Annotated in this window: 86 protein-coding genes, 1 tRNA gene and 1 pseudogene (1 of these 88 running past the window's edge); 37 read left to right on the forward strand and 51 right to left on the reverse strand. The window is 45.4% G+C overall.

Going from position 1 to position 115343, the window contains the following annotated elements:
- Nucleotides 1-395: 395 nt before the first annotated feature.
- Nucleotides 396-1232, reverse strand: a complete 837-nt coding sequence (locus L3C95_RS12375; RefSeq protein ID WP_236387498.1) for an alpha/beta fold hydrolase — start codon at nucleotides 1230-1232, stop codon at nucleotides 396-398.
- Between the two features lie 107 nt (nucleotides 1233-1339).
- On the opposite strand from L3C95_RS12375, the gene L3C95_RS12380 reads away from it, so the two are divergent.
- Entirely contained in the window at nucleotides 1340-2179 is an 840-nt protein-coding gene (locus L3C95_RS12380; RefSeq protein WP_236387499.1) for a helix-turn-helix domain-containing protein, read from the forward strand.
- Between the two features lie 145 nt (nucleotides 2180-2324).
- Here the strand turns inward: L3C95_RS12380 and L3C95_RS12385 are convergent, their stop codons facing one another.
- From L3C95_RS12385 to L3C95_RS12395, 3 genes are all read right to left on the reverse strand, one after another.
- Nucleotides 2325-2843 (reverse strand): hypothetical protein, encoded by a 519-nt coding sequence (locus L3C95_RS12385; protein ID WP_236387501.1) that lies wholly within the window; start codon nucleotides 2841-2843, stop codon nucleotides 2325-2327.
- A 143-nt stretch (nucleotides 2844-2986) separates the two neighbouring features.
- The gene (locus L3C95_RS12390) at nucleotides 2987-3472 is read right to left on the reverse strand and encodes a CPCC family cysteine-rich protein (RefSeq protein WP_236387503.1); all 486 of its coding nucleotides are present in this window, start codon (nucleotides 3470-3472) and stop codon (nucleotides 2987-2989) included.
- A gap of 48 nt (nucleotides 3473-3520) precedes the next feature.
- A complete protein-coding gene (locus L3C95_RS12395; RefSeq protein ID WP_236387505.1) occupies nucleotides 3521-6364 on the reverse strand; it encodes a sugar-binding domain-containing protein in 2844 nt (947 codons plus the stop codon).
- A 146-nt stretch (nucleotides 6365-6510) separates the two neighbouring features.
- Between L3C95_RS12395 and L3C95_RS12400 the strand changes: the two genes are divergently transcribed.
- Nucleotides 6511-7419 (forward strand): AraC family transcriptional regulator, encoded by a 909-nt coding sequence (locus L3C95_RS12400; RefSeq protein ID WP_236387507.1) that lies wholly within the window; start codon nucleotides 6511-6513, stop codon nucleotides 7417-7419.
- A gap of 265 nt (nucleotides 7420-7684) precedes the next feature.
- On the forward strand, nucleotides 7685-9979 hold the full coding sequence (locus L3C95_RS12405; protein ID WP_236387509.1) for a histidine kinase dimerization/phosphoacceptor domain -containing protein: 2295 nt from the start codon (nucleotides 7685-7687) through the stop codon (nucleotides 9977-9979).
- 74 nt (nucleotides 9980-10053) lie between these two features.
- Here L3C95_RS12405 and L3C95_RS12410 read toward each other — a convergent pair whose 3' ends face one another.
- Genes L3C95_RS12410 through L3C95_RS12420 form a run of 3 tightly spaced genes read right to left on the reverse strand, consistent with a single transcriptional unit; the run spans nucleotide 10054 to nucleotide 11501 of the window.
- Entirely contained in the window at nucleotides 10054-10977 is a 924-nt protein-coding gene (locus L3C95_RS12410) for a HipA domain-containing protein (RefSeq protein WP_236387511.1), read from the reverse strand.
- Nucleotide 10978: 1 nt separating this feature from the next.
- Nucleotides 10979-11308, reverse strand: a complete 330-nt coding sequence (locus L3C95_RS12415; protein ID WP_236387513.1) for a HipA N-terminal domain-containing protein — start codon at nucleotides 11306-11308, stop codon at nucleotides 10979-10981.
- Nucleotides 11301-11501 (reverse strand): helix-turn-helix transcriptional regulator, encoded by a 201-nt coding sequence (locus L3C95_RS12420; protein ID WP_236387515.1) that lies wholly within the window; start codon nucleotides 11499-11501, stop codon nucleotides 11301-11303. The genes L3C95_RS12415 and L3C95_RS12420 overlap by 8 nt, the downstream gene beginning before the upstream one ends.
- 325 nt (nucleotides 11502-11826) lie before the next feature.
- On the opposite strand from L3C95_RS12420, the gene L3C95_RS12425 reads away from it, so the two are divergent.
- Nucleotides 11827-12924 (forward strand): hypothetical protein, encoded by a 1098-nt coding sequence (locus L3C95_RS12425; RefSeq protein ID WP_236387517.1) that lies wholly within the window; start codon nucleotides 11827-11829, stop codon nucleotides 12922-12924.
- A 161-nt stretch (nucleotides 12925-13085) separates the two neighbouring features.
- Here the strand turns inward: L3C95_RS12425 and L3C95_RS12430 are convergent, their stop codons facing one another.
- The 9 genes from L3C95_RS12430 to L3C95_RS12470 all read right to left on the reverse strand — a co-directional run bounded on the left by L3C95_RS12430 (nucleotide 13086) and on the right by L3C95_RS12470 (nucleotide 26457).
- Complete coding sequence (locus L3C95_RS12430) at nucleotides 13086-14744, reverse strand: SWIM zinc finger domain-containing protein (protein ID WP_236387519.1); 1659 nt, start codon at nucleotides 14742-14744, stop codon at nucleotides 13086-13088.
- 206 nt (nucleotides 14745-14950) lie between these two features.
- A complete protein-coding gene (locus tag L3C95_RS12435; protein ID WP_236387520.1) occupies nucleotides 14951-17902 on the reverse strand; it encodes a glycoside hydrolase family 9 protein in 2952 nt (983 codons plus the stop codon).
- 399 nt (nucleotides 17903-18301) lie between these two features.
- The gene (locus L3C95_RS12440; RefSeq protein WP_236387522.1) at nucleotides 18302-19351 is read right to left on the reverse strand and encodes a hypothetical protein; all 1050 of its coding nucleotides are present in this window, start codon (nucleotides 19349-19351) and stop codon (nucleotides 18302-18304) included.
- Between the two features lie 143 nt (nucleotides 19352-19494).
- Nucleotides 19495-19812 carry a hypothetical protein gene (locus L3C95_RS12445; protein ID WP_236387523.1) on the reverse strand — a complete coding sequence of 106 codons (318 nt, stop codon included), beginning with the start codon at nucleotides 19810-19812 and terminating at the stop codon, nucleotides 19495-19497.
- A 99-nt stretch (nucleotides 19813-19911) separates the two neighbouring features.
- Entirely contained in the window at nucleotides 19912-20361 is a 450-nt protein-coding gene (locus tag L3C95_RS12450) for a MauE/DoxX family redox-associated membrane protein (RefSeq protein WP_236387525.1), read from the reverse strand.
- A gap of 410 nt (nucleotides 20362-20771) precedes the next feature.
- The gene (locus tag L3C95_RS12455) at nucleotides 20772-22913 is read right to left on the reverse strand and encodes an outer membrane beta-barrel family protein (RefSeq protein ID WP_236387527.1); all 2142 of its coding nucleotides are present in this window, start codon (nucleotides 22911-22913) and stop codon (nucleotides 20772-20774) included.
- A 126-nt stretch (nucleotides 22914-23039) separates the two neighbouring features.
- Entirely contained in the window at nucleotides 23040-24116 is a 1077-nt protein-coding gene (locus L3C95_RS12460; protein ID WP_236387529.1) for a helix-turn-helix domain-containing protein, read from the reverse strand.
- Between the two features lie 600 nt (nucleotides 24117-24716).
- Nucleotides 24717-25682 (reverse strand): helix-turn-helix domain-containing protein, encoded by a 966-nt coding sequence (locus tag L3C95_RS12465; RefSeq protein WP_236387531.1) that lies wholly within the window; start codon nucleotides 25680-25682, stop codon nucleotides 24717-24719.
- Between the two features lie 10 nt (nucleotides 25683-25692).
- Nucleotides 25693-26457 carry an SDR family NAD(P)-dependent oxidoreductase gene (locus L3C95_RS12470; protein WP_236387533.1) on the reverse strand — a complete coding sequence of 255 codons (765 nt, stop codon included), beginning with the start codon at nucleotides 26455-26457 and terminating at the stop codon, nucleotides 25693-25695.
- Nucleotides 26458-26798: 341 nt separating this feature from the next.
- Between L3C95_RS12470 and L3C95_RS12475 the strand changes: the two genes are divergently transcribed.
- The 5 genes from L3C95_RS12475 to L3C95_RS12495 all read left to right on the forward strand — a co-directional run bounded on the left by L3C95_RS12475 (nucleotide 26799) and on the right by L3C95_RS12495 (nucleotide 35999).
- Complete coding sequence (locus L3C95_RS12475) at nucleotides 26799-29225, forward strand: TonB-dependent receptor (RefSeq protein WP_236387535.1); 2427 nt, start codon at nucleotides 26799-26801, stop codon at nucleotides 29223-29225.
- A 294-nt stretch (nucleotides 29226-29519) separates the two neighbouring features.
- The gene (locus L3C95_RS12480; RefSeq protein WP_236387537.1) at nucleotides 29520-32525 is read left to right on the forward strand and encodes a SusC/RagA family TonB-linked outer membrane protein; all 3006 of its coding nucleotides are present in this window, start codon (nucleotides 29520-29522) and stop codon (nucleotides 32523-32525) included.
- 47 nt (nucleotides 32526-32572) lie between these two features.
- Nucleotides 32573-34177 carry a RagB/SusD family nutrient uptake outer membrane protein gene (locus tag L3C95_RS12485; RefSeq protein WP_236387538.1) on the forward strand — a complete coding sequence of 535 codons (1605 nt, stop codon included), beginning with the start codon at nucleotides 32573-32575 and terminating at the stop codon, nucleotides 34175-34177.
- A gap of 93 nt (nucleotides 34178-34270) precedes the next feature.
- On the forward strand, nucleotides 34271-35353 hold the full coding sequence (locus L3C95_RS12490; RefSeq protein ID WP_236387540.1) for a phosphatidylinositol-specific phospholipase C1-like protein: 1083 nt from the start codon (nucleotides 34271-34273) through the stop codon (nucleotides 35351-35353).
- A gap of 220 nt (nucleotides 35354-35573) precedes the next feature.
- On the forward strand, nucleotides 35574-35999 hold the full coding sequence (locus L3C95_RS12495) for an SRPBCC family protein (RefSeq protein ID WP_236387542.1): 426 nt from the start codon (nucleotides 35574-35576) through the stop codon (nucleotides 35997-35999).
- A 116-nt stretch (nucleotides 36000-36115) separates the two neighbouring features.
- On the opposite strand, the gene L3C95_RS12500 is transcribed toward L3C95_RS12495, so the two are convergent.
- The 8 genes from L3C95_RS12500 to L3C95_RS12535 all read right to left on the reverse strand — a co-directional run bounded on the left by L3C95_RS12500 (nucleotide 36116) and on the right by L3C95_RS12535 (nucleotide 49672).
- On the reverse strand, nucleotides 36116-36886 hold the full coding sequence (locus L3C95_RS12500) for a hypothetical protein (RefSeq protein WP_236387544.1): 771 nt from the start codon (nucleotides 36884-36886) through the stop codon (nucleotides 36116-36118).
- A 157-nt stretch (nucleotides 36887-37043) separates the two neighbouring features.
- Complete coding sequence (locus tag L3C95_RS12505) at nucleotides 37044-37625, reverse strand: HPP family protein (RefSeq protein ID WP_236387546.1); 582 nt, start codon at nucleotides 37623-37625, stop codon at nucleotides 37044-37046.
- A 118-nt stretch (nucleotides 37626-37743) separates the two neighbouring features.
- Entirely contained in the window at nucleotides 37744-38322 is a 579-nt protein-coding gene (nudK, locus tag L3C95_RS12510; RefSeq protein ID WP_236387548.1) for a GDP-mannose pyrophosphatase NudK, read from the reverse strand.
- A 45-nt stretch (nucleotides 38323-38367) separates the two neighbouring features.
- Nucleotides 38368-39699, reverse strand: a complete 1332-nt coding sequence (locus L3C95_RS12515) for a vanadium-dependent haloperoxidase (protein WP_236387550.1) — start codon at nucleotides 39697-39699, stop codon at nucleotides 38368-38370.
- A gap of 2 nt (nucleotides 39700-39701) precedes the next feature.
- Nucleotides 39702-42992, reverse strand: coding sequence for a VCBS repeat-containing protein (locus tag L3C95_RS12520; protein ID WP_236387552.1), 3291 nt, complete (start codon nucleotides 42990-42992; stop codon nucleotides 39702-39704).
- Between the two features lie 131 nt (nucleotides 42993-43123).
- Nucleotides 43124-44713 (reverse strand): SusD/RagB family nutrient-binding outer membrane lipoprotein, encoded by a 1590-nt coding sequence (locus tag L3C95_RS12525; protein WP_236387554.1) that lies wholly within the window; start codon nucleotides 44711-44713, stop codon nucleotides 43124-43126.
- A gap of 5 nt (nucleotides 44714-44718) precedes the next feature.
- Nucleotides 44719-47829: a SusC/RagA family TonB-linked outer membrane protein gene (locus L3C95_RS12530; RefSeq protein ID WP_236387556.1), complete on the reverse strand. Its 3111-nt coding sequence runs from the start codon at nucleotides 47827-47829 to the stop codon at nucleotides 44719-44721.
- Nucleotides 47830-48700: 871 nt separating this feature from the next.
- Nucleotides 48701-49672: a glycoside hydrolase family 43 protein gene (locus L3C95_RS12535; RefSeq protein ID WP_236387557.1), complete on the reverse strand. Its 972-nt coding sequence runs from the start codon at nucleotides 49670-49672 to the stop codon at nucleotides 48701-48703.
- A 117-nt stretch (nucleotides 49673-49789) separates the two neighbouring features.
- Between L3C95_RS12535 and L3C95_RS12540 the strand changes: the two genes are divergently transcribed.
- From L3C95_RS12540 to L3C95_RS12555, 4 genes are all read left to right on the forward strand, one after another.
- Nucleotides 49790-50347 carry an RNA polymerase sigma factor gene (locus tag L3C95_RS12540; protein ID WP_236387559.1) on the forward strand — a complete coding sequence of 186 codons (558 nt, stop codon included), beginning with the start codon at nucleotides 49790-49792 and terminating at the stop codon, nucleotides 50345-50347.
- 132 nt (nucleotides 50348-50479) lie between these two features.
- The gene (locus L3C95_RS12545) at nucleotides 50480-51661 is read left to right on the forward strand and encodes a FecR family protein (RefSeq protein WP_236387561.1); all 1182 of its coding nucleotides are present in this window, start codon (nucleotides 50480-50482) and stop codon (nucleotides 51659-51661) included.
- Nucleotides 51662-51919: 258 nt separating this feature from the next.
- The gene (locus L3C95_RS12550; protein ID WP_236387563.1) at nucleotides 51920-55210 is read left to right on the forward strand and encodes a SusC/RagA family TonB-linked outer membrane protein; all 3291 of its coding nucleotides are present in this window, start codon (nucleotides 51920-51922) and stop codon (nucleotides 55208-55210) included.
- Nucleotides 55211-55236: 26 nt separating this feature from the next.
- The gene (locus L3C95_RS12555) at nucleotides 55237-56868 is read left to right on the forward strand and encodes a RagB/SusD family nutrient uptake outer membrane protein (RefSeq protein WP_236387565.1); all 1632 of its coding nucleotides are present in this window, start codon (nucleotides 55237-55239) and stop codon (nucleotides 56866-56868) included.
- 155 nt (nucleotides 56869-57023) lie between these two features.
- Here L3C95_RS12555 and L3C95_RS12560 read toward each other — a convergent pair whose 3' ends face one another.
- From L3C95_RS12560 to L3C95_RS12600, 9 genes are all read right to left on the reverse strand, one after another.
- Nucleotides 57024-58799: a T9SS type A sorting domain-containing protein gene (locus L3C95_RS12560; protein ID WP_236387567.1), complete on the reverse strand. Its 1776-nt coding sequence runs from the start codon at nucleotides 58797-58799 to the stop codon at nucleotides 57024-57026.
- Nucleotides 58800-59050: 251 nt separating this feature from the next.
- On the reverse strand, nucleotides 59051-60508 hold the full coding sequence (locus L3C95_RS12565) for a glycoside hydrolase family 30 protein (RefSeq protein ID WP_236387568.1): 1458 nt from the start codon (nucleotides 60506-60508) through the stop codon (nucleotides 59051-59053).
- Nucleotides 60509-60529: 21 nt separating this feature from the next.
- Nucleotides 60530-61987 (reverse strand): glycoside hydrolase family 30 protein, encoded by a 1458-nt coding sequence (locus tag L3C95_RS12570; protein WP_236387570.1) that lies wholly within the window; start codon nucleotides 61985-61987, stop codon nucleotides 60530-60532.
- Nucleotides 61984-62841 carry a glycoside hydrolase family 16 protein gene (locus tag L3C95_RS12575; protein WP_236387573.1) on the reverse strand — a complete coding sequence of 286 codons (858 nt, stop codon included), beginning with the start codon at nucleotides 62839-62841 and terminating at the stop codon, nucleotides 61984-61986. The genes L3C95_RS12570 and L3C95_RS12575 overlap by 4 nt, the downstream gene beginning before the upstream one ends.
- A 101-nt stretch (nucleotides 62842-62942) precedes the next feature.
- Nucleotides 62943-63800, reverse strand: a complete 858-nt coding sequence (locus tag L3C95_RS12580; RefSeq protein ID WP_236387576.1) for a hypothetical protein — start codon at nucleotides 63798-63800, stop codon at nucleotides 62943-62945.
- Nucleotides 63801-63838: 38 nt separating this feature from the next.
- Nucleotides 63839-65377 carry a RagB/SusD family nutrient uptake outer membrane protein gene (locus L3C95_RS12585; RefSeq protein WP_236387578.1) on the reverse strand — a complete coding sequence of 513 codons (1539 nt, stop codon included), beginning with the start codon at nucleotides 65375-65377 and terminating at the stop codon, nucleotides 63839-63841.
- 20 nt (nucleotides 65378-65397) lie between these two features.
- Nucleotides 65398-68754, reverse strand: coding sequence for a TonB-dependent receptor (locus L3C95_RS12590; protein ID WP_236387580.1), 3357 nt, complete (start codon nucleotides 68752-68754; stop codon nucleotides 65398-65400).
- Nucleotides 68755-69051: 297 nt separating this feature from the next.
- The gene (locus tag L3C95_RS12595; RefSeq protein ID WP_236387582.1) at nucleotides 69052-70239 is read right to left on the reverse strand and encodes a FecR domain-containing protein; all 1188 of its coding nucleotides are present in this window, start codon (nucleotides 70237-70239) and stop codon (nucleotides 69052-69054) included.
- Between the two features lie 79 nt (nucleotides 70240-70318).
- Nucleotides 70319-70909: an RNA polymerase sigma factor gene (locus tag L3C95_RS12600; RefSeq protein WP_236387585.1), complete on the reverse strand. Its 591-nt coding sequence runs from the start codon at nucleotides 70907-70909 to the stop codon at nucleotides 70319-70321.
- Between the two features lie 211 nt (nucleotides 70910-71120).
- On the opposite strand from L3C95_RS12600, the gene L3C95_RS12605 reads away from it, so the two are divergent.
- Nucleotides 71121-71194, forward strand: a tRNA-Asp gene (locus tag L3C95_RS12605).
- Between the two features lie 249 nt (nucleotides 71195-71443).
- Here L3C95_RS12605 and L3C95_RS12610 read toward each other — a convergent pair.
- The 7 genes and pseudogenes from L3C95_RS12610 to L3C95_RS12635 all read right to left on the reverse strand — a co-directional run bounded on the left by L3C95_RS12610 (nucleotide 71444) and on the right by L3C95_RS12635 (nucleotide 78660).
- Nucleotides 71444-72064 (reverse strand): PDDEXK nuclease domain-containing protein, encoded by a 621-nt coding sequence (locus L3C95_RS12610; RefSeq protein WP_317207687.1) that lies wholly within the window; start codon nucleotides 72062-72064, stop codon nucleotides 71444-71446.
- A pseudogene (locus L3C95_RS34935) lies at nucleotides 72062-72250 on the reverse strand (DUF1016 N-terminal domain-containing protein); the annotation flags it as partial. The gene L3C95_RS12610 and the pseudogene L3C95_RS34935, both read right to left, overlap by 3 nt.
- A gap of 562 nt (nucleotides 72251-72812) precedes the next feature.
- Complete coding sequence (locus L3C95_RS12615) at nucleotides 72813-73565, reverse strand: SDR family NAD(P)-dependent oxidoreductase (RefSeq protein WP_236387587.1); 753 nt, start codon at nucleotides 73563-73565, stop codon at nucleotides 72813-72815.
- A gap of 79 nt (nucleotides 73566-73644) precedes the next feature.
- The gene (locus L3C95_RS12620; RefSeq protein WP_236387589.1) at nucleotides 73645-74595 is read right to left on the reverse strand and encodes a helix-turn-helix domain-containing protein; all 951 of its coding nucleotides are present in this window, start codon (nucleotides 74593-74595) and stop codon (nucleotides 73645-73647) included.
- Between the two features lie 49 nt (nucleotides 74596-74644).
- Entirely contained in the window at nucleotides 74645-75778 is a 1134-nt protein-coding gene (locus L3C95_RS12625; RefSeq protein WP_236387590.1) for an epoxide hydrolase family protein, read from the reverse strand.
- Between the two features lie 78 nt (nucleotides 75779-75856).
- The gene (locus L3C95_RS12630; RefSeq protein ID WP_236387593.1) at nucleotides 75857-76696 is read right to left on the reverse strand and encodes a helix-turn-helix domain-containing protein; all 840 of its coding nucleotides are present in this window, start codon (nucleotides 76694-76696) and stop codon (nucleotides 75857-75859) included.
- 359 nt (nucleotides 76697-77055) lie between these two features.
- Nucleotides 77056-78660, reverse strand: a complete 1605-nt coding sequence (locus L3C95_RS12635) for a GH39 family glycosyl hydrolase (protein ID WP_236387595.1) — start codon at nucleotides 78658-78660, stop codon at nucleotides 77056-77058.
- Nucleotides 78661-79088: 428 nt separating this feature from the next.
- Here L3C95_RS12635 and L3C95_RS12640 point away from each other — a divergent pair, with 428 nt between their 5' ends.
- Together L3C95_RS12640 and L3C95_RS12645 are read left to right on the forward strand one after the other, a co-directional pair.
- Complete coding sequence (locus L3C95_RS12640; RefSeq protein WP_236387597.1) at nucleotides 79089-80702, forward strand: serine hydrolase domain-containing protein; 1614 nt, start codon at nucleotides 79089-79091, stop codon at nucleotides 80700-80702.
- Between the two features lie 240 nt (nucleotides 80703-80942).
- Nucleotides 80943-82157, forward strand: a complete 1215-nt coding sequence (locus tag L3C95_RS12645) for a toll/interleukin-1 receptor domain-containing protein (RefSeq protein WP_236387599.1) — start codon at nucleotides 80943-80945, stop codon at nucleotides 82155-82157.
- Between the two features lie 199 nt (nucleotides 82158-82356).
- Here L3C95_RS12645 and L3C95_RS12650 read toward each other — a convergent pair whose 3' ends face one another.
- Together L3C95_RS12650 and L3C95_RS12655 are read right to left on the reverse strand one after the other, a co-directional pair.
- A complete protein-coding gene (locus tag L3C95_RS12650; RefSeq protein WP_236387601.1) occupies nucleotides 82357-83331 on the reverse strand; it encodes a cyclase family protein in 975 nt (324 codons plus the stop codon).
- Nucleotides 83332-83357: 26 nt separating this feature from the next.
- On the reverse strand, nucleotides 83358-83645 hold the full coding sequence (locus L3C95_RS12655) for a putative quinol monooxygenase (protein WP_236387603.1): 288 nt from the start codon (nucleotides 83643-83645) through the stop codon (nucleotides 83358-83360).
- A 204-nt stretch (nucleotides 83646-83849) separates the two neighbouring features.
- Between L3C95_RS12655 and L3C95_RS12660 the strand changes: the two genes are divergently transcribed.
- Together L3C95_RS12660 and L3C95_RS12665 are read left to right on the forward strand one after the other, a co-directional pair.
- On the forward strand, nucleotides 83850-84689 hold the full coding sequence (locus L3C95_RS12660; protein WP_236387605.1) for an SDR family NAD(P)-dependent oxidoreductase: 840 nt from the start codon (nucleotides 83850-83852) through the stop codon (nucleotides 84687-84689).
- 94 nt (nucleotides 84690-84783) lie between these two features.
- Complete coding sequence (locus tag L3C95_RS12665) at nucleotides 84784-85782, forward strand: phosphotransferase (protein WP_236387607.1); 999 nt, start codon at nucleotides 84784-84786, stop codon at nucleotides 85780-85782.
- Nucleotides 85783-85841: 59 nt separating this feature from the next.
- On the opposite strand, the gene L3C95_RS12670 is transcribed toward L3C95_RS12665, so the two are convergent.
- The 3 genes from L3C95_RS12670 to L3C95_RS12680 form a co-directional block, all read right to left on the reverse strand.
- The gene (locus L3C95_RS12670; protein WP_236387609.1) at nucleotides 85842-86558 is read right to left on the reverse strand and encodes a hypothetical protein; all 717 of its coding nucleotides are present in this window, start codon (nucleotides 86556-86558) and stop codon (nucleotides 85842-85844) included.
- Nucleotides 86559-86647: 89 nt separating this feature from the next.
- Nucleotides 86648-87421, reverse strand: coding sequence for an isocitrate lyase/phosphoenolpyruvate mutase family protein (locus L3C95_RS12675; protein ID WP_236387611.1), 774 nt, complete (start codon nucleotides 87419-87421; stop codon nucleotides 86648-86650).
- A 93-nt stretch (nucleotides 87422-87514) separates the two neighbouring features.
- A complete protein-coding gene (locus L3C95_RS12680; protein ID WP_236387613.1) occupies nucleotides 87515-88330 on the reverse strand; it encodes a helix-turn-helix domain-containing protein in 816 nt (271 codons plus the stop codon).
- 510 nt (nucleotides 88331-88840) lie between these two features.
- On the opposite strand from L3C95_RS12680, the gene L3C95_RS12685 reads away from it, so the two are divergent.
- From L3C95_RS12685 to L3C95_RS12695, 3 genes are all read left to right on the forward strand, one after another.
- Nucleotides 88841-90118 (forward strand): TCR/Tet family MFS transporter, encoded by a 1278-nt coding sequence (locus tag L3C95_RS12685; RefSeq protein ID WP_236387614.1) that lies wholly within the window; start codon nucleotides 88841-88843, stop codon nucleotides 90116-90118.
- Between the two features lie 465 nt (nucleotides 90119-90583).
- Entirely contained in the window at nucleotides 90584-92224 is a 1641-nt protein-coding gene (locus L3C95_RS12690; protein ID WP_236387616.1) for a tetratricopeptide repeat protein, read from the forward strand.
- Between the two features lie 99 nt (nucleotides 92225-92323).
- Nucleotides 92324-94954 (forward strand): T9SS type A sorting domain-containing protein, encoded by a 2631-nt coding sequence (locus tag L3C95_RS12695; protein ID WP_236387618.1) that lies wholly within the window; start codon nucleotides 92324-92326, stop codon nucleotides 94952-94954.
- A 114-nt stretch (nucleotides 94955-95068) separates the two neighbouring features.
- Here the strand turns inward: L3C95_RS12695 and L3C95_RS12700 are convergent, their stop codons facing one another.
- From L3C95_RS12700 to L3C95_RS12710, 3 genes are all read right to left on the reverse strand, one after another.
- Nucleotides 95069-95476 carry a DUF6157 family protein gene (locus L3C95_RS12700; RefSeq protein WP_236387620.1) on the reverse strand — a complete coding sequence of 136 codons (408 nt, stop codon included), beginning with the start codon at nucleotides 95474-95476 and terminating at the stop codon, nucleotides 95069-95071.
- 127 nt (nucleotides 95477-95603) lie between these two features.
- Nucleotides 95604-96605, reverse strand: a complete 1002-nt coding sequence (locus L3C95_RS12705; protein WP_236387622.1) for an aldo/keto reductase — start codon at nucleotides 96603-96605, stop codon at nucleotides 95604-95606.
- Nucleotides 96583-97212 carry an NAD(P)H-dependent oxidoreductase gene (locus tag L3C95_RS12710; RefSeq protein ID WP_236387624.1) on the reverse strand — a complete coding sequence of 210 codons (630 nt, stop codon included), beginning with the start codon at nucleotides 97210-97212 and terminating at the stop codon, nucleotides 96583-96585. Before L3C95_RS12710 ends, L3C95_RS12705 begins: the two co-directional genes overlap by 23 nt.
- A 102-nt stretch (nucleotides 97213-97314) precedes the next feature.
- Between L3C95_RS12710 and L3C95_RS12715 the strand changes: the two genes are divergently transcribed.
- From L3C95_RS12715 to L3C95_RS12730, 4 genes are all read left to right on the forward strand, one after another.
- Nucleotides 97315-98217, forward strand: coding sequence for a LysR family transcriptional regulator (locus tag L3C95_RS12715; RefSeq protein WP_236387626.1), 903 nt, complete (start codon nucleotides 97315-97317; stop codon nucleotides 98215-98217).
- Nucleotides 98218-98300: 83 nt separating this feature from the next.
- On the forward strand, nucleotides 98301-98783 hold the full coding sequence (locus L3C95_RS12720; RefSeq protein ID WP_236387628.1) for a GNAT family N-acetyltransferase: 483 nt from the start codon (nucleotides 98301-98303) through the stop codon (nucleotides 98781-98783).
- A gap of 507 nt (nucleotides 98784-99290) precedes the next feature.
- Nucleotides 99291-100154 (forward strand): AraC family transcriptional regulator, encoded by an 864-nt coding sequence (locus tag L3C95_RS12725; protein WP_236387631.1) that lies wholly within the window; start codon nucleotides 99291-99293, stop codon nucleotides 100152-100154.
- 65 nt (nucleotides 100155-100219) lie between these two features.
- The gene (locus L3C95_RS12730) at nucleotides 100220-100870 is read left to right on the forward strand and encodes an HD domain-containing protein (protein WP_236387633.1); all 651 of its coding nucleotides are present in this window, start codon (nucleotides 100220-100222) and stop codon (nucleotides 100868-100870) included.
- A 3-nt stretch (nucleotides 100871-100873) separates the two neighbouring features.
- Here the strand turns inward: L3C95_RS12730 and L3C95_RS12735 are convergent, their stop codons facing one another.
- A complete protein-coding gene (locus L3C95_RS12735) occupies nucleotides 100874-101182 on the reverse strand; it encodes an ArsR/SmtB family transcription factor (protein ID WP_236387635.1) in 309 nt (102 codons plus the stop codon).
- A 102-nt stretch (nucleotides 101183-101284) separates the two neighbouring features.
- Here L3C95_RS12735 and L3C95_RS12740 point away from each other — a divergent pair, with 102 nt between their 5' ends.
- From L3C95_RS12740 to L3C95_RS12755, 4 genes are all read left to right on the forward strand, one after another.
- Nucleotides 101285-101527 carry a hypothetical protein gene (locus L3C95_RS12740; protein WP_236387637.1) on the forward strand — a complete coding sequence of 81 codons (243 nt, stop codon included), beginning with the start codon at nucleotides 101285-101287 and terminating at the stop codon, nucleotides 101525-101527.
- Nucleotides 101528-101635: 108 nt separating this feature from the next.
- A complete protein-coding gene (locus L3C95_RS12745) occupies nucleotides 101636-103117 on the forward strand; it encodes an FAD binding domain-containing protein (protein WP_236387638.1) in 1482 nt (493 codons plus the stop codon).
- A gap of 6 nt (nucleotides 103118-103123) precedes the next feature.
- Complete coding sequence (locus tag L3C95_RS12750; RefSeq protein WP_236387640.1) at nucleotides 103124-105433, forward strand: xanthine dehydrogenase molybdopterin binding subunit; 2310 nt, start codon at nucleotides 103124-103126, stop codon at nucleotides 105431-105433.
- The gene (locus L3C95_RS12755) at nucleotides 105396-106376 is read left to right on the forward strand and encodes an XdhC family protein (RefSeq protein ID WP_236387642.1); all 981 of its coding nucleotides are present in this window, start codon (nucleotides 105396-105398) and stop codon (nucleotides 106374-106376) included. Before L3C95_RS12750 ends, L3C95_RS12755 begins: the two co-directional genes overlap by 38 nt.
- A 14-nt stretch (nucleotides 106377-106390) precedes the next feature.
- On the opposite strand, the gene pucL is transcribed toward L3C95_RS12755, so the two are convergent.
- Nucleotides 106391-107236 carry a factor-independent urate hydroxylase gene (gene pucL / locus L3C95_RS12760; RefSeq protein WP_236387644.1) on the reverse strand — a complete coding sequence of 282 codons (846 nt, stop codon included), beginning with the start codon at nucleotides 107234-107236 and terminating at the stop codon, nucleotides 106391-106393.
- Nucleotides 107237-107313: 77 nt separating this feature from the next.
- Between pucL and allB the strand changes: the two genes are divergently transcribed.
- The 7 genes from allB to L3C95_RS12795 all read left to right on the forward strand — a co-directional run bounded on the left by allB (nucleotide 107314) and on the right by L3C95_RS12795 (nucleotide 113344).
- Nucleotides 107314-108660, forward strand: a complete 1347-nt coding sequence (allB, locus tag L3C95_RS12765; protein WP_236387645.1) for an allantoinase AllB — start codon at nucleotides 107314-107316, stop codon at nucleotides 108658-108660.
- A gap of 139 nt (nucleotides 108661-108799) precedes the next feature.
- Nucleotides 108800-110047, forward strand: a complete 1248-nt coding sequence (locus tag L3C95_RS12770; protein ID WP_236387648.1) for an allantoate amidohydrolase — start codon at nucleotides 108800-108802, stop codon at nucleotides 110045-110047.
- A 1-nt stretch (nucleotide 110048) separates the two neighbouring features.
- Nucleotides 110049-110795 (forward strand): (S)-ureidoglycine aminohydrolase, encoded by a 747-nt coding sequence (gene allE / locus L3C95_RS12775; RefSeq protein WP_236387650.1) that lies wholly within the window; start codon nucleotides 110049-110051, stop codon nucleotides 110793-110795.
- Between the two features lie 10 nt (nucleotides 110796-110805).
- Entirely contained in the window at nucleotides 110806-111312 is a 507-nt protein-coding gene (gene uraD / locus L3C95_RS12780; protein ID WP_236387652.1) for a 2-oxo-4-hydroxy-4-carboxy-5-ureidoimidazoline decarboxylase, read from the forward strand.
- Nucleotides 111309-111647: a hydroxyisourate hydrolase gene (gene uraH, locus L3C95_RS12785; protein ID WP_236387668.1), complete on the forward strand. Its 339-nt coding sequence runs from the start codon at nucleotides 111309-111311 to the stop codon at nucleotides 111645-111647. The genes uraD and uraH overlap by 4 nt, the downstream gene beginning before the upstream one ends.
- A 14-nt stretch (nucleotides 111648-111661) precedes the next feature.
- The gene (locus L3C95_RS12790) at nucleotides 111662-113095 is read left to right on the forward strand and encodes a DUF6986 family protein (RefSeq protein WP_236387670.1); all 1434 of its coding nucleotides are present in this window, start codon (nucleotides 111662-111664) and stop codon (nucleotides 113093-113095) included.
- A gap of 39 nt (nucleotides 113096-113134) precedes the next feature.
- Nucleotides 113135-113344 (forward strand): KTSC domain-containing protein, encoded by a 210-nt coding sequence (locus L3C95_RS12795; protein ID WP_262915862.1) that lies wholly within the window; start codon nucleotides 113135-113137, stop codon nucleotides 113342-113344.
- 17 nt (nucleotides 113345-113361) lie between these two features.
- Here L3C95_RS12795 and L3C95_RS12800 read toward each other — a convergent pair whose 3' ends face one another.
- Nucleotides 113362-114180 carry a ThuA domain-containing protein gene (locus tag L3C95_RS12800; RefSeq protein WP_236387674.1) on the reverse strand — a complete coding sequence of 273 codons (819 nt, stop codon included), beginning with the start codon at nucleotides 114178-114180 and terminating at the stop codon, nucleotides 113362-113364.
- Between the two features lie 84 nt (nucleotides 114181-114264).
- Between L3C95_RS12800 and L3C95_RS12805 the strand changes: the two genes are divergently transcribed.
- Nucleotides 114265-115343, forward strand: the 5' portion of a protein-coding gene (locus tag L3C95_RS12805; RefSeq protein WP_236387677.1) for a serine hydrolase. It continues 262 nt past the right edge of the window; only the first 1079 of its 1341 coding nucleotides appear in the window; it begins with the start codon at nucleotides 114265-114267; its stop codon lies beyond the right edge, outside the window.

A 115343-nucleotide genomic window follows, 5' to 3' on the forward strand; every position in this document is an offset into this window, starting at 1 on the left:
GCGCTGCCTGCAGGCGGTAAAGTCATTGTGGAAGCGGAGAATTTGCCAGGGAGGTATACGGTGAAGGAATTGCTGCTTACATAAAAAACGTCTTCACTGCTTACGAATGGCTTCTTTCTGATTGGGGAGTTTTGCCTGCGTAGCTGAAATATTGTCCAATTTGCCGGCCAGCGCGAATTATTTTGATAGGTGTTGTTCCCTCCTTACAAGTGGGTAGGCGTAGCCTTGCCCCCCAGGTTTTCAACTTGAGCCATTCTTACCCTCTTTTACGAAGATTGACAGCGTTTCATTAATAAAGTTCATTAAATGGTTCGGATCGCAGCGGGATCACAAAGAAAAAGCCTGCGCAGTGCACGGGCTTTTCTTATTCATCAGGAATTATGAGGTAGGCGTTGCTAAAGGTTGGAGGCAAGAAATAATTTCAGTATCGAAAGCAGTTCCTCGGGCTGCTCTTCAGGTACATAATGCCCACAATGATCAATCTGTTTGAAGTGCCAGTTGTCAGACAATGCCCTGGCAACAGGTAGCATCTTGTCGCCCACCGCATGGCTGCCGCCGATAGCTAACACTGGAATTGGCAATTTGCGCAGCAAACGCCGGTTGGTCGAAACACTCTCCTCATATTTCCGGTAATAATCAAAGCTGCTCGTCAGCTTGTTTTCATACATTTTGGTGTAGCTGGCAATTTTGTCCCCTGTGATCGCATGTTTGACAAAACTTTTGTTCTCAAAAAACCAGGAGAAATATTCCTTCAATTGCCCTTTGATCAAAAATTCAGGCAGCCCCGGCACCGCGTGAAAATAAAAATGCCATGCTTTCTGTGCATTCTCCAGGGCAAAAAAAGCATCGGGAAGTATGCCCGGAATGCCAGCATCGATCAGTACCAGTGATGCAAGGTCTTGGGGATACAAGAGCGCGTAGGTACTAGCAACCCAACTGCCGATATCATGTGAGATGAGATTGAACTTATTTATGCCCAGCTCCCTGGTTATTTTCAATATCCAATTCGCTACCGTTCCAGTGTCATGTTTCTCTATAGCATCGCTTTCACCAAGCCCAGGCAAATCAATTGCCAAAACATAATAAGATGAACTTAGTGCAGGAATAATCTGTTCCCATATACCTGAAGTTTCCGGCCAGCCATGCAGCAGAACAATAGCTGGATTGTTCTTTTGTCCTTCACCATAATAGGCAAAAGATTTACCATCCAGTGTCAAAAATTGCATTTCCATTACTTTCCTTCTTTTTTATGTAAAATTCAGGCCCTCACTTTATAAAAGTAATGTAGATCTATTTCTTTATGATGTAATTATCTTTGTTTCTAATTTTGAGGTAGCTAATGAAATTAAAGCAATTTTCCGCATTAGAGGTAGTAGATTATGAAGACGAGGTTGCACACTATTCAATTCATAGTCATACTTACTATGAGATTGTGTATATCCACAGTGGAACAGGAACACATATGCTGAACGGAAGAAAAATCGACTATGGCGCCGGAGATGTATATTTGATTTCACCCGCGGATCTCCATTCCTTTGAACCTGCTGTGGCTACCCACTTTACGATCGTTAAGTTTACGCCGGATTTTATCACCATGCATTCGTCCTTCAACGGGGACCTGAAAATTCTTGATCGGATCAAACAACTGATGCATCATGCGTGGGTCAAGGAAAATAAAATACAGGTAATAGCTCCCTATGACCAGATTATGAAACGTACCATGACCAATTTGGCCGAGTCATATCTGGCTAAGCGCCCTGTCAACGAAACATGGTTTTATCAGCAATTTCTATCGTTGATCGAATTGTGCAAAATGAGCACAGATCATTCTAAAATGAAATATTCCCAGGCCGTTGAAACCGATCACCTGATAGATTACGTGCATGAGAATATCTACCGTCCAGAGTTATTGAAAATAGAAAACATAGCCCGGCGCTTTCATATTTCGGAAAGCTATTTTAGTAATTTTTTCAAAAAAATATACGGCCAGTCCTTTCGTAGTTACTGCAACGCATATAAACTCGCCTTGATCGAAACAAGGCTTTCATCATCGAAGAATCCTGTAAAAAAAATAGCGAAAGAATTTGGGTTTCACGATAGCAGCCACTTTTATCATTACTATAAATCGCTCAGGGGAGAAAGCCCGGATCAATACAGAAAACGAAATTTGAATAAATAATTGATTGTAATGATAAATATGGCAATACCATGAGGGTTATCTCCATAGTCGCTTACCTGTTTGCCATCGGCAATATTTTATCCGCATAGGTAAGACGCCAGCTACCAACCAATAGATTTGATTGTGCAAAAGAAAGAATAGGCTGCTACTTTGTTTGCTTATCTTCGCTGTCGATACGTTGTTTTAGTTTGTCCAGACAGCTTTGAAAAATCGGCAAAAGTTCTTTCATCTGGTCTTCCTGAGGTTTTGAAAGACTCTTTACATACTGATCTTTTGTCATCGTTGTCATGATTCTATCAATTGAGCAAGCGCAATATTCACTTGCAATCTGAGGATAATTTGTGGCAGTCGGCCCGGCATCTCTCATACAATTTTTTATAAGAATTGCCCTATCTTCTAAAGCCCATTCTGCTTTGCTCTCAGCATTTCCAATCCTATATCTGTCGGGGTTACGCATTATTAAGTCGTAAGAACCGTTTAAGATTAAAATGACGGAACAGACTTTCCAAAATGTCCTATATTTTTCTAATGGATTGACGTAACGTACTCTTTGTTCTTCAGTCTTATGCCTGGGTTTCCAAAGTCCGAATGAACGCAAAAACAAATAAAGTCCGCATAAAAAAGATGTTAGTCCAAAAATATAGGGTAAAAAATTGTATATCATTTGTTGCTTTTATTCATAATTACTGATACCATATATCCATATCACACCATTCATTCTTTAGATATAGGGAATATTTCTGCTGGCGTATTGTCATTTAATCAATAACGACTGCTTTAAAACGGCATGTACCAATAACCGTACGGTCATACCTTCGGCACAACAAGCGCCATCTGCAAGTCCTTCCTTACTTCGCCCGATTCTGTCCAGATATGATCATAAGGCGACTCGTCACCCATGATTCTGTCGTCGATCTCTTCCAGGCGTTGTTGAAAAAATGCGATCGTCTTTAGAACCCGTGCGGTATCTAAATCAATTTCACCATTGATCAGTTCTGCATTCGCTTCCAGTATACGGCCAATGTTAATCCTGTTCTGAGTCAAAGTAAGGCTACCATTAGGGCCTGAAATTTTCACTCCCTCGAACAGGTTACTCAACATGCTTTCAGCATTATCATCCTGGCCATCATCCTCCCAAAAGCAAACAAGACATATGAAAAATTCACGGCGGCCTTTTAGCGAGGGAAAGCCACAGCCCGGACATGTATGCAAATGGATATCATTGGCTTCAAGATAAGTATCATAATGCCTCCTTCTGACATAAAAAGCGGCTAATATTTCAGCATTGTTCATATGGTTCAAAATTACCCTATTTCCAGATTGAAACAGCCCTTTCTCTTTTTATTTGTATAGTTCCTGTATTTGTTCCGGCCTGACTGCGACTAAAGGATTAAATGCTTTTGTATGCATGTATGACAGCAAACTATGATAAAGCTGCCTCGCGGCTAACCTTGTGTCCAGGTCATGTTGCAGATCAATAGAAGTTACCACTATCTTTCCCTTTCCTACCCGTGCTTCGAACAATATACCCAGCTTTCTGGCTTCAAACCAGGTATCAATTAATTGTACAGATGGTTTTAACTCAGCAGGTAAATTATCGAGGTGCATCGGCTGAGCTGTATGGATAATATCCCACCACTGCCAGTTAGAATAATATTCTGTTGGAAAATCGTTAAAAAGAGGCGCCGCCGGATTACATAGAATCCCTAATGTATGAGGAGGCTGCCCTTCAGTCCATGCTGTATTCCAGAAGACAGTAGACATTCCGGTTTTAATAGCAGCACCTTTCTTTTCAGTGATTTTATTATTTAAAAGCAATAATACGTTAGCTCCCGCTTCAAGCTTTGCAGATATGGCAGGTGTAAGTCCGTCTGTGACTGTGATATCAGCACCGGGTTGCACATTTAACGTGTCAGGATATACCCAGAAGTCCCAGTCATTTGCCCCTAATCCATCCAATGTGACTTCCAGGTTGAGCTTTTCTGCTTTGCCGATACCGGACAGTTTGCAGGAAATATTACCCGCCTGGTTGTCGTTCTTCAGGTCGAGATCCGCATTTAAGGTGCCATTCGCTATTACGCGTTTGTTTTTGCCGGTGATCTTCCATTTTACCGGTACTTTCCGCAACTGCTCTTTTCCAAAATGGGCAATCTGCACAGCGGCCGTAAATACTTCTGAGTTCTTCCATGTAAACTTACTGATCACCGCAAGTGGTACTGTAGCAGAAGAAAAACGGTGGAAAGCTGCGGGTGTAAAATAAGGTTTGCTGTTCCAGAAAGGATCAAGGATCCCTACCAGTGCAGTACCCTGACCAGGAAAATCATGCAGATCCAATAACTGGTAACCTGCATAATCCGTACGCATACCTGCTTCAATATCTGCTTTATAACACAATGCCTGTAACTTTCCCGAGGCCATGAGAAAATCATGTGCCTGCGACTGCAGGTGTTCTCTATTCATGAAGTTGTAGAAGATATCGAAGTTGCGTGCCTGTAACAGACCTGTATATTTCTTTCTTTCTGTGAAATCTGGATATACACACCACTGCCCTATTTCATGTGCTACTACCGGTTTGTCGTCTTTGATCTTATCTTTAAAATCAAATTGTGAATTAGGGGCCTGCGCATTAATGATGCTTTTAACGCCTTCTCCCCAGGCCTGAATACGCGGTTCCGGCAAAGCGTGATAATCATTTTCGGCAATAGCTGGCCATCCTGAACCTGCACTATAAAGTCGTCGTTTATCTTTGTTTTGCCAGTATTTTACGAACGTCGCCAGGTATGGATCACGGTTTTTACCACCTGCAGGTTCATTAGTGGGTACCATCATCAAAAAGGAAGGATGATTACCATACGCATCAATGATCCGGTTGCTTTCTTCATACAGGAAATTGTCTACGGATAATCCCTCTCCTACTGTTGCCCAGCAATCCACTTCAACAGAAAGATACACACCCGCATGATCCGCGGCTATAAATGCTGCTTCCGGAGGGCACCATGAATGGAAACGCATATGATTGAGTCCATGCGCCTTTATAATACGGAAAATCCGTGCCCATGCGGCAGTGTCAGTAGGAGGATAACCTGTTAATGGGAAGATAGCACATTCCAACGTTCCCCTCAGAAATACAGGACGATTATTGACAGTAATTTTCGAGTTGGCAGTACCTACACTGCGCATTCCAAAACTAATCTTCTTGCTATCAGTGTTTTTCTTATCCGTTGTTTGCAGTTGAACGGTGAGTTCATATAGTCGGGGGGTAAATTCATCCCACAGTACCGGGCGGTCCCCCATTGGATAGGTAAATGATACTATGCTGTCATTGTTGCTGAAAGACTTTTTTAAGGCGGGTAACTGTTCCACGGCTATCGAAAGAGTACCTTCGGGAACTATATTACCGGTATGACCAAGGACTAATTTAACCTGAATATTCCTGCTGACGATATCAGGATAGACCTGCACCTGTTTTACAAAGACCGGGCTGCGGGCTTCCAGCACAATGTCTCCTGCAATGCCGTTCCAGGTACCCTGCGTCTGATCACTGGCACTGTGAGCATTGATACCTACTTCTGAGAGATAACGATTGTCTACACGGATCGAGAGCGTATGTTCACCCGGACTGAGATGACTGAGGTCGTATACATGCGGGGTAGCCAGACTGCTATCTGCTCCGATAAGTTGATTGTCCACATAGATGGTGGTTCCCCAATGGCAACGTTCCAGTATAAGACTAATGTGTTTACCAGCCCATTGCGTTGGAATATTAATAGCCTTCTGGTACCATGCAGCACCCATGTAATATTTTTTGGGAGTTAGCCAGAAGGGGAATTTAAAGTTGTCATCTTTGCGGTAAGGTGCATATTTTTCTTCCTTCAGAAAGGCTTCAAATCTATCACCGATCCATTTTGTATTGACGGAGGGTTCGTCGCCATACCCCTGTGACTGCATAGCGCCGGGTAATTTCACGGGGTCCTTCAATTTTTGGGTATACCATTGCTGTTTCATACCCTGATCTTCTCTATCTATCCGGAATTGCCATTCTCCGGCCAGCGAGATCCTGTTTTGTGCCGGCACAGCAACATGAACAGCCATCATTGCTGCCAGCAATACCAGTTTAATGTGTTTACGAACAGTACAGGTGGATATTCTTACTTCTTCTTTACAGATTCTAACGTGTGTTTTCATTTGTGTGGAAGTGATATAGTGTGAATTATTCTTATCTAAAGGCAAAGAACCAAATACTTATTTACAAAAAAACTTTTTTTACCTTTAATAAGGAGCGATTATATGATTATTCTTGTGGACATTCTTACTTTTTTTATTGATAAACTATGGTAAAGGGGCAGCGAAAAAAGGACGGCTTCCAGGGGCAGAAGGCCGTTATCATTCCAAAGTCTGTGTTAAACAATAAATGCAGTACACATCCACTGATCAGAAAATTATACATCACTGACATGGGGTATTACCCGAAAGCCCGTTACCATTATAGGGAACGTTTGCATGGCACAGATCAGCATATTCTTATCTATTGTCATGAAGGCGAGGGAAGTGTGATCATCGATAAACAGCAATATAAAATAGCACCAGGTGATTTTTATCTGATACCCGCTTCAACAAGACATACCTATGCAGCCAATGCAGATAATCCCTGGACAATTTTCTGGATTCATTTCAAGGGTGAATCAGCTGATGATTGGGTTAAACAAATACATCAACATTTAAACAGTTATAGCGGGTTTATACCGGACAGTGAAAAAACGATCCGCTTATTCAACGACATATATACGCCACTGGAACGGGGTTATAGTATGGAGCACCTGATGTATAGTAATATGTATCTCTGGCATTATCTGTCTACTTTTATTTACCAGGAGAAAAACAAATCCCGGATGAATAATACCGGAACTGACACCGTAGATACTGCTATCGACTTTATGCAAAAGAATGTAGGTCAAAACCTCACACTGGAGAATATTGCACAGCATGTCAAGTTTTCACCTTCTCATTTTTCCCTGTTATTCCGGAAAAAAACGGGGTTCTCTCCTATCGAGTATTATAATCACCTGAAAATGCAGCAAGCCAGTCAGTATCTGCTGTTTACTAAACAGCGAATCAAGGAAATTGCCCTGGAAGTAGGTATGTCTGACCAGCATTACTTTTCGCGGATATTCAAAAGAACAATGGGAATTTCGCCTCAGGAGTACAGAAATAAAAGAAGTTCAGAAGCAGGAACAAGCTAACTTTTCCCGACACCAACATCCATCTTTTAAAATCGTATTGTACCTTTTCATCGGTAAAGGTTTCGCCTGAAAAACGTAATAGACAGCCACATTCAGAGACCAGGATTGCATGATCATTAAAAATGTTGTACTTTTCCCCTATCCTTCAGATAGCCAATCTTAAATTTCCCATGCTAACCAATGCCATAATACGTCGAGAAAGTAACTAAAATAAGGAGCACGGAACCAGCCGAACTGGAAAATTTTATATAAAATAACAAGGTTTATGAACAGGCTATTGTTGCTGTCCTGTTGTATGATCGGGTGTCTGCTGCCATGCCTGGCGCAAAAGCAGCTGCCCTCATATACAGTCTTACAACAGCTGATTAAAAAAGAGCGTCCTGACACTACAGAAATGCGCATCTTGCGGGACGCAGGGTACACATATGTTATGAGGCCGGGCACAGCCCGTGCCGATATGGATAGCGCTGCACTATACGCAGGAAAAGTATTGACATCTTCCATAAAAGCCGGAGACAAAGTATGGGAAGGCCAGGGCTGTCTGCTATACTCAAATATCCTGCGTGAGCAGCAGATTACAGCGAAAGGAAGAGAGTATGCGCTGAAAGCGAAAGATATCTTCGAAAAATACCAGCAGAAAGCTTATCTGGCAGATACATATATCGAACTAGCTAATTATTATGGAGTGGAGGCCAGCGAAGATCTTGACAAAAGGATCAGCTATTACAAAGACGCCATCAAACTTTACAAAGAGGCAGGCCTGAAAGAAAAACAGGCGCATACGCTGTATATGCTGGGCGATCTTTATAATGTCACATATGACTTTAAATTGTTAACGGAAGCCCTGTCTCAATCGGTAGCCCTTTATGATGAAATTAAAGTGGAACCCGGCGCTGATGTATATTCCTTGCTGGGAACAGGCTATAACCGTTTGGGAGATTTCGGTAATGCATTAAAGTACAGCCTGCTTGCTGTAAAAGTGATCGAGTCTATTAAAGATACGATGGATGCACATGCTACTGTTTACAACAGGCTTGCACTCCTTTACTATTATATGGGAGAGCATGATGAGGCATTAAAGTACTATCAAAAAGCCTGGCCGATAGCGCTTAAGTTCACAGATACGACTGCGCTGCGTACCATTTCTGTCAATATTGCGGCCTGTTATGCGGCAATGAAGAGGCCCGACAAGGCCCTTTCCGTGATGAAAGAAGCAGAACGCAGCTATCCGCCGAAAGACATTGGAGAAAAAACGTGGATGTCTGTATTTATTGCCGGCTGTTACATGGATCTCAAACAGCCAGCTGCCGCCCTTCCTTATATACGTCAGGCACGTAAGAACAGGGACCAGCTGCCTGACATGTTGCAGGCATCTTTAGACGATCTTGACGCCAGATATTATCTCGAAAACGGCGATTATACGAAGAGCCATCAACTGGGCTTAAATGTGATCGCTATTGCCCTTAAAGCGAAGAATCTGAAGCTGCAGTCAACCGCTCATATTGATCTCTTTAGAGCCGATTCTGCCATGGGTAATTACAAGGAAGCCCTCGAGCATTATCGCCAGTATACAATTGTTAAAGACTCTCTGTTTAACATCGCTAAGGCAAGACAGATAAGTACCTTACAGGTGCAGTTTGAAACGAAACAGCAACAGCAAAGCATTGAATTACTCACCCGTACATCACAACTACAAAGTGCCGCACTGGACAAGGCCCGTTTTGTCAGGAATGCAATTATCACAGGCGCCGGTATACTGGCGATTATGTTAGCCATCATGCTGGCGTTGGTATATAACCGCTATCATCTTAAACTGCGCAGCAACCGGCAGCTGGAGCAGAAACAAGATGAGATCAATGAGAAAAATCAATCGCTCCAGCATCTCATCACCTCCCAGAATAAACTGTTAGGAGAAAAAGAATGGCTGGTAAAAGAGATACATCACCGTGTGAAAAATAACCTGCAGATAGTTATGAGTCTCCTGAACACACAAGCTGCGTTTCTGGATGATAAAGACGCCCTCAATGCTATCCGGGAAAGCAGGTACCGCATGCAGGCCATCTCTCTTATTCACCAGAAGCTGTACCAGTCAGAAAATATGGCTATCATCGACATGAGCGCCTACATCAAAGATCTCGTTGAGTTCCTCAAAGATGGTTTTTCTGGTGTCAATAAGATCCGGTTTGATCTTCAGATAGCGCCTGTGAACCTGGACGTATCACAATCCGTTCCCATCGGTTTGATCCTGAACGAAGCCATCACCAATGCCATTAAATATGCATTTACAGGTAATGGCATTATAATGATATCGCTGCAGGAGACGAGCCCGGGCCAACTGAGCCTGATAATAGCCGATAATGGCGTCGGACTGCCCGCAGACGACAATAATCAACCCCGCAAACAGTCTATGGGAATGATGCTTATGGAGACACTGGCCGAACAATTGGAAGGGACATTGAATATACAGAGCAAGGATGGCGTGATTGTTACGGTCAGGTTCAAGTACCAGGAAAAGCAGGCGTTGGCTGTACCGGTGGAAGTTGAGGAGGAGGTGCTATAACGTACTACATTGTTCCATGGAATGAGGATTGGAATATCGTAAGGAAACGATGGGTAAGAAGAAGGAAGGTCTCATTACTCAAATATTTTCTGTTTGTCATTCCATATCTCCCAATACCTTTCTTTTGCCCCGGCTTCCAAAAACGAAGCCTGAATCAGCTTATACACTTCTGTATTGTAAGACTTAAATTTCTTGTAAATGTTATACCTTACTTTTTCCGGAATATTTAATACAGTACCAAGCGCTTCAAAATCTCTTAACTTGATATTTTTCTTTTTCCCATTCAGTAATAATGCCATTTCTTCCTGATCTTTTGGAAATACGAGATTTACATTCAGCAGATCGTAAGCCGGGCTCAATGCAATGCTATTCTCCAGATGCAGTAAAGAGAAATTTTTTAAGTGCATATCATTGTTTCCTGTTAGATAACAAAAAAGTAATAACTCGAAATACTTCAGCACATCAAGTCCGGAATTTGTACAATAGGTCAGAATTAATTTACCGGCCCTTTCATAAGATCCCTTGTACTTGTTTTCTGTTAAAAACTCAGCCAGTTGGCAGAAGTCCTCTACGTGCACCTTCTTTCCGTTCACTCTATCAAAACGCCTGGCAATGTAAACAAGGGTGGCATCAGTTGCTCTCAGCAATGTGTGATTGCAAACAGCAATGCCGAATATGCCCGCAAGATGCATTGTAAGATCCTCCGTTTCAGGCATGGCTGGCAATTCATCATGCTGCGGCTTCAATATATATTCTCCCCATACTCCCACGATCGTAAGTCGACCATTACCTGTATTTTTCTCTAGTGTAACAGATAACTTCGGCTGTACCCCCGTTACTGCTATATGTTTACTAATAGTTTTTTCTGCGAGGTCCTTTAAGAGCTGCTTGTCCAGCGTCAGTTCAGGCATAGTTTCCGTATTAAAAAAACGTTTAGCACACCTGCCATGGTATTCCTGATCTCCGGCGTCATTATAGCAGAATAAACAATTTGGCATATTATTCAGTTTCATTTTCAGGGACAACACTCACTGCACCAATAGTATCTTTGCATGTAAGTAACAATAATTCGAAGCGATCATTACCTTTAACTTTCCAATGCTCTTTGGCGATATTTAATAACCAGCCCTCAGGAATTAGTCCATCAAAAAATGCAAACAGCGTAGTACTGTAATATGCTTCTTTTCTTAATGGCATAGTCAGGCTTATCGGCTTTGCCGATTTATCAGCTAAGTAAGCTGAATGGTAGGCAAACTTATAACCTGTATCAGATTCTATGATCAAACCTGCCAGTAAGTCGCCGTAATATACTTTCCCGGTTTTATTCATGACTTCTTGATTTAGGTGCCGGCACGAGTTCCATTCCAAACAGGGACAACAATTGATTCACTTTGTCCATACGCATAGAGGTTTTTCCCTGTTCGATTTCGCGAATAAGCCGTAATCCCAATCCTGACTTTAAGGAAAGGTCCTCCTGGGTTAAGCCATTCTCTTTTCGCTTGGCCTTGATAACTTTTGACAAGAGTGTCATTTTATACCTTTTAGGGTATAAAAATAGTGATTCTTTTATTTTTATACCCTAAAAGGTATAAAATGACGTTAAAACAATAATATTATACCCCAAAGGGTATAATTTAATACATAGACTTTACACCGGTTGCATCTGATGTGCCAACAGCCAACTTTCAGTAAGCAGGTAATTGGGCTGGTCTGTTGGAAAAACTGAAAGATTCCCTCCAGATTAAAGCAAAAAAGTTTAATATTTGTCCTCCAGCCAACGAGCATTAAAGCCTTCAACCCGAAAAAATCCAAGGCTTTGCTTTAATGGAGTATAACCTGATAGAACTATGGAACATGATTTCCCCATATCTTCCTTTCTGGAGATAAAAAAACACCTCAGCACAGAACGTAACAAATTTGAAAAAGAAAGGGCCATCTGGAATACTATCAGAGAGTCTCTTAGTAAAACGGAAGCCGATCAGCTGGACGAACAGTTTAAAAACACATTTGAAACCACCACCGACCCGCAGATATTAGAGCAGCTATTGCAAAAAGGCGCCTCTGCCAGATTGCTGGAAAACTATGAACTGGGGCCACACAACCTGGCCATGGTTGTCCAGGAGCTTGCTAATATCAAAACAAAGGAAGAGCTGGAAATTGCTGCCGGCGTCATCAGAACAACAATCATTGCCGGTGCAGACCTCGACAATCAAAAGGCATATTGGGGAAATGGAGGTATAAATGCCATCCAATGGCTTTCTGTATATCTGGCACGTGCCTTCGGCGAATACGGATACCTGAGCACCATGGATCAATACCAATATTGCTACAAGATATTTACATGGGTGGCAAACCATACTACGATCACTGAAAACATGCGAGGCGACTGGCATCCCCTTCATGCATTCATGGCTGGCCTGAAAAAGTCTCCTGAGGTGGAAGACCTTCAGGAGAAATTAATATTGCAAATGATGGGACTAAATTGGACCATTTTCAACTCAACACATGAAGAGCTGAGCACTTCCTTTTTCAGCCGGATTATTGATGTCAATCCCAGATTTCTGACACTGATTGTCCCTTACGAACATGAACAGCTAAAATCGTATCTGGACGTTGTACAGAAAAATATCGGCCCCATGGTACTGAAGAACTTCTTAAACGGGTTTACCAGCAGTAATAAAGCGAGAAAGTATTTCAGAGCGTTCTTTTCCCTCAGACCTCACTGGTTGTTAAAACTGATTATCACAAGTACTCCTGAAACGGTCTTCAACCTTGTCAAAAGAAATGAACAGGACCTGCTGCTCCCATTCCTGAAACATTATAAGCGTGAGGTAGCGGAACTAAGGAATGAAAAAGACCAAACCTTAATACAATATGCCATGACATCCAGAGGTGCAGTCGAAAATACTGTTCAGCTGTTGCGTCAATATGGCCAGCTGGCTTGAAACAGCCATGCACTTGTCTGAAAAAGAAAAAAGATCCGCATTGACTGTATATAGAAGTTAGAATTATCTGAGTATATCGAGGCCGCCCAACAGTAAAACGGGAATGACGCCGGGGAGTTCAGCAATAAAAACAGAGGTTACACCCATCTACGCTGCTTCAGCTACCGCATTTCGAGAACTGTACTTAACTTCTCTATCATAGCAGGGCGCCGGGGATATTTATGGATTAGCTTTTCCGCAATAGCAATGATTTGTTCCTTCCCTTCCGGAATAGCTTGTATTACCATTTTCATTTTGGTAGCCAACTTAGCATATTCAGCACGACTGCCCACTACGTCACCCTCATACTCAAATGCCGGCAGATATATCGCCAACAATTGCAACGGATATTCCCTAATTAAAAGATCATGATATTTCAAAACCCTATCCAGATCTGCCTCCTTACTCATAAGTGCAAGCAATCTGTCAAAATATTTCTCTTCAATATAAACCGGGGCAAGCGCGTTAAGTAAAGGCGTTTCCAGTGAATACCACACCTTACCTTCATTTTTCTGATACTCAGATGTTACATTTGCTATTGTTCCCTCAATATACTTTTCTATTTCTTCTTTCCATTCGGCAGGCGTAAACGTTTCTTTCCATTGATTGTAATACGCCTGATCGAAGTTTTTCAGAAAAGCGAAATACTTTGTGTAATGTCTGATCGTTGCTTTATCATCCTCCAAAACAGCAATACCTAGTAATTCTTCTTCCCAGTCCGAAACAATTCCCGGATATCCCTGACTTCTGGCAATCTCGATCCCGTCAGCTATCAGTTTCTTCGCTAAAGGAAAATTTCCTTTTTCTATCACACTGTTCACCTCTTCTTGCCTCACCTCTGCGATATGTAAATATTGCTGAATAAGTTGCTGCGCATCACTAATATTTCCAATAGCTTTCAAAAAGACAATTTTTCGAACAAGAAAATACTTCTTCCTGTAAGATTCCTCCTTCGCAGCTGCTATCTGATCATCAACGAAACTAAGAAACACATTCCCTTTATTTAATTGTAGCGCAATACTCTGATAAATATCTACCATCTCATATCCAAAGTCGCCACCGTAGTCAAAGTAGACAGGATCATTTGTCGCTGATTGTAAAAAAACAAAGATTCCTTCCTTTACGTCTAACGCTAATTCTTCCGCTGCAACGATCAACCTTATCAATTGCACACAACTGTAGATGACATCTTGAATATATCCACCTGAATCATCGCAATAAGTAAGAAGATTAACTGTTTCTGTTAACACTGATCGTGCTACAACAAAAGCATGGCTAAAATTGCCCTTATGGAAATGATTATAGCCCTCTTCAAGCACAATACTAATCTCATTTGCCAGGTTGTGAACAGATCTGTAATCAACAAAGCTCTTTTTTGTATTGCGTCGTATAATGCCTTTAATCAGGCTGGTATATTTTTTACCAATATCCCTGCTAATATTCTTACTGGCTACGCGGACTTCAACCGTCGCGCTGTCTTTTTCAGGTGCTTTCCTGCGTACTGTTTTTTTTGCTAATTCTCCCCTAAGAACGAATAACGCGGCTACAACATGTTTGCAGGTCTTACCCTTATAAGGGCAACTGCAGGAATAGGATGTTATGTAGTCCTTCCTGAGAATCTCAACCTGGACAGTATATAACTCAGATCCCTTCACTTTCGCCTGCCAGTTGTCTTTACCGGTTTCTGTCAGCTCGGTAACGGCCCCATTCTCGTAATACTCTCTTCCGTGACGTACGATCGTTTGATCTACCATTAAGTCAAATGTATCCAGTGTCAGCATCCAATAAAGCTTTATTTAAAACTATGCAATATCTTAATTAATCCAGTATGAGAGAAAATCAATACTGAAAAGCGCCATAAGATACTGTAAATGAATCAAATTACGAATCATCTGTTTCATATGCTGACACCTGAAGTAAAGCGCCTTCAAATCCCGCGGACTCGAAGGCGCTTTATTTTCAGCTGACTGTTCTATATAAAACCCGATTACTGGATCATTAACTTTGTGCTGATCACTTTTTTCTTCCTGCTGGTAACATCAACATGATAGATACCTGCTGGTATAGACGGATCAATGATAAAGGTCTCATTCGCTTTTGCACTCTTCCGCAGCACCACCTTGCCAGACATATCTGTAAGTATTACTATCACATCGGTAACAGCCGGATCGGCCACACGGATAGCGAAGCTGTGTTGCGTAACTGGATTAGGATAAACGGCATTCGTATATTTTGGCGCAACTGTGCTGGTTGCAAGCGTAGTTCTTGCAGCAGACTCAGTTCCGTTTGCTTCAAAATGCGACCATCCGTACGGACCAACATAATGAACATAATAATTGCCATTCACCCTTGCCGGAAGGCTGTTAGACCAGGTATTGGTGTAGTCTACCCCATTGATCTCCAGGAGACTCAGGTTCCATGAATTGATATAAGAAATATTACCAGAGATCACGAAGCAGAATTCTCCCGCACCATCTTTTTTGAATGGAAGTGTTACCGGAGAAGGACTGCTACAATTGCCCTGGTTGGAATTGGGTGCAAAGTTTGCAGTTACAGAGATGTTACTATTTACTGTTACAGTAACAGGGTTGATAGTATCTGAGATGGCTCCGCTCCAGTTACTGAACTTATATCCACTTGCCGGTGTAGCGGTAATGGTCACCTGAGAGCCTTCGGGATAGGTACCACCTGCAGGACTCAGGGAGACAGCTCCTGAACCGCTTACAGCAGTTGTGATGGTATATTGTTTAGGCACTACCACATTGGTAACAGTGATGGTGGCGCTGGAAGTAAATCCACCGTCAGCTGTAGTAGCTGTAATTGTAGCCTTACCTGCTGCCAGTGCTGTTACAAGTCCACCACTGCTTACAGTGGCAATAGCCGGAGCACTGGAAGTCCAGCTTACGGTTTTGTTGGTCGCATTGGCAGGAGCTACCGTAGCAGCAAGCTGCAGTGTATTGTTGATATCCAGGGAAGCAGTTGCAGGGCTTACGCTTACACCTGTAACGCGTACCACCTGGGCAGGCGTCGGCGTACTGCCATATACCAGTACGTTGTCTACATACAGCGGAATGCTGGAAACTTCCTTAAGGGTGCCATCAAGACCTTTTGACGACCAGTCATTTGCAGGATTCCAGGCAGCCGCATTGGCTTCATAAGGCAGGCGTATGCGTATCTGCGATTCCTTTCTGGATTCGCCTTGTCCGCCGGGCCAGATCTTGATACTACTGTTAAAGGTTACTTCAGTGTAGTAAATATGCTGAATAGAATCCCATGGTTTTAACTGAGTAAAGGTAACGTCTGCATTGTTAGACGATACAACATAACTTGCCGGAGTATAGCCAGCGGCTAATCCTTCGGAAATATCAATAAACAAGCGGAAAGCATGTTTTGATGCAATACGTGCCGGCCAGGCTGTATGATTATTCACCCATACCGACCATTCCGTATAAGTATTGCCGCTACCATTCAGCCTTGCTTCAATCAGAAATTCTCCGGAAGGCGTCTCCGCAACCGGGAAATTTGCCAACGGCGTTCCGCCATAATCTTCCACAAGCTTTGACAGCAGGCCCGAGAAACCAGCATTATAATCGCAGGCCACTTCATTGTTTACATAATTCGAGCGATCGTCTGTATAGGCATCGTCACTTCCCGGACCTCCTACCAACGCACCATATAAGATATGTCTTGTTGCAGTGGGAGGACCATTCAGGTTATTGGACCAGCATCCGTGAGCGGTACGATGATGTGGATTAACAGGTGGATTAGTGCCGAAGCCGCATACATAGCTGCGGTTGCGTGGATTGCTTCCCAGTGCATAGTTCATTTGCCGCACTGCGAAATTGTAATACTTTGTTCCTTTTGCTGTTGTTGTAGCCGCATCCTTATAATAGGTAGCCAGGAAACTGGTATTGATAGCATATCTTAAAGCGCCCCATACATCCAGGAATGCCAGGCCACCAGGTGTATAGGTTATACGCTGTCCGTTGTAACCATCTGTCCAGTAGTCGAGGTGACGTTCTATATCTTCCTTATACTGAGCTTTACCCGTAAGTTTTGCCAACAGGGCATAACAACCGTATGATTTATCATCCCAGGCAAGTCCCCATTTAAAAGATTTAATGGTACTCTGAGGCTCTGAAGACAGGTTGGCATAATAGCTCTCTGCCTTTGCCAGCCACGCTGCGTCGCCTGTAGCACGATATAGCCAGATAGCCCCCCATACCAGTTCATCATTGAAGCCGCTGAAAGACTGATAATAACCCGCAGCATCGGTGATGGAACTGGAATATTTCCCACGGTAGTTGTCAGCAAAATTGTACAGCTGTATAGCATGGCTAAGCAATGCAGCACTGTATGTCGGATCATCTGTTTTAAACACTATGCTGGCTGCCGCCATTGCTGCTGCAGTTTCGCCGGCAAGATCGGAACCCGGGTGGGTCTGATCTATCTTGTAAGCAGGACGGGACATGGCCATCACTTCGGCTGCACCCCACCAGGCATGATCGATACCTCCGTTGCCTAGCTGCCCATATAATTCATTGGGAGCAGTATGGCAGCGTATAAAATAATCATTTACAAACCGAAGATTACTCTTCAGGTATTTCATTTGCCCTGAGGCATTATATCCTCCGGCAAAATCTATCGCACCCCATGCCAGCATAGTGGCAGAGAAGGCCATCGGGAAATTGAATTTAACATGATCTCCTGCATCGTACCAGCCGCCTGTAAGGTCGCGGCCTATATCACTACCATCATTCATAGCAGAGTTGGCACGCCAGGTTACGCGGTTATCTGCAGGAAGTTGGCCAGACCGCTGGCATTCATAGAAGAACATCGACTTTTGCAATGCTTCTGCATAATTGTAATTCTGCGCATAGGTTAGTTTGAGGGACACCATTAGTAGAATGGCAGCAATCAGACTACATCTTTTTTTCATGGTCTTTTAATTTTGAAGGTACTTGTTGGATCAACTGAAAATAAAAATGTAAGTCTCACTACAGGTTGCAGCAGACGCGGAGAGGGAAACGGTCTTTTAACAGATATTAGTGGGTTTACTTACCAATGACCACTCCATTGGAACTTATCTGATGCCGTTGCGTATTACCAGTTGATATCTTTTAATATTCGCTTGATATGGTTTTCAGAAGAATTATCGGTTAAACAGGTTTAGGATTTATACCAACAACAAAAAGAAAGCAGCCATCTTTTCGCCATCAGCAAGGTGAACAATATGATTCCACAAGTTTAAGGGAATTATATGCGATAAACAAGCACTCATTTAAAAATATCCTAATTCAATTAAGGAATACCGGGATATATACTGTAAAATAGACACTTATCTATGGAAAGAAGATGAAGGAAGGGTAATTGTATATAATGTTATCTCATCTTTTAAAAGAACATACAATTTTTCAGCATTAACGTAATAGGATAATACTTTCTTTTTATCTACCGGAAGATAGAAACTTCCGGCATAACTGCCGTTTTCAACATAATAGGTATCCAATACAGGATACTTGCTGAACGCATCCCGTTGCTCATTGTCCGCCTGCAGATCAGATTCGATGAACAGCAAGCGATCATTCGCAAAGGCGCGTTTATTTACTTTTACGCGGGGGGCGGAGGCATATAACTTCTGCATTTCACCGTCTCCCCTGCCTGCAACCCTGATATCATTGTGAAAGACAGTATCGATGGTATGTTGCTTATAGCGCAGGTTCAATTCATTGTCCATGCAATAAATACCATTTTCAAAATAAGGTATGTAAAACAGGCGATCTTTTTGAGTATTGCTACATAAGATCCCATCAGTAGAGAAACCTGCATCTGCCTTTTCAGATAACAGGTTCGACTTACGCTGTTCACCATTAAGAATATTGATGCGCATAAACACAGGTTGAAAACTACCTGGTACAAATCCTCTTATCACTACCAATGAATCTGATAATTGCAAAGACTTTACAAAGGGCCCCGCAGATAGCCTTGCAGAGTCAAACTGCGCTGCATGAAGTTCTTTAAAGAATAACTTTCCACTGTTATATTCATGCGCATAAATATGCGTCGCGTCAGCAAAGAAATTCACCGGAGGTCTGAGCTGTTTATTTACCGTGAGCTCAACGGTGTCTTTTATATGCAGACTATTATCAAGACTGTAGATCTGCCGGTGTGAAGGTGCTGATAAATAAATACTATCTCCCCAACCAAACAATCGTTCTCCGGTAAGTGGTAACTTATATGACAGTTGCTGGCGGACGTTCACCTTCACCCACTGCCTGTCAAAACCGTTCTTCCTGTCATTAGGCATACCTGCTACCAATACCAGTACAAACAGGCAAGTCAGCGCTGCCATCATCGTGCAACCGATGAATATTAAAGTTCGTTTCATAATTGTAAAGTAATACAGGAACAGAGACTGCCCGGGAGCAGTCTCTGTTAAATAATATGAGACCAGGCAGTTTATCGCTACCCGGCATCGTTGCGTCGCATTTCCTTCAACGGCATTGCTACTATGAGCAAGACCATGAAGACTTACAAATCCGTCATGAATACTTCCCAAACGTATGTTTTCCCTTGCGACTGGAACGTAGTTGCACAACAGAAATAATCGTCGCCGCTACAATTGGCAGCGCTGTTAGGATCGGCAACACTCTTTACTGAGTTACCGAATGACAGGATCAGGTTACCGCCATAAGTAGCGGTGCGATCAGCAGGAAGTCCAGGAATTGTAACTGTCCGGTAGCAAACGTCCTGTGTCTTTTTAATGATTGTGCCTGCATTGGTGGAAATAGTCAATCCGATGGCAGCTACAGCTACCAGTGCGGCAAAACTGAATTTAATCTTTTTCATGTGTTCTCGTTTGTGGTTAGGAAATAAAATAACAGCCACCATGGGCCGCCTCCGCTTATACAGAAGAAGAGGGTCCTGTTTTATTGATCAATAAAAGCGTTAAGACAATGATATATTTTGCCTGTTAAGCACCATCAGCCGGCTTTGCAGCAATATGGCGATTGCAGTAAGCAGGGTGAACATAAGATTAACTATCAGGTGCTGTTCCCAGGTTAACAACTCAATGATCCCACCGCAACTACAAGGCAGATCATAAGCATAGTGCAACATGATATACACATAACCGGCGAACAGCGTTATCAGGAATAACGATGCATACAGGCCGGCTATACGCGTGCGCTTAAAGATCAGCATTGCAGCTATCGCCAGCTCGCCTGCGGGCACTATGGCTGCGACCAGCGGAGCCATATGTTGCAGAAAGGGAGAACGGCCAACCTCAAATCGGAATTTGTCATATTGGATCAGTTTACTGAGGCCGGTGTAGATCCAAAGTAATAGCAATGCGGCAGTGATTGCTTCAATGGTTAAATTGAGCGCTCTGATTTTCATATGGAAATGTTCAATGCAGAATGAAAGACAGCTGGCGGGGGCTTAGTGTTTCATTGGATTTTGTAATGGAATTTTCTATTGGTCAACAGGTCAACTTCACGTGGTTATCTACTTGATAAAAATAGTAAAACCAGATGAGAAATACAATACTTTTTCGGCTAACTGGTATATAAGAATAAAGGGAGATGCAGCAAAAATAAACTAACATCGTTAGCAGCGCATAAAAGATTACCTAATTACATCAGGGCATCCTGATACCAGCAATAAATGAAGCCGCTGCGCGTTGCTTAAACGATGACAAACACCATCAAACAAACACAAAGAAAGTGCCCGTATCAAAACTAAGATACGGGCGCGCTGAAGTGTAAGGGAAATAGAACTTTCACAGACGTTAAATCGTTAAGATCCTCTTACAATCCTGCCCTGTTCTCTTCTTCGTTCTTATTCACCTGCTTTGCCCTGTAAGTAGATTTTCCGAAACTATAGTTAAGTGTCAGGACTACCCGCTGCTGGCCATACCAGTGAGACAGCTGGTTATTAATGATGTGTTTTTCCCTGAACACAATGGTGAAAGTGGTACTATTGAACATGTCATAATAATTGACCCGCGTATTCAGCTTCCCTTTCAGCCATGAGCGTTGCAGTCCCATATCCACATTCCATAGCGGCTTTGCGATATAGAGACTGATACCGCTGCGTGAACGATAGGAATAGGACACATCAAATGTGACGTTCTTAGGTAAGGTAACCACCTGGCTTCCCCTGATTGTAAAGTCTGTTACGCCTACTGCATAGGTAACGCCATGATAGGGAATCTGTTCCTTTCTGTAGTCGCTGCTGATATTGTGCTGCATACGCCACCATTTTGTAACTGTAAGGGGAATGCTGACGGTTATGTTGGCAAAATCTTTATGAGGCATGTTTTTACCAAGATATTCCAGCACATTGGTAACGGTATCATATTCCGGGTAGCGGAGCATAGCGTCTGTCTCCCGGCCGGCATTCAAAGTAAGCGTATACGACCTGATAGTGTAAGTTAAGGCCATCGTATTTGTTTTGGAAGGCAAGAGGTAGGGATTGCCCACTACATAGTTTAAAGGACTATTATAGAACCGAAATGGATTCAGCTGGCCAAACGTCGGCCGGGTGATACGGCGGGCAAAAGAGAAGCCTATCTGTTGATTTTCACTTATCGTGTAAGTAGCGCTTATACTGGGCAGCCAGGTAAGGTAATTCCGTTTAGTTACCTCGTTTTGTGTGATGGAATTGGCTATACTCCGGGTATGTTCTGCACGCAGACCGGCTGCAAGATCAAATTTCCCCTGTTTCCTTTCGTAAGACAGGTAACCTGCAGAGATATATTCATCGTAGTGAAAGTTGTTAGACCGTCCGCTATCGGGCGCAAAAACGTGCTCGGTCGTCAGTGTGTCATAATGAATGTTATTGCGGGTAGAGGTATAGACAAACTTACCACCCGTGCGGAAGATACCTACGCCGGTTTCCCGCGAAAGATCGGCCTGTATGGTACGGATACGAATGTCCTGCCTTAGTGCTGTTTTCCAGTAATCCAGCAGAGCCGCACTGATGACATCACTCGTTTGAATATCTTCCTGCTGCCGGGTATTGGCCTGTACATATGAGCCTAGTAGCTGCAACTGGGTCTTTCCCCACTGACCGGAGTAATTCAGGTTAACCAGATAATTTCGCTGGGTGGGGTTGTAGCGGTTCATACTTTGCGTGTTGAAAATAAGGTGCTGCCCCGTAGCATCGGTTGTATATAACGTATTGTATGCATAAGCGTTCCGGTTTATCAGGAAGCCGCGCAGCTGCAGTTCGATATGTTGGTTCTTTTTAAAGTTATAGTCCGCTCCCAGCTGATAACTGAAGTTATTATTACTGGTGGGCACCTTGTTATTCGTGGCCATGATATCTGTATTGGCCAGATGTTGCAGTGCCTGATACCGGTAAATAGTGGTCCCCCTTGTATAACCCAACCGGGCCATGTAGGTAAGTTTAGGCGTCTTGTAGCTGAGCTGCAGCTGATTATCGTTATGGGTATAGGCATTCCGCTGCAAACTGGTATTTATATTACCCCTCCAGCCCAGGGTCAGATCCTGTTTCAACCGTATATCGATAATCGCTTTATATTCTGCATCATACTGGGAGGAAGGGTTATTGATCAGCGCTATAGACGCGATCATGTCGGATGAAAGACCGGCGAGGTAGGTTTGTAGTGCTTCAGGGCTCATCAGCACCGGTTTGCCATCAATAAAAACTGTCGGAGTGATCCTCCCATACAGTAATAAGGCACCGTCCCCTCCTACCTCAAGGCCGGGTACCTTTTTCAGTACATCAAAACCGTTCGCTGCCGTTTTGAACAGCCGGTTACCCGCTACCGTCATCACCAGTTTATCGGCCTGTTGCCGGACCGCCGGAGGAGCGGCATTGATTTCTATGGCCTGCAACTGCCGGGTCTTAATGGTTGAATCCTGCGCCCGGGTAAACGGGCCAAACATTATAAGAAAACAAAAAAAAGAAAAGACTTTCGCCATCGACTATAGGTTTCCCCAAACCTAGTAAGGGTTCCAACACCGATGGTCTGCCATTGTAAATCAGGAGTCCGGATTTATAAATCCGGACTGACGACAAATCACAAATTTCAGATTTTCAACCAGTTATTAGTTAGTCGTTTTTAGGGTAGTTTCCTTAAAAAGTGCCGGAGTGGTATCCGTTACCTTCTTAAAGGCGGCATAAAAAGTAGACTTGGAGTTGTACCCTACCTCGTACCCGATAGCTTCAAACGTCAGATGTTCCTTGGTGGTTATCAGTTTACAGGCTTCGTTGATGCGATACTCATTAATGTAAGTAGAAAAGCTTTTGCCCAGGTTATCATTCAGCAGCTGGGATAACTGGTGGGCAGGGATATTAATGGCGCGGGCCAGGTCACTCAGCTTGAGATTAGGATCTTTATACAGCGCCTTATCCATGATGGCCTGTCCCAGTTTTTCGGCCCAGGCCTGGGCGTCATTGTCGGCTATTTTCTTCTTTTCAGGTTTGCCAAGGGATGTTGTTTCCGGGGCAGTGAGCAGTTGATCCATCCTGGCGCCCTTTACAAAAAAGAAAATGGTGAGATACAAGATGGAGGTGAACGTGATTCCACCACCTATATATATACCGTATACGTAGCGCAATAAGGCTAGCAGGTAAACCAGGTATAGCAGGCAGTTAGACCCATATACCCACAGCCAGAACTGCTCTGTTGCGTTTAAGCCGGAACGGTTCACCAAACAGGCTTTTAAGGTGCTTCGGAGCAAAAAACCGGTAGCTACTATGTAAACACCCCATACCACGTAAATGAGCTGGGCAACAAAGTGGTTCCATAAGTTGGGACATCTCTGATAGGGAAACACAGCGCCGCCTACCACAAGTACGCCCAAGAGCACGCTCCACTCCCGTTTCCAGCTGGCCGGTATTACAGTAAGCCTTCCCATTGCTGCCCTGAAAAAATAATACAGAGAAGGGCCGATGAGAAAACAGGCGGAAAGTCCTATCTGCAGATAAATCTTGGGGAGCTGGGGATTGAAATAGATGAAAACTGATTTAGCCACACGAATACTGATGGCCAGCAACAGGATACCCAAAAGAAGAAATGGAATAGATTTTCGCTTTTTATGCAGGATATAAAGTCCGAGTACCAGGCCGTTAAAAGCTCCCAGGGCACTAAGGAAAAACAGTATTTGCTGGCCGATATTCATATGGATGGGTGTTAAAGGGCTCAGACAAATATATATAATTAACGTCGACCTGCATCTCAGGGAAGATTACCTTATATTAGCCATTATTTTTATACTAAACGCTTAAAAATTGGCTGAAGACATACTTGACCTAACGTTCGAAGAAAGGGATATCACTCAGAGGAAAGCTTTCAATAAATTGAGATTGATACTATTCATTCTTGCTATCCTGGTATCACTACTGAGTACCATAGTTTGTTTTGTCACCATTCCGGATGGATCAACTTTAACCGAACCATCATTCTTGTCTGAATGGGAAGTACCTTATGCCTTAAGTCTGGCTATTTTGGTTATTTTTCCTTTAGTCTCATTATTGCTGTCTTTGTCCGCTGGTATTATTCCGTTTCGAAAGTTTAGCTACAAGCAAAGAGTATCGGTTATTTTTCTTTCGATATTGCTGATAATTGAAAGTATTGGCTTGTACCAACTAGTAATGGAATCTTTTACTTATTGAGGTGAATATATTAAACCACGATATTGTGGCTAAACCCTGTTCATCAATTAAATAAAATCCCTTTTAAGTCAAAGTCTTAAAAGGGATTTATTCGATTAATACAGTTCCTATGACCTGAACGCCACAGGCGAAAAAGAAGCCTGTTTCTTGAAGAAATTCGAAAAGTGAGCCGGATCATCAAACCCTAAAGTATAGGCGATCTCAGAAACTGTCCAATCTGTCTGTTTCAACAGGATCTTCGCTTCCTGGACAATCCGTTTAGTAATGATATCGGTAGTCGTCTGCCCCGTCACTTCTTTTAACACCTTATTCAGGTGATTGACGTGTACCGCCAGCCTGTCCGCATAATCTTTGGCTGCACGCAATTTGAGCCGCTGCTGAGGCGATTCTATCGGAAACTGGCGTTCCAGCAGTTCCACGAACAGAGAAGATATTCTTTCAGATGCGTTGTGAACAGGGTCGAGCGCAGCCATGGGCTGCAACTTCTGACCGAAGTGGATTACCTCCAGAACAAGATTACGCAACAGGTCATACTTGTATATGTAGTCGGAAGCCAGCTCTCTCTGCATCTTTCTGAAGATATACTCCAGCTCCGTCCGCTCTGCTTCTGATAGCTCAAATATTGGCAATGCTCCTGGCCGGAAAATCGGCAGTTCATCTACTACAACACCTACTTTATTCTTAGCTAAAAAATCTTCCGTGAAAATAAAGAACATCCCGGTCTGATTATCATCCTGGGGAATCCAGTGATAAGGGATCCTGGGTGTAGCAAATAGCAATGCGCCTTCGCGGATATCCACCACTTTGTCTGCATATTCCGCTCTGCTCTTTCCCCTGAGCAGGCTGACCTTGTAATAAGATCGCCTGCTGTAAGGCATGATACGAGAACCTGTCTTCTTATCAAACAGTTTCTCTATTTCGAATATGTTGAAATGTCCTACTTCCTTCTCGATCCCTGCCGGGTATTCGGCCTGCGAATTCTTATAAAAATCCGTTATTGATGATTTTGAGATCATATCCAGTGCACCATTTACCTTAAAGGTAGCACTTTTGTCAGATCTCCTTCTGACCATCCTCAGCATATCAGATGCGCATTCCACCAGATACTTCTATACGTTGGGCAGTGATCCACCTGGCATCGTCCGTACACAGGAAAGCTACCACCCCGCCAACATCTTCGGGTACACCTGCACGTCCCAGGGCTGTCATTTCCCTTACAAACTTGTTTACGTCAGGGTTATCCCTTACCACACCTCCGGAGAAGTCTGTTGCAATGGCGCCCGGTGCAATAACGTTCGATCTGATGCCTCTTGGCGCCAGCTCGGCCGCCCAGTAGCGCGTTACTGTTTCTATTGCAGCCTTCATGGAGCCATACGCGGAATATCTCGGAATCGTTACCCGGGTATGGCCGGAAGATACATTGATGATACCGCCTCCATCATTCATCAAACCTAAAGCTTCCTGTGTGAAGAAATAAACGCCTTTGAAATGTATATTCATTAATTCATCGAACATCTGTTCGGGTACTTCCGCAAAGGGCGCATTACGCCCGACGCCGGCATTATTGATCAGGAAGTCAAAGCCTTCTGCATTGAATCTATCCTTCAGCTCCCCTTTCAACTGACTAAAGAAACCTTCGAAGCTTTTAATATCGCCTGTATTTAATTGCAGGGCAGCGGCCTTCCGTCCATTCTGCTGTAACAGTTTTACTACATTCAGCGCATCTTCTTCCCTGCTATTATAGGTGATGATCACATCCATTCCTTTTTCAGCGATCCGGAGTGCCATGTCTCTTCCTAAACCACGGCCACCGCCGGTTATCAAAGCTATTTTACTTTTGCTTTCCATCTTGTTTATGATTTTGATGGAACAAAGTTCAGGCGGGATGCAAAATCCATCATTGAGGATATCAATCCATTACTTGCAAATTTCAAATAACGCTGATTTGGGGCAGGTCACCGCGGTATGGTTAGCCTGGCTTATATTTTTCATATTGCAATCACAAAAGCCTTACAATCAGGCTATCCCGTTATAAGCAAAACGATAAAGAAGGGCTAATAAACTTATCGTGTATCATTTTTTTTCCGCATTGCGAAAACCATTTTCCCAATTTGATAAATCATCCCCTGTTTCCTCATTTAGATTTGCGCCGCGTTCACAATATTCGATTCATCAGCTAATCAGCCTATATGTATACTAAATTTAACCAACTGTTCGGATTGTTATGTCTATTATGTGTCCTGCTTGCAGGCACACCAGCCTTTTCTATCAGCGAACCTCTTTCTGCCATTAAAGGAACCGTCATTACCGGCGACGGTAGTCCTGCCGCTTTTGTAGCAGTACAAATAAAGGAAAAGAACAGAGGTACCCTGACCAACGAAAAGGGAGAATTCCTGTTTAAAAGAATGCACGCAGGTCATTACACACTGCAGGTAATGCTGATCGGTTATAAAGTAACGACAAAGGAAGTGGATGTTGCACAGGACGAAATCGTTAATGTCACTATCCAGCTGGAAGCTTCCAACCAGCAGTTACAGGAAGTGATCATCAACAGTGCCAGAAATAAATATAAAGCAGATGCGGTATCGGGTTCCCTACGTCTGAAAACACCTTTGCTCGAGATACCACAGAATATACAGGTCATCTCTGCCAGTCTGCTGGCTGACCAGCAGACATTTGACATCGTAGATGGCATTACGCGCAACGTGAGTGGCGCCACACGTGTAGGACATTGGGATAACCAATATGCACAGATCCGCATGAGAGGTTCCAAGATCCCTGCTTTCCGCAATGGAATGAACATTGAAGCCAGCTGGGGTCCTACTGCAGAAGATGCAGCTATGATAGAACGCATTGAGTTCGTAAAAGGCCCTGCAGGTTTTATGCTGGCTGCCGGTGAGCCTGGTGGTTTTTATAACGTGGTTACTAAAAAACCTACCGGTATCACCAAAGGTTCTGCTAACATCAGCATGGGTAGCTTCAGTACCTACCGTGCGGCGCTTGACTTTGACGGTAAACTGAGCAAAGATGGTAAACTGCTGTACAGATTGAACGTTGCCGGTCAGCAGAAAGATTTCTATACAAAATACAACTACAGCAACCGCTATCTGTTTGCTCCCGTACTAAAATACCTGGTAGACGATAAAACATCCATCACAGTAGAATATACTTTCCAGGGCTCGAAATACCTTGGAAATGGTAATTATCAGTTCTCCAGAAATAAACTGCTGGATGAAGGCATTTCCAACGACTTCTTTTACGGAGATCCATCCCTGGAGCCTGGCCGTCTCAGAGATCATAGTGCTTACGTTTATTTAGATCACCAGCTGAATGACAAATGGCAGGCGCATGCACAGGTTGCTTATTTTAACTTCAGCATGGTAGCCAACAGTGTATGGGCCGATACTGTGGGTAGAAATGGTAATATGAGCCGCTACTTCAGTATTGGTGATGAAGCTGGTGAAAACAGGTTTGCACAGATGTCACTGTCAGGAGAGGAATATACCGGTAGCATCCGTCACAGGATCCTGACTGGTGTTGACATGGGTAACAAGAAGTTCTGGGGCGACTTCCGTACACTGGAACCTCAACTTCGTCTGAAAGACTCCATCTTCAATGTGTACCATCCTGTATATGGTATTCCGTTCGACTCCATTCCTGTTATAGACCGTTCACAGAGTGTAAGGACCAGGGCCGGAGCAAGCGCATATATTTCATCTGTGAATTATACATCTGTATATGCACAGGATGAACTTGGCTTCTTCGACAACAGACTGCGTTTATCTCTGGGACTGCGATTCACTTATGCAGAAACTGTAGGTAAAACTAAAGCAGCCGAAATAAAAGATAACGTATTTTCTCCCCGCGTAGGTCTTAGCTACTCCATTGACAAGTCAACTTCTGTATATGCTTTGTATGATCAGTCGTTCGTACCTCAGTCAGGACTGGATTCAAACCTGCAGGCATTCGAGGCTATCAGAGGTAATGACATCGAAGCGGGTATTAAAAAAGAATTCTTCAATGGTCGTTGGGTAGCATCATTAACTGGTTACCGTATTGCCCGTCAGAATGCGAAGGTAGCACTGGGTATCAACGACAGCCGTGGTGCTCCCGTATCTGTCGCACTGGGTGAGACTGTTACAAAAGGTATCGAAGCAGATGTCAATGGTGAAATCGTACCCGGCTTAAACGTAAATATCAACTACGCCTACACTGATTCCAAAATAAGCAAAGATGCTCCTGGCAAACCGGAAGCAACATCAACTGTAGGTAACATTACACCCAATACTGCTGCACATGTTACCAACGGCTGGCTATCTTATCGCGTGGGTCATGGCGCGCTGACAGGCTTTGGTGCTTCTGCCGGTATCCAGTGGCAGGCAGAGCGTGCTGTAGGGACAAATACCAGGAAGTCTAACATTCCTAACTACTTCCGTACAGACGCAGGACTGAACTATTCGAGAGGAAAATACACTGTCGGCCTTCTCGTAAACAACCTGCTGGACGATCGTAAACTGCTTACTGCAGCATCGATTCCAACAAATGCATCCGGTTATTATAGTTACATCGTAGAACCTCGCCGAAACTTCCGTATGACAATAGGTTACCGCTTCTAAAAAAGATAGTTGCTATGCAATAAAATAGTGACTACATAAAAAAGTGCGATTGTTGTTTAAGCAGCAATCGCGCTTTTTTTTATACATACTCAATCAAGTACCCCGCCTCTCCACTTCATATAATATATAGACCACTCATCCCAGCTTTCCCTACCCTATTTAAAGGAATTGTTATGCTATTGTAAAGTGCTTTGATCGATGGATTCCTTGTAGATACTTTTGCATTTCCATAGCTATGGTTCTTTGACATATCAGCATCTATACTCCTTCAGCAATCCTTAACAATTAAACTACATGAAGAGAATGTATTTTTTAAAATTAAGGTCATTCTGTAGCGTTGCAGGTAAAGCATTTCCTGCTTTATTCTTCGCAATGTTTCTGAGCTTTTCTGCTTTTGCTCAGACGAATGGCACTATTAAAGGTATAGTAACAGACGAGAACAATGCACCTCTCCCCGGTGTGACTGTTTCCGTCAAAGGAACCAGTACCGGAACTATTACAAATGCAAACGGGGCCTACACGATTGTAGCAAAAGGCCCGGAAGATGTGATCCTGTTTACATTAATGGGATCTCTTCCAAAAGAAATTACTGTCGGAGACAAAAAAGTGATCAATGTAACATTAGTAACGGATACAAAACAATTGAAAGATGTAGTGGTGATCGGTTACGGCACTGCAAGCAAAAAAGATGTAACAGGCTCAATTACGACTATCAAGTCAGAAGAATTTAATCAGGGTGTACTCACTACTCCTGCTGAATTATTACAGGGTAAAGTAGCTGGCCTCAACGTGACGAAAAGCGGTGACCCTAACGCAGCTCCGGCTGTAGTATTAAGAGGTCCTTCCACCATCCGTACCACCGGTGGTGCGATGGAACCGTTCTATGTAATAGACGGTGTACCGGGTGCGTCTATTGACCTGCTTGCGCCGGCTGATATTGAAAGTATCGATGTATTGAAAGATGCTGCAGCTACGGCTATTTATGGCGCCCGTGCAGCCAATGGCGTAATCATCGTTACTACCAAAAGAGCAAAAACAGGTCAGACAAGACTTTCCTACAACGCGTATGTTGCCATGGAAGAAGTGTCCAAGCAACTGGACATGCTGACGGGTGATGAGCTGCGCGCATATCTCAAAAAGAATGGCCAGACCTTAATTCCCGACCTGAATGATGACGGTTCCAACACGAACTGGCAGAAACTGGTGGAAAGAAAAGGTTATTCCCATAATCACAACGTTTCTTTCGGTGGCGCCAATGCTACTACAGACTATGGTGGCAGCTTCAACTACCTGAAGAATGATGGTATTCTGAAGAACACCTCCCTCGAGCGCACTACTATAAGAGGCTATGTTACACAGCGCTTCTTTGACAATCGCCTGCGTTTAGGTCTGGCTGTTACCAACAGCCACACTAAGAGCAACGACATTGTGCAGACACAGGTGCTTTCCAATATGTTATTCTATCTGCCAACCGTAAGTCCCTTCAATGCGGACGGTACATATAAGGAATATTATGCAAGAACCGGTAATGGCACACTGAATCCACTGTCGCTGATCGACAATAACTTCATCAAAACGGATGATAACAAAACATTGATCACAGGTCTGGTACAGGCTGATATTTTCAAAGGGCTGAAATATACTTTATCACTGTCTTCTCAAAGGAACCAGAACAACTATAACAGTTATTACAACCATGCTTCAGGCCTGGCTGTTAACCTGAACGGTGTGGCTACAAGGAAGGCTTATCAGAATACAAGTACTGTAGTGGAATCTTATTTCAACTACGACAAAACTTTCGGCGCCAATACCATTAAATTGCTGGCTGGTTATACTTATCAGCAGGACCGTACTAATGATGGTTTCGGTATCACCACCCAGAATTTCTCTAATGATGCTTTGACTTATAACAACTTATTCCTGTCAAATCCGGCGAATACGTCGCAATTAGCTTTCGACAATAATCCGATCTCTACCCTCAGGCTTATCTCTTACTATGGTCGTGTGCAATATTCGTATGCCGATAAGTACCTCTTCATGGCTTCATTGAGGAATGATGGTTCATCAGCATTCGGTATCAACAATCGTTGGGGATATTTCCCTGCAGTTTCTGCAGGCTGGAATATCAGCAGTGAGCCATTCATGAAGAATGTTGACCTGATCACCGTACTGAAACTGAGAGCAGGTTATGGTGTGTCTGGTAACAGTGCAGGCTTTAACGCATTCTCTTCCCTGTTGATCTATGGTACACCAGCAGGTAACTCCAAGTTCCTGTACAATGGTAATGTTACCAATGCGATCGGTCCGGTGCGTAACGATAACCCTGATCTGAAATGGGAAGCTACAGCTACTACCAACATCGGTCTGGACTTCGGTATGTTGAAAGACAGGATAAGCGGTTCGATTGATTACTATATCAAGAAGACTTCTGATCTGATCTATGATCAGTATCCGGTATCTACTACACAGTACTTCGTACCAACTTATACTGCCAACGTAGGTAGCATCAAGAACAGTGGTATAGAGCTGGCATTGAGCGCTACAGTTGTGAAATCGCACGGTTTCACCTGGAGAACGAACCTCAACCTGGCGCACAACAAGAACGAGATCACCAATCTCTCCAACGAAAAATTTGCTATTAACTATATCCAGACCGCACAGCTGGGGGGTAAAGGGCAATCTGGTAACTACAGCCAGATCATCCTGCCTGGTTATGCTTTAGGTACGTTTAACCTGTGGCATTACCTGGGTAAGAACGATAACGGCGTAAGTACTTATCAGAAAGCAGATGGCAGTGTTACTGCAACACAGCCCCTCACCACAGATGCGAAACTGGCAGGCAATGCTCAGCCAAAGCTGATGTACGGATGGAGCAACAATTTCTATTATAAGAACTTCGACCTGAATTTCCTGGTGCGTGGCGTATTAGGCAATAAGATCCTGAATGCTACACTCGCAGGATTGAACAACCCTGTTGATTCAAAAATTCAGAATATCCCGCAGTTCACTACAAATGAGTCATACAATGACATCAACGGCTACCTGATCTCTGACCGTTTCTTAGAAAGCGGCTCCTATCTGCGTCTGGATAACCTGTCACTCGGTTATACTTTCAAACCACGTACGCAGGCAGTAAAGAGCATCCGTTTCTATGCTACCGCCAATAACCTGTTCGTGATCACCAAATATCGTGGTATAGATCCTGAGATCAATATCGGTGGTGTTACTCCTGGTATTGACAATAATAACTTCTATCCTAAAACACGTACTTATATCGTTGGTCTGAGTGCTTCATTTTAATTAAGGAAATGAGTGTTCCATAGGGAACAATAAAAAAATATTAACGGATGAAAAAGAAAAATATATTCATCACTGCGATTGCAGCACTTGTTACGGTTAGTGCCTGCAGGAAATTAGATGTAGATGTTGAATCACAATATGTAAACGGCAACTTCCCTTCCACCTCCCAGGATTATGCTGCTTTACTTGGTACTATGTATACAAACCTGGCCTCCAACTACGCTATCGCCTATTGGCGTATGCAGGAGCTATCTACAGATGAAGCGATCATTCCAGCCCGTGATGGTAACTTCGATGATGGTGGTCAGTACAGGCAATTACACTATCATACCTGGACATTTGATCATCCGAATGTGACCGGTATCTGGCAGTGGGGTTTCGGCGGTATCAACAACTGTAACCGTCTGATCAATCTGACGACCGCCTCCAACGTAGACACTACCACTAAAGCAGCCAATATTGCTGAAGTAAGAGCGATACGTGCGTTGTATTATTTCTTCATGATGGATACTTATGGTAATGTGCCGCTGATCACTGACTTTCCGGTAGCTACTTTACCTGCCACGCAGGAAAGAGCCAAGATCTTCGCATTCATTGAATCAGAGCTGAAAGCTATCGCACAACAGCTGCCATCTAAATCGAGCAATGCTGCTACCAATGTATTGCAGTATGGCCGTCCTACAAAAGCAATGGCATTTGCCCTGCTGGCAAAGATGTACCTCAATGCATCTGTTTATTTAGGGGCGGGCAATGACCGTAATCAGGATGTTGTTGCTATGGCAGACAGTATCCAAAACAATAAAAACTACTTCCTGGATGGCAGGTTCCGTGACATCTTCCTACCGAATAACGGTCCGCAGATCAACGAGACTATCTTTGCTATTCCTTACGATCAGCAGATACCTGGTAATCAGTTCACCCGTTTCGGCTTCTACTATTACCTGGCGCAGGCTTACGGATTTAATGTTGGTCTGAGTATTGCGATGAGCACCACACCTGAATTCTATAACCGCTTCAACCTGAACGGCGATGTAAGGAACAATACCTGGCTGGTAGGCCCTCAATATTACCCTGATGGTAATGGAGGCTTCACTAGTCAGCCGGTATATTATCCGAACAGTAATACCCAGGTTGTGATCACGCCAGACCTGGTACTGGTACCACCCAAACCAATGGACCTTGGCAATACACAGGCCAGCCAGGCATCAGGTGTACGTTCCATTAAGTACTATCCTGATCCTGCCATTATCCAGGCTACCCGTCTGAATGGTAATGATGTACCGGTATTCCGTCTCGCAGACATATACCTGATGAAAGCTGAGGCTATTTTACGTGGTGCAGCACCAACCACTGTCAATGGCGCATTGCAAACACCTGATTATTTGGTTAACTTGCTGCGCGCCCGTGCCGGCGCACCTCCGGTTGCTGGTATTGACCTGCCGGGATTATTGGATGAACGTGCCCGTGAACTATCCTGGGAGGGATGGCGCCGTAATGACCTGATCCGCTTTGACCAGTTTGAAAAAGAATATCCTTTGCCAAACGATAACCTGAGCATGAATAAGGATACCAGAAGAAGACTCTATCCTATTCCTATTACGGAAATCAGGCTGAATGGTAATCTGAGACAGAATCCAGGTTATGAGCAATAATTAAAGGATTGCAGATACTAAATAATAAAAGATACATCATAAAGCCCAACAGCCGGTTCTTTCACAGGCCGGCTGTTTTTAAAACAATATATCATGAAGGCACTTTCAGGATTAATATTAACGGCGGCCCTGAGCCTGCTGCATAACGAAGTACCAGACAGCGTGAAGATGAATAGAATACAGGTCATCGGTTCACACAACAGTTACAAGCAAGCCATCGACCCCGCATTGTTCAAAATGTTCCAGCAGCGCGATTCAGTGTCGGCCAGTAAAATTGATTACGAACACATTTCTATTACAGAGCAATTGGATATGGGTTTATTGAACCTGGAGATCGATGTTTATGCAGATGCCAAAGGCGGTAAATATGCACATCCTAAAGGGCTGGATTGGGCGAAAGGACAGGCACCTTATGATGAGAAAGGGCTTATGAAAGAACCAGGGTTCAAAGTATTGCACATTCCGGATCTGGACTTCCGTAATGATTATCTGACATTGAAGAACCTTTTAGCAGAGTTAAAAGCATGGTCAGAGAAGCATCCGCATCACTACCCTGTCTTTATTACACTGGAGCCTAAAGATGGTGCTTCAAAAAGTAAGGAAATCACTGAACCGGAACCATTCACTACAGAAGTTTTCGATCAGCTGGATCAGGCATTGATAGATGGGTTAGGTAAGGAGCATCTGATTACGCCGGATATGGTGAGAGGAAAATATAAGACACTGGAAGAAGCAGTACTGCATGATAACTGGCCAACAGTAAAAGCTGCGGAAGGTAAATTTGCTTTCATCCTCGATGCCAAAGATGATAAGAGAGATCTTTACATTGCTGGTCATCCAGGACTGAAGGGCCGTGTTGTATTCTCCAACTCCGATCCAGGTACTCCGGAAGCAGGTATGATGATCAGGAACAATCCGAACAGTCCTGAAATAAAAGACCTCGTAGCGAAAGGTTACATCATCCGCACGAGGGCTGACTCAGATACCAAAGAAGCACGACTGAACGATAAATCCAGCTTTGTTGCAGCATGCAATTCAGGAGCGCAGATCATTACAACTGATTATTATAGAAAGAGCACCCACTTTAAGTCTGATTATGAGATCAGCTTTGAAGGAAAGAAATATTGCCGATTGAATCCTTTATTTAATAACACGGCAGCTGTGAGCAACAAGTAATTGACGTTCACGTTATTGTTCTCAGGGAGCGTCTTGTGAAACGGTGATACGTTTTGCAAGGCGCTTTTTTATACTCATAATATTTCCTTAACTCTACTCACAAATAAGGAGGTCGTAAATCGCCTCTTCTTTGTCTTTTTCACCCCTCTTCGCTATAAACCTCCCGTCGTAAGTTTGTATCGTTAACAACAACAAATAAATCAATTAAAAACTCTCTGATATGACAACAACCGCTAAAACCGCAATTACCGTAGAAACCACCGTTCAGGCGCCAGTAGCAAAAGTATGGGAATACTGGAACCAGCCTGAACATATTAAGAAATGGGCTTTTGCTTCAGATGACTGGCATGTACCTGCTTCTGAAAATGACCTGCGGACGGGTGGTAAATTCAGCACTACTATGGCAGCTAAAGATGGTAGTTTCAGTTTTGACTTTGGCGGCGTGTATACACAGGTGAAAGAACATAAGCTGATCGAGTATACCCTGGGTGATGAAAGAAAGGTGAGCATCCTTTTCAGCAGCATAGGCGATGCCACCAAGATCGTAGAGACTTTCGAAGCAGAAGAAACACATTCTGTTGAAATGCAGCAGAGTGGCTGGCAGGCTATCCTGGATAATTTTAAGAAGTATACAGAAGCTAATTAATACCAGGCACCGTATACAGTACAAACTATTTCAGATACTGTATGGGGCAAAAGAGGAGTTGCCTCAATTAATGAGACAACTCCTTTTCTTTACTATACGAATCGACTGACCTCTGATTATTGGAAAAAGCCGGCAGCGGTGGTGGTATTTTCCACCCAGCAGCCCGAACTTGCTTTCAGTACATACTCACTCAGGCCTACCCTGTTTGCTCCTGGCGCCCAGTCAAACGTATAGCCGAGCCTTGTCCACGGATAATAGTAATCTGTGGCGGCATTAATCGGACGGTAGTAGGAGTAAATAATATTATTATTAAACCATAAGCGGTATTCATCAGAAACTGTGCTTACCAGTGTTGAACCCGTGGTAGTAGTTGTAATGGAATTGTCTCCTGCCGGACGGAAGAGCCTTTCTGCGTGCACCCATATCTGGGCGATATGTGTATTACTCTTGCTATTTACCGGTGGAAGTCCCAACAGCTGGCTGATACGCTGAATTGTATCTGAGGTCGGCGTGAAAACCGGGCCTAGTTTGCGTAGCATCTGAGTTGGGATAAAAAACCAGCTATCCCCCCAGGTAGTAGTAATGGAGTCTCCCACAGGATAACTTTCCGGATACCGCATAAAGGTGGCCATCAGTACATAGTTTTGTCCGTTGATGGTTTTCCATTGCAAATTAGGATTGCTTGCTGCAATAGGCCAAAGGCTATCTATTGCTTCCGAACCATTATCAACCATCGCATCTTTAATGGATTGATTGTACAACGCGTTCAAGTCTGGCGTGGGCGTTACATCGTCGTCATCTTTCGAGCAACTCACTACGGTGAAGCCAAGCAGAACAATAATAAGGGCAAAGAAACTGTTGTGGAAACGGGGAAAGGCGTTTTTCATTGGATTTCTTGTATGGTTATTGAGAATGAGATAAAATTAATACTATTTCCATTCATTCTCTGGTCATTCCTAACCATTATTCACGCCTCTGTTCATTTTGTTCATTCCCTGACCTTACCCCATACATTATTTCTCCGGATTCACAACGCGGTTTGGTTCAATGCGCACGCCTTCTTCGTGTAGTATGCCAGATCCGATGCTGTGGATATTTTCTGTGAGAAGTTACGTTATTAAAGATCAGGGCTACCATCAGCAGGATCAGTACACCAGTTAACACAGGGCTTAATACATATAGGTATCCCATAGCTTTGATCTTCTCTGACCCGATATTAGCGATCAGGGCTGTAGCGCCTCCGGGTGGATGGAGTGTTTTTGTGATCTGCATCAATACAATAGACAAAGCCACCGACAGCGCGGCGGCCAGCCACAACTCGCCGGGTATCAGTTTATGAATGGTAACACCTACAAGAGCGCAGATCAGGTGCCCTCCCACCAGGTTTCTGGGCTGGGCAAGGGGACTGTTTATGATGCCATAAATGAGTACGGAGGATGCTCCGAAGGAGCCGATGAGGAATAAATTATCTGTGGGGGATAAAAAGTTACTTTGCAGCAGTCCAATCAACCCGATACCGGTAAATGCGCCCAGGAAAGTCCACAAGTGTTCCCTGAAGTCAAGCAATGTTTCCTTGTACAAGACATACCTCACCCTGCGGAGATGCCGCTTTGTCTTTTTTCCCATTATTTCCCTTTATTCCCTTTAGAGCCGCAAAGCTACGGGCAAAAAATGGCATCATCAAGACCTGATACAGAGAAAGTAATAGCATCAAAGACCCAACAAACTGATCTTCAACACCTTACTACAATATCCCTTTCAGTCGCAGGTGCTGCAGCAACATAATGGTTTTGGCATCTTTGATCCCGCCATCGTCTATCATGGCAAGCGCCTTTTCAAAGGGGATCTCCAACACTTCTATTTCCTCCTGTTCGTGCTCCACACCGCCGCCGTCGTGCACTTTCATACTTGCAGCGTACTCGGCGATAAAGAAATAAAGGATCTCAGTAACCGAGCCCGGCGACATATAAGCTTCGAATATCTTACGGACATGAGACACTTTGTACCCGGTTTCTTCTTCCACCTCCCTGCGGATGCAGTCCTCGGGACTATCCTTATCCAGCAAACCCGCACAGGCTTCGATCAGCATACCGGAGGGATTACCGTTTACAAAAGATGGCAGACGGAACTGGCGGGTCAGGATAACCGACTTTTGTTCTGTGTTATACAAGAGAATTACAGCCCCATTCCCGCGGTCATACGCTTCACGGGTCTGGGTTTGCCAGCTACCGTTTTTCAGCTTAAAATCGTAGGTAAATTTGCGGAGTATATACCAATTGTCTGACAGGATCTCTTCCTTCTGGATTTTTATTTCGGGCAACATAACCGATCATTAATGACGTTAGCCCCAAATATACCTCAAAAGATTTTACATACTACCGCCATACACCGGTCTAATACCGGCAGCTTTAATCTTTTCCAGTACCTTCTCTCCTACCTTATATCCCTGGGCTACACCATTGTCAATGGCATCACGATAATGAATCCCCCCATATAAACGGGAAATGGCTGCTTCCCGCGATGCGGCCAGGAAGGAGGTGAATTTACGTGCGGGAATCTCAAACATCTCCTCGGAGTTGTCTTCATAGGCGAAATTATCGCCCAGCATATAAGTCAGCACGGTGGCCACGGCAGAAGATACCACGCTATGGCCACTGGTATATTCAGGGAATGGAGGCGTTTGCAGCAAGGGTTTCCATTTCACATCTATATAACGGTTGATGTAGGTTTCCGGACGAATGCGGTTAGAAAGGAACTTTGCGTCCCAACAGCTGATGAATGCATCCATCATGGTTACTGCAGCTACCGAATGCAGCAGCACTGTCTTATCGAAATCCAGCTGAGCCTTGCGGGCTGCAATACCCGCTATATTCATCCAGTGGCCTCCCGGCGTGATCTTCTTAAAACCGATGGCCATATGTCCATAAGTACTTACAGCAAAGGGGTTGCAATCCCAGAATGAAGCAATAACCCGCTGTTCCGTATTGAGATTCATACCGGCATGAAACACTTCCTTATTCAATGCATAAAAAGCACTTGCAGTGTCCTTGCTGAAAGGCACCGGATCGGCCGGCACAAATTGGTTGCAGGAATCTATGATCATGGGCCTTATGGTTTTCCAATGCGGCTCCACGGCTTCAATATATGCCGGTGGTGTAGGATACCAGTACCCTTCCCCCTTCATCGGTGTATAACGTACCAGCGTGCTGAGCTTTCCATAACCATCCGGACGCGACCACTGCACGGTTTGTCTGGCAATATCTTCTGCAACAGCAACAGAATTGCGGATAATACTATCTGGTACTTTATCTTTCTTAAATAGAAGTAACAACTTCTCCTCATCTTTTTCCAGCATAAATCCTGAGGGCAACATCAGTTTACCAGTTTCCAGTATGCTGTACACAGCAGCTATGCGATAATCGTACTTACGTCCGCCATCATGAACAGCAATGCCGGGATATGATCTGATGAATGCAGCTGCATCAGGGACCTGCTTGTTATGTGCTGCTACGATGCTATAAGCTGACATCATTGCGTAGCTATAGAAACGGCATGCGGCTGGGGGATTTACTACGTCATGCATCATGACCATTGACAGTGAAAAGACTGCCGGCTGTATATAGTCTGTTAAGCCGGTTTTATATTGTTGTGTGTATCCAAACTGACATACAAATAGCAGGAGGACCGTTAATCGTTTCATACTTAGTTCACTTTAAACAGGGTGATCCCCTTATTATTTACACCTATCATGACATATGGTTTATTACCCAGATTCATGACAGTCGCCGATTTCACATCTCCCTTCACGCAAAGGCCGGAAGCCGGCTGTGAGATGTAGCTGAAATTTCCCTTGCCATCGCCTTTTAACAGGCAGCCGTAACCAGCATCAAAGCTGCCCAGTTTAAGCCGGTTATCGCATTGGTTACCCAGCAGCAGCAGATCCAGCTTTCCATCCTTGTCATAATCCGCAGGAAGGATCCTGGACACAACCGAGAATTGTGCTTCTACAGGCAGCGCCGTTGATACAAACTTTCCATTGCGGTATAAAAAGCAGGATGTCTTTGTTTCCACAGCGGTCAATTTCCCGGCCTGGCTCAGTTCTTCCGCAGAGAAAATGTCTTTCATTGTAGCGTTGGAGTAATTGCGGTAAGAAGAGAACTTGCGGCGCATGGGATAGATCTGTTCATTGAGTTCATCACGGCTTACAAAGGGATAACTTACGCCTTCAATGTAGAAGTTCAGGAAGGGATCAATAGAACCATTTTTATCGAAGTCGGCATAGTAGAGTTCCGCCGGTTGTTTTACAGAGGCATGTATCTGAGTGTTCTGTCCCAGGTTGCCCGCAATAATATCTTCCTGTCCATCCCCGTCCACATCAGCCATTGTTAAACCAAACCAAAGGCCTGTTTGCGGCTGATCAAAATACTGCGCTGTTACATCCTTGAATCCATCCTGTTTATTGGCAAAAACCATCACAGGCATGAACTCACCACAGGTCACCAGGTCTTTTCTGCCATCTTTGTCAATGTCTGTCCAGCGGGCATCGGTGATCATGCCCGCAGTAGTGAAAGGAATCGTTGCTGCACTAAACTGGCCCTTTCCGTCATTCATCAATAAATATGATACCGGTGGCGTCGGATACTTGCCGGGAATAACACGCCCCCCTACAAAGACGTCGATATCGCCATCATTGTCAACATCGCAGGGCCGTACGCATGATTTACTGCTAGCGCTTACATTGGGCAAAGCGTCCTTTAAAAGAGAGAAATTCCCCTTGCCGTTGTTGAGATACAGCTCATCCTGCAAAGCGGTCGTATTGGGCTCAAAAAGGCCATATCCACCCTTTGCTACATACAGATCGGGAGCACCATCGCCGTTAGCGTCAAAGAAAGCAGCTGCAGCCACCTGTGACGGCATATCACTGCCAGGGACGACTTTTGTGCCCATTACAAATCCTCCACCCGGTTTCTGAAAGTAGATCCTTGCCGGCTGTTCACTATCCCCTCCGATGAACAGATCTTCCAATCCGTCCTTATTCACATCCGCCTTTTCAAACACCGGACCGGTTCTGGAGTACATGAACATCATCAGTAGCTGGCGCTTGAAATCATTTCCGGAGAGGTCGGCATGTTTGTAGGTAAAGAGACTGTCTGCATTGCTGAAGTAGGTGTTGGCAGGCGCCTGCATTGTATTATGCGCTGGCCCTCCATCAGGGGCATAAGAGACAGTCAGCAGTTGGTTAGCAGTAACATCTTTCAGGTGTTGTGTTTTACCGTCGGGCCAGATGATACAAACAGAGTCTGCCCGCGTATCATCACCCAGGCCGAATAACAACTGGGTGGATACGGCGGACAGATAACCCCTGTTTGGATTGACCTCCAGATATTGTTTCAAACCTTTGCTGTAGACGTACACTTTCGCGCCTATAGCGCCGGTATTTTTATTGTTTCCTTTTAGTTTAACAGCCAGATAGGGCCTCTTGTTTTGTTCGCGGCTCATATTCTGGTATATCGCGGCTGTTTCATTGATCTTGTTGACCACCAGGTCAAGGTCACCGTCGTTATCAAGATCCGCATATACTGCACCACTGGAAATGCCTCCGGCATCCAGTCCCCATTCGTTCCGCATGTTTGTGAATGTGAGGTCCCTATTATTTTTAAAGATGTAGTTCTGTAAAGATGTTGACGGCATAGCAGCAATAAGGTCCATCAGCAGCACGGGTTCGCGGTCAATAGCCTTTTTTACCTTGTAGTCTCCCCAATAACGCAGGAAATCCTTATTGGTATAATCGCGCAGGTACCCATTAGTAACAAAAATGTCCTTGTAACCATCATTATCCAGGTCGGCAATAAGCGGGCACCAGCTCCAGTCGGTATTAGATACGCCTGCCAGCTGTCCTATTTCACTGAAAGTACCGTCGCCATTATTCAACTGTAACATATTGCGCATGTACTGCTTGTAGAGGTCCTGTGAAATCATCAGTTCAAAGGACTCATAGTTTTCCTGTAACTGCAGCAGCTTCTGACGTTGATTGTCTTCCGGCAGCATGTCCAGGGTCATGACATCCGGCAGGGCGTCGTTGTTAAAGTCCGCGATGTCAACTCCCATGGAGAACTGAGAAAGGTGACCAAAGCAGTTGGTAGCATCTTCTGCGAAGGTGCCATCATGTTTATTTATATAGAGGTAATCACGTTCATTGTAATCGTTGGTGACATAAATATCCTGCCAGCCGTCTTTGTTGATATCCGCTATTGCGACCCCCAGTCCGAAGGTCAGCGGATTCTGGATGATACCTGCCTGTTTTGATATTTCGGCGAAATGATTCCCGTCATTCCTGTACAGTTTATTGCCGGCCAGTGAATCTGTTTCATTGCGGAACCGGGTAAACTCCATGTTATCAATCTTGATAACGTTGTGGTTCAGCAGGAACATATCGAGATCACCATCATTATCCATATCAAAGAAAACAGCGGTGGTACTATATCCGGGATCATCCAGGCCATACTCCTTTGCCTTTTCTGCAAACTTCGCATTGCCCTCGTTAATAAATAACTGGTTCCTGCGCAGTTCATCTCCCTTTTTACCGGAGTAACATACATAAATATCGAGCAGGCCATCTCCATTCACATCGGCCATGGTAACGCCGGTCTTCCAGCCATCAGGCTTTCCTTCCAATCCTTTTCCTGCCTCTTTGGTAATATCGGCAAACCGCATGTTGCCTTTGTTGAGATAAAGTTTATTGGGAGTCATGTTTGCGGTAAAGAACAGGTCCTGCAGACCATCATTGTTAATATCTCCTACGGCCACACCGCCACCATTATAGAAATATTCGTAGGCCAGTACATTCAGTTTTTCGGTTTCGTTCAATGCATTACTGAATTTGATGCCGGTCGTTTTGGAAGCCAATAGCTGGAATAACGGCTGCTGGGCTACTGTACGGGAAGCTGCAATAGTTAACAACAGAAAAATAGCAGGGATACTAATTTTTTTCATCAGGTATTGATTGCATTGGTGTCCTGCTGTGGAATTGCTGATCATCGAATACTTTTTTACAGAGGAACTCTCTCGGAATAAAAGCTAATGCGACCACTAAGGGTCGCATTAGCATAAGTTCAATAGTTACATTATGGAACATCCCACCATACTCTGGAAGTATAGGTATCTCCCTTATCTAGGCGACCTACCGCAGCCTGGTAATTAGTAGGATTAGTAGACCCTTCTGTTGAATGGTAAGCAATCCTCCTTGGTATAGTACCACCGGTAAAATTACCCTGGTAATTAACAGGAGTCAGCACCGGATAACCTGATCTTCTCCAGTTAATCCACGCTTCAATAAAGTTAAACAGCGTTCCATTGGTTGCCCAGTATTGTTCGTTGATCATCTTCAGAGAAGCTTCTGTTGAACTAACATCCAGCGGATGCGAAGCAGCATATGCATCGGCGGTTGCTGCACTGATCGCAGCGGCGGGGCTGAAGGTAGCCAGTGACTGCAATGCAGCTGAAACGGCATTCCTGTAGTGCTCAGCGGCAGTACCTGGTATTGTCCAGCCACGTACAGATGCTTCTGCCAGCAACAGTTCTGTTTCAGCATAGGTCAGCACAAATTCCGGAGCACTCCTGTCGAGATACACAGCTGTGGTAGGACGGGAATATTTACCCAAAAGGTATACATCGCCAGCCGCGCCTGTACTTCCGGGATAATCCGGCCTTTTAGTGATATCGGTAGCTCCGCCGAGCAGATCGTAGCCATTGGGCATGCCAATCTGTACGCTGGAATCCCTGTTCCCGGCCAATGAGCTGTTTGTACCATTTTTGAGACCAGCTGGTGGCACTTCAGCTACCACGCCGAGGCGGGGGTCGTTATTAACACGCAGATAGTCTATCAGGCGTTTAGACCATTTTACTTCCCTGTAGTCTTCAGTAACCAGCAGGGCACCGCTTGTACCATTACCATTACCGGTAGAGTTATCAGTACGGCCGTAAGCATTGTCGGCAATACCTTCAAAGGTGCCACCCGCAGCAGCTTTCTCAGCATATTGACGCGCCAGGGTAGGATTGACCTTCACTAAGCGCATGGCAGAACGCAGCATCAGTGAATAACCAAATTTCTTCCATTTATCAATGTCACCGCCATAGAAGAGATCTGAGGAAAGTTGGTCTCCGGCTACATCCAGCGCATTGATGGCAGTTTCCAGTTCCGTCAGCATGGAAGTATAAATTTCTTCCTGTGTATCGTACTTCGGTGTAAATACGCCGGATTTACCAGATAGTGCTTCGGAATAGGGAACGTCACCATAACAGTCTGTTATGTGCTGCATAATGAGGATCTTCATTATGATGCCGACATTGGCGAGGTTGGACAATTGCTTTTCATTAGCCAGTGTGGTCATTTCTGCAGCAAGACTTGCAGCCCGGTAATCATCGATCCAAAGCTGGTTCTGATAACCTATTATACCGGATGATGCCACGTATTTATCGCCGTTACTGTAGTAATTATAGGTAGAAGATAACAACTGGGGCCACATGCTCTGGAACAGCAACTGTGCATAGCCTTTGTTAGCATAGCTATACTGTGCTCTCGCAAGTAACAGATTGGGAAGATATCTACCCCCATCTACAGAAATCGGATCGGTGTTAATTTCATCAAAATCGTGGGTACAACCTGATGAGAACAGTGTCAGACCCAGCGCTATATATAGCAAACCTTTTTTCATGTTCATTATTTTTTAAATTTGACATTCACGTTCACACCGTAGGTACGTGTACTTGGCAAGCTTGTACCTTCGATACCTGCATAGTTAATGAGTGAAGAAAATCCGGCTTCAGGATCCACGTTATCAGAATTCCGCATGAGGGTAAGCAGATTACGTGCTACAAGGGAGATACCGATAGACTCAAAAGGCAGTCTACCCAACATCCTGCTGCCCAGCGTATAGCCCAATGTCACCTGGCGCAGTTTGATAAAATCAGCGTCCAGTACACTATTCTTAGAGATCTTATTCGCATATGCCTGATAATAGGTTTGCGCATCTACATTGATCGTATTTCTCAACCCTGTACTTTCAATGATACCATCAGCTACTATACCTGATTCCCTGCCTTCCAGCGTCATTTTATCCAGGCCACGGAATACGGCGTAGTCTTTCGTAGCAGACAGCAGTTTGTGACCAAACTTTCCATCAATTAAGAATGACAGGTTGAAGCCTTTAAAAGAGAATTCGTTATTAATACCACCGAAGAACTTTGGCAGCACACTACCCATTGGTCTGAGCACACCATCGTTCTGTGGCAGACCGGAAGCATCCAGCAGCACTTCTCCTTTGTCATTACGTTTGAAGTCGTATGCCAGGATCTGCGGACCAGCCATACCTTTCACCAGGGCGGTGTTGGCATTCAGCGGACGGTAAGTACCCAGTGTCAGCACGGTACTGGAACTGTTTGCACCGTAGATATCAAGGATCTTATTCTTAATATAGGTTCCATTCACAGATGCATTCCAGGTAAAGTTGGATGTAGAAACGATCGTACCGTTTATAGCAGCTTCAAAACCTGTGTTCTGCGTAGAGCCGGTTCCGAAATATGCCCTGTCATATCCGGTAGCTGGAGAGATGGTACCCTGGATAATTTCATTCTTCGTTTTACGATGGAAATAAGCAAGGTCAATACCTAACCTGTTATTGAAGAATTTCAGTTCCAGACCTGCTTCCAATTCCTTCAGCGTGAATGGTTTCAGGAACAGGTTGGGCAGTGTAGTTGGGAATTCTCCCGTGCTGACACCGCCGATCGTGCTACCAACACTATAGTAAGATCTGTCTGTATAAGCATCAACAGGTTCACCACTGGCGTTTGCCCAGGAAGCACGTAACTTACCATAGTTCAGCTTAGGAATGTTCACCAGTTCTGAGAAGATAAAGCTACCGGACACGGATGGTACAAAGATGCTTCTGTTATTGGCTGGCAACGTAGAGTAAGTATCGTAACGGCCGGTTGTTCCAATGGTCAGGAAACCTTTGTAAGAGAAGTCCGCAGTGTAGTACGCTGATTGTGATTCTCTTGCTTCATAGTCATAGTTCCTGCTAAAATTGGTTACGTTGTTGAACGCATAAACATATGGTATAATCATCTGGTTACCGGCTACTCCAACCATCTCCCAGGTCCTTCTACGCAGGTTACCACCCACTGCCAGGTCGAGCTGCAGATCTTCTACAATGTTCTTCTTGAAACCGATCAAACCATCTGCGTTCATTTCAGTGGTTTGTTCGTTACGCAGGTCCATGTCGCCACTCACGAGTGTACCATTTGGCAGCGTGCTGGTAGAGTAGGCAGTACCCCATGGGGTTACTCTGAATTTCCTGTCATTGATGTTGTCATAACCAATACGTGCCTGCGCATATAAAAAGTCAAAGAAATCATAACGGGCAGTCAGTGCAGAGATCCAGCGTCTCCTGTCGATGTTATTGACATACTGGTTCACAACAAACCATGGGTTTGTTACAAAGTTATCATCATTCCATACTATCTCCCGTCCATTGTTGTTGGGATCGAAGCCTGGCTTCAGGATATCCTCATCGATGTTTGTAGCGAGGAAGATACCATTGTTCGCATTCAGCGGACCATCACTCAACTGCGGACGGTTCTGGGACTTGTCATCAATGTAGTTTACCAGTGCACTTATTTTCAGTTTAGTGGTTACATTCTGTTCGAGGTTCAGGTTGAAGGTCTTACGTTTCAAGCCACTGTTCCTTAAGATGGAATGATTGTCCAGGGAGGAAGCGGATACACGGAAAACACCTCTTTCTCCACCACCGGAAACCGCAATCGTATTTGTAAAACTTGGCCCAGTTCTGTAAAAGCGGCTGATATTATCATCTACAGCAGAATAGGCATATGACTTACCATCAAACTGTGGCGTCATTGATCCGTCCAGTCTGGAGCCCCAGCTCAAACGGGTGCTGATCAAGGCATCGGTAGCGTTAACAGGTTTTGCACCATGTTGCCCCTGGCCGTATTCGTACTGGTACTCAGTATAATCGATCGCTTTATCCAGCGTATAGTTCATGTTATATTCCACCTGCATAGTGCCTTTCTTACCACTCTTGGTAGTGATGAGGATTACACCGTTGGTAGCACGGGTACCGTACAATGCAGAAGCAGAAGCACCTTTCAGTACAGTCATGCTTTCAATATCGTCGGGGTTGATGTTGGATATACCATCACCATTGTCGGAACCACCCCACTCACCGGCAGCACCTCTCTGTGAGTTATCCATCGGAATACCGTTGATAACGTACAGCGGACTGCTGGCGCCAAAGCTGGCCATACCTCTTAACAGCACACGTGCAGAAGAACCGGGACCACCATTGGTACCACTTACGCTCAGACCCGCCACGCGGCCACCGAGGGAATAAGCAACGTTGGTTTCACGCGCCTGTGTGAGCGATGCTCCGTCCACTTTGGTAACAGAGTAACCCAACTTTTTGGACTCTTTTGATATACCCAATGCTGTTACCGTTACTTCACCTAACTGAGAAGAGGACTCCTCCATGGTGAAATCAACAGATGTTTGACCGGGGGCGACTTTGACGCCTTTTGATGTATAACCTATCAGTGAAGTTTCCAGTGTAATTTCTCCTTCAGGCACATTTTTCAGGGTAAATGCACCATCAGCACCAGTAATTGCAAAGATGTTCTTTCCTTGCACTTTAACACTCACGGAACCCAGAGGGGCTCCACTTTTTGAATCTTTAACAGTTCCCTGTACCTGCCTTGTTTGAGCAAATGCTACTGTGGAGAGTAGCATCGCAACAACCAGCAAACGTAGATGTCTCATTATCGATTTAGTTTTTGGTTAGAGAATAGACAAGTGCTTGACACTTGAAGGCATAGAAGGTCTGGTCGCCATGCGACAATGTTTCGTTTCATTGCTCGATACTGTTATATTTGGTTGTTGTTAGAAAATACTTTCCCCTTATGCTATTTGCATAGCATTGTTTATGATTCCATTAAGTTTTGATTTTTGATTTCAGTTGGACTTTCCCCCGGCTTATTCACTGTGATGTAACAGGGACTTGTTCCCCGTTACACGCACACATGCAGATGTCATCCGGCAAATAGCCAGTAAAGACTCATTAGTGATTTGAAGTGATAAAATAATTGTTCATTGTCCTACTCCACTTTAGCAATCTGATTGACTCTAGTAGTTATAATTTTGGCTTCGAAGAAAATTGTTCAATAGTAACGGTTCAATAGTTTTAGTTCCAAAGTTGCCTTACTCTTACGAGTAATACAATTCACTGTTCATGTTTGTTTCAAAAATTCTATAAATGACAAGTTTCCCTACATGGAAGGTTGGCATTTCCGCCTGATTTCATAACTGATTTGCTGATTACCGCCCTTTTTCACGCTCTCTCGTTTACGGCTCTTAACATTGAATGTACTCAAATTTAACATTTCATACAATAACAAATGCGTTCTACATAATTATAACCAAATGGCCGCTAAAACAAATACTTTTTTAACAACTCCTGATCGTATGTAAACCGTTTTAGCATATTTATAACACTTGATTTCACCAATATGTTCATCTGATAGTATTTTACCTTGACCGCTGGTGTGATTTTGTCTCTATGAACTAATCAGTTATCAAAAAAAAAGTGACTACCGGGTCGGCAGCCACTTTTCAATATTCGTTTCCGTATGATTTACTTCAGTTTATCTTTCTTCACTCCTTCCTTTGTGATCTTTACAGGAACAATCAGCCCATTTTCATCAAAATGCATTTCATCTATACACACTACCCTGTTATTGGCTGCCGTTTCCGTGAGCGGACGCCTATGGTAAACGATATACCACCGGTCAGTGCCGGGTACGTTGATCACGGAATGGTGGCCTGCACCGGTCGCTACCGAGGTATCCTGCTGAAGGATCTTGTCTATACGTTTAAAAGGCCCTGTCGGGGAATCGGCGATGGCATAGGCAACGGAATAATGTGGGCCGCCCCATCCTCCTTCTGACCACATGAAGTAGTATTTCCCATTACGGATGAACATGAACGGTCCTTCCACATAACCAGCCGGAGTGATTTCTTTAAAGGTATTACCGTCTTCAAAAGGAGTAAATCCCTTAAAATCAGGATTCAGTTTCGCAATGTTGCAATGGCGCCATCCGCCGTATATAATATAGTGTTGTCCGTCCTTGTCCCGGAAAACGAACTGGTCTATTGGTTGTGCCTTGTTATGGAATTTATCGATCAACGGTTTACCCAGGTAATCTTTATAAGGACCTCCTGGTTTGTCTGCCACGGCAACGCCTATGCCTCCCTCCTCATTATCACTCTGGATATCATTAGCCGCAAAGAAAAAGTAGTATTTGCCATCTTTCTCTACAATAGCCGGCGCCCACATGGCTTTTTTAGCCCATTTTACCGCCGCTGTATCCAGAATATGAGGATGTTTGGTCCATTTTACCAGATCCGGCGAGGAAAAAGCATCAAAAAATACCTGTTTCTCATATTTATCGGAGTACGTGGGGTATACCCAATATTCTTTACCCCAGATTGCTGCTTCGGGATCTGCATACCACCCCTGTACGATAGGATTACCAGCCCGTTTCTGTGCTGCCGAGGGCAGGTACAGTGCTGTTCCCAGTAATAAAAACGTTAAGACCTTTCTCATAATGTAATTTCCAGTTTGAGCCACAATATAATAATTGAGTACCAGAGATCTATGGACGGCAGAGCCCATTTCATTTTTTGTTCCTACTTTTACGCCAGCATTCAAACGATAGGTAAATTGTCAAATTCATCCTTACCGGAGGAGCGGAAACTATTACTGCAGATAGCCAGGGGTGACGAGTCTGCATACACACTTGTATTTAACCATTACAGCAAACAGGTGTTCAACGTGGCCATGCTTTATCTGAAAGACACTACGCCAGCACGGGAAGTCGTGCAGGAAGTCTTTCTGAAAATATGGCTGAAGAGGGAAACTATGCCCGCCGTGGAAGACCTGACCGCCTATCTGTTCATCCTCACCCGCAATCATATATATGACAGTTTCAAAAAACAGGCAAACCAGGTAAAAGCCCTGGACCATTTCATCCTGCACCAGCCCAGCGCTGTAGATGATACCGATCACCGGCTCCAGGAACGCCAATATGACCATCTACTGAATAAAGTAGTATCTAACCTACCCCCTGAACGTAAAAAGGTCTATATCGCCCGGAAAGAGGGCTTAAGCAACGAAGAGATCTCTGCCCGGATGAATATTTCCATCCATACCGTCAAGAAACAAATGCAGCTGGCTATGCAAACCGTCAGGAGCTTTGTGAAAGAGCAACTCCATATATAACAGCGCCCCGGCTATGAAAACCCCATCTAACTAACTGAATATCATCTCCAAAAAAAATTTCACGCCCCAATACTCCTTTTTTTTCCGCCGGTCGTCTTTATTACTATCAACCCAGTGCCAAACTAATCGTCTATGACAATAGCTGAAATAAAGCGATTACTTGATAAGTATAAGCGTAACGAGATCAGTGAGGAAGAATATCTCCAACTGATGCAGGAAGTCGCTGACGACGCCCATACATCTGCTATCAAGGCCGATATAATGGAAACATTATACGGGAAAGCACCTGATATGGCATTCGGTGAGGAAGAAGCGTCTGCCATGCTGACCGGTATTTTCCGGGCCGGCGAAGCGGATGCCCGTCGCTTAAGGGTTGTAAGGCGCAGAAGATTAGTATATGGTTCACTGGCAGCGGCCGTAGTTGCGGGCATGATTGCCACCGGTGTTTATATGTCCCAGTCTGGCAAACAGGCGGCCCCGGTAGCAGCTATACGTCACAGGCCTCTGCTGCCGGGCTCTGACAGGGCTATGCTTACGCTGGCAGATGGCACAGTTATACCGCTGGACAGTGCCAATAACGGGGCACTGGCGCAACAGGGCAACACGCAGATCATGAACAGGAACGGAGCCCTCAGCTATAATGCAGGGGGACAAACCAGTGAAGTGATGTACAATACGGTAGCGACGCCTCATGGCGGCCAATACCAACTGACCCTGGCAGACGGCAGCCGTGTATGGCTGAACGCAGCCAGCAGCATCCGGTTCCCCACTGCCTTTACCGGCAGGGAACGGCTTGTGGAGATCACCGGGGAGGCTTACTTCGAGATCGCACAACAGGCTGAAATGCCTTTCCGGGTAAAAGTGAATGATGTTCAGGTGAATGTTTTAGGCACCAGCTTTAATATCATGGCCTACCAGGACGAACAGGCCATCAAAACCACCCTGGTGGACGGTGCAGTGCAACTAAAGCACGGCAACAACTCCAGTGTGTTAAAACCAGGATTGCAGGCAAACTTATCATCCAGAGATGATCATTTTGTGATCGCCGCGGCTGACATGGAACAGACGCTTGCCTGGAAAGAGGGCAAATTCCGGTTCAGGAACACGAATATCCGGACTATCATGCGGCAGCTGTCGCGCTGGTATGACATCGAAGTGAACTACCAGGGAGATGTGTCTGATATAGACCTGACAGGGGTTATATCCCGGCGGGAAGAGGCCGGCAAGCTGTTAAAAGCACTGGAGGCTACCCAAAGGGTACAATTCGAGGTGAACGGGAACAAGGTGACCGTGAAACCCGGGGAACAACAGTAAAGCCCTTACGACCAAGGGGGACAACATTATGTAAAAACTAAATTTTTCCAGTTATGACCACGTAGAAAAATCACGTACCGTCAGCTTTAGGTAGAAAACCGGATTCCGACTGCCATCGGAACCCGGCATAGATGGCTACCAATTTCCTTAACGTTTGAAAATCGATTATTAAGCCAAGAACACAAAAGTATGGAACTACGCGAGACATGCAAGGCCTATCCGAGGAAGGGCTTCTTGCACAGTAAATTATTGTTGGTTATGAAATTAACTGCCATTTTAACACTGGTGTTCTCTCTGAATCTGAGCGCCAGGTCTTATTCCCAAACAGTCACGATCGCAGGAAAACACCTTGCCCTGTACGACATCTTCAACAGTATAAGTAAACAGACAGGTTACGAGTTTGTTTATGACGAAAAACTGCTGCAGGGTACAGGTGCTGTAGATATCAATCTGAAATCAGCCAGCCTGTCCGAAGTACTGGACAAGTGCCTGAAAGATAAACCGCTCTCTTATACTATCATGGACAAGATCATTGTGATCCGTCCTAAAGCAGTGAAAAAAGAGACTCCCACCGCCATGCAGCCCGCGGCTACCGTCGAAGGTACTGTGGTGGATGCTACTGGTCAGCCCCTTCCCAACGTGGCTGTTCAGGTAAAAGGTACGACCCGTGGCGCACTGACTGACGCAAAAGGACATTTCTCCCTCCAGGTGGAAAGCACCGATGTACTGGTATTCAACTATGTTGGTTTTGAGAAAAAAGAGATCACTGTAGGCAGCCAGACCAATATCCAGGTGACGCTGACCGAATCCAACAAACAGTTGAACACTGTTGTAGTGACAGCGCTGGGTATCAAAAGATCAGAGAAATCTATTACCTATGCTACGCAGCAGGTAAGCGGTGTGGAACTGACCAAAGCGAAAGATCCGAACCTGATCAATACCCTGAATGGTAAGGTAGCAGGTCTGAACATCTCTCAAAGTTCTTCCGGCGTAGGTGGTTCTGCTAAGGTCATTCTGCGTGGTGCCAAATCTGGTCTGGGTAGTAACCAGGCGCTTTATGTGATAGATGGGGTGCCTATGAATAACTCCCTAACCTCGCAGCCTAACAGCTCTTATGGTGGTAGCGGTGCTTATGATGGCGGAGACCCGATCTCTAATCTGAACCCGGATGATATCGAAAGTATTTCCGTGCTGAAAGGTGCTTCCGCTGCTGCACTTTATGGCAGCCAGGGTGCCAATGGAGTCATCCTGATCACGACGAAAAGTGGTAAAGCCGGTCGTACGGTAATCAATTTCAGTTCCGGCCTGACTCTTAGCAATGTGGCTTACAAACCGGAGTTCCAGAACAGCTACGGCCAGACTAACGCGACTAACACACAGAGCTGGGGCAGTAAAATATCCGGGGGCAAGGACAACCTGTCCTCTTTCTTTCAGACAGGCCAGAACCTGACCAACTCTATCAGCCTGGCAGGTGGTTCAGATAAGATGCAGACATATTTCTCTTACGCCAATACTTCTGCGAAAGGTATTCAGCCTACGAACAAGCTGTCCCGTAACAACATCACATTCAAGGAAACAGGACATTTCCTGAACGATAAACTGACTGCGGAAGCTGACGTTAACTATATCAATCAGACTATTGACAACACGATCCTGAGCGGTTTTTATTTTAACCCGCTGACCGGTCTGTATCTCTTCCCCCGTGGAAAAGATCTGCAGCCGTACAAGGACAACTTTGAAGTGTTTGATCCTACCAGACGTTTAATGGTACAGAACTGGCCTTTCAACGAAGACGTTCAGCAGAATCCCTGGTGGATCCTCCACCGCGATCCGAATACCCTGGACCGTAACCGTTTGCTGATGAATGCCAGCCTGAAATACGATGTGAACAAATGGCTGAACATCACCGCACGTGGAAGCCTGGACAGGATCAACGATGTATTCGAGCAGAAAATTTATGCCGGTACCGTACAGACCCTCTCCCCTGCCAATGGTGTCTACGTATATAGTAATACCACTACCAATCAGCAGTATGGCGACCTGTTGGCTAACTTCGACATACCAGTTAGCGACAAGATCCGCATCACCGGTGTACTGGGCGGAAGCATCAGGGACGTAGTGACCAAAGGTGAGAAATTCAACTCCGGACAAGATGGTCTGAACATTCCGAACCTGTTCGTGATCCAGAACTTCAAGACCTTCAATCCACTGAACTCCGGTACCCTGCAGGAAAACCATAGCCAGGTACAATCCGTTTTCGGTAGCGCTAACATCTCCTACAAAGACTGGGCATACCTGGACCTGACCGCACGTAATGACTGGGCTTCAAACCTGGCCTTTACCCCTTCCGGTTCTTACTTCTACCCTTCTGTGGGTCTGAACGTGATCCTGAGCCAGGTAGCGAAACTGCCCGCGTTCATCAGCTTCGCTAAAGTACGTGGATCCTTTGCACAGGTAGGTAACTCTCCTCTGGCTTATCAGTCTAATCCGTCAGTATATAACTTCAGCGCGGGTGGTGGTTTCAGTCCAAACACCACAGCTCCTTTCACTGATCTGAAACCTGAAAAGACCAATTCACTGGAATTCGGTACCGAATGGCATTTCTTTGAGAACAGGCTGGGTGTGGATGTGACCTATTATAAGACCAACACCAAGAACCAGACTTTACAGATCAGGGCTCCGCAGGGATCATTCTACGACAACTTCTTCATCAATGCCGGTAATATCCAGAACCAGGGTGTTGAAGCCATCGTACGCTATGAAATACTGCGCGATACCAAACTGAAATGGAACACTGGTCTTAACTTCTCTACCAATAAGAATAAGATCATCGAGTTATCTCCTAACGCTCCTGAGTTTACACTGAGTGGTGCATCTGGTTCCAACTATGTGTCTAAGTTCAAGGTAGGTGGTTCTTTCGGAGACATCTATGGTACTGTACTGCAGCGTGATGCGCAGGGCCGTATCATGATCGATGCAAATGGCAACCCTATTAAACAGGGTGGTGATTTCGTATTCCTCGGCAACTCCAATACGAAATGGCAACTGGGATGGAACAACAACCTGCAGTATAAAGACTTCAACCTGTCTTTCCTGATCGATGGCAAATTCGGTGGTCAGGTAATGTCCATCACTCAATCCATGATGGACCAGTATGGTGTATCTAAAGTATCTGGTGAAGCACGTGATGCAGGTGGTGTAGCTGTAAATGGCGTTGATCCGAATGGCAATGCAGTATCCATGGTAGACGCGCAGAAATGGTATTCCACTGTTGGTGGTCGTGAGGCTGCTTCCGGAGAGTATATGTACAGCGCAACTACTGTACGCTTACGCGAACTTTCACTGGGTTACACCATCCCTGTAAAGAACACCAATTTCGTAAAAGCACTGAAATTATCACTGACAGGACGTAACCTGGTGTATTTCTCCAGGAAAGCGCCATTCGACCCTGAGCTGACCTTGTCAACCGCTAACGGTCTGTCTGGCGTGGATATCTTCATGCCTCCTGCTACCCGCAGCTATGGTCTGTCACTGAATGCTACTTTCTAATCATTGTTGCCATTAAACTGAAGAAAATGAAACGTTACTATATAAAAAGCATGTGGGCTATTGCGGCGGCAGTATTGCTGGGAGCCAGTGCCTGTACAAAGAACTTTGAAGTATATAACCAGGACAATACCGGCATTACCCCGGATGACCTGAAAGGAGATTTTAACGATATCGGCGCTTTCCTCACCAGGGCACAGCGTTCTATCATCAACTTTTCTGATGGTGGAGATCCCAACTCTTACCAGTTACAACAAAATCTGAATGCTGACTGCTATTCAGGCTATTTTATGTCCCCCAACCCATTCAACGGCGGACAAAACAACCTGTCTTACTCCCTCGTAAGCGGCTGGAATGGCGAGCCATTCAAAGTAGGTTACCTGAACATCATGGCTTCCGTAAACAGGCTGCGTACAAGCGGTGTGGATACCGCTTACCCTGCTGTATGGGCAGTAGCCCAGATCGTGCAGGTAACCGGTATGAGCCGTGTTACAGACATCTACGGACCTATCCCTTACAGCAAGGTGGGTACCAGCAAAAGCGCTATTCCATACGATAGTCAGGAAGATGTGTACAAACGTTTCTTCCTGGAACTGGATACCGCTACCAATAACCTGCGCACGCAGGTCGCGGGTAACGGAAAACCATTGCCGTTCGCTTTTTCCAGATTTGACCTGGTATATGATGGAGATTTCACGAAATGGCTGCAATATGCAAATAGCCTCCGCTTACGTTTGGCCATGCACATTGTAAAAGCGGCTCCTGAGCTGGCACAGCAACAGGCTGAAAAAGCTTTGGACCCTGCCAATGGTGGTGTGATCACAGGCAATGCCGGTAACATGAAAGTAAAAGTACTAGGCGCCGGCTTCAGCAACCCACTGGTGTTTATAGCACAGAACTGGCTGGATATCCGCATCGGGGCTTCCATTCAGAGTTATATGAGCGGCTACAACGATCCGCGCATCGGTAAATATTTTGACAAGTCTACCGATCCCGCTTTCCCGTCCCAGTACCAGGGTATCCGTATCGGTTCCATTGGGGGCAACGTATCCAAAGGAGATTATACCGGATATTCTTCGCTGAACCTGACGGACGGTACGCCTTCCTTCTCTATTACTACACCTGTACAGATCATGACTGCTGCAGAAGTATACTTCCTGAGAGCAGAAGTTGCGCTGCGTAACTGGGCGAATGCAGGTAGTGATGTACAGACGCTGTACAACCAGGGTATCACTACATCTATGGAGCAATGGGGTGCAAATGCAGGGGCTTATGTCAATGACAATACCAGCACACCTGCTGCGTATACAGATCCGAAGAACAGCGTGAATAATGCTGCCGCTCCTTCTACCATCACCATCAAATGGGACAACGCTGCAACTGCTGAGGCCAAAATGGAACGTCTCATTACACAGAAGTGGATCGCTATGTTCCCTGAAGGACAGGAAGCATGGACGGAATTCCGCCGTACCGGCTACCCTAAGCTTTTCCCTGTAGTGAATAACTTCAGCGGTGGCGTAATCAGCAGCACTACACAGATCAGACGTTTACCTTTCCCACAGAATGAATACAACACCAACAGCGCGGAAGTGGCCAAGGCTATTGGATTGCTGAAAGGTCCTGATAACGGGGCTACAAGATTATGGTGGGATGTACAATAATATTGTTTGTTAAGACTGTCGCCTTTGTGAATGTATCATTATAAATGGAAACCATCAGTTGAGTATTAAGAATTACCGACTGGATTAAAGAGTGAAGAACAAGAAGCCGTCTCAATTCATTTTTGAGGCGGCTTCTCTTTTGTATTACTATGGATTTATTCATTTACAATAATGCTCTTCGTTGTCCAGCTCTTTCCGTCAAATGCAGACAGCAGGTAGTAGCCGGAGCGGATACCGGCCAGTGAGATATTAAGCGGAGTGGCACCTGATTTATTTTCAATACGCTTAACAACCTTGCCTGTGATATCTGTGATCTTCACAGCATATACCTTCTGAGACAGGCTACCAGCGGATGGTTTGGCTGTCCTGGCCGTAGCAGTGGCTTCATTAACAGGAGCTGTGGTAGTTAATGTTAATGAACCTCTGGCCGGATTAGGTGCAATATTCAGTGACATTGCACTGGCGCCTGTCAGAACGGATACAAAAGGATATTCTTTATGAATCGGACCGCAGAAGCCCACAGCGTCGAGCACTACATATACCAATGCACCACTCTTTCTTTCCGTATACGTGAAGCCGGAATTACTGGAATTGAATGCATAAGGCGCATCGCCGGTGGTAGACCACGAGATGTTGGATAAGCCGGTGGAATTTATTGTACCAAAATAGGTAATGTAGTCTGACGAACTGTAATTAGGTATCGGACTTGTTGGCATATCTGTTGGCGTGTAAGGCCCGTTGGGACCAGCTGTATATGTCGCCTGTACTGTGCTTCCTGCCGTAATGGTTTTAGTCAGTGCAACCGGCGAGGTAAGGCATCCTCCCGACACGGTAGCAGTCAAAGTAGCCCAATAGTCAAAGGTCTTTGTTGCGGTGACTGTATTACCCGATGGTGTAAGGTTAACAACTCCCTGCGGCGATACTGACCAGGCAACAGAAGCATTACAGGGCAGGTTATTCACAGAGTAAGTAGCACTGGTGCATAAATTTGATGGCCCGGTCAATGAGAAGCTGGGCGTTACATTTGTAGCAGTCGAGGTACCTGCACCGAAAGTTACACCATTCACCACCGCATTTGCTATTATACTGGTAATCGGTGCACTACATGCCGGGGCCGTCAGTGTGAGGACATTGGAAGTGGTAGTCAGGAACTGTGGAGCCGGAGCACCGTTATACATCCAGCCGCTGCTGGCACTTCCCAGGTTCCAGTTATAGGCAGTAATGCCGGCCGCACCATTCGGATTAGATATCACAAAGTTCTGTGTAATGGCAGTACCACAGGTTTTCGAAACACTTGCAGGCGTCAGCGGAAGCGATACACGATCAGTAATAGTGATCTTACTGATCTTCACAGTATCCACACCGCCGTTTTTAAAACTCTGCACCAGGATAGTCATCACATTCAGATCACTGGTAGGAGTAAACGCCGTGAAATTGTAGACACCAACGTTTGTTCCCAGTACGTTGAATGCATTACCCGTTTGTACTGCCGACCAGGCCGAACTTGATACCGGTCCGCATACAGCAGGTAATGTCTGGGCAGGATTCGGCAATTGCGCATAAAACCCTGCATACAGTGTGGGAGGAGTAGTACCTGAAGGAGCAGAACCAGCTGCAGTGACCTGTATAGCATAAGTATGCCCTTTTTTGAAGGCATACCCTATACCATAAGCAGTGGCAGTAGTACCGCCGGGAGTAGCCGCTCCCACTGATACCAGTTTAATGGCATTTGTTCCGTTGTAAGTGACGCCACCGCAAACGGGATAATGGGTCAAACCACCGATAACTGCGAGAGTACTTGTGTTAAACACATTACAGTTGCCCGGGTTAAGCGGTGCGTTGGTATAACTGATGGTGGTGGTGACCTGCGCATAGGTCTTCGTGATAAAAAACAGGGCAAAACATACCCAAAAGGTAAAGGTCGTTTTCATAATGTGAAAGGGTGGGTTTAATGGTAATAATTAAAAACTGGATGATTTATAATGGTTTCAATTAACGTGAATGGTTCTGGTACTGAGGATCCGGGTCAACTCAAAATCGGGTCACATATAACGTTATTGAAGGTAGTAATTAAACACAAAATTCCATTAAAAAATGGATGAACGGCTGAGTATAACACGGTAATACTTACATGAAAAAAGCCTCGGGAAACCGAGGCCTTTCTTCATACATAATGGTTAACCTAGTCTATTATCAGTGTTGCGATGGAATGCGGTAAACTGGTTGCGGAAGCTGCTTCACCTTTGATCCAGAGTTTGTAAGGAATCTCTTTTGCAGACATGTTCAACACAACCACTGCGAGCTTGCCGTCTTTATTAATGAAGGCTGTTGTCTGCAGGTCTGTTCTGTTGGATGATGCAATCACACGTTTTGCACCCGGGCGGATGAATTTGGAAAAATGTCCCAGGTAATAATAAGCATTGGTGTAGATCAATTCACCTGACTTAGTATCTGCATGCACGGGTGCAAAGCAGAAGTTACCAACGTGATTTGGGCCACCATTTTCATCCAGCAGGATGTTCCAGTCTGTCCACGCAACGGTACCGTTGTTAAAGTCGTTCACCATAGACAGACCATAACGTTCACCGATGAACCATTCATGGATACGCTCACGTTTGAAAGATTCTATACATCCCTCTGTAAAGATGAGATTCTTGTCAGGGAAAGTCTCAGCCACGCGACGTACGTTGTCAAACATCATGCTACTGCCGGTCCAGGTCTCATACCAGTGATACCCGATACCCCATACATATTTAGCTGCAGCCGGATCTTCCAGGATGGTGCTGGCACGCTGATATACCTGGTCACGATTATGATCCCAGGCTATCAGCTTCTTCGAAGCCAGGCCCTGTTTCTGTAAGGTGGGTCCAAGGTAACGCTTGATAAAATCCCTCTCCTCTTCAGCAGAGTAATTACAGGATTCCCATTTCTGTTTTGCCATGGGCTCATTCTGTACAGAAAGGCCCCATACAGGAATACCCAGTGACTCATAAGTTTTGATAAACTTCACAAAGAAGTTAGCCCATGACTGGTAGTACTGTGGCAACAGTTTACCGCCATGCAGCATATCATTGTTGTCCTTCATCCAGGCCGGAGGGCTCCAGGGACTCACATACAATGGTAACTTCCCGCCGGCAGCAGTGATAGCCGCCTTAATGAACGGGATACGGTATTGCATATCATGTTCTACGCTGAATGTTCTCAACAGGCTGTCATTGTCTTTTACATAACTGTAAGAGTCACTGGAGAAATCACAGCTCTGTATATTGGTCCTGGCTAAGGTGTACCCGATACCATCTACCGGATCATAATAGGCTCTCATCAACTCCGCCCGCTTCTGGTTGGGCATTTTGGCCCACGTTTCAGCAGCAGCATCGGTCAGTGCGCCTCCAATTCCCATCAGTGTCTGGAAACGCTTTGAGGGATCTACAAAGATGCACACTTCCGTTTCCAGCGGCTGTTTCATGGGAGCAAAAGACAAGGTGCCTGTTTCAGTCAACCGCAGTTTGGTATTCTCTGCAGTAGTATACACAGTAACGCCTTTACGCGTAGTGGAATCCTTCCTGTTACTCAGGGCTTCGCTCTTCGCATAACCGGTGTAGGCCACCAGCAACAGCCCTATCAATGCGAATTTTCTCATTTATAAAAACTATGTTAGAATTTACCAGATATATGTAGCTACAGCACCATTGGCAAGGGTACTGGTCACTACTTTTTCTTTGTACCGGATATTGAATGTCTGCGGTATTGTGCCACTATTTACGACGATCAGCACCTTTTTACCATCAGGAGTTTTAAACGCCACATTGTCCAGCTGGCTTGTAATATTGGAGGCAATCCTTACTGCACCGGGACGTACAAATTTAGATGCATGACCGATGATATAATATGCAACGTTACGAATTACGCCGGAACCAATTGTTAATGCGCCCAGGCAGGTAGTACAACCACCTTCTGTATGCGGACCATAGTTAGGATCGGAAGCCAGGTTCCATTCCAGCACATTACGGCTCCAGTTACGGGTAGCACCAATGATCAGCGTGCTGACATGCCACTTCAGATCGTTCCCGAAGTTGCCGGGGCCGCCTACCCATTGTTCTGTGAAGTAAATATTCTTTTCAGGGTAAGCATCATGCAACTGTGTCAGTGCCGTGATGCTGCCACCATACAGATGAAAGGCCGAGCCGTCTACATAAGGGTAAGCATCCGCATCTTTCAGAATAGCGGCCGGATACTCAGGTTTGTCTGCATTATGATCATATACAATGATCTTTGTAGTCAGACCTGCTGCTTTAAAAGCGGGGCCCAGGTGATTCTTTACGAAGTCAGCCTGCTCATTGGCCTGCATGACCATACTCGGATTGTTACCGCCGTGTAAGGGCTCATTCTGGGGTGTAATCGCATCAATGGTGATACCTTCTGCTTTCATCGCCTGAATGTACTTTACGAAGTACAAGGCATAAGCGGCATAATATTCAGGTTTCAGGCTGCCTCCCTTGGATGCATTGTTTGTTTTCATCCAGGAGGGTGCAGACCAGGGTGATCCCAGTATCTTGATATTGGGCGCCAGGGCGATTATTTTTTTCAGTATGGGGAGCAGGTGTTTCTTTTCCATGTCAATGCTGAATTTCGTCATATTGACATCTGTTTCTCCTGCCGGAAGATCATTATAAGTAAATGGCGCTACACTCAGATCGGAGGCGCCAATGCTCACGCGCAGATAGCTCACGCCAATATGTGTACTGTCTGTCAGGAACAGTTCTTTCAGCAGTGCATCCTGTACGTCGGCGGAGAGGGAATTGATCAGCATGGCGCTGCCATCTGTCAGGCAATAACCAAAGCCGTCTATGCTCTGATAGGTCTGTTCATCATCAACGCTGATATCGGGATATATGTTAACAGTGTCCTTAAAGAGCAGGTTTACCTTTTGTTTTTGAAACAGCACGGTTTTATCACCTGTGGTCAGCCACATGTTGACGTCTGTGGTGTCGGTCTTTGGCGGGTCAACAGTGGGGCCGGGAACGTCTCCCCCTTTATTATCCTTGCATCCTGCAAAGGAGATCAGGCCTGTCATCAGCAATACAGCGAGGCTGATAGATGTTTTATTACGGAATCTCATTTTTCAATCATTTTATAAACTCTTACATAATCCACATCCATTGTTACCGGATAAATGGACTCATCCATACCCTGTGCGCCACCCCAATCGCCACCAACAGCAATATTCAACAGGAGATGGAATTTCTTATCGAAAGGCCATACTTTATATCCTTTCCCTTCATTAGTAAACTCGAAGATGAGCTGATCGTCAATGTAACCACGCAGGGCATAAGGCGTCCAGTCCATCCTGTACACATGATATTCCGTGCTGGCGTTCTGTATTTTCTTAACGCTTGTTTTCTGGGTGTTTATTCTGAAGTAATAAGCTTCTGTATGTGCGGTGATATGAATCACATCCTGATCATATCCTACGTGTTCCATAATATCGATCTCTCCTGACTTTGGCCAGTCTCCGTATGCCCAGTCGGTAGGCAGCATCCAGATAGCGGGCCAGGTACCTTTACCTGCAGGCAGTTTTGCTTTGATCTCAAAGCGACCGTACAGGAAGTCTCCCTTTCCTCTTGTCACCAGTCGTGCGGAGGTATAATTACGGTTTTCCTTCACTTCCTTTCTGGCTGTGATGGTCAGCTTGCCATTAGCTACCGAGGCATTGTCGAGGCTGTTGGTATAATATTCCAGCTCATTGTTTCCCCATCCGCCACCACCGATATCGTATCCCCATCTGGTATTGTCGGGCAAACCGTTATAATCAAATTCATCTGCCCATACCGGAGTTGTTTCAAAGGTCCAGTGTTTGTCTACAGGCCCCTGCGGAGTCACAGGATTTGTCGTAGTATCGTTCTCCCCTTTGCCTGAGCAGGAAATAACATTCATACCTAACAGGATGAAGGGGAGGTATTTCAGTGTTTTCATACGCGCTGTTTTGTAAATAAAAAAATTAGGAACCGGAGATCAGGAGTCAGGCGTATATACACCTTATTCCCGGGTCCCCAATTCCTAATCCAAAATAGACTTTATTTCTCTTCCAGGAACTTCACATCATCGATTGTGATACCGCCGGTGCCCAATGTACCACCTGAGCTACCTGCTTTGATCACAATGTAAATGTCTCCTGTTTTAGTAAACGTTATAACACCATTTTTATCTTTACCGGTACCGTCACAACCTATCTTAGCGATATCGTCGTCGAACGCCACGGCTCCGCAGCCAGACCAGGTATTCAGAGAAATGAATTTATTTCCGCTATAATCAGAACCCTGTTTAGGCACAGCAGCGTCGATGTAAATTTCAAACCAGGAATTAGTAGCGCCGCTACCCTTAACACGTCCTGAGAAAATATACGATTTGCCAGCTGTTACACTTACCTTCTGATAAATAGCGCCATTGCTATTGGCGGTATTGCTGAAAACCATCTTTCCATTCTCTATTTTGATGCCGGTCTGTACACCTCCGGTGTTCAACGGTGTCCAGAATTGCTCGCTACCAGCTTCCATATTACCACCTTGCAGGATATCCTGTGTTTGGGCATTCTGGGCAATTGTAATTTCCTTCGCCGTTTTTGCATATCCGCCATTGGTAAATACTGTAAACTGGATCTTATACTTTCCGGCCAGGAAAAAGCTCAGTGTATCTGTTTCGCGTTTGGATTTGTGTCCGGCGTCGTCCGTCCATTCAAACAGAAAACCACCCTGCGTTGTATTTTTTACAACGATCTTGTTCGGGTTGCCGTTCAGCGGCTCGGCGGTGAAAGACGCTACAGGCAATGGCCCGAGCCCTTTGTCAGATGATTCCGGTGTACAGGCCGAAACTGCGCCGGCCAGCAGAGCGGCCATTGCTATGATACGTGTATGTTTTATATACTGAAAGTTCATTTTGTGCTGTTTGTTAGATCATGAATGCTGTTAGACGCTTATTTCCATTCAGGGTTCTGCTGCAATTTTGTATTCTCCAGTTCCAGTAATGGGATAGGCAATACTTCATGCTTTCCTGTTCTGAAACCACGGTCGCCGAGCGCAGCAGCCGCTCTGCCAGTGCGTACCAGGTCGAACCAGCGGTGACCTTCACCTGCCAGCTCCAGGCGTCTTTCTTTGAAAATGTTGTCGTCGGTTGCCTCAACAGGACTCAGTCCTACGCGGGCACGTACAGCATTCAGTAATTCGTAGGCACGTGTGCCGGCACCACCGCCCTGACTGGATTTAACCAGCGCTTCCGCTTCCATCAGGTAAGTATCTGCCAGACGGATCTCATACAGGTTCTGCGGGAAGTTCAGTTCCATGTTACCAGGTCCTGTAGACTTGTCACTTACTTTCGCCGCGAATTTATTCAGGAACCAACCGGTATCATCATGGCCAGGAGAATAGTTTGCAATCCCGTTTGCCTTCAGGCTATCCATGTTTAACACAGTTGCATTGTAACGCGGATCGAAGTGAATGGCATCAAACAGACTTTTGGTAACTACCAGGAAGCTCCAGCCAGATACCATCTGTGGCGCTTCAGGCTTCAACGCAGTATATCCCCTCGGGCCTACCATAATGTTCAGCACATTACCTTCAGTACAACCTACACAGTTCCAGTTACCACCTGATCTGGAACTGAATGCCGCTTCAAATATTGATTCACTATTGAACTTATTGGCGTTGAATTTCCACAGATCACCGTAGTTGGCCAACAGTTTATAACCATATTTAGGATTGGTCTGTCCGGGAGTACCGTTCACCTCTGCCAGTTCTGCAGCCGCTTCCGGCCATTTCTCCTGATACAGGTATACTTTACCTAATAATGCATGCGCAGCACCTCTTGTAGCGCGTCCGCCAAGAGAATCTACAGGCACCTGATCAGGGAAGTTAGGCTCGGCAATAGCGTCCTTCAGATCCTGGACGATCAGGTTGTATACATCAGCGGGGGGAGACTGTACCACATTATACATTTCTGAAGTGGATACAGGTGTAGTCAGCAAGGGAATGTTCCTGAATAAACGCACCAGGTCAAAATAGAAGAATGCGCGCAGGAATTTACATTCTGCAGTGAAACGTTTCTTCAGATTTTCATCCATGGGAACATCAGGCAGCTTGCCTAACAAGGTGTTTGCACGGAAGATACCTGCATAGCCTTTTTTCCATAATTCCTCCTGAGGGCCCTGATCGGGAGCGAGGGTGTATTTCGAAAATACCTGGAAGGCAGTTACATCACTTGCACCACCACCACCAGCGAGATGGTCATCAGAACCAGCATCCATGGCGCCTACTTTGGTTACATAACCTCCACCCTGCCAGCTCACCACATCATACACGGCGATCAGACCATTGAAGGCTTCTGTTGCATTACGGTAGTAGTTGGATTCCAGATCGGTACCTATTGGTTTTACTTCGAGAAATTTATCGCTACAGCCGGCAGCCAGGTTTAATCCCATGGCCATGGCTATTATATATGGAATTTGTCTTGTTTTCATCTTGTTATCAGCTTTAAAAATTAGAACGTAGCATTTACACCTACCATGAAAGAGCGGGCCTGCGGATAGATGCCTCTGTCAATGCTGAACACGCCGCCACCAATTTCAGGATCGTAACCACTGTATTTGGTCAGGGTCAGCAGGTTTTCACTCATCAGGTAAACACGGAATTTCTCGATGTATGCTTTCTTCAACAGGGAAGCAGGAAGGCTATAACCGATCTGCAGGGATTTGATCCTTGCATAGTTTCCACTTTCCAGGTAGAAGTCGGATGGGTTGGTGAAGTTGTTGTTTTCGTTACCAGGTTTTGTTGTCAGACGTGGGTAGTCATTACTTGTACCAGGACCTGTCCAGCGACCCAATGCATTGGTCTGCCAGTTAGCGGTCAGGATATCCAGACGACGCAGTCCCTGGAAGATCTTATTACCAGCTGCACCCTGTACGAACAATACCAGGTCAAAACCTTTATAGCCGGAATTCAGGGTAAAACCATACGTCCAGCTTGGAGTTGGTGTACCAAGGAATTTACGGTCGCCTTCATATTCTATCTTGCCATTTCCATCTATATCTACCCAGCGGAAATCGCCAGGTACGGCATCAGGCTGTATTTTCTTTCCATCTTTGTTTACATACGCATCTACTTCCTGCTGTGTCTGGAAAATGCCATTGGTCTGGAAGCCGAAGAATGAGCTGTATGCCTGTCCAACAGCAGTACGTGTGATAGGTCTGCTGGTAGACTGGATGGATTCCCCACCAGAGAGGTAGGCAACACCACGACCCAGGTTGGTTACTTTATTCTTCAGATAGGAAATGTTACCATTGACAGAGAAATTAAAGTCGCCGAATTTCTTACGATAACCTAATTCCAGTTCCACACCCTTATTCTCCATATCTGCAACGTTAGCAGCCGGATTGGAAATTGCACCCACATAGAATGGGATACGTGGATATTGCAGAATGTCTTTCGTTGCCTTTTTAAACAAGTCGAATGACACTGTAATGTCCTGCAGTACTGTCGCTTCAAAACCGATGTTTGTCTGGCTGGTGGATTCCCATTTCAGATCAGGGTTGGAAGGTGCGTTGGGACTGTTACCAACCAGGTATGTATCGCCGGTACCAAAGCTATAGCTTCTTCCGCCACCAACAGTAGACAGGAATAGGAAGTCGCCGATATTATCATTACCTACCACACCGTAACCACCACGCACTTTCAGGAAATTGATGATTTCGTTACCAGACAGGAAGCCTTCACTGGATGCTACCCAACCTAGTGAGAAGGATGGGAAGATACCATATTTGTTGTTGGACCCGAAACGGGATGAACCATCACGACGCACTATAGCTTCTGCCAGATATTTCTCGTTATAGTTATAGTTTACACGTGCAAACAGGGAAGAAAGCTTGTGATCCGGATTTTCATTACCGCTTGCGTCCTTCTGAGAAGGCTGTACAGTGTATTTCAGTGACGCTTCCTTCAGACTCGTTACCGGCAGATCATAGAAGGTTACAGAACTGGACCTTGTATGGTTGTCAACATACGCACCCTGTCCTAAGAGCAAGGTCACGTTATGCTTACTGAATGCTTTTGTATAGGAGATGGTATTTTCCACGTTCCAGTTAAAACCGTTGTTATAGCCGCGGTTGAAGTTGTTACGGGAAGATATGGTAGACGAGTTAAGGTAAGATATCGGAGTAAAAGTCTCACTTCCCCAGAAAGCGATCTTTGAACCTAAAGTAGAACGTAATTTCAGACCCTTGATCGGTGATATTTCCAGGTAAGCATTACCTACGATGTTATGAGACCAGTTATACCTGTTATCCTTGCGGGTTGCAATATATGCCAGCGGATTGGTGATCTCCTGGAACACGGTTTTGGAAAGACCATAGTAATTTCCATTTGCATCTTTTGGCGCTCTTGGATCATAACCTGCCGCAACCGCAGGATCGGTTACGATAACCGGTGTAATGGGATCCAGGTTGATAGCAGAAGAAAGCGGACCGCCAAATTCACTATTGGTGTTACCAAGACCGATCGACTTATCGTATGCATACCCCACGTTCTGGCCGAAGGTTACCCATTCTGACAGTTTATGTGTAGAGTTCAGACGGAAGTTGATACGCTGATATTTTGAAATGTCGCTGGCAACGATACCCTCCTGGTTGAGATAACCGAAGGAAGAGTAGAAGGTAGATTTCTCACTACCACCGCTGACACTGATTTCATGATTCTGACGGATCGCGTTATTGTTGAAGATCTGTGCCTGCCAGTCGGTACCTTGTCCCAGAGACTGAGGATCTGCATATTTAATACCTTCACCGCCCGCCACAGACGCCTCGTTGATCAGCGTAGCATACTGGGTGGCGTTCAGCAGTTTCAGTTTACGTGCCGGAGCGGAAGTGCCAAAATAGCCATTGTAGTTCACACTCAGCTTTCCGGCCTTGCCTTTCTTGGTAGTGATCAGGATAACACCCGCAGCAGCACGTGCACCATAGATAGCCTGGGAAGCCGCATCTTTCAGTACTTCGATAGATTCAATATCATACTGGTTGAGATAACCGATACCACCGTTATCAACCACAACACCATCCACTACCCACAGCGGATCGTTGTTGTTGAAGGTGGTGAGACCCCTTATCCGTACAGAAGACCCGGAACCTGGCTGACCAGAGCTGGACGCGATGGTAACACCGGAGGTTCTTCCCTGCAGGGCGCTTTCAACGCGGGTAATAGGCTGGTTTTCCAGGTCGGCAGCTCTCACACTGGTGATAGCGCCGGTTACCACACTCTTCTTCTGTACGCCATAACCTACTACGACGGTTTCGGTCAGGGAAGTTTCGGAACCTTTTAATCTGACAGACAGGTTGCCATTACCTACCGCCTGTGTATAGGGCGCAAAGCCAAGGGCACTGAACACCAGGGAACCATCGGCGGGCGCCTTCAGTTTGAAGCGGCCATCGACATCGGTAGCAGTACCGGTGCTGCCGTTCTTTACGCGAACGCTTACCCCCGGAACAGGCTCTCCTTTTTCATCCGTCACCTTTCCGGTTACGGTAATGGTAGTGTCTGCCGCCGGTTTAGCGCCCTGCAGGCCTTTGACGATGATACGGGCGCCATCGATAGTGTAGGCAAATGGTTGATTGCTAAGGCAGATATCGAGCACTTCTTTTACGGTAGCATTTTTAATATCTATAGTTACAGGACTGGCCGTTGCGAGTAATGTTTCATCGTACACTATGGAAATTCCTGCCTGACGTGCCACCTGACGAAGCACTTTCTTGAGGGGAGCTTTCTTTTCAGTTATAGAGATTTGCTGCGATACCCCTTTTGCGCTGATCTGCAAACAAACCACTAGCAACAAAAAGGTGGTCAGTTTCATAACGTTGACAATTTTGGCTGGTAGAGGCGTCTGCGCACAGAAAGCCCTACCACTAAAGTTTAAATGCATACTTTTGTAGTGTTTGGGAATTTAGAAGATCAATAGTTGTTAACGTGACGTGGTTTTCAGAATGTCCCTGACAAATCTGCCGGAAGTGTTGCAAGCGCTTCCGGTTCTTGTTTCATAGGACAAGCTGCTTCTTTAGTTAATTTGTTTCAGTTGCTACTTCCATAACGAATCATTTTACTTGAATAATACCCCTGACTGTCTTTACGTGGATTTAGTACAGTACAGGCTTTATTTCCCCGATGTAACAGTTAGTTTTCTTCCTGACAGTGAGAATGTAGGTCCATTTGCTTCCAGCATATGCAGAATATCAGATAAAGGTAAGCTCCGGCTAATACGTCCCCCAAAGAGCCGTTCATTTCCCGTCTGGTTGTAACTAATGTCAATATCATACCATCTGGCCAGTTGACGCAGAATATCTCCCAGGCTGGCGTTGTCAAATTCAAAAAAACCTGTTTTCCAGGCTATTACCTGATCAACGTCTGCCGGCCTTACTACCATGCTACCTGTAGTAGGGTCTACGATGGCCTGTTGTCCTGGTTTCAGTCGTTGTTCCGTTGTCCCGTTTTTTACGTTTACGAGCCCTTCAAGCAGTGTCGTATTAATACTCTTTTCATCGGCATAGGCCATGATATCAAAGCTGGTACCCAGTACCTGCACTTCGAGATTGTTCACTTTTACAAAAAATGGCTGGCGTGCATTAGGAGCCACTTCAAAGTAGCCCTGTCCCTGCAATTCCACCTCCCGGCGGTTGCCATTAAAGGCGGTAGGATATCTCATACTGGAAGCCGCATTCAGCCATACACGGCTGCCGTCAGGCAGCACGATATTGAACTGACCGCCCCTTGGTACACTCAGCGTGTTATAAACAACAGCGTCACTGTTACCCTGTACAGCATATTCCAGCTGCCCGTTTTTCTGGCGCACGATGGTTTGCCCCTGGTTGATCACCTGATTACCGGCACTGTCCAGCGTTACCACATCGCCGTTTGCCAGTATCAGTACAGCTTTATTAGTACCTGGCGCAATATCTCCGGTATCAGCCACCGCATTGTTACTTGTGGTAAACGTCTTGCGGGACGAGACATTGCTCATATAATAATACATACCGCTTCCCAGCAGCAGCAGTATTACGGCAGCAGCTGCCCAGCGTACGTGTACACGCTGCCTGATCTTCACCACTTTATCACGTGAGATGTTCTGTAAAAGTCTTGTTTCTATTCTGTCGCTCAGTTCTGAAGGAATCTCATGGTGCTCTGCCATCGTCTTTTTGAACTCCTGCTGCATAGCTGCCAGCAGGGAGCGGTGAGAACCGGACGATTGAAGCCAGGCGTATAATTCTTCCGTTTCAGCCACAGTACATTGGCCGTCAAGGTATTTTTGTAAAAGTTTTTCGTTGTGGTCCGTGGATGATGACATAAATGATGAGCACCTTTTGCGGGTACTGTATATATTATCCGCAAATGAGCAAAGAGGGTACCCCTGTCTTAAAAAAAAGTTAAAGAATTTTTTTGGCGATGTAAATGGCGAGCAGAATATCGCCGTGCCGGTGCACATAATCGTATATGAAGCGCATGCCCAGGACCATATGTTTTTTGACGGCATTTCTGGAAATTCCCAGCAAAAAGGCTACTTCATCATAACTTTTCCCCTCCTGGCGGCATAATTTAAATACATTCAGGCGCTGGGGAGGCATTCTCACCAGTGCCTCCTGGAATAAACGTTCATATTCCTTGGCCCTTACCTCCTGCTCCGGCTGAGCACCGGCGGTTTCATTCAGCTGGCTGTATAACTGGTCTCGGAGTACTTTATCGGTGGCAAGTTTGTCGATCGTCTTTATAACATGGTTCCTGGCGATCCTGTATAAATATCCTGTAAAGGACAACTCAGGATTAATACGGTCCCTGATTTCCCATACCTTGAGGAATACATCATGCACCAGATCCTCGGCGAGTGAAGGGACCTTGCAAAACCGCAACACATAGATGTAAAGCGAGGCGTGATAGTGCCGGTAGATTTTCGTGAACGCAGACTCATCTCCCTGCTTCATTTTTAGCAACACCTCTTCCTCGGATGGCATACGATCCATATCAAATTGTACATTAGTAGACCCCCTAAAAGGTGTAAATCTAGTTAAAAGTGCCCAATGTACAAATTAGGACAGCAGTGGCGTAGAAGGGTATTTTTTACGCGTAGCAGGCATGGCGTTTTAAAAGTTGTAAATATTTCTACATAATTTATTTGCGCAATTGAAATAAATGTTCATATATTTGCACCCCCGACAAACGGGAAACTACGATGGATCAGTAGTTCAGTTGGTTAGAATGCCGCCCTGTCACGGCGGAGGTCGCGGGTTCGAGTCCCGTCTGGTCCGCAAAAAAACGCCTGGCTAAAAAGCCGGGCGTTTTTGCTTTTGGCGAAAATTTGAGCCTTCAGACCAATCCGGCTAAAGGCGTTTTTTTTAATTGATCCTATTTAAGTTGATGTGCGGTCTCAGATTGAGTGATTATTAGTCTGTAGATGTTGAAAATTGTAAAGACACTTAACGCCAAAAGTAATAACAGCAGTTTTTTTCATGGTTGAATAAAAGAAGGTCTATTTTTAAATTAATATGGCGCTTAGTTTATAGATCTTTTTTCTTCTGTATGGAGCCGACCTGAAAGCGCTGTTTTGCCAACTGTATTGCCAAATGTAATTTCTGTTGCAAGACCTCCTTTGGAGGCAACTCAAGAAGATATTGTGCAACATGTATACCCGCTGCATCGAGCTCTAATAGCTCTATCAATTCATCATTCTTATCAGCACAAAGTATCAATCCGATTGGGGATAGTTCATGTGGTTGTTGCTCATATTTAGCTAACCAGCGAAGATATAATTCCATTTGGCTTTTATGGCTATGCTCAAATTTACCGAGCTTTAGATCTATTGCAACCAGACGTCTTAACTTACGATGATAAAATAAAAGATCTATATAATAATCCGTATCATCAATAGAAATACGTTTTTGCCTGGATAAAAATGCGAAGTCATTACCCAGCTCCAAAATAAATAACTGCAACTGATATATAATACTTTGCTCCAGATCTCTTTCGCTATAGCTATCCTGTAGCCCTAAAAAATTCAGAATATATGGATCTTTAAATGTAAGATCCGTTGTCATTTCTTTATTGCTCCGTAAGAGTTCAAGATCATTTTGAATTATTAACTCTGGCTTCTTGCTAATAGCTGTACGCTCATACAACATAGAATTTATCCGCTCCTGTAGTTGGCGGCTGCTCCATCTTTCATTTGACGCCATTGTCAGGTAAAACTCACGTTGCAGCTGATCTTTGAGATAAACAATTGATTTTATATGTGTCCAGCTTAATTGTCTCTGCACCGCGGAGACAATTTGTGCCTCTGAAAAAGTCTCTGCACAGCGGAGACAATGCCGTAGCGTCTTGTCATCTCAACCTTTACCAAAGGCTTCTATCAGCTGGTTAGACAATTTCTTTACAACCTCCTTCCCGTAGTCAGCTCTTTGATTTCCTAAAACATACTTATTTAATTTTGTCCCTATGTTTCAATATAATGATACCAATTCTGTATTTACCTTCACCAGCACCTTCTGCCTGCTACTTTCAATTAGATGTTTTATTTCGTTAAATAACAGTCGTTCTTCTTTTATCAATTTACTCATCGTTCCGGAATAATTTTAAGTTGGAAGATTTAGCTGTATTTATTAAAATTATTGCATCCAGGAAGAATTAACAAATCTATTGCAAAAAGTCCCTTCTTATAAGCTGTTGAATTTCATTCAGATTATCAAAGAATTAGTTCGATAATTGTCCCTCCCACACCGCTAAAGGGGACTGATCATCAAAAAAATGATCGGTCCCTTTTTCGTTTCTTGTCCAATCCCTTTGGCGTCGGGCAATCCGGGGCAAAGGCGTTTCTGCTGTAACCAATGCCTGCGGACATTCTAAGTAATGTTTTAAAGTCGCCGGAGACACTTACAGCCCCACACCACCAGTTACCTCGATCCGCTGTCCATTCACCCATCTGGCGTCATCACTGCAAAGGAAGGACACTACACCACCCACATCATCAGGCACACCGACACGCCCCAGCGCTGTGATACCTTCTACAAATTTGCGCATCTCAGGACTGTCTTCCATAGCAGCACCACCAAAGATAGCTCCGGGCGCCACTACATTTGCTGTGATGCCTCTTGACCCAAGTTCAGCCGCCAGATACCTGGTATATACATCCAGGCCACCCTTCATAATTCCGTAAGCCGAAGCACCCGGGTAGGAGATCCTTGATACAGCAGATGAAATGTTTACAATTTTTCCACCATCCTGCAGTAGTGGTAACATTTTCTGAGTGAGGAAGTAAATACCTTTCAGATGGATGTTCATCATCTCATCGAATTTGCTTTCAGTGGTTGCCTCAATGGGCGCAGTATAACTGGTACCTGCGTTGTTGATCAGGAAGTCAAAGCGAGTCCTTCCAAATGTGGTGTCCAATGTATTGCTTAGCTGTACTGCAAAGGCTTCAAAACTCTTAACATCTGTCGTATTGAGTGGCAGGGCTGCAGCCTTACGGCCCAGTGCATGAATAGCGGCTACCGCCTCTTCCGCACTTGCCTTGTTGTTAATGTAAGTGATAATGATATCGTTGCCTTTCTCTGCCAGGCTTAGTGCAATATTCCGACCGATACCCCTTCCTCCTCCTGTTATTAACGCAATTTTTGATGTGCTCATTTGTTGTACTGTTTTGATTAAAAGACAGTACAAAATTGCGGCAATTGCCAAATGGAGTCTATGTTATCAGCAATCCATTTTATGTATAATTCAAACTTTTTGCCTGGGAGCGATAAGTACCTGGAGGAATAGAGGTTTCGTTCTTAAAGAACTTGGCGAAATGCGCAAAGTCTGAAAACCCAAGGCTATCGGCGATTTCGGCGATAGTCCAGTTTGTTTGACGTAGTAAGATCTGCGCCTCCTTCAGTATCCTTCCGGCTATCAGTGCAGATGTTGTCAGGCCGGTGGTTTCTTTTAATATTTTATTCAGGTGATTGACATGTATAGAGAGCTCCTTAGCATAATCCCCTGCAGTTCGCAACTTGATTTGCTGATGAGGATTGTCCAGCGGGAACTGCCTCTCCAGCAGCTCAATAAACAGGGACGTTGTGCGTGCGAAATTGCTGTGATTGGGATGAGGCATTATCGTTGACTGCAACTGTTGCCCGAAATGGATGAGCTCAAGTGTGTAAGTACGCAGCAGATCATATTTGTAAGCATAAGTTGAGGCGATGGCGGTATGCATCTTTTCATAGATGCTCTTCACAATTTTCACATCCGCCTTCTCAAGCGGGAACAAAGGATGCTCAGGCGATTTATAGATCGGCAGTTCGTCCAGCACCACACCGCTCCTGGTTGGATGAAGGAACTCTGGCGTGAACACACAACACATGCCCGACTGTCTTTCCATCGGCAACCATGTTATAGGACTTTTGGGCGTCGTAAATACCAACGTTGGCTGCGAAAGGCTTTTAATGCCATCAGGGTAGCCGATCTTTGAATGGCCTATCAACAGACTGATTTTATAAAACGTACGGCATTGATAAGGTTGGGTCGGCAGATCCTGAACGGTCTGCCGGATCTTTGATACATTGAAGACATTGAAATGACCAATCTCATCCTGAATACCGGCTGGCAACAAGGCGCTTAGCTCCAGAGGTGAGCCTGAAGCGAAGCGTCTGTCAAGATCATTAAACGATACACTGTCCATAGCATGTATATGTATAAATCAAATTTAGCCAAATTTTCTGACTGACCGTTTACAAGCTGCCATGAAAGAAATCTCTAAGTTCTTTAGCATATAGATCAGGCACATTCAACGCGGCAAAATGACTGCCTTTTTCTATGATATTAAATCGTTGCACATTCACTTTCCTGTTGACCCATTCTATTGGAAAAGGAGCTTCTCCCGGGAATAAGGACACGCCGGTCGGAACTTCAACCTTCATTTCCGATTTTAGCCCTGTTGACCAGGCGGCCTTACCTTCCTCAGCATATGTACGGATCGAGGTATTAATGGTTTGTGTAATCCAATATATCATGATATTAGTGATTAGTTCGTCTTTCGTGTAGTGACCGTCCATATTTTCAGGTTTACCCGACCAACCATGGAACTTTTCAATTATCCAGGATGCCAGGCCCACAGGGGAATCGTTTAAGCCGTAACCTAGTGTCTGAGGCTTTGTCGTCTGCATAAGGTTAAACGCTCCTTCGGCAAAAAACCATTGTTGAATAAAGCGGCCAAACTCCTGCTCCGGCGCTGACATCGTTGACCAGTCTTCCTGTCCGTTTGGATAGCCAACGTCCGTTATATGGATAGCAGAAACCTGTGAAGGATACTGATTGGCCAATGACTTGCTGATTGTTGAACCAATATCGCCTCCCGCGGCAAAAAACGTTTGGTATCCTAATACCTCTGTCATCAGCTTAGCCCATAAACGGGCAGTTTGGTCACTGCTTTGGGGAACTTTGTCCGAAAACCCAAACCCAGGTATGGAGGGGATGACAAGGTCAAAAGCCTCCTCTGCATTGCCGTTATGGCTTTCGGGATCAGTAAGCATAGGGATCACTTTATGAAACCTATAGAAGCTATCGGGCCAGCCATGCGTTAATATCAGAGGTTTGGCATTCTTAGATTTTCCCTTAACATATATAAAATGCACATTGATACCATCTATTTCTGTCTTAAACTGAGGAAATTTATTCAGATAGGTTTCCTGTGTTCTCCAATCATATTTATGCTGCCAATGATCTACCAGTTCACGTAAATACCCTGGGTTGGTACCATAATGCCAGTCAGCGTTTTCTGGCTCATCAGTCCAGCGCGTCTGTTTTAATCTTGCAGATAGATCGCTCAAAACTTCCTGTGGTACTTCTATTTTAAAAGGTGTCATGTGGGTTACTTTTTTTGTTTACACAAATTTAGCGGCCTCCCACTTAAACCCATTGTAAAAAATTTACCTGCCCATAACCTAAGGATTAGCAGGAGGTTGTAAAATCATATCCGCAACAAGACTATTTTCCTCCATCTCCATTTGTGATAGCAAATATTGCGTCGGTTTGATGCCGGTAAACTGGGTAAATTCTTTGACAAAATGTGCCTGATCATAATAATCATACTCATTGACAAGCGACAACCAGTCTGTCTTCTCCTTAAAGGCTTGAATGTCCTTAATCACCTTTTGAAACCTATGGAGCCTTTGCAGGTATTTGGTTGAAAAACCAGTATGTTGTTTGACGATATGTATGACATGTTTCTGGGAGTAACCGGATTTTTTTATTAACCAATCAATGGGTTTTTCAATGTTCCTGTCAATAAATTTCACCAGAGAATCTTCAAAGCGCAGATCGTTAGTGTATCGCAGGAAATAACTTTCAATATGTCCAAACAACTGCAGGACATCAGCTGTATTAATAAGTTTTTGGTATAAATCCTTAAAGGAATTACCTAAAAGCAATTCGGCTTCCAGACAAACAGGATGGATGGCTGTTATAGGGATCTTTGTTAGTGCATAAAAACCACCGGTTGTGAAGCGTACACTGAGAATACTTGAATCCTGCCTGTTTTCATATAAAATAGCCTGTGTTTGTGTACCCGATATCCAGGCATTTTTCATCACCCTCTTCTCTTTCAGATCAGTGTCAAGGAAAGCAGTATTGATGGTCTTTTCCTGCAGTTCAATGACCAGGTTGACACCTCTATCCGGAAGCTCTTTGATATACGGGATGGCGGAATTTGAGCCACTAACATACACGATATGTTGAATGTAATCAGATAAAGGATAAGCCGGTATATGTTTATGGAACTTCATGATCTATGGATAATTTCTGCCAAAAAATCTGAAAAAACAAATAAATAATCCTTTCATACTGGCGCTTAAGGGCAGCCTGGCTAACTGGTAAACCTGCTCCAGATCCCGGGCAAATTAGTTCCACAATTGCCTCCCGCAGACCGTAAATAACTGGTGAGTTTAGCTAAAGATCAAAGAGGACGTGCCAAAAATAAATGAGCCTCCTGAGAATAGCTTAAAAGCCTGTCGGTCTCCGTCAGGTATCCGAATAAAAAGAACCCGTATCTTACTTTTGACACGGGCTCTTTGCATTATCATTCGATTATCTTGCAGGACGAGAAACCCTGTTGGAGGCTGTACGGTGGCAAGATATCCCAACACTATCGCTGGCTTTTGCTGTCCGGAGCTGCCAGGCTAAGAAAGAAAACATCATTCTCCCGCATCTCAAGCTCCTTTAAAACAGGTTTCCCGCCTTTTACTGTAATGGTCTCCTTCGAAACCGGCGCGCCATCGTTTCTTTTTTTAATCTGCTCCACCTGTTGCCTTGTAAGTTGCGACGGCCTCCCCATCGATAGATAGTCAGCATAAGCGTCATTGCTCCGGTACCCCACTTTATATACTTCAAGAACATATGTACCGTCGGGTACGTTTGAAATATTGATCTTCAGCTTTCCTTTGGATTTTGATGGCAGGTCACGGATGTAATAATCCTGGTTATGAACTGAATCTCCCGGGTGTGTATTGGTGAAGTCCCAGGCCAGCAACTGGACATTCCCTGATACATCTTTGCAAGCCCAGGAAGCGGAATCCTTATTCACCAATTCAGTATTTCCCAGGCGGTTCAGGAACTGATATGCATAAAATACCGGCTTGTTAATACCCTGGATGTTCAACATTCCAAATCCTCCATGAAAAGGTGTATATCGGGGTCCCGCCTCTTCGAAAATATCAGTGAACACCCAATACGACATAGAATTCGCCGCATTGCCCACCTGCTTTAGCTTTTGCAGCACATACGCGGCTTCATGATAGCTATCGTGAATTGGATCGGATGGCGTATAAGACGCGCTCCATTCAGTGTAATGCAGTTCCAGATCAGGCAGTGGTGAGCCAGTAATTTCTTTCCGTGACTGAAGTACATCACCGCTGACGCTCGCAGGATTTTTATCGAGTACCGTACCGGAGTTGCCAAATTCATCAAGATATCCCTGTTTTACACCATAGGCATGTGTGCTTACAAAATCTACCGGCACCTTATTTTTATAACAGTAATCGATAAATTCACTTTCCCATGCCGCACCCGCTGTTGCCGGACCGCCTACCCTGTATTCCTTATTTACACGCTTAATGGCCTCAGCAGAATACTTATACAACTTGAAATAGTCCTGCTGTGTTCCTGACCAGAATCCGGGCGAAAGATTCGGTTCATTCCACACCTCGAAATACCAGGTCTTTACCTCATCAGCACCATATCGTTCTGTGAAATGTGCTGTAAGGGCATGAATCAGACCGGCCCATTTATCATAATCCTTCGGCGGGGTTACGTTACCACGCCACCAGAAAATGGTTTCATTGCCACTGGCAAGCGCGCCAGGCATGAATCCTAATTCAACAAAAGGCTTCATTCCGATGCTTTGCAGAAAATCGAACAACACATCGACGTACATGAAATTGTATTCGGGATTGCCATTCTTATCCTCCTTATAAACGGCCATGTCGTCTGTTAAAAGTCCGTGCATTCGTATGTACCTGAAACCACATTCTTTTTTCACATAGGCTAGTTGCTGCTGCCAGTCGGCCCTTAATCCCTCATTAGCCCTGCCTGCACCTACACACTCCTTGAACATCGTATTCAAAGGGCCTTTCTGTTGGCGGAAGTCAATATTGATAAGCCTTTCCGGTTTCCCGTCACTTTTCTTCCGGGCAAATGTAACGCTTGCCATGAGACAAGCCATCAGCAATAAGGTAACAGTAGTTTTTCTCATTCTTTACAAAGCTATTTATTATAATAATTTCACTATGTTTCGCACAACGTCGTCGATGCCGAGGTCACGGCTCTTTATTCCTTAAGATGTTATTTTATTGTTCATATCCAGAGGAACACCCGCAGAGGTGATGCATAAAAAATGGAGAACATAAGCCGGATGGCGGTATAAAAACTTCATAACCAGCATTTTCATCGTGGAATAATAAGACAAAGTTATACCGCTCCGTTTGTAATAAGGGGGTGCATATGTTTTGAAATAGGGTATAAAATGTTACAACTGCCGAAAAACATGACCTTATCAACAGGACATATCTGTTTTAATTGTCAATTGGACTATTATCAACGCATCTTTAACACCGGAATCATATAATAATTCAAAACAAATTATTCCGTAGATTTAAGACAACATAAAGTAACCCAATTACCATGACCTCGCGCCGTACCTTTCTCAGACAATCTTCTCTGATCACCACAGGTCTGATGACCAGTAGTCTGTTGGCCGAAGGCTTCCCTTCCATACCAGGGTCCCCTTCTGATCAACTCCGCTCAAACCTGAAGCACACCATGCAAATGTTGCGCATTCCAGGCATGCTGGCGGCGGTGGTAAAAGATGGTCAGCTGAGTTTTGTGCAGTGCGAAGGCTTTGCTGACCTTGAGCGTAAGGCGCCTATGCGTCAGGATATCATCTTCCCCGTGGCATCTTTGACGAAAACTTTTGCGGCAGTAATCATGGCCCAATATGACCAGGAAGGGAAAGCCTCTCTGAACGACTATGTCCTCGACTACCCTTTTCTGTCGGTAGGCTTTACCCCTGAGCGCCTTCCAAGTCCTGATGTGCGCATCTGGCACGCGCTGAGCCATACGTCTGAAGGAGTGCCGGGAACGGAATACATTTACAACGGCGGGCGGTATAATTTCGTGTATGGTGTTTACGAACATATAAGTGGAAACACTACACATTATGAGGCTTTTGCAGATGAAGTAAAGAAACGCGTTGCTACGCCGCTGGGAATGCAACATACATATCCGGGATACCCGAAAGACAAAACGCTGGATCCATCCAGGATCGTTACCACCTATCAGCTGGACAAAGCAACCGGCAGATTTTCAATTCCGGATAAGAACCAGGCCACGCAGACAATCTTATATCCTTCAGCAAACCTGTTTACTTCACTGGAGGATCTGGTCAAATACACTAATGCCCTCGACAATAACCTCCTGATCAGCAAGGATACCTATACCAGGATCACTACTCCGGTGGTGACACCCCAGGGAAGGAAGCATCCCTATGGCATTGGCTGGGCCAGCCAGTTATTTGAAGATAAACAGGTACACTGGCACTATGGATATGGCGACTCATTTGCGGCACTGATAGTGCGTGTTCCCTCCGAGCGCCTGACCTTTATTTTATTCAGTAATGCGGTACCTGCATCTGAGGCATTCCGGCTGGGTTATGGGAACCTGATGAGTTCTCCCTTTGCAGTGTCCTTTCTACATCATTTTGTGGCAAAGAATAAGCTAAAGGATGATGGCTTTGATCTGCTCTTTCCGCAGGCAATGACGCTTTATTACCAGGAACAAACGCTTGGCGCCCATGAAGGCGGAGCCAAAGCATTGCTACGAAACCTTGCAGCAAAAGAACCAGAACGGTTTAAGCAGCCGGATCTTATGCTACTTTGGCTGATGACGACCATTGCAGACAAAGAATTGTCTGAACTTACGGAAAAGGGAATTGAAGCTTATAAGAACAGCGGACGGTTTCAACCGGATATTCACTTGCAGATTGCCCAATACTACCAGCAAATCGGAAAAGCAGAAGCGTCACGCTCCTGGTATCATCTTTTAGCAGATAGTACCGGCTTTGAAGAGCAAGGGTCCGTACGCGATGCCTGTACATATTTGGGTAAACATTACCTTTCGGTCGGGCAGGTACAGCAAGGCAGAAAATATCTGTGGAAAGAAGTAATGGCTAACCGAATAATGAATAACAGCACCGATGATGCAGCAGTTAAGATAGCGCTAATGAACACCGGTAAGTAATGGCGGATTTCGGCTCCCCGGAAAAAGCAATGGACTACTGGGAAACTTCGAGTCGATAACAACAAAAATTATCAGAAATTTCTTATTTAAGCTATATTTATCAATGTTTAAGGAATACTAAAATTCCAACCTATGATAGGCATGAATAAAAAGCCTTTGTATGTTGATGCATGTCACCATAAAACTTCATCAGCAAATTTCAAATCCCCTTTATTGTTTTAATCAACAAAAGTCACCACAATGGATAATATTACTGACCCACAGATAGATGCTTTAATTGTATTTATATCCTATTCATGGGATGATGAACCTCACAAGGCATGGATACTGAACCTGGCCAATAAACTGACCCAAAGCGGGATCCACGTTATTTTGGACAGATATGATCTCCGCGCAGGAAGTAACATGACACGGTTTATGGAGCAGGCAGTCATCAAAGCCGACAGGGTATTATTAATCATGACGCCTACCTATAAAGAAAAAGCAGATGATAGAAAAGGCGGCGTAGGGTATGAAAGTTCAATTATTTCACAGCAAATATATGAAGATCAGGATTCGGAAAAGTTTATTCCTGTTATTCGAAAAGGAACTTTTAAAGATGCTTCACCAACTTTTATAAAGCATCTGATTTCGCACAATATGACAGATGATAGCAAATTTGAAAAAGACTTCGAAGAGCTTCTCCGCGTCATATACGATCAACCGGTTATCATACGTCCTCCATTAGGAAAGAAGCCTGATTTTGATGGCAAGAATGCGGCACATGTCCCGGCAACATCACTCGTAAACAATTCTACTGATACTATCATTTCCTTTGACGTAGAACGCCTTACCGTGGAAGAACTTGAAATTGAAGTAAACGAAATTCAGGCGAAGCTGATTAATCAAGAGTTGTTCACACTTAACTTCAATATTCCCCACTATTCACCGCTTAAAATAGAGCTGGAAACACTCAATGGGATTGATTCCCCTGAGGCAAAAAAAAGAAGAACGATTATAAGGCAAAGCCTAAAAGATATCAATCCTTTTGAAACCGATGCATCAATAGTGTACAGAGACGCTACAATAACTGCAATTAGTCAATTTTTAACACAACGCATGGTGAGTGCAGATTTTGATTTAGCCATTATTTTGCGTGAGGTCTTCAAAATGTTAACTCCAGAGCATCGTTTTATGCAGCCCAACCAGCGCAAATTTGACGTCTTCAAAGATGATGACAGATATGTATTCTCGGTATATATCAGCGAGGAGGCAGTAAATGAGCTTGAAGTAATAGGTCACGGATTCCTCACTAGATTCGCAGGTCTATCCATCATTGACTTTACATATGACGATCTAATACATAAAGTACTTCCTAAAATGTTATGGAATTATCTACGCTTAAAATATCAGAAAAAACAGGAGGTAGACCTAAAGGATTATTTCAATTTTGATTGGTACATAGGAATTGGGTAAGCGTTGCTTTGACTAGTCAAGCTTAAAGCATGCGTATTTTGTTACATTCTGTTACTGGAGATTCACACGACATTTCTACATACCTGCAAAAGAAAAAGACCATCCCCTCACGGCAAAAGCCGGAGATAATATCTCTGGCTTTTTGTTTAGTCTGACAGACGTGGTTGTTTAACCCTGCTACAGTACTCCGGGCAAAGTACTAATGGATCGCAACGGGATTTACATTCACCTGGGTTGAACCAATATACAACGGTTGTCCCAGCACAAACAGGAACTCCCAGACCTTATCCCGCACCAATGCCCGGCTATCTATCAACTCCAGATTATATATTCCCCGCTTGGCCAGCATGAATTGATTGATAGGAAACTCTTCATTGCTTTTGGGATTTGGATACACCTCCGAAGCCCAGGTATCTCCCCCGAAGGCAACAATACCCTGATCGGCCAGCCATTGTGCCGCCTCCATTCCAATGCCTGGTTCTACTTCGAGGAATTGTTTATTATCCTTTCCGATCAGTTCCAGCCACCCGGTGTTGAACAGCACCACGTCTCCTTTGCGGATCGTTATACCCTGTTTTTTAAGTACGGCCTGTATATCGGCTACTGCAAATTCGGTACCACCTGGAACAATCGCTTTTCCATAATATGCGGTCATGTCTAGCACAATACCACGTGTCACTATAGGCGGCACTTTCTCTATACCAAGTTTCTTTACACCTTCTACAGTAACAAAGTCTGCAGCTTTATTCCCATTGTAATAAACATTGTCTATGCCTATATGGCCGATGCCATTCAACTGCGTTCCAACCCCCGTCCAGGCGTTCACCATTTCATCATTGAAGCTGAACTTGTTTGGACCCGCAGTTTGTCCAGCCTGTTGGCCGGGCTGAATATTATATAAATGAAAGGAACGATGGCGAAATGCCGGCAGATGTTTGTCCACCGGGACTGCCAATGGATAAGTCTTTCCGGTCTTTACCAGCTTAACAGCCTCCATAACCACCTGTGGAGTTAACAGATTAGCGGCACCTATTTCATCATTCTTTCCGTAAGCGGATAAATACCATGCACTATCAACCTTTTGTTGATTTGCCTGCTGAGCATACAATGACAAACTGTTTGTCAATAATACGCCTACCGATACTGCAATGCTTATTAAATCTCTTGTTTTCATTGTTTGATGTTTGAAGTTCATTATCCTTATATTAGGCTTGTTAATAAAACAACCGGCCTTTCCTCCAATTTCTCTTCAACAAGCGCTCCAAAGGCTTTAATATATGGCTGCTGATTATGTTCATCTAATCCCTCCTTACTCTTCCATATTTCATAAAAGGTAAACAGGTTCTTATCTTCAATGCCCTGATGTAAACTGTAAAGTTCGCATGCTTCCTCTTTACGCGTATGCAGCACCATATTTTGCAATACAGCAGCTACCTCCTCTCTGTATGCCTCTTTTGCTTTGATAATAGCTGTTAAATAAATTTTCATAATAGTATTTCCTTTGATGAGACAAAATTAGATAACCCACTACCCCTGGTAAAATAAGATGATTTATACTACTGTATCATAATAATGATATCGATACCCCTCGCCGTTTGTGACCTACATCACGTAACCACCACCTGAATCCGTCGCACCTTTGTATTGCCAGGGTAACCGCTTAACCAGCCCTGACCGCTAAAACTAAAATCTATGAACAATGCAAAAGTCTGGTATGTAACAGGGGCCTCACAGGGACTGGGACTTACTCTGGTAAAAAAACTGCTGGAAGCCGGTTACCGTGTGGCGGCAACTTCACGTAACGCACAAACATTAAAAGCAGCAGTAGGACTGATAGATGCGGAGCGCTTTCTTCCGCTGGTCGTTGATCTGAACAATCCAGATTGTATCAATGAATCTGTTCAGCAGACAATCACCACATTCGGCCGCATTGACGTTCTTGTCAATAATGCGGGATATGGCATGATGGGCGTCGTGGAAGAAACTGCCGAACAGGACATCAGGAAGATCTTTGATCTGAACGTGCTGGCTGCTGTTCATGTAGTAAAGAGCGTATTACCCCTTATGCGCCAACAACAATCAGGCTACATTATTAACATTGGTTCAGTTGCAGGATTTGCCGGAGCACCTGGCTGGTCTGTTTACTCGGCTACCAAGGCTGCGATCGCAGCGTTTTCCGAAGTGCTTGCACTGGATGTTAAAGAATTTGGTATTAAGGTAACCATCGCGGAGCCTTCCGGTTTTCGCACCGGATTTCTTACAGAAAACTCCCTGGCAAATATTGAAAGCAGCATTGAAGGTTATAACGCGGTTAAATCTGCACGGGAGCGTTATCTGGCAGGCAATGGCAAACAGCCGGGCGACCCTGATAAGGCATCAGCCATACTCATTGAGCTCGCAGAAAGTGACCAACCACCCCTTCATTTATACCTCGGGCAGGATGCCTACAAGCGGGCATCCGAAAAGATTGCCGACATGGCCGCAGAACTGGAAGCATGGAAACGTATATCCATTTCCGCAGATTTTCTGTAATACCCCCGGGCATGTATTTCTTTCAGATTTGTTCATAATCAAAAAAATATATTTACATTAAATTGCATGGAATTACCATTTAAACCCATGCTATATGTCACACATCCTCTCCCAACACATCCCTGCCCCGTTGACAGCTGCCGTTGAAGCGGCTTTAGAGCAAACATTCGGCACCAGCAGCGTTAGTGATATTTCATTGCTGGCCGGCGGACTTTCGGCAACTCCTGTATTTAAGATCATTGTTAACGATCAATCTTATGTGCTGAAACTGGATAGCACAACTTCGTTTCCTGCTAATCTGAAACTGGCGGCAGATGCAGGCATTGCTCCAGCTGTGCACTACCACAATACAACAAATGGCATTTCTATCAGTGGCTTTATCAACAGTACCCCGGTGCGCACTGTTTTCGGACCTGATAGATTACCACAGGCACTGGCCGCAACTATCAAGGCTATTCACAAGGTACCATACCAGGCAGACGGTAATGATCTGCGGGGAACCATTGACGGCATGATAGCAGGCTTCCGGAAAAACAATATCTTGTCAGGTCCGGTATTCGATGAATGTTTCAGCAACTATGATACTATCAGAAGCAAGTATCCATGGAATGATCAGGAACAGGTATTCAGCCACAACGATCTGAATCCAAGTAATGTCTTATGCGATGGAGAAAGGATCTGGATCATCGATTGGAGCGTATCTTCTCTAAACGACCGGTATATCGATCTGGCCAATGCTGCCAATTTCTTTGTGCATGGCGAAGAACAGGAAAAAGTATTTCTTAATACATATTTTGACGGTGCAGTAGATGATTATAAAGTTGCCCGCTTTTATATTATGCGTCAGGTAGGGAGGATCATTTATTCCATGCTGATGTTGCAACTTGCGGCACAAGGTAAACCGAAGGATTATGCACATAACCAGGACATGGAAGGCATCACGCTGAAAGAATTCTACCCGCAGATGGGAGCTGGTAAAATATCCCTGGCTACTTATGAAGGGCAGTTCATGTACGGGAAAGCCCTGCTGAATGAGGCTGTACAGCAGATGCGTACTCCTCGTTTTGTAGCAGCACTCGCAGTTCTTGGATAAATGCCGGTATAACACAATCCCCTGTTATAACTTCCAAATATTTATAACAGGGGATTATACTACGGCCCGACACTTCTTCTTCTTCTTGATGTCGGTTCCACTAATTTCCAGTAATCAGGCTCATCAAAATCAAATTCCACTTCTTTCTGATCAGGGGAATAATTCACAACAACAGGCAAGCCCCTTACCTTGTCGGCAGTGACCATAAGGTTATAATATTTTTCTCCTGTCTCAACAGATTCCTCAAAAACCGCTATGCCTCTTTTCGGATCAATGATATGAACCACGACTTTGTGAATTCCTGTATAGGGGCTTTTCAGTGTGAAACGGTATGTAGTACTATCAACTTTGCTAAAGGATATTATTCTATTTGCGAGAGGGCCTTCCCCGCAATAGTCTATATAGGTAGAATCCGTTACTCTGACCATAGAATGATACATAAAATCACTGGGATGATAAACGTAAAATTTCTCCTTATGTTGATATACCTGTATCCACCTCCTGGGAAACTCTTTACTGGTAAATCTTGTTAGCCGCTTATCTTTGACGAGTGCCAATGTGTTGGCGTAAATTTTCTTATCATCGCCGGTGAAACTGAAATCGGAGATCGCTTTGTAATATCCTGACGCCGGATTGGTATCAATAAAAACAGCGTGATAGCCGGTAGTTCGCTTCTCTCTCAATAGAAAGACTGTATCTCTCTTTCCCGTTGACTGCGCACAGATAGCACATGTATACATTGTCAGCAAAACCGTCAGTATATATCGAATTTTCATGGTAGGGACATTAGCGGATCTTATCCAATCAATGTCCTTCTTTGCATTGATTAGTTTCCCGCTTCCGCCAAGATACAGCGAATTTCGAGTTAAAACAGACCGGCAAAACTATTTTCTGATCTGATCTTTGAGATAGTATGCTCAAACTCTTTGTAAATGTGCATGTTCAAAAATGGTCCGTCACTAACTCTTTTTACGCCCGCCTTTTGTAAGGCATCAAACGATGGCAGGCCAGGTACACACATCACACTTACCGGTAGTTTTGACGATGCAGTGACCTTCTCAATATCCGCTATCTTGCTGATGCAAGGGAAAAACAATCCATGTACGCCGGTTTCCTGGTAAATTGCTGTTCTCGCAAGCGCATCGTTCAATGCATCCGGCACATTGAGCAAGAAGCTGTCACATCTTAAGTTTACAAACATTTTAACGCCATCCTTATTGAGCAGCTCCATTACCTGCCGGAGTTGCTGTGCAAACTCTCCTGCATCCCTGATATGTCTTTCACCACCGGTTACAGCAGAATCTTCGATATTAATACCAGACACGCCTGCCTCATACAAGCGTTTGATATTACTGCTGATATCTTCTGCAGTACGCCCATATCCCCCTTCTATATCTACTGTTAGTATCGCATTGGTTGATGCAAGGATCCGCCGAACAACGAATAAATAATCATCAAAGGCCATCTCCTCTCCGTCAGAGAAACCCAGGGATGCTGCCACAGCAGCACTGGATGTACCCACTGCCTTAAATCCCTGCGCTTCATATACTTTAGCGCTCTGTGCATTCCATACGTTTCCGATACGTAATAAGTCATTGCTGTGATGCAGTGCTAAAAATTCGTCAAATCTGTTTTTCATACGCTATATTATTTTGAATGGATGTATCTCCTGTTTATCTGATAGCAAAGCTATTACAGTAAGACAAGTACAAATTGTATAAAACGGAAAAGATTAACTGCTTGCCAATACCTGGTTGAGCGCTGAAGCCTGTTTGGCAAAAGTGTTGGGCGTAACACCGGTAAAAAGCTTAAACTCTTTTATAAAGTGTGCCTGATCAAAATACCCTGAACTGTATGCAATACTGGTCATTTTTTCCTCCTGCTGGGAAATAAGGTTCAGGCTGTGCTGGAAGCGGTTTATTTTGTAAAATAACTTCGGGGCTAAACCGGTATACTCTGAAAACAGCATATTCAGATACCTTGTAGATATATTATGGCGATGAGATAATGAAACGATATTATCATCGCTGTAATTCTTCTTAAGATAATGAACGATATCTCCTACAAAGCTTATCTTGTTATGTCTCTTTTCTGACGCTTCCAGCTTCTTCCATAAATATGTTTCCATCAACGCTATTCTTGCCTGCAGCTCCGGCGTTTCCAGCAGCCTGTCATGCAATGCTCTCAATGACGGTCCCAGGACGTCAGCGGCGTCAACTATTTTATTATTAAATGCTGATACCTGCCCCTCAAAAAAGTAAGCGGCCGAGTGCGGATAAAACTTGAAACCCAGCATAACGTTCCGGCCAACGGATTGTATCATTAAAGGCTTTGTGATCTGACCCCAAAGTTCAACAGGTGGATTCGTATAGAAAGTATCGCCTTCTTTTGATCGCCAGTTGCCCGTTCCTACATTAAAAATCACTTCCATCGTTCCGCTTGGGAACACAATGTCATCGTAGCTCCTGTCCGAATCTGATTCGTAGTAGTAGAAGCACTTGATATATGGCTGTAATTTCGGGCCTGGAAGTATTTCTTTGAAAATCATCAATACAAATATAAACGTATTGCTGAAGGCAGCATTGTAAAAAACGGAACTGTTTTTCGCTTACAGATTCACCGACCTAATCCCTGCTTTTACCGGTTTTTTCCACAGCTTTACCTTTAGCGGGTTGCAGTCGCCTGTTGTACCGATTACTTTTGCATCATGAAACAGCTACTGTTTCAAGCTTGATAAACATACTTAGTTATATCTTATCAATCAAATAGTTACTATGAGACATCCATGCGAAACCATTCACTTTGACGCAATTCCCCCTGTAATTTGGCGTATTTGCCTCCCCTGATATTAAGTATTTCGCACTAAGTTTGCGTCAGAGGAAGCAGTATATGCAAATACAGATCAACAACAATCATATTAGCATCGATAATAACACGTTTGCAGATAGGTATATGATATGCATAAGTGGTCACTATGCCATATCACTATATACATTCTAATGTATTACCCTGCCGGAAGGCCACAGTATTCAATTTCATAAGTCTCAATTTCAATTCTATGCATACATCCAGAAAGTCTGCAATTGGCTTTATTTTTATTACTTTATTGATCGACATCATGGGATGGGGATTAATTATCCCCGTTATGGCTGACCTGATTGCCCAGTTAAAAGGTATATCAGTGAACGAAGCCAGCCCTTATGGCGCATTTTTGTTATCCGTTTTTGCAATCACTCAATTCATTTTTGCACCGATAGTCGGTAATCTGAGTGATAAGTTTGGCCGCCGCCCCGTTTTATTACTCTCCCTCCTGGGTTTCGGTATCGACTACATTATTCTGGCACTAGCCCCTACGTATGGCTGGCTGTTCATAGGACGCGTCATAGCAGGTATGACAGGTGCGAGTTTTACCACTGCCACCGCCTACATTGCTGACGTTAGCCCAGATGAAACAACCAGGGCCAAAAATTTCGGTATGATCGGTGCAGCTTTCGGTTTGGGCTTTGTGCTCGGGCCTGCTCTCGGTGCATTACTGGCTACCTGGGGTATCAGGGCGCCCTTTTATGCCGCTGCCGTTCTATGCCTGCTAAACTGTATATATGGGCTCTTTATATTGCCGGAATCACTGAGCAAAGAAAACCGCCGTCCTTTCGAATGGAAACGTGCAAACCCTCTTGGCTCACTGAAATTCCTCACCAAACATCCTGAAATCGGCGGACTGGCATTCAGCTTTTTCCTTATATACCTGGGTGCTCAGTCAGTGCAGGGTAACTGGAACTTCTTCACCATCTACCGTTTTCACTGGAGTGAGAAAATGGTGGGCATCTCCCTCGCCGTAGTAGGTGTACTTGTAGGCGCTGTACAGGCAGGACTGACCAGGGTAGTTGTTCCCAGGATGGGCAATGAAAAAAGTATCTATCTCGGCCTTTCCCTCTACACACTGGGATTAGTGCTGTTTGCGTTCGCTACACAGAGCTGGATGATGTTTGCCTTCCTGATCCCTTACTGCCTGGGCGGTATCTGCGGTCCGTCTATACAATCCGTTATATCCGGACATGTGCCGCCTAATCAACAGGGAGAATTGCAGGGTGCTCTTACCAGCCTGATGAGTCTGACTACTATCATCGGCCCGTTGATCATGAACAGCACATTCAGTTATTTCACCACAGATAAAGCACCATTCTATTTTCCGGGAATACACTTCTTAATTGGCGCCGTGTGTATGCTGCTCAGTATCATCATCACCTACAAGGTACTGTCACGTGAAAAGAAAGAAAATCCAGAATTGAGAAAAGTGATTGCGGGTAAGGATCTGACAGATGTGCCGATGCATTGATTGTCACACCCTTCATAGAAAGATCTGCCGTATACAGCATAAAAACGTCTCATCTCCGGATGGGACGTTTTTATTATTCCTCCCTTCGCTAAAAACCATTGCTGGTGCTAACAATATCATCCTCCCCTGACAACATATAACAACCGGCACCACGTACGACCGGATCATATTGTAACATCCTGTTATCATAAACGTTATACCCACTTGGAGCTAAAAGTCTCTCTCCCGGGAGGGTCATTTTGGCATCAAACCAGGATCAAACCAGCATATGACTAGCATATGACCAGGATTAACTTCCGATTATCCTCCGATCAAATCGGAGGATAATCGGAGGTTAATCCTGGTCATATGCTGGTTACATGCAAGCCATATCACAGCTTTATGTATTTTTTACTATTTTAAACCACCTCGCCAACGGCGGGGCTGCCAACCAAAATCTGTATTTCAAGCCATCTCCTCACATCAATGAAGTATTTAAAGTATTTACTAATAAGCGGCATCCTATTCTCCAGTCTGTATGCTCATCCTAACGGCAAACCTTACTGTGATTCCCTCATTAAAAGAGGCATAGATTCTATGCTCGCCAAAAAGTTCGTGCAGGCCGTTACCTTGCTCACAGAGGCCCAGCACCTCTCTACCGACAACCACTGGCAGAAACAACTGTTCCTGGCCACCAACAATATCGGCCTGACCTACTACTTCATGCTGGACTATGGCGAGGCATTACGGCACTTTTTCAGTGCGTATAACATAGCGATGAAAGAAAAGGACGCCACATTGGAAATGACCGTCCTGAACAATATTGCCATTCTGTACTCCAAGGAAAAGAACTTCGACAAGGCTATCGAATATTTCCTCAAAGCCTACAACATCGCAAAAGAAAAAAACGATAAGATCAGGATCGGCATCTACGCCTTAAATCTGGGTATTGTACACAACGAAACGCATAAACTGGAAAAAGCCCGGGAATACCTCCGGGAAGCAACTGCTTATATGCAGAACGATGCCCGGAGACTGCTAAGCGCCCAGTACACCTATGCCCAGAACCAATTCCAGCAGGGTAATACGACCGAGGCTGACCGTCTGGCCACAAAGCTGCTCACGATGGCCCGCGATTCCGGTTACCGGGACGAACAGATCACCATCAACACCCTGCTTGCCTCGGTGAAACTGAAAGAGAACAACCTGGACCAGGCCCTCTTCTACGCCAGCGAAGCCCTGGCCCGGTCTCCCAACCTGGAAGAAAAAATAGAGCTCCATCAGACATTGTCGGATATCCACTTTAAAAACCACGCCTATGCCCTGGCACTGGCTAATAAAGACTCGGTACTACGGTTCCGGGATTCAATCAACATCATTAAGAACGGCCAGCAATTTGAGAACAGCAAGCTGAAATTTGAGCTGCTGAACTCAAAACATACACTTTCACTAAATCAAGCCGAGATCACCAACCAGCGCAGGTTGCTGTATACAGCGCTGGCCTTTATCGCCATTATCATCGCTTTTTTCATCTGGCTGATACGGATCAAAACTGTGGAAAACCGTCAGAAAGCAGTAATCGCCGAGCGAAGCCACAAGATCATGGCCCTGGAAATTGAGAATGAAAAGAGCCAGAAATTACTATTGGAAGAACAATTGAAGGAGAAGGAAACCGCTGCCCTCCTGGAACAGGAAAGGCTGAAAAACGAGATCGAGATCCGTAACCGTAAGCTGTCCGCCAAAGCCCTGTACCTCTCTGGCAGAAATGAACTGATCGACGAGATCATCACCGCCCTTTCTAAAATACCTGATTTAAGTAAGGACAGTACCAGGCACATTTCCCAGCTCAAAAGTTACCTGCGGACCGACGACGAATGGGATGACTTCAGTACCCATTTCCAGGAAGTGAACCAGGGATTCCTGAACGCCCTCCGTCAGAATCATCCCAACCTGACCTCAAACGATGTCCGTTTCCTGTCATACATATACATGAACCTGAATACCAAGGAAATTGCTTCGCTGCTGAACATCACTCCCGAAGGTTGCCGTAAACGGAAAGAACGCATTACAAAAAAGATGCAACTGGCTGATAATACTTCGCTTTTCGAGTATTTATCGGGGCTATAGGACAAATGTCACACTTTGTCCGGGGCCTGTCCTGTTAATTACATATGCGCTTTGGGAGAAGCGGGGTACTTTCACACAGCACCCAATCGACCAAAATACATGAGAAAACTTTTACTCTTTAACTTATTCCTCTTACTGTTTTTTTCAGCCAATGCCCAGCAGTTTTCCTATGAAGCTACCGGCGACCATGGGAAACTATGGGACGTGACCCAGGATCCCTCTGTACCCGAAAGACTATATGCCATCAGCCTGATCAACCATATCATGGTCTCCAATGACAGGGGCAAGAGCTGGGAGATCTTTTATTCCTTTGAAAACAGCCGCACCCGGATAGCATCTTTCAAATTGCTGCCTGGCAACAAATCATTCTCTTTTGTGGCCATCAATGCACCCGATATGTCAATGAGCGGCCTGTATGTAGTCGACATTGAAACCAAAGCCACTATCAGGCACTATATTACTCCGGACCAATACCTTGGTGCATGGGTGGCCTCCTATGATATTTATGACCCGGAAGGAAAAATCGCCGTCCTTAATACCCAGTACATGGAAGGCTTCTCCCTGGTGATCACGGAAGTCTATTTTACTAAAGATGGTGGTGAAAATATGTCCGGCATTTATTACAGCAGGGAGAACCAGAGTGTCCATGTCAACAATTCGTTCTTTCACCCTGACGATCCCAAAAAGATCTATCTCGCCAGAGGTCTGGGCTCTGAAGGCGTGAACGGAGGACTATTAATTTCCTCAGATGAAGGTACTACCTGGCGGGAGGAACTGGCCGGCAAGGGAGCTTTATCCGCCGTTGCCTTCAATCCCAAAGATCATAAAGAGTTTTTTATAGGTTCCTTTATCAATTTTGGAATAGCTTCTCAGGCGCTTTTCCATACCCTGGACAGCGGGAAAACTTTTGAACAGGTACCGGTGACCTTTACCGACCAGACCCTGGACAATATTGTACAGATAGTATACGATCCGGGCGATAACAAAAACCTCTGGATGACAGATGAGAATGAAATACTGAAAAGTACCGATGGAGGAGCCCACTGGACATCCATCACTTTTCAACCCAGGTCGCCGGTCTACTACTACGGCACCTCCCTGCTCGTCCATCCAAAGAAAAGCAACGACCTGCTGATCTTTTCCGATGCCTGGCCGCAACACAGCACCGACGGGGGAAAAACTTTCACCCAGATCAAACTGCCCTTTTGCGTAGCGTCATCGGCAGCGCTGGGCAACAATGGTAACTCCAGGCAGTTATACTACTCCGTCCTGGGCGGATATGTCTCTAAAAATCTTACCACCGGTAAATCAGCCGCTTACAATATCCAGGCGTACGACCTGGTAAATGTGCGCGAAATGCAGGTCATACCAGATACCACTGTTCCCGGACGTATTTTCCTCTTCCGGGCCAGCGATGGATTCGCTAATCCATCCGAGCTGTTTTACAGCGACGACCTGGGTGCTACACTCAATCAGTTGCCTTCCGACCAGTTTGCAACAGGCCTGGGATTCATTCAGCGGGACCCTAACAATAAAGACCGCTACTGGATTTCCTATTCTTATTATTCTTCCTTCTCAACCCTTTACCGGGTCGATTTCAGTGATGCCGCCAATCCGGAAGCCATACCTGTAACGCTCACTTTCGATGGCTTACTGACGGCTGCATATATTCCTGCCGGCAACAGCGGACAAACAGTCTACATCTCTGCCGGCAGCAAAGTCCACCTTTCACAGGATGGTGGTGCGACCTGGGGAGAAAAGATCCAGGGACTGGACCTGACAGATGGTTATGACATGGTCTGGGACCTGAAAGCCAATCCTTTCGATGAAAAAACGATGGCTGTCGCTACCACCCAGGGCATCTTCCAGACTACAGACGGCGGCGATCAGTGGACATTGTCACTACCGTCTTCCGACTTCAGAAAAGTAATATATTCCAACGCTGCCAACGGGCATATATTCGCAACTTCTCTTTCCACCAATTTTACAGATACGCACATCGCCTTCAGCACCAACAAGGGCGCCAAATGGTCAAATTTATCAGCAGATATGCTCGCATACATTGCCTGCTCTTCGTCCATAGACTTTAAGTTCTACGAAGACCATGCAGATATCTATTTTGCAACGCCGGATCTGGGTGTAGTAAAATATCAGTTGAATAACCTCTTGTCTCCGCAACTGCTGTTCCTTACATCTTTCACCGGCAGTCTGCAGAGAGGTAATGCATTCCTCGAATGGAGAACAAGAAATGAAGAAGGCTTACTACACTACGAGCTGGAGAGAAGTACAAACAATAAAGACTTTTCCCTCATCAATACACAACAGGCAACCAACAGTAACGGTTCTTTCTACTACAAGTACGAAGACCTGGAATTCCCTGCCCTTGCAGCGCAATTTGGTAATGTTTACTACCGCTTAAAGCTGGTAAGTAATGATAACAGTTTCGCTTACTCAGATACGGTTAAACTGACCGCACGCGACATGTACATCTATCCGGTGCCGGCTACCAACGTTATCAATCTGCATGTACAGGGTGTTACACAGGCTGCCAAATACAGGATATTACTGGTGGATGTTTCCGGCAGGCAATATTCCATCCAGCAGTACAACATCCCTACCGGACAAACAACTATCACCATGCCTATCACACGCCTCACCAGCGGCATGTATATCATGCTGGTAGAAACCCGTCCGGGAGATATAAGGAAATTCAAGTTTATCAAGCTATAAGCTGTCCTATGTAATCCTATGTCTGCGAAGCGCCTCGTCTGGGGCGCTTTTTTCTTTTGCTGTCTGCGTATCTGCGATGTTCCCTGCTATCCGTCCATCAAAAACAGTAGTTCCTTAAGCCTTCTTCGACCGCACTGCTTTCACCTGGGTAAGGCTTCTGTCTTTGGAGAAACGCTTGTATTCCTCAGATTCTACTGCATAGATTGCCATCTTCCCTTCGGCATCAAAATGAGCGCCCCAACCGTAGCGTTTGGTAAGAGGCGAGGCACGGAAACACGCCTGGCCTTTGGAAAAGAACTGCTCTCTTTCCAAATCAAATTCCTTTGTTTTCAGATGATTTTTTGCAGCATAGACATGAAAAAGCACATCATCAGAAGTGAACTCATACGGGTTATCTATCAACAATTCAAATTCAATGTTGGCAATGGTCTTCTCTCCTCTCATCGGGGGAACTTCGGCAGCTTTTACGGGGCAGTCTTCCGCAACTTCAATAAACGTATTGTAATAATTGGTGGTCTTCATCTACATACTTTTTATGGGTCAGGTTGACATTACATTACCTGAAATATAAAAAAATCCTGGCAACTTTAGTTACCAGGATCAGAAACTCCTCGCCAAAAGTATATATTAGTTATTTAACACTTCCATTCTATACAGCTAATCCGGCATATACTTTCTCAAGTTCCTTATTGATAAATCCAATCTCATCCGCCGTTAATTGCAGGTTCATGGTTTGTGCATTTTGTTCTGCCTGTGCAGCATTACGGGCCCCAGCAAGGACGATAGTTATACCGGGCTGTAAGGTAGTCCAGCGTAACACCAGCTGTGATAAGGAGGCATTTTTGCTTTCTGCCAGTGGCGTGATGCTATCCAGGAAATTTTTTACCCTTTCAGCAGAGAACTGGCCAAAATAGCCATTACGGTGGTCATCTGTCTTTAAAGCGGCATCTTTGAAATACTTGCCTGTCAGTAGTCCCCTTTCCAAGGGACTATAAGCGATGATCCCCATATTATTTTCGATCGCATAGGGCACTATATCCTTTTCGATACTCCTGTTCAGCATACTGTAAGACACCTGGTTGGATGCCAGCTGAATTGTTTTCTCCGCTTCCCTCATCAATGGAAGATCATAGTTGCTGACACCAGCTGCCCTGATCTTTCCCTGGCTGATCAATGTGTTCAGCGCCTCCATCGTTTCTTCTACCGGCGTGGTAGCATCCGGCCAGTGCAGCTGCAGCAGATCTATATAATCGGTGCCCAGGCGTTTCAGGCTGTCCTCCAGTTCCCTGATAATATTCGCTTTTGACGCCAGCTTGTATACAGGGATTGTTTTCCCATTCTCTGATGCATCAAAGAAGTATTCACCCTTCCCCTGATTACTGCCATCCCATACCAGTCCAAATTTTGTGAGCAGCTGTACTTTACTTCTGTCCATGCCTTTGATAGCAGTCCCAATCAATTCCTCACTCAATCCAAAACCGTAAAAGGGCGCCGTATCTATTGTTGTTACACCATTTTCCAGCGAGGCCTGGACGGCCGCTATAGAGTCTTTCTTTTCATTACCGCCCCACATATTACCACCTATAGCAAATGCGCCATATGTAATAGCTGATAGTTGCAGGTCTGTATTACCTAACGTTCTGTATTCCATTTTTTGTTAATTCAGTTTTTGTAAATACATGCTCCAGATGTTCCCGGTACTGGCCCAGATCCCGTTTCACATCAGCATTCTTTTCTATATCGTGGAAATGCATGCCTGGCAATGGCTGCAATCCGATGAATGCATTCATGCGGTGAAAGCCGAACAGGATCCCTTCATCTACGCTTGTTTGTTTAAAGAACTCGCCCGGCAGTGTAAATGCTTCCTTGGGTGCATTCCATGAGGTGGTGACCATATACTTTTTCCCGTGCAGCATGCCGCCGGTGCCATAATTGATGGCCGGATTGGCAGCCGAACGTCCGTCACTGCGATAGATCCCGGTACCATGCCCTTCTGTGAATACTTTGTCTATGTACTGCTTGAAACCGTGCGGCAGCTGAAACCACCAGATAGGCGTGTGATAGATCACAACATCCGCCCATGTATATTTTGCGACCTCTTCCTTAAGATCGTAGTCATGATTGATGTTGGTGGTTTTAACTTCAAAACCAGGCCTGTTACGGAAAAATTCAGCGGTAGCTGCTGAGATGGTCTCGTTGAACCGGCCGCCGGAATGGCCGAACTGCTGACCTCCATTGATGATAAATACCTTTGTCATAGTGTGTTATTTTCTTTTTGACAAGGCAAAAGTACCCCGGGTACCAGTATTATTAAAACAAGTTAAATCATACCTTTGTATCAGAATTATAATAGTATAATTATGGTCAATCTGGAATGGTACAGAACATTTAAAGCGATATATAAAACAGGTACGCTGACCGGCGCAGCAGAAAGCCTGTTCATCTCACAGCCGGGTGTCAGCCTGCATTTAAGCTCACTGGAAAGTTATGTGGGATATAAATTATTCGACAGAACAGGCAGGAAAATGGTACCTACAGAGAAGGGGAAGGTCTTCTACAACTTCATTATTGAACCGCTCAATAAGCTGGAAGATGCCGAAAAGAACTTTCAGAAAAGTACAGAGAAACATACCCCTACCATCAGCGTGGGAATGTGCTTTGAAACATTTCAGATCACGTTGGAACAGTACATTTCTACATTGCCCTTTAATGTTATCATCCGATTTGGCGACTACCCGGAAATGCTGGATAACCTGGATAAAGGTATACTTGACCTGATCATTACACCGCAGAAAGGCACTTCCGGAAACATTGATCACGAAGCCTTTTCTTCAGAAACGATCGTACTGGTAGCAGGCAATGACGTAGATGCAAAAGCATTTAACAAGGTGGCTAAAGGAAAGAATATGGAAGCAATTGAGGAATGGTTGAAAAGGCAGAAGTGGTATGGAACTACAGGCGATATGGAACACCTGTTCAGGTTCTGGAAACTGAATTTCAATCACCATCCCGACTTCAGGCCCAACTATATTGTACCCAACTTAAACTCCATAGTACGCTGCCTTAAAAGCGGAAAGGGAGTAGCGGTAGTACCTGACTTCCTCTGCAGAAAAGAGATTGAAAGCGGCGAGATTAAGTTACTATGGGAAGGCGCTACTAAACTGAAGAATACATTGTACTTCGGTACCCGTAAGAAGACTGCATATGCCGATGAGATCAACCTGATCAAAAAATTGTTCAGGAAGGTGATGCTGCCTGTATGAGATCTATAACGCCGTTTACCTTCATTTTCAGTATCTTTCGGCAGAGAGAATCAATAAGCATATAGATAACCATAGAACACACCATGCCAATCACCATCAGAAGCATTGACACCACAGATAATGCTGCATTAGCGAAGATCGTCCGCGATACATTTGAAGAATTTGATATTCCAAAGGAAGGAACTGTGTACTCCGATCCTGAAACAGATAGGTTGTACGACCTGTTCCAGGTGCCAGGCAGCGCATATTTTGTTGCCGAGGAAGATGGCGTGATACTCGGAGGCTGCGGACTGTTTCCCACAGCAGGCCTTCCTGAAGGCTGTGCCGAACTGGTAAAATACTACCTCTCCGGCAATGCCAGGGGCAAAGGCATCGGCAGAGCGCTGATGGAACATACTTTCGTTGCCGCGAAGCAACAGGGGTACACGCAGCTTTACCTCGAGTCATTCCCTGATTTTGCCAAAGCCGTGAGTATGTATGAAAAAGCCGGTTTCCGGCATCTGGATAAGGCACTAGGCAATTCCGGGCACTTTGCCTGCACCATATGGATGCTGAAAGATCTGTAATCTGTAATAAAGAAAGCCGCGGCATCCCCGCGGTTTTCTTTTTCCTCCCCGTTTTCGGTTATTTCTACATTCAGAAAAAACGTGAACCTTGCATCACGTATACAATCGGCGTTGCCCCTACCGGAAAGCAACACCGGCAAAGATATAACGGAAACCATATCCTGATTAGAACAAACACTATGCTCGATTTCCACGTGATGGCGACCTTCACCCTTTCGGGTGGAGGTTGTTTTTTTTGTCGCCCGTGGTTGGAACCCAGCGCTACAGGTACACGGCACCTACCGGGCCGATTGACGGTTTGTTTCCCTGTAGTACCAATCCGGTACCAATCCGGTACCAATGGCCTCATCTTATGTTCATCTTACGTTCAAAACGTAGGATGAACATAAGATGAGGCCATTGGTACACCGTTGGTACCGGATTGGTACCGGAAAGATACCCTGCAGCCTATACCGCTATCAATTGTTTGTATATCCTGCCAGCCGCTTATTTCTGTAATTTTGCTCCATGCATACGGCTCATATACTGAACATTGACATCAACCCTGCGTTGAAGGATTCTTTCTCAGTAGAGGATGTCAACGGGCAATTGTCCGAAGACAATACACAACGCCGTATTTCATTCAATGAACTGATCCTCGTTAAAGATGGCTATGGCACTATTTTAATCGATGGCGGAACATACAATATTACACCGCATAGTCTTTTCGTTATTTCCAAGGGGCAGATCTACGCAGTGAATGACAAGCACCACCTGGAAGGGTATGTGCTGCAGTTTGGGGATTGCTTCTGGGAAAAAGCACCTGCCAGCGCCAGCAACTGCAAGGCAGTGCTCTTCAACGATCCCTCCGGTCACCAGCAGATGCAGTTAAATGAACAGGATGAAGCAATGCTGTTAAACCTGATGACAACCATACTGGATGAATTCAGGGAGCCAGACTATGTCAATAAAGCCGATGCCCTGGCAGCCTATCTGAAGATCCTCATGATAAAAGTGGCGAACATCAACAGCCTGCTACACACGGGCCACAGCACGAATGACAACAAGCTATACCGTCAGTATGTAGAACTGGTCAGCAAAGAATACCGCAACACCCATGAAGTGACCGATTACGCAGAGAAACTAGGTATTTCCTACCGGCAGCTGGCAGACCTCTGCAAACGTTGTAGCGGCAAAAGAGCCAAAGACATTATCAATGGCCAGCTGGTAGCAGAAGCCAAAAGAATGCTGCAATTTTCTTCCACGCCCGTAAAAGAGATCTCTTATCTGCTGAACTTTGCCACTCCCTACCAGTTCAGTAACTTTTTCAAGAAAGAAACGCAATTCTCCCCTAACGAATACCGGACACAGTTTGTGAAAATTGGTATCTGATCTACGGTTTTTAGCATTTACCGCCTCCTCCCCCGCCGGTAATTTTGTGGCATAAATTGAAAGTTATGCCAGTAACAGGATTAACAAAGCTAGCCGGAATAGATATCCCAGACAGTCAGGTAGCCAAACAGGCCACGGAACTACTGCTGGAATATGGTACAGAATTTCTTTATAATCACTCCCTCCGCGTATTTCTCTTTTCCTCCCTCAATGCGAAAAGAGGTAATATCAAACATGATACGGAGTTGCTATATGTGAGTGCTGTTTTCCATGACCTCGGACTAACGCCTCATTACAGTAGCCCTGACAAACGTTTTGAAGTAGACGGCGCCAATGCCGCCAGGGATTTCCTGAAAAGCCACGGATATCCGGAACAGGCGCTGCAACGCGTATGGGACACCATCGCCCTGCATACCACTATTGGTATTGCTGAATATAAGGAACCGGAGGTAGCACTGATGTATTCGGGTGTGGGCCTCGATGTGATGGGGGAAGGATATGAACACCTGAGTGAAGCGCACAGGAACGAGATCATTAAGGCCTTTCCGAGAACTGATTTCAAGAAAAAGATCATCCCGACCTTCTTCGATGGATTTAAACACAAGACAGATACCACGTTTGGAAACATCAAGGCAGACGTCTGCGCTTTTATGATACCCAACTTCCAGCGTAAGAATTTCTGCGATTGCATCCTGCACTCTCCATGGAGTGAGTAAGCATCACTTTTCCTTTTCCAGGAAATCTTCCAGTGCATCAAGCTTCTGCATCCAGAACGACTTGAACTGTTCTGTCCAGTCAGACACTTCCTGCAGCTTCTGCAGGTTGGCCTTACAGTAGCGCTCCCTGCCCTGCTGGGTGATCATCAGTAACCCACATTCTGTCAGGATACGGATATGTTTGGACACTGCCGGTCTGCTGATATCAAAGTTGTCAGCTATCGCATTGAGGTTCAATGTCTGATGTGCCAGCAGATTGATGATCTCGCGCCGGGTAGGGTCAGCTATTGCCTGGAAAACATCCCTTCTCATCGTTGATAAACGTATTTTAAGCAACCGTTCGGTTACAAAATTACGGAAAGCATGCCTGCTTTCAATGGCCCCCATTTTGTTTTGGTAAAAGAAACAGACATTATGGAAACGCATGAATTAAAGGTTGAATATGGCGGGGAACAATACATTATCCAGGCGGGCATAGAAAAGATCGGCCATGAGTATAAGATCTCTGCCACGGTAAATGGCACGGAGATCATTTTTTACCAGAATGATAAACAAAGACTGGTTCCCGATTATGTGGAGGAAACAGAACATCTGAACAGGGAATTACTGGACAGGATCGCCCTGACCATCGAAGAAAAGTGCCTGCCGCAGGATTGATATCCCCACCTGCTGCAGTGACAGCATCAGTCCGGCAGCCACGCCTGATATTACAACCTGACCTGAAGCGGCCCGCCGGCTAAAATATTTGCCGGAAACGTTCTATGAATGCGGTTTTTAGCTGGTATAGATGGAAAATTTTCGTTAACTTCAGACAAACCACATTTGTTACCCGTGCTGAAGTTTATTCTCAATAATGAAGATGTTGGTACCAGCCTCCCACCTGGTATGCCGCTGCTGGATTTCATACGTTACCATCAGCACCTGACCGGTACAAAAACCGGTTGCAATGAAGGCGATTGTGGTGCCTGCACCATCCTGGCAGGTGAGTTACAACATGGCTCGCTGGTTTACCGTTCCTTTACCTCCTGCCTGATGCCCCTGGGCAACGCACACGGCAAACATATCGTGACCATCGAAGGCGTCAATATGCTGCCGGCGCTCAATGTCATACAGCAGGCCATGGTAGACAATGCCGCTACCCAATGTGGTTTCTGTACCCCGGGATTTGTAATGTCCCTTGCCGGATTTTGCCTCAGCAAACAGCCGCCTATCGTGGAAAATGCCATTACCGCTATTGATGGAAATATCTGCCGTTGTACGGGGTATAAATCCATTGAGAGAGCTGCCGCTGCCGTTGCTATCGAACTGGCGGGGCGAAATGACGAGGAACCGGCCCAATTTGCCGCAGAACAGCAAATCCTTCCCGGATACTTCTCGGGCATAAAAGAGCGGCTTAAACGCCTCCTTTTGTCGTTAAACGGGGAATTGGCTCCGCCTTCGGGAACGGTGCCCCGATTTGTAGCCGGAGGAACTGATCTGTATGTTCAGCAACCGGAAGAAATACAGGAACAACCCCTCCGCTTCCTGTTCGGACAGGAAATGCTCAAAGGCATCACCCGGGAGGACAACCGCTGTGTGGTCGGCGCTTCCTGCACGGTGAACGACCTGCTGGCATCTCCCATCATGCGGGCGCATTTTCCCGCACTGGGAAGTTATATGAGCCTGATCTCTTCCACTCCCATCCGCAACATGGCTACCATTGCCGGGAATTTTATCAACGCCTCTCCCATAGGCGATCTGACCATCTTCTTCCTGGCACTGGATGCTACCATTGAACTGAGTGACGGCATCAATAACCGAACATTACCGCTGCGGGAATTGTATAAAGGCTACAAGCAACTGGATAAACGTCCGGAAGAATATATGACACGCTGCTGGTTTGACGTGCCTGACGCCAATACCGGTTTCCATTTCGAAAAGGTCAGCAAACGTACCAACCTGGATATTGCCAGTGTGAATACGGCAATCTGTATCACTATGAAGGAAAACCTGATCGGCACAGTCAGAATTTCGGCAGGCGGCGTAGGCCCCATACCGGCATTACTCCCCGATACCGCTGCCTTCCTCACAGGAAAGGCGCCCAGTGGGGCGGTGATAAAGGTGGCATGCGCCATTGCACAGTCGGAGATCACGCCCATCAGTGACGCCAGAGGCACAGCAGTGTACAAACGGTTGTTGCTGGAACAACTTATAAAAGCGCATTTCATCACCCTGTTCCCTTCTCTGCAGGTGGAACTGTTATTATAACGTGGTATGAAAAATATTGATTCCAATACCCATGTCAGCGGTACTTCTATGTACCTGGACGATGTGCCGCTACTTGGTGGCACCTTGTTTGGCGCAGCGTTTGGCTCGCCGGTAGCACATGGCGCCATCAGGGAATTGATACTGGAGGATGCCCTGCAGGTGCCGGGCGTGGTACGTATACTCACCGCTGCAGATATCCCCGGACAAAATGAAATAGGCGGCATTATCAAAGACGAACCGCTGCTGGCCGATCATCATGTCCACTTCTGCGGTATGCCGGTGGCTTTCGTAGTGGCGCATACCCGCGAGGCAGCCAGGGCTGCCGTAAAGAAGATCAGGGTAAAAATCGACCCACTGCCCATTATTACCGATCCCAGGGAAGCGCAGGCCAAAGGAGAACTCATCATCCCACCCCGTACTTTCACACAGGGCGATATAGACAACGCCTGGCGACAATGTTCACACATCTTTGAAGGCAGTGTAGACATCAACGGCCAGGAACACCTATACATAGAAACACAGGGCGCTTACGCCATTCCGCAGGAGAACAACAGCCTGCGTATCTATTCCTCGACACAGGGGCCGGCTGCAGTACAGCGGGCGGTAAGTTCCGTGCTGGGACAGCCCATGCACCGCTTTGAGGTTATCGTTACGCGCCTGGGAGGCGGCTTCGGCGGGAAGGAAGACCAGGCAAACACCTGGGCTTCGCTCTGCGCACTGGCTGCATGGCTGCTGAAAAGACCTGTCAAATATGCCCTTCACAGGATGGAGGATATGGTCATGACAGGTAAGCGGCACCCTTATGCGGCCGACTTCAAAATAGGACTGGACGATGAGTATAAGATCATCGCCTACGAAGTGTCCTTCTTCCAGAATGCGGGCGCTTCTGCTGATCTTTCTCCCGCAGTACTGGCCAGAACATTATTCCACTGCACCAATTCATATTTCGTTCCGCATGTAAAGGCCACCGCCTGGAGCTGCCGGACCAACCTGCCGCCCAATACCGCATTCAGAGGCTTTGGCGGGCCGCAGGGCATGTTTGTCATAGAGGCTGCTATCGCTAAAGCTGCACAGGCATTACAGGTAGACGCTTCGCTCATTCAGAAAAGAAACCTTATTCAGACAGGACAGGAATTTCCCTATGGACAGATTGCCAAAAGTGAAGCAATGGCCTGCTGGGAAAAAGCGGAAGCATTATACAGATACGAGGATCTCCGCAGGGCAGTCAGCAGCTTCAATGCTTCCCACAAGCTGCATAAAAAAGGGCTTGCCTGCATGCCCGTCTGCTTCGGCATTTCCTTTACCAACACCATGATGAACAATGCCCGCTCGCTGGTGCATGTCTATTCCGATGGCAGTGTCAACATCAGTACCGGCGCCGTGGAGATGGGTCAGGGTGTCAATACCAAAATATTGCAGGTGGCTGCACATACCTTTGCCATCGCTCCTGAAAGAATAAAACTCAATCATACCAGCACCTACACCATTGCCAATACCTCTCCTTCTGCCGCCAGTGCAACTGCTGACCTGAACGGGAAAGCTACCTTAATGGCCTGTACCGCCATCCTGGAACGCCTGAAACGCGTAGCTGCAGATGGCCTGGAGGTAGCGCCGGAAGATATTTCATTGGTGAATGAGCAGGTACTGGTGAAGGGCACACCTTCTTCCTGGAACTGGCAGCAGCTGGTTAATACCGCCTTCCGGCAAAGGGTTAATCTCTCCGAACATGCACATTATACAACCCCTGAAATATACTTCGATGAGGCAAAAGAGAAGGGACATCCTTTTGCTTATCACGTATATGGCACCGCCATCCTGGAAGCGACGGTCGACTGCCTCAGGGGAACTTATACCATCGATACAGTAAAGGTGGTGCATGATTTTGGTCACAGTATGAATACAGACATTGACCGCGGACAAATTGAAGGCGGCATTGTACAGGGCATCGGATGGATGACAATGGAAGAAGTGATCTATGACAGAGATGGCAGGTTACGTTCCAATGCCTTATCTACTTACAAGGTACCGGATATTTACTCCGTGCCGAAAACCATAGCAATAGACGCATTACAAACCAATGATGACAACCTCGCCGTATTCCGTTCCAAGGCAGTGGGAGAACCACCACTGATGTACGGCATAGGCGCCTGGTTTGCACTCAGCAATGCAATAAGGGCATTCCACCCAAACGCTGATATCCCTTTCAGTACACCTATGACACCAGAAAAAGTGTTGATGGCGCTATATTCAAAAACCATTCAGGAAACTAATCAGCAAAATGAAGAAACAGTTAGCCACCTGGGAATTAATCTGTAAAAGCCTGCGGCAGAATATACCGGTTATGCTGCTCTATGTACTGGACAGTCATGGCAGTAGTCCGGGCAGACAGGGCTTCTTTATGGCCGTAAATCATGCGGGAGATATAGAAGGCTCCATCGGAGGTGGTATCATGGAACATAAGTTTGTGGAAATGGCGAAGGAACAACTGGGCCATTTCGCAACTTCCTACTCGATACACAGGCAATTCCACGACAAGGAAGCTTCCAGACACCAGAGCGGTATGATCTGCTCCGGCGATCAGTCTATCCTGCTGTATAAATTGCTGCCGGAAAGTATCACACCCGTCAATAAGATCATTGCCTGCCTTTCGCAAAACCAGCAGGGCATCCTGGAACTGTCGCCACTGGGCCTGCGCTTCACCAGCGAGATACATGGTGAGCCGGACTTTTACTATACCATGCAGTCAGAACTGGATTGGGTATACCGCGAAAAGATCGGTTACCGCGATTTCCTGTATATCATTGGTGGAGGGCATTGTTCACTGGCGTTGTCAGATATCATGGAGAGACTCGATTTTTACGTTCATGTTTTCGAAGACCGCCCACATGTCCACACACTGCTGCAAAACAGTTCGGCGCATGAAAAGACGATCGTACGTGATTATAGTCAGCTGAAAGTAATGATCCCGCCGGGCGACAATCATTACGTAGTGATCATGACCGTTGGTTACCGTACGGATGATATTGCACTGAGAGCGCTGTTACATAAATCGTTCAGGTACTGTGGGATACTGGGCAGCGCCGCAAAAATTGAAAAGATGTACGATACCTACAGGGCGGAAGGGATCAGCGAAACACTATTGAGCAGGATCCATGCGCCGGTGGGATTAAACATCAGCAGTCAGACGCCGGCGGAGATTGCCGTCAGCATTGCGGCAGAACTGATAAAGGTGCGGCATGATGTTCCCGTACTGCACTAGGCCACTATAACACGCTATCCACGCGTCACGGTTGCTGTTATCAGGCCATAAGGCTCGTCGGTGGCAATGAAGATCTCATTCTGGTTCTGCAGATCAAACTGTTCCAGGTTGAAGGGGATATGATGTTTATTCGGCATTTGCAGATGGATCTCTTTGATACCATCATACGCTTCCAATACTGCCTTACCCATCGCATACAGCGTCTGCTGCACCGAGAGGCTCTTGTGGCCGGCGAATGTCTGCAGCAATAACTCACGTATGCTGTTGAACTGTGCGGTATAATCAGCAGGCAGGTTCCCATAAGTCCAGTTTATTTCACACTTTGTTGCCAGGATGCGGTCGGCCGTCTCCTTCAGCGTGGTATACTTGTCTTTGATGTACTTTTCAAAACCGGAGTCCGTCGTTTTCAGGATCAGCAGGTCCGTAATACCAGACTGCACACTGATATCGGAAGCGTTCTTTACTACCCGGGTCGTCTGTTTTTCTGATCCCCCACCGATATAAGCGTGAGCGTGTTCCACCCCGTCAAACTGCATGCGGTGGTACCGGTGTTCTGTTATTTCAATAGTAGCGGCTTCTACCTGTGATTGGGTTGTCACAAAATAATTAGCCAGGTATATAGCAAAGTCTTCTATGGAAGATTTAAAGTAATCTTTCGCCAGAGCATACACGGTGTTTTTCTGGGTATCTGTCGGCAGGATCTTGCTGTTATCACCTGTCGTATGCGCCTCATCAAAATCCCCCTTCAGTGATACGTTCACTGTTATCTGCCGGAATTCATGGTAAGCAGGATGGCGGATGATCTTCGACAATTGCACTGCGTTCTTACCGTAACTGTTCTCTCCTAATTTGATTTTCATAATGGGGCATTTTATTTGATGATAACATACCCTAATATAAAGAATTAATTGCCTACTTTTACTTAGAACCCCTCGATATGTATGACCTCATTATAAAAGGAAATAATATACTCACACCTGACGGTTTACAGCAGGCGGCAGTACTCGTCAAAGACGGCCGGATACACGCTATTCAGACTGACCTGCCCGACAATGCCTCCAGCATCGTTGATATAGGGGATAAGGTCCTGATGCCGGGCATCACCGACCCCCATGTACATATTAACGAGCCTGGCAGAACAGACTGGGAAGGCTTTGACACAGCCACACGCGCTGCTATAGCCGGTGGCATTACCACGCTGGTGGACATGCCCCTCAATTCCTCGCCCGTTACCACTACCGTACAGGCGCTGGAACAAAAGCTTAGCGCTGCTGCCGCACAGTTACATGCGGACTGCGGTTTCTGGGGTGGTGTTATTCCAGGTAATGAAAATGAGATTGAACCACTGATCAATAAGGGCGTCCAGGGGTTTAAGGCCTTTCTGACACATTCCGGTATTGATGAATTTCCCAATGTTACAGCAGCTGACCTGGAGAAGGTCATGCCCATCATTGCGCGGTATGATCTGCCGCTGCTGGTGCATTGCGAATTAATGGAAGAGGGCCAGCCTGCGTTCGCACAGGACAACAAACGTTCGCACAGGCAATATATGGCCTCGCGGCCACAGACGTGGGAACAGGCTGCGATAGATCTGATGATCCGCCTCTGCGAAAAACACCGCTGCCGGGTACACATTGTGCATCTTTCTGCTGCAGATGCCATTGAAAATATCATAGCGGCAAAAGAAAAAGGATTGCCAATAACTGTTGAAACTGCCCAGCATTATTTGTATTTTAATGGAGAGGAAGTACCGGATGGTAATACCAGTTTTAAGTGCGCCCCTCCTATCCGCGAAAGGGAAAACAACCAGCAATTGTGGGAAGCCCTGAAAGCAGGTGTGATAGACTTTGTTGCCACAGACCATTCCCCTTCCCCGCCGGAACTGAAGGAATTGGAGAGCGGCGATTTTACCACGGCCTGGGGCGGCATCTCTTCCCTGCAGCTTGCATTGCCGGCATTATGGACGGCAGGCCGGAGCCGGGACGTGACATTACCGCAGATCGCGCGATGGTTGTGTGAACAACCCGCGATACTGGCAGGTGTGCAGAACAGGAAGGGTAAAATAGCAGCGGGATATGATGCTGACTTTGTCGTATGGGATCCCGACCGGTTATTCACCGTGCATGCCGAAACATTGTTCCATAAACATAAACTGACCCCTTATGTTAACGAGACGCTTTATGGTGTGGTGGAACAGACTTATATACGCGGCGTAAAGGTATTTGACCAGGGAAATTTTACGTCCCTCTACCAGGGGAAAACGATACTGAGGGGTAAAGGGTAAATCTGGCCTCCAGGGGTAAAACCCGGAGCCATAAATTCCTTGACTGACAACAGGCAACTGGCGTGCCTGCTGATAATTGACAGTACGAGCCGTGTGGCGGGCGTGGCGATAATGAGTTCCTAATTCCCAAATGTCTGATATGGATTATTTACAAAGAGCAAACGCAGTGTTGGCCAGGATCCACGAACTGGCATGCATCAGTGAAGATGCCAACTGCGTGACCCGAACATTCGGTTCTTCCGCTTTCATCAGCGGTTGCAGTAAAGTGCTGTCGTGGATGCAGGAAGCCGGTTTAGAAGCCAGAATAGACAATATCGGGAATGTCAGGGGACGATGGCCGAGCAATGAACCCAATGCCCATACACTGGTTATTGCTTCACATATAGACACAGTGAAAAATGCGGGCAAATTTGACGGCCCCCTAGGTGTGACCATGGCGCTTGACCTTATCACACACCTGCAACAGGAAGGGACCAGCCTTCCTTTCAATATAGAATTAATCGCCTTCAGCGATGAAGAGGGCGTACGCTTTCATACCACCTACCTTGGCAGCGCTACCGTTACCGGTCACTTTGATACGAAACTGCTCGATAAGACGGACAGCGCCGGCATCACACTCAGAGATGCGATCAGGACCATCGGCGGAAATATAGATGCACTGGCGGCAGACGCTATTCCTGCAGAAGAATGGCTGGGCTATTATGAGATCCATATTGAACAGGGACCCGTATTATACAACCAGAACCTGCCTGTTGCCGTAGTACAGGGCATCGCCGGACAACAGCGTATCCGTGTCCGGTTTCACGGTACCTCAGGCCATGCCGGCACGGTACCCATGGAAATGAGGAAAGACGCATTATGCGCGGCGGCAGAGTTTATACTGGCAGTAGAACGTATCGGTCTGCAATACAATGATAACCTGGTAGCAACCGTAGGCCTCCTGGAGGTCACCAATGCGGCCAGCAATGTCATACCGGGAGAGGTGACCTGTTCTCTCGATATCAGAAGTACAGACAAACTACTGCTTAAAAAAGTACGCCGTTCCCTGAAAGATATTGCTTCGCAGATATGTGCCGAACGACAGCTTACTGCCGACTGGGACATTGTACAAAAAATAAAACCGGTGGAATGTGATACCGCGCTCAATCACCTGTTGGCACAGTCTATCACGGCAGCAGGTTATAATGTGAAAGAGCTCATCAGCGGCGCCGGACATGACGCAGTAGTGGTAGCTGCCGTAGCACCGGTTTGTATGCTGTTTGTAAGATGTTACAAAGGCATCAGTCATCATCCGCAGGAACATGTGGACGCAGCAGATATCGCCGTTGCTATACAGGTATCAGATCACTTTATTCATCGCCTTAAAGAAGTATACAAAAAGGGGTAATATGGAAATATCAGCATTGACGAGATCAGTAGTAAAAAGAAATCATGCAGTCATCTGCCCGGACGGATACGTCAACAGTGTAATACCCGGATGGACACATTGCAGGGTGAATGTCATCATCAATGAACAGATGGGCGCCAGGCTCGGACAAACATTGATCACCGCTGAAAAAGATTGTGTCATTGCGGGCAATACCGAAACCGCGCAGATCTTTTTCTATGTCATCTCTGGTCAATGCACAGCGAAGGCAGATACACAAACCAAAGCAATGAGCGGCGGGCAGTTCTGCTATGTTCCCGCCGGACATGCCTACCGGCTGGAGCATTTCACCGAAGGTACACAGATCGTCACTTTCCACAAGGTATATGAAAAACTGGCGGGACATGATCATCCGCCTGTGATATTCGGAGATGCAGCTGCCGTACCAGGACCCGCTTTTCTCGGAGATCCTGCATTACGATTACAGGTATTGCTGCCGGACGATCTCTCCTTTGATATGGCCGTGAATATATTCACTTATGATGCCGGCGGGCACCTCCCTTTCGTAGAGACACATATCATGGAACATGGACTGCTGTACCTGCAGGGACAGGGCGTTTACATGCTGGACCATGAATGGTATCCTGTTAAAAAAGGAGATGCCATCTGGATGGCCCCTTACTGCCAGCAATGGTTTACTGCAATGGGAAAAGAACCTGCCGTTTATATCTATTACAAAAATGTGAACAGGTTCCCCACTACTATATAAATTCCACCCAATGACTTTGACAGCACTTAATGCATTAACACCAGAACAACTAAAAGAAACGCTCAGCACCTGCTGTGGCGCTACCGCATGGATTGAAAAAATGGAAAAAGAATTTCCGGTAAAAGACGAAGACGCCCTGCTGGCTGCCGCCGCAAAACACTGGCACGAGTGTTCAGAAGAGGACTGGCGGGAAGCTTTCACTCATCATCCGAAGATAGGCGACCTCCATTCCCTGCAACAGAAATTTGCCGCTACCGCGCAATGGGCCAGCCGGGAACAGGCAGGCACCATCGATGCCTCCACCGTTATACTGCAGGCATTTGCCAAAGGGAATAAGTTGTATGAAGATAAATTCGGCTACATCTTCATTGTATGCGCCACAGGCAAGTCTGCTCCTGAAATGCTGTCTATTCTTACAGAACGGTTAAAGAACAGTCCTGAAGAAGAAATAAAGATCGCGATGCTGGAACAGGAAAAGATCACCGCCCTCAGACTGAAAAAACTATTAAGTGCATGAGCCAGATCACTACACATATTCTCGATACCTCCAGCGGTAAACCTGCACAGGATGTAGCGGTCAGCTTATCCCGCCAGGAAGAACAGCTCTGGACCTGCATAGCAGAAGGCATTACCAACAAAGAGGGCAGGATCACAGACCTGCTGGCAAAAGATGTGATCATACCTGCCGGCATTTACAAGCTGCGGTTTGAAACGAAGATCTATTTTGAAAGCCGTGGCATCACCACTTTTTATCCTTTTATAGAAGTGGTCTTTTATATCAGCGGCAGTGAGCATTATCATGTTCCCCTCTTAGTAAACCCATTTGGTTATTCCACGTACCGTGGCACTTAAAACTCCATAAGATTATGCAACTGGCAATAGCAGACAATGAAAAAGAACAGCTGCTGCAGGAGCTCGGGAAGGCGAACCTGCGATTCCAGCAGGTGTACCCGGGCGATAAACCCGACAGGCAGCCCGTACATACTGTATATGGTGGCGCCAATCTCTTTAAGGCCGACACCTGCGTGCGGATGGGAGAAATTGCACTGAAACACCTGCGTGCATTTGCGCCCAACTTTGTAGCACTGGCCAAAGCCCTGCAACTGGAAGGACATGACCGGTTGCCGCAACGGCAGGCAGATATTGCCCGACTGGAAGAAAAGCTGGAAGGACTGTCTGATGCAGCCAGGAAACAGGAACCTGCCTGGCTCCATTATACTGTGTACAAAAAGATAGCAAGGAAACTCTTTGTGGAAGGTGTAGAAGATTTCCGTATCGACTTTGAAGACGGGTTTGGCAATCGCCCGGACGATGAAGAAGATGCCACCGCCATTGCTGCCGCTAAGGAACTGGCGCAGGGTATGCGGAATGAAACGATCTCGCCATTTATCGGCATCCGTATCAAACCATTTACGGAAGACCTTAAACATCGTGCTGTACGCACACTGGACCTCTTCCTGGCAACGCTTTTAGACCAGACAGATGGCGTGTTACCGGATAATTTTGTGGTGATGTTACCTAAGGTCACTATTCCGGAACAGGTCACTACACTCGTAAGACTGTTTGAACTGCTGGAAAAGGCGCATGGCCTCGCACCAGGTGCTCTCAAAATGGAAACAATGGTAGAGGCTACACAGATCATCATGGATGATGAAGGCAGAAATCCGCTGATGCGCATCGTACGCGCCAGTGAGGGCCGTTGTATTGCGGCGCACTTTGGTACTTACGATTATACCGCCTCTTGCGGTATTACAGCGAAATATCAGACGATGGCCCACCCCGTATGCGATTTCGCACATCATATGACGAAAGTGGCGTTGGGCAGTACCGGCATTTTCCTCTCAGACGGCGCTACCAACGTGATTCCCGTAGCACCGCATAAAGGCGATCAGCTTACGTTTGCACAGGTGCAGGAGAACCATGAGAGCGTACATCATGCATGGCGCATAGGTTACGGCCATACCATGCACTCCCTGATCAATGGTTTCTATCAGGGCTGGGACCTCAATCCTGCACAGCTGCCCATGCGTTATGCCGCTACTTATCACTTTTTCCTGAGCAATTATGATGATGCCGTTTTCCGGTTGAAAACATTTGTAGAACGTGCGGCTATCTCTACACTGACAAAAGACATTTTTGACGATGCAGCTACCGGTCAGGGATTGTTGAACTTCTTCCTCAAAGCCATCAATTGCGGTGCTATATCCGAAGAAGAAGTTCTGGCTACCGGCCTCACCCTGGAAGAGATCAGAAGCCGCTCTTTTTACAGGATACTGGAAGGCAGGAGAAAGCACCGCTGAAGCTGCTGACATTGGCCCGGCTATTGTATGACGGGTAGTATGCCTTCTACTGTTGTATATAGGATGCATTACGACAGAGATACGTCCACGTTGCGGGTCATCTTTGTTTCAGGACTGGTCTACGACTACAAGAACGTCCCGGAAGAAGTGTATCATGCCATGAAGACCTCCGGCTCCAAAGGCACTTACCTGAACAAACACATCAAAGGGCACTACGAATATGAAAAGGTAGTTGAAACAGGTCATTAACAGATATTGCAGCAATGTCAACGGCCTCCCAACCATAGCAGTGCATTCAGTGTGAACTGGTCCTGTTCCTTGTTGCCGAATGTAAGCGAAAGATCTTTGTTGGTATGATGCTCGTAGTCAATATCATTATGCCCCATATTCATATAGATCATCCTGTATTTTTTATTCGTCCATGCTACCGGATAGTAGCCGCTATGCCAGATCTCATGTTGTTTAGGGCCTGTACCCAGCGGAAAACTGCTTGAGTCAATAGACAGCAGGATGGTAATGTCTTTGTTGGTCTTCAGATCATTAGACCAGCGATACCATTCATTGGGCGAAGCTTTGAAAGTAGCGTGCAGATGTTTCAGGGCAGGATGCTCCGGATGTTCTACCCGCAGAATAGCAGATGTGGGCCGCCAGGTGTTACTGCCATAGGAACCTGATCCCAGGAATTCATTGTGATACCAGTCCCAGTTCTGTGGGTAGTCGGAGGGTGTGAGCGCAAATGCAGAAAAGTGAAATCCCATCCAGGCGCCTCCACGTTCCATATACTGCCGGAAGGCTTCCCGTTGTGCGGGCGTATCCGGTCTTGTATCAAGGAATAGCACCACCTGGTAGCGGGACAGGAAAGCAGGATTCATATTCCGCCAGTCATTGGTGGAATCGTAGGTAAAGTTATATTCCCTGGCTTTAGCTGCAAACCAGCGGTTCGCTTCATGCACAAAACTGATATGCGCCTGATCGTGCAGCGCCGTATAAAAACCAATCACTTTAAAGGGTTTCCCTTTCTTCTGGGCGTTGACGGTGATAAAAGCCAGACAACAAAGACCTGCCAGTAGCCATATTCTTTTCATGAGACGTGGATTAATATAATTCCAAAATATAACTTTATCTTTAGGTACACAACATAGCCCCCGTCTTCAAACCTCACATCCACCATGAAAAAGTTAATATGCCTCCTTTTCCTCCTTGGTGGCCTGCAGTATGCGCATGCCCAGGATACAACAGCTGCAAAGCTGGACACTCTCCTCAGCACCTACAACAGGTTGTACAAATTCAATGGTACCGCATTGATAGCACAGCATGGCAGGATACTGCTGCACAAGGGCTATGGCTTCCGTAATGTGGCTGACGCTACGCGCGATGATACGGGTACTATCTTCCAGCTGGGCTCTGTTACCAAACAATTCACAGCCGTTGTCATACTGAAACTGGAAGAAGAAAAGAAACTCAGCCTACAGGACAAAGTATCAAAATACTTCCCCGATTTTCCCAAGGGAGACAGCATTACGATACAGCATCTGCTGACGCATACTTCCGGTATCTACAACTATACCAATGACCGGACTTTCATGGAAAGCGAGGTCTTCAAACCTATCAGCCGTGAAAAGCTCATGGCATTGTTCAAAGACAAACCACTGGATTTTTCTCCCGGCTCTAAATGGAATTATTCCAATTCAGGCTATTGCCTGCTGGGATGCATTGCTGAGAAGGCGGCCAACAAAACGTACGAACAGCTGGTAAGGGAATATATTTTTAATCCTCTCCAGATGAACAATAGCGGCTTTGATTTCAAACGGCTTGCGAGTAAGGATAAGTCCACCGGTTATTTTTTCATCAACCAGGACAGCAGTAAGGTGGCGCCCAGCGTAGACTCCTCCGTCTCTTTTGCAGCGGGCGCCATGTACAGTACCACCAGGGATCTGTACAAATGGCATCAGGCTGCGCAACAGTATAAGATCATCTCAAAAGCTGACTGGGAAAGAGCCTACACGCCGGTCAAAAATAATTATGGTTATGGAATGATCATTGACTCCATCGCAGGGAAAAGAAGGGTCAATCATGGCGGTGGCATTCATGGTTTTATCACTACGCTTATCAGGATCCCGGAAGATGATGTATGTATCATCCTGCTGGACAATGCCTCCGACAATACTATCGGCAGAATAGGCGAATCCGTCCAGTCAATCCTCTATAACAGGCCTTATACGCTCCCTAAATTGCGGAACGCTATATC

Origin of the sequence: Chitinophaga filiformis (assembly GCF_021646545.1) — a bacterium.
GTDB classification, from domain to species: Bacteria; Bacteroidota; Bacteroidia; order Chitinophagales; family Chitinophagaceae; genus Chitinophaga; species Chitinophaga filiformis_A.

Coding starts and splice junctions, on each gene's coding strand:
- L3C95_RS12500 (WP_236387544.1), bottom strand. CDS start 36,886: ATGAAAAACGCCTTTCCCCGTTTCCACAACAGTTTCTTTGCCCTTATT.
- L3C95_RS12740 (WP_236387637.1), top strand. CDS start 101,285: ATGGAAACGCATGAATTAAAGGTTGAATATGGCGGGGAACAATACATT.
- L3C95_RS12565 (WP_236387568.1), bottom strand. CDS start 60,508: ATGAGAAAATTCGCATTGATAGGGCTGTTGCTGGTGGCCTACACCGGT.
- L3C95_RS12435 (WP_236387520.1), bottom strand. CDS start 17,902: ATGAAAAAAAGATGTAGTCTGATTGCTGCCATTCTACTAATGGTGTCC.
- L3C95_RS12390 (WP_236387503.1), bottom strand. CDS start 3,472: ATGAACAATGCTGAAATATTAGCCGCTTTTTATGTCAGAAGGAGGCAT.
- L3C95_RS12685 (WP_236387614.1), top strand. CDS start 88,841: ATGCATACATCCAGAAAGTCTGCAATTGGCTTTATTTTTATTACTTTA.
- L3C95_RS12655 (WP_236387603.1), bottom strand. CDS start 83,645: ATGAAAATTTATTTAACAGCTATTATCAAAGCAAAAGAGGCATACAGA.
- L3C95_RS12670 (WP_236387609.1), bottom strand. CDS start 86,558: ATGAAAATTCGATATATACTGACGGTTTTGCTGACAATGTATACATGT.
- L3C95_RS12470 (WP_236387533.1), bottom strand. CDS start 26,457: ATGGAAAGCAAAAGTAAAATAGCTTTGATAACCGGCGGTGGCCGTGGT.
- L3C95_RS12440 (WP_236387522.1), bottom strand. CDS start 19,351: ATGAAACGAACTTTAATATTCATCGGTTGCACGATGATGGCAGCGCTG.
- L3C95_RS12460 (WP_236387529.1), bottom strand. CDS start 24,116: ATGAATATCGGCCAGCAAATACTGTTTTTCCTTAGTGCCCTGGGAGCT.
- L3C95_RS12665 (WP_236387607.1), top strand. CDS start 84,784: ATGTCACACATCCTCTCCCAACACATCCCTGCCCCGTTGACAGCTGCC.
- L3C95_RS12745 (WP_236387638.1), top strand. CDS start 101,636: ATGCGGTTTTTAGCTGGTATAGATGGAAAATTTTCGTTAACTTCAGAC.
- L3C95_RS12450 (WP_236387525.1), bottom strand. CDS start 20,361: ATGAAAATCAGAGCGCTCAATTTAACCATTGAAGCAATCACTGCCGCA.
- L3C95_RS12525 (WP_236387554.1), bottom strand. CDS start 44,713: ATGAAAAAAGGTTTGCTATATATAGCGCTGGGTCTGACACTGTTCTCA.
- L3C95_RS12635 (WP_236387595.1), bottom strand. CDS start 78,660: ATGAGAAAAACTACTGTTACCTTATTGCTGATGGCTTGTCTCATGGCA.
- L3C95_RS12705 (WP_236387622.1), bottom strand. CDS start 96,605: ATGGAATACAGAACGTTAGGTAATACAGACCTGCAACTATCAGCTATT.
- L3C95_RS12690 (WP_236387616.1), top strand. CDS start 90,584: ATGAAGTATTTAAAGTATTTACTAATAAGCGGCATCCTATTCTCCAGT.
- L3C95_RS12675 (WP_236387611.1), bottom strand. CDS start 87,421: ATGAAAAACAGATTTGACGAATTTTTAGCACTGCATCACAGCAATGAC.
- L3C95_RS12645 (WP_236387599.1), top strand. CDS start 80,943: ATGGATAATATTACTGACCCACAGATAGATGCTTTAATTGTATTTATA.
- L3C95_RS12800 (WP_236387674.1), bottom strand. CDS start 114,180: ATGAAAAGAATATGGCTACTGGCAGGTCTTTGTTGTCTGGCTTTTATC.
- L3C95_RS12770 (WP_236387648.1), top strand. CDS start 108,800: ATGGATTATTTACAAAGAGCAAACGCAGTGTTGGCCAGGATCCACGAA.
- L3C95_RS12735 (WP_236387635.1), bottom strand. CDS start 101,182: ATGAGAAGGGATGTTTTCCAGGCAATAGCTGACCCTACCCGGCGCGAG.
- L3C95_RS12630 (WP_236387593.1), bottom strand. CDS start 76,696: ATGAAGTTCCATAAACATATACCGGCTTATCCTTTATCTGATTACATT.
- L3C95_RS12465 (WP_236387531.1), bottom strand. CDS start 25,682: ATGGTCAGAAGGAGATCTGACAAAAGTGCTACCTTTAAGGTAAATGGT.
- L3C95_RS12580 (WP_236387576.1), bottom strand. CDS start 63,800: ATGAACTTTCAGTATATAAAACATACACGTATCATAGCAATGGCCGCT.
- L3C95_RS12560 (WP_236387567.1), bottom strand. CDS start 58,799: ATGAAAACGACCTTTACCTTTTGGGTATGTTTTGCCCTGTTTTTTATC.
- L3C95_RS12520 (WP_236387552.1), bottom strand. CDS start 42,992: ATGAAAAAAATTAGTATCCCTGCTATTTTTCTGTTGTTAACTATTGCA.
- L3C95_RS12585 (WP_236387578.1), bottom strand. CDS start 65,377: ATGAAAACAAGACAAATTCCATATATAATAGCCATGGCCATGGGATTA.
- uraD (WP_236387652.1), top strand. CDS start 110,806: ATGACTTTGACAGCACTTAATGCATTAACACCAGAACAACTAAAAGAA.
- L3C95_RS12505 (WP_236387546.1), bottom strand. CDS start 37,625: ATGGGAAAAAAGACAAAGCGGCATCTCCGCAGGGTGAGGTATGTCTTG.
- L3C95_RS12445 (WP_236387523.1), bottom strand. CDS start 19,812: ATGAAAAAGATTAAATTCAGTTTTGCCGCACTGGTAGCTGTAGCTGCC.
- L3C95_RS12570 (WP_236387570.1), bottom strand. CDS start 61,987: ATGAGATTCCGTAATAAAACATCTATCAGCCTCGCTGTATTGCTGATG.
- L3C95_RS12710 (WP_236387624.1), bottom strand. CDS start 97,212: ATGACAAAGGTATTTATCATCAATGGAGGTCAGCAGTTCGGCCATTCC.
- L3C95_RS12615 (WP_236387587.1), bottom strand. CDS start 73,565: ATGAGCACATCAAAAATTGCGTTAATAACAGGAGGAGGAAGGGGTATC.
- L3C95_RS12610 (WP_317207687.1), bottom strand. CDS start 72,064: ATGTTGTATGAGCGTACAGCTATTAGCAAGAAGCCAGAGTTAATAATT.
- L3C95_RS12695 (WP_236387618.1), top strand. CDS start 92,324: ATGAGAAAACTTTTACTCTTTAACTTATTCCTCTTACTGTTTTTTTCA.
- L3C95_RS12555 (WP_236387565.1), top strand. CDS start 55,237: ATGAAACGTTACTATATAAAAAGCATGTGGGCTATTGCGGCGGCAGTA.
- L3C95_RS12795 (WP_262915862.1), top strand. CDS start 113,135: ATGCCTTCTACTGTTGTATATAGGATGCATTACGACAGAGATACGTCC.
- pucL (WP_236387644.1), bottom strand. CDS start 107,236: ATGAAAATCAAATTAGGAGAGAACAGTTACGGTAAGAACGCAGTGCAA.
- L3C95_RS12600 (WP_236387585.1), bottom strand. CDS start 70,909: ATGGATCGTATGCCATCCGAGGAAGAGGTGTTGCTAAAAATGAAGCAG.
- L3C95_RS12575 (WP_236387573.1), bottom strand. CDS start 62,841: ATGAAAACACTGAAATACCTCCCCTTCATCCTGTTAGGTATGAATGTT.
- L3C95_RS12715 (WP_236387626.1), top strand. CDS start 97,315: ATGGTCAATCTGGAATGGTACAGAACATTTAAAGCGATATATAAAACA.
- L3C95_RS12680 (WP_236387613.1), bottom strand. CDS start 88,330: ATGATTTTCAAAGAAATACTTCCAGGCCCGAAATTACAGCCATATATC.
- allB (WP_236387645.1), top strand. CDS start 107,314: ATGTATGACCTCATTATAAAAGGAAATAATATACTCACACCTGACGGT.
- L3C95_RS12535 (WP_236387557.1), bottom strand. CDS start 49,672: ATGAGAAAGGTCTTAACGTTTTTATTACTGGGAACAGCACTGTACCTG.
- L3C95_RS12730 (WP_236387633.1), top strand. CDS start 100,220: ATGCCAGTAACAGGATTAACAAAGCTAGCCGGAATAGATATCCCAGAC.
- L3C95_RS12595 (WP_236387582.1), bottom strand. CDS start 70,239: ATGTCATCATCCACGGACCACAACGAAAAACTTTTACAAAAATACCTT.
- L3C95_RS12720 (WP_236387628.1), top strand. CDS start 98,301: ATGCCAATCACCATCAGAAGCATTGACACCACAGATAATGCTGCATTA.
- L3C95_RS12750 (WP_236387640.1), top strand. CDS start 103,124: ATGAAAAATATTGATTCCAATACCCATGTCAGCGGTACTTCTATGTAC.
- L3C95_RS12400 (WP_236387507.1), top strand. CDS start 6,511: ATGGTAAAGGGGCAGCGAAAAAAGGACGGCTTCCAGGGGCAGAAGGCC.
- L3C95_RS12480 (WP_236387537.1), top strand. CDS start 29,520: ATGAAGAGAATGTATTTTTTAAAATTAAGGTCATTCTGTAGCGTTGCA.
- L3C95_RS12550 (WP_236387563.1), top strand. CDS start 51,920: ATGAAATTAACTGCCATTTTAACACTGGTGTTCTCTCTGAATCTGAGC.
- L3C95_RS12490 (WP_236387540.1), top strand. CDS start 34,271: ATGAAGGCACTTTCAGGATTAATATTAACGGCGGCCCTGAGCCTGCTG.
- L3C95_RS12430 (WP_236387519.1), bottom strand. CDS start 14,744: ATGCTGACACTGGATACATTTGACTTAATGGTAGATCAAACGATCGTA.
- L3C95_RS12405 (WP_236387509.1), top strand. CDS start 7,685: ATGAACAGGCTATTGTTGCTGTCCTGTTGTATGATCGGGTGTCTGCTG.
- L3C95_RS12485 (WP_236387538.1), top strand. CDS start 32,573: ATGAAAAAGAAAAATATATTCATCACTGCGATTGCAGCACTTGTTACG.
- L3C95_RS12415 (WP_236387513.1), bottom strand. CDS start 11,308: ATGAATAAAACCGGGAAAGTATATTACGGCGACTTACTGGCAGGTTTG.
- L3C95_RS12545 (WP_236387561.1), top strand. CDS start 50,480: ATGACAATAGCTGAAATAAAGCGATTACTTGATAAGTATAAGCGTAAC.
- allE (WP_236387650.1), top strand. CDS start 110,049: ATGGAAATATCAGCATTGACGAGATCAGTAGTAAAAAGAAATCATGCA.
- L3C95_RS12375 (WP_236387498.1), bottom strand. CDS start 1,232: ATGGAAATGCAATTTTTGACACTGGATGGTAAATCTTTTGCCTATTAT.
- L3C95_RS12455 (WP_236387527.1), bottom strand. CDS start 22,913: ATGGCGAAAGTCTTTTCTTTTTTTTGTTTTCTTATAATGTTTGGCCCG.
- L3C95_RS12385 (WP_236387501.1), bottom strand. CDS start 2,843: ATGATATACAATTTTTTACCCTATATTTTTGGACTAACATCTTTTTTA.
- L3C95_RS12395 (WP_236387505.1), bottom strand. CDS start 6,364: ATGAAAACACACGTTAGAATCTGTAAAGAAGAAGTAAGAATATCCACC.
- L3C95_RS12725 (WP_236387631.1), top strand. CDS start 99,291: ATGCATACGGCTCATATACTGAACATTGACATCAACCCTGCGTTGAAG.
- L3C95_RS12640 (WP_236387597.1), top strand. CDS start 79,089: ATGACCTCGCGCCGTACCTTTCTCAGACAATCTTCTCTGATCACCACA.
- L3C95_RS12495 (WP_236387542.1), top strand. CDS start 35,574: ATGACAACAACCGCTAAAACCGCAATTACCGTAGAAACCACCGTTCAG.
- L3C95_RS12590 (WP_236387580.1), bottom strand. CDS start 68,754: ATGAAACTGACCACCTTTTTGTTGCTAGTGGTTTGTTTGCAGATCAGC.
- L3C95_RS12475 (WP_236387535.1), top strand. CDS start 26,799: ATGTATACTAAATTTAACCAACTGTTCGGATTGTTATGTCTATTATGT.
- L3C95_RS12530 (WP_236387556.1), bottom strand. CDS start 47,829: ATGAGACATCTACGTTTGCTGGTTGTTGCGATGCTACTCTCCACAGTA.
- L3C95_RS12425 (WP_236387517.1), top strand. CDS start 11,827: ATGGAACATGATTTCCCCATATCTTCCTTTCTGGAGATAAAAAAACAC.
- L3C95_RS12620 (WP_236387589.1), bottom strand. CDS start 74,595: ATGGACAGTGTATCGTTTAATGATCTTGACAGACGCTTCGCTTCAGGC.
- L3C95_RS12700 (WP_236387620.1), bottom strand. CDS start 95,476: ATGAAGACCACCAATTATTACAATACGTTTATTGAAGTTGCGGAAGAC.
- L3C95_RS12650 (WP_236387601.1), bottom strand. CDS start 83,331: ATGAAAACAAGAGATTTAATAAGCATTGCAGTATCGGTAGGCGTATTA.
- uraH (WP_236387668.1), top strand. CDS start 111,309: ATGAGCCAGATCACTACACATATTCTCGATACCTCCAGCGGTAAACCT.
- nudK (WP_236387548.1), bottom strand. CDS start 38,322: ATGTTGCCCGAAATAAAAATCCAGAAGGAAGAGATCCTGTCAGACAAT.
- L3C95_RS12380 (WP_236387499.1), top strand. CDS start 1,340: ATGAAATTAAAGCAATTTTCCGCATTAGAGGTAGTAGATTATGAAGAC.
- L3C95_RS12790 (WP_236387670.1), top strand. CDS start 111,662: ATGCAACTGGCAATAGCAGACAATGAAAAAGAACAGCTGCTGCAGGAG.
- L3C95_RS12515 (WP_236387550.1), bottom strand. CDS start 39,699: ATGAAACGATTAACGGTCCTCCTGCTATTTGTATGTCAGTTTGGATAC.
- L3C95_RS12625 (WP_236387590.1), bottom strand. CDS start 75,778: ATGACACCTTTTAAAATAGAAGTACCACAGGAAGTTTTGAGCGATCTA.
- L3C95_RS12410 (WP_236387511.1), bottom strand. CDS start 10,977: ATGCCAAATTGTTTATTCTGCTATAATGACGCCGGAGATCAGGAATAC.
- L3C95_RS12755 (WP_236387642.1), top strand. CDS start 105,396: ATGAAGAAACAGTTAGCCACCTGGGAATTAATCTGTAAAAGCCTGCGG.
- L3C95_RS12660 (WP_236387605.1), top strand. CDS start 83,850: ATGAACAATGCAAAAGTCTGGTATGTAACAGGGGCCTCACAGGGACTG.